We start from the raw sequence: 110302 nt of genomic DNA, 5'->3' as shown, positions 1-110302 counted from the left end.
CGGTGGAGCGCATCTCCGGCCCCAGCAGCGTGTCGGTGCCGGGAAACTTGTGGAAGGGCAAAACCGCTTCTTTGACGGCAATGTGGGAGGGGATCACCTCCTGGGTAAAGCCCAGCTCTTCCAGAGTTTTGCCGCTCATCACTTGAGCGGCGTAGTCCGCCAGCGGATGGCCGATAGCCTTGCTGACGAAGGGTACGGTGCGAGAGGCGCGCGGGTTGGCCTCCAGGATATAGACCTGGCCTTTTTGGACGGCGTATTGCACGTTGATCAGGCCCACCACCTTCAGAGCTTGGGCCAACTTCACCGTCCACTCGCGGATCACCCGCAGCACCTCGGGGCTGAGGGTGCGGCTGGGCAATACACAGGCCGAATCGCCCGAGTGGATCCCGGCCTGCTCGATGTGCTCCAGAATGCCGCCGATGGTAACAGCGCCGGTGCGGTCGGCAATGGCATCCACATCCACCTCCACCGCCTCTTCCAGGAACTGATCCACCAGCACCGGACGATCCGGATCCACCGCCACCGCCAGTTGCATGTAGCGCTGCAGGTCTTGGTCGGAATAGACGATCTCCATGGCTCGTCCCCCCAAGACGTAGCTGGGCCGCACCACCACCGGATAGCCGATGCGGCGGGCAATTTCCAAGCTTTCTTCCACGCTGCGGGCAATGCCGTTGGCCGGTTGGCGAATATCCAACTCCCGCAAGATGCGCTCGAAGCGCCCCCGATCCTCAGCAATGTCGATGGAGTCGGGGGAAGTTCCCCAGATGGGAGCCTGGGCTGCCGCCAGCCCCTGCGCCAGCTTGAGCGGGGTTTGGCCGCCAAATTGCACGATCAGGCCGACCGGCTGCTCAGCATCCACCAAGTTCATCACCTCTTCATGGGTGAGCGGCTCAAAATAGAGGCGATCAGCGGTGTCGTAGTCGGTGGAAACGGTTTCCGGGTTGGAGTTGACCATGATCGCTTCGTAACCCAGGCGGCTGAGGGCAAAGGCAGCATGACAACAGCAGTAGTCGAATTCGATCCCCTGGCCGATGCGGTTGGGGCCACCTCCCAAGATCATCACCTTCTCTTTGCGGGCCGGGAAAATCTCCGACTCGCTCTCGTAGGTAGAGTACTGGTAGGGGGTAGCAGCCTCAAATTCGGCGGCGCAGGTATCTACAGTTTTGTAGGTGGGGATCACCCCCAGGCTTTTGCGGCAGGCCCGCACCTGATGTTCCGTGGATCCGGTTAGGTGGGCAATTTGTCGGTCGCTGAAGCCCATTTGCTTGAGGTGTCTCAAGTCGTCAGCGCTCAGGGATCCCAGCTCCCGCCCCTTGAGGGCCTGCTCCACCTCCACCAACTCCTGTAGCTTGTCGATAAACCAGGGATCGATGTGGGTGAGTTGGGCAATCTCCTGGGCAGAAAAGCCCATGAGCAGAGCGGTGCGGATGGTGAGCAGGCGGAAGGGGTTGGGGGTGCGCAGGTTGGCCCGCACTTCCTCCGGCTTGGGGAAAACCTCCGGCCTATCGCTGCCAAAACCGGGACGGTCGATTTCCAAAGAGCGCAGGGCCTTCTGGATGGATTCTTGAAAAGTGCGGCCAATGGCCATCGCCTCCCCCACCGATTTCATCTGGGTGGTGAGAACCGGCTCTGCGCCGGGGAATTTTTCAAAAGCAAAGCGAGGGATCTTGGTGACCACATAGTCGATGGTGGGCTCGAAGCTGGCCGGAGTTTTGCGGGTGATGTCGTTGGGGATCTCCGGCAGCGTGTAGCCCACTGCCAATTTGGCGGCAATTTTGGCGATGGGAAAGCCGGTGGCCTTGCTGGCCAAAGCAGAAGAGCGGGAGACCCGCGGGTTCATCTCGATCACCCGCACCTCGCCGTTGGCAGGGTTGACGGCAAATTGCACGTTGGATCCCCCGGTCTCTACGCCAATTTCGCGCATGATGGCGATGGCGTAGTCCCGCAGCCGCTGGTATTCTTTGTCGGTGAGGGTTTGGGCCGGGGCCACGGTGATGGAGTCGCCGGTGTGCACCCCCATCGGGTCCATGTTTTCTATGGAGCAGATGATCACCACGTTATCCGCCAGATCCCGCATCACCTCCAGCTCAAACTCCTTCCAGCCGATGACCGATTCTTCCACCAAGATTTGGGAAACGGGGCTGGCCTCCAAGCCGGCAGCGCAGATCTCTTCAAACTCCTCCTGGTTGTAAGCCACCCCACCACCGGTGCCCCCCAGGGTATAGGCCGGGCGGATGATGAGGGGATAGCCGATCTCCTGGGCAATCTGCTTGGCTTCTTCCAGGGTGTGGGCCAGGCCAGAGCGGGGCACGGCCAAGCCAATCCGCTGCATGGCTTGCTTGAAGAGATCCCGGTCTTCGGCTTTTTCAATGGCCTCCCGCTTGGCCCCAATCAACTCCACCCCGTACTGCTCCAGGATCCCTTGCTGGGCCAGTTGCACCGCCACGTTGAGGGCCGTCTGGCCGCCCATGGTGGGCAGCAAAGCATCAGGGCGCTCCCGCTCGATAATTTTGGCCACAAAGTCCACCGTCACCGGCTCGATGTAGGTGCGCTCCGCCATACTGGGATCCGTCATGATGGTGGCGGGGTTAGAGTTGACCAAAACGACCTCATAGCCCTCTTCCCGCAGGGCTTTGCAGGCTTGGGTGCCCGAGTAGTCGAATTCGCAGGCTTGGCCAATGACGATCGGCCCCGCTCCAATGAGCAAGATTTTGTGGATATCGGTGCGGCGCGGCATAGGGATCCCACCAGGTGGCAGAGTCAGCCTTCTATTGTAGAGGTCACCTGCAGGTCAAGTTGCTCATCGGGATCCCTCTTTTTTGAGTGTTGCGCTTTCAAAGGCTATGCACAGCAGGCAGAGCTTGGATCCCTGGCAGGCAGGAGTTCTCTGGGGCAACCCGCAAAAGGGCAGCTTCTTCATCAGTATCAATAGACGGGAAAACTTGAACTTTAGATGATATCAATGCTATCGTCGCAGCAAAGCCGCCCAGGGATCTGCCGATCGAGGAAACGCTCTATGGCCACGTTAATTGTTCGCAATGTTGACGAAGCCATTGTCAAAGCTCTCAAACAAAGGGCTAGTCGTCACGGCGTTAGTGCAGAGGCCGAACACCGCAAAATCCTAGAGCAAGTCTTACTCCAGCCTGCGAAACAGTCCTTTGCCGAAGTGCTCAGATCGATACCTAACGTTGGCAACGATTCAGACTTTGAGCGGGTGCAAGATAACACTGCCCATGACGTATTTGCTTGACACTAACGCTATCAGTGAGCTGCGCAAGCACAGTCAAACCAACTCCGGGGTTCAAGAATTTCTTCAAACTGCCATTGAGCAAGAGACCCGCCTCTACATTTAGTGTGACCACGCTAGGGTGATCACGCTGGGCGAACTCCGCCGAGGCGTTGAACTCATGCGCCATCGCGGCGATCATCTGCAAGCCAACCTTCTGGAGAGGTGGCTGCAAACGGTTGTCGATGACTATGCCGATCACATTCTTGATTTCACAATTACCGAAGCCCAGGTATGGGGAAGCCTGTGCGTACCTCACTCTCAAAATGCGATTGACAAACAACTGGCTGCTACAGCCTTGGTTTACGGACTTACCCTGGTTACTCGCAATGTCCGTGATTTTGCCGGGACAGGGGTACCTCTCATTAACCCATTTAGACCCTCATAACAAGCCGCGGTAGCGAATAAAGATCAAAACTGCCGCCCAGGATCCCAGCGCCACTTTGATCGCCACCAGAATATTGAGAATCGGGATCCAGCCGCCGCTAAACAGAGCTCCCAACTCCCCTCTGGGCAATTCCCAGCCGGCCAGAGCCACCACGGCCACCCCGATAAACGTCACCACCGACAGCTTCTCCCACATCGCAGCCCGCCACCGTTTGTAGATGGCCTCCATCCAGGTGGAAGAGGCGGTGATCGCCACCAAGCCAATGGCCGTCCCCCCCGCCACCCCGGCAGCAAAGCCTCCGCCCGGCGTCAGGTGCCCTCGAATGGCAAGCTCCACCGCGATCAAAGCCGAAATGGTGGCTCCCACTCGCGCCAACACAATCGAGGGAATATCGGTAAATTGAGCTACATTGGCTGTCGGCTGCTCATCCGCCAGCAGGTATTGGGCGCCCAAAATCGCCGTGGAAAACACCACCACTTCAAAGACCGTATCGTAGAGGCGGTTGCGCAGAATGAGACCCGTCACCGCGTTGGGCACACCGCTTTCGCTGGCCAGAATCTCCACTGCCTCGACTAAAGCTACGCCCGCTGCGCGATTGGGGGACACGGATCCCACCTCGCCCACGATGAGCTGTAGGGCTGCCAGCAACACCGCTATCCCGTACACCCACTTCATGTCGCCATCACCTCAGTGGCCAGAGCTTGCTGCGCCAAAATGGCCTGCAGGCGGGGCACGCGTGTAACCAGGCGATACTCTGCTGCTTCTCCACCGGGCTCAAGGGCAATGGTGTGTACCTCCCGGCTGCGAAGAGCAGCCACCAACGCCTCTGAACTCCCATAGGCGGTCAACTCCAAGCGCATGTGGTACCGCTGTAGCCCTTGGCGCATCTGCTGTAACAACTGCCGTGCTGCTGAGGTACTGGCCTCCAGCACAGGGCTGCCTTCGAGAACGCCCAGGCGCATGCTCAGCGAAGAGCGCACCGCAATGGCGTAGAGGGTAATAGAAAGCATGGTGCCCACCAGTGCCTCGGTCAGGGCCACATCCGCCGCCCCAAACAGCGCATAGATCAGGGCGGCAATCGTCCCCAGGATCCCTCGCATTACCAAGGCGTGGTAGGGATTGGTCTGAGTCACCACCAAGCTTGCCGTCAGGGGCAGGAGTAACGCCATCACCAGCAACAGGGTCTCTTCCATCCTGCCCTCCTATAGGGACTTGCGCTGCGAGCAAAACGCCAGCACATAGCCCAGAATGGTATTCCAAATAGCCAGGGAGATCAGTGCCAACACCAACAGGGGCCATTCCCGTGGGATCCGCAACAGCAGCCCCAGCATGATGCTCATAGAGCCCAGGGTGTCCGACACCGAAAGGCCGTGCAGCTTAAATAAAATCGAGCGATCCCCAAGGAGCGGCGCCGTTCCCCACAGCCAAAACAGCACACCAATCCCAAACAACAGATAGCTCAGACCTTCCACCCAGACTTCCATACCTACCCCCAGGGCCTTTCTAAAGCATTTCCAGCCGTTTCAGTACATGAGCCAAGAGCATTAAGGCCGCATTGCCCACCGACAAAATCAAAACCCCCACAATCCCGATCATCCAATCATCCCGCACCACCGACACCACCAAAATCAGGATGGCCGTCTTTGTGGCCAAGCTGGCAAAGGCGAGCATCGTCTGCCAAATATCTTCCTTCAGCCAAGCGGCATACAGGGGCAAGCACAGCGTTAGGGTCAGGAGAAACAGCAGTAGGTTCACACGTCCTCCCGCGGCTTGAGCACATGGACTTCATAAGTGCCTTGGGCATTGCAATTGAGCACGATGGTTTTGGGCGTGAAGGTAATTAAAAAGATATCCAGAAACACCAGCCCTGCTGAACGGTTGGGCAGGGTTTGTTTGTATACAACTTCCTCAACAGTGTGGGGCTTGAGGATCATCTCGAAGGCTTCCCAGTAGGCTCTTGGGATGGCGAGAAGAATTTCCTGGAGCACTCGCCCCCAATCCCGCCATTGCACCGGTGCGGAAGCCTGGCGCGGCAGCAGCAACGTTGCCGCCACCCCGATGGCCACATTGTCCCAGCTCAGATTGCCCGTCAGCAGAAACCAAATCAAGAGGCGCAGGCCGATCTCCAATAGACCCAACTCAGGGTAGCGTCCCATAGTTCCCCACAGCTAACAGAGCCCAAACCAGCACCAACACTATGCTCAAGCCGCCCACCACTGCTTCCAGCCCTTCGTTCACCGACCCTCCCTTCAAAGGGATCCGCTCCCAAAACCAGCCTAGGGGGATCCCAACGCCTAGGCTCAGCAGGGCTTTGAGAAGATTGTCAGCGCCATAGGCCGCCGGTAGCCAGCCCCAGAGCAAGCCCCCACCCCAAAGCACCAGTGCCACTTTATCTTGCCAAGGAGTTGCAGAGGTGGTTGCCCCCTTCATTCGAGAAACAGGTGCCCGCAGCACTCGCACGCCTAAACAAGTGGTGCCGACGGTAACCCCCACCAGCAGCCACTCGTGCCAGGGATCCAGAGCAGATAAGCTGAGGGCCTTGGCTGCATACCCCAAGCTGCCGGGCACTCCCGCCAGGGAAGCCGACCCCAAGAGCAACATGGGCCACCGCCAGCGATGGCTCACGCTCGTTCCAACAAACAACAGGGGCTTCGCCAACCCATGGGCAAGGCCATACAAACCCGCCCACTGAGGGGCAGCAATCACAAATCCCATCTGCGATACCGAGCTCCAGGCGAGAAGGTGCTGGGGCGTGCTCGCCATCAGGGCCAGTAGGATCCCGAAAACGGCTGAACCAGCGCTCAAGTAGGGCAACCCCTGGGCCAAGACCGGCGAAGCCTCGCTGCAGCGCACCAAAGCCATGGCTCCTGCTTTGGTCGTAAAACCGCTGAGCACCGCCGCAACAACGGGATCCGCGGTAACGTAGGTGAGGGGCAGCCACAGGCCGGCAACGAAGATCGCCCCCTTGGCCAAAAGACCCACAGCAATCAGCGCCAAGGCCGTGGGGTCGGCCATAGTTAAACTGCTCATCGCCAGGGATCCCGTGCGCACATAGACCAGGATTGCGCCCATCAGGTAGAAGAGCATGGCCACATTGCTCATGAAAAGGTAGCGCAGCCCCACCCAGAGCTGGCGATCGCGGTGCGGAGCATTTTCTTCCACTGTGGGTTGGCCCTCAGCCCGCCGCCCATAGGTCAGCAGCAAAAACACGCCGATGCTGAGCACCTCCAGGGAAACGTAGACGCTGATCAGGTCGGCACTGATGACGACAGCATTGGCGCTACCGTGGACGATCAGCAACTGCATGGCCAGAAAGCGGCTGCCCGCAAAGCGTCTATCCAAATACAGGGCCACTCCTAGCGTGACCAGGCCGTGGGCCAAGAGCATCGCTGCTCCATTGGCATCGATCCGCAGCGTCACCCCGAAGTGATCCAAAAGCTGCAGCTCCAAGGGCGCAGCGGTTGTGCCGGGCAAGCCCCCCTGCTGCACCGCATAGGCCACCGTCAGCGCGGCCATCCCCACCAAGCTGGGACGGGTCAGGGCCGGCATCAAGTAGGTTGTGAAGGCCAGCAGAAAGGGCAATGCCACCCACACCAGCGTCAGCTCAGTCATCGGTAGAAGTGCTCTGCGCCCCTGACGCGACTGCCTGTTCGATGCTCTCGACTTCGAGGGTGGGATGATTGCGGGACAGCTTCATCACCCCCACCAACATCAAGGCTTGTACCGATAGGCCAATGACGATGGCCGTGAGGATGATCCCCTGAGGCACCGGGTCGGCATAGTCCAGCTCGCGCCAGGGTTTGTAGATGGGGGTGAACACACCGCTCCGGGCTGCCCAGATCACGAAGAAGGCGATGACCCCGGTGCTCATAACATCCATAGATAGGATCTTCATAATGAGGTTGCGCTTGACCACGACTCCCCAGAAGCCAAGGAAGATCGTGAGGAGGACGGCGGCATTTAACATAGACACCTCGCTTGCTGCGCTCGAGCTATCTGGTCGCTCAGTCGTTCTAAGGCTACGCCCGCTACGTGACCAGTATCCAGCTTCCGCAGTCACAGCAGCCAGATAGCCTGTGGCCGGCTGCAACGCTGCCGGGATCCCCATCTCCCCAGCAAGACCGGGATCCCGAAGTAGAAAGAGTTGCAGCTCCCAATGGGCAACTTGCTGCGACTTCTTGCCAGCTCTGGGGCTTGGTGGGATCCTGGTCATACACCTCTCATGCCAAGGTCGGAATTGATGGCCGCTGTCCGCAATTGATGGCCGCTGTCCGCAGTTTAAGTTGTTTTTAATGGCCTTGGCGGAACCGACTTCTGGATGCTGAAGATAAGGTGTTGGAGAAGGGGGTTGTAAAAGCCGTGATGCTGCCGGTGGCGGAAGCAGAAGCCCTGATTTTGCAGGCGGTTCAGCCGCTGGGCCCAGAGTGGGTGGAGCTGGGATCCGCCCAAGGCCGCGTTCTCAGCCAAACTGTGTATAGCCCCCAGGATTTTCCGGCCCATCCCACCTCCAGTATGGATGGCTATGCCGTGCGCCATGAAGATGTGCAAGCGGGGATCCCTTGTGAGCTGCAGGTGATTGAGACTCTCCCCGCCGGAAAGGCACCCACCCGAGAGCTCCAGCCTGGACAAGCGGTGCGTCTCTACACCGGCTCCCTCTTGCCCAGCGGTGCGGACACCGTGGTGATGCAGGAATACACGCAGCAACCTTCGCCAGGAACCGTTCGCCTCTTGCAGCGTCCGCAGCGGGGCCAATTTGTCCGGCCTCAGGGAGACTTTGCCCGCCAGGGGGATCCCCTCCTGCCGGCAGGGCAGGCTTTGGGCGGAGCGGAGCTAGCCGTTTTGGCCGCCATCCGACAGGCGATGGTGCCGGTGTTTCGTCAGCCTCGGGTGGCCCTGTTCTCGACAGGGGATGAGTTGGTGCCCATCCAGCAGGTGCCGGAGCCGGGGCAGGTTGTGGATTCCAACCAGTACGGCTTAGCGGCTCTGGTCAAGGCAGCGGGTGGGATCCCGATCCAGTTGGGCATCGTGCCGGATCGGCCCCAGGTGTTGCGGCAGGTCGTCCAGCAGGCCCTGGCCTCTGCCGATGGGGTGATCTCTTCTGGAGGGGTATCGGTGGGGGATTTTGACCTGGTGGAAAAGGTGCTGGAGGAGTTGGGAGGCGAGATTTTCATCCGCAGCGTGGCCATCAAGCCGGGCAAACCCCTGACGGTGGCTCGTTTTCCCAATCCCCACGGCCCCCCCAAGCTCTACTTTGGCCTGCCGGGCAACCCTGCCTCTGCCCTGGTGACCTTCTGGCGCTTTTTGCACCCGGCCCTGCGAAAAATGGGCGGATCCCTGCCCCCCTACTGGCAGATCCTCTCCGCCTTCAGCGCTGTGGATCTGCATGCCGACGGTCGGCGGGAACACTACCTCTGGGGACGGCTGCAGGTCAGGCCTGAGGGGATCCAATTTCAGCCCGCCGCCAACCTCAATTCCGGCAATCTCATCAGTCTGGCCGGCTGTAATGCCTTGGCTGTGCTGCCAGTAGGGACAACCCAGATCCCTGCTGGTTCGCCCGTTCAGGTGCTGCAACTGCCCTGAAGATCCCTGGCCCTCCTCTCGCTGCTGCTGGAATAGCCGCCATAGTCAATCCAAATAACAATGAGACGCTAGCCAGTACAACAGTTCCGTCTGCAACAGCGGACCGCAGGCCTTATCACTTCATCCACAGAAGTTCCTCTATCAGCATGCATCCTTGCCCTCTTGAGAGCACTAAAGTCACCCTCAATCTCATTCAAGTCTGGCGAGGGCCTCAGCAAAAAACCACCTCCTGCCCTGCCGCTTTCATCAAATCCTTTATCCTTCCCTTCCGTTCGCCGAGCAGGCCCTAGGCCTTTGAATCGGCCCATTGCCCAGAGTCAATACAGATGTCCTCTCCAAACTCGGCATTTAGTGTCCCTCAAATTCTTCCGCATTCGAGCTACTTGAAAAAGCGTCGGGGCTATCAAACCCCCTCTCTCCTTCCTCCTACCGGCTACTCAGCTCTCTCTCTTCCCATAAACTTTCTCCCCTCTCTTTGGCCAAGCATAAAACAGGTGCGTATCTCCCCAAACCCTGTCTCGTCATTCTCTCATCATTCGCGTCAGCGGTGCAGAGCCCATTGTAAGCTAAACTCTCACTTCCATACTTCTGAACCAACTCCCTCAAGACCCTAGAGTCGTTGATTCTCTCTTGGATTCTCTCTTGCCAATCCCGCTCTCGGTGCCTTAACTCTTTTTTTTCGCGTTGTTTTCATCTTCCTAAGAGCATAGTAAATAGCGCTGGGATGGACGCCAAACCTCTGGGCTCTATCCTTCAGTCGAGCTTCTGGGTACTGTTCTACGTCTTGCTGCAGAGCGACCAAGTCTATCTTTCGCTTCCGAGTCTTGACTTTTGTCGGCCTCAGGTCTTCTCGGTTCAGCCAGCGATAAACCGTTGCACGACTGACTTTGTACATCTGTGCAGCTGCAGTGGGGCTGCCCCCTTCCTGGACATACCCTACGACTCTCTCTCTCAGGTCTAAGCTGTAGGTCATGAAGCTTCCTCCTGAGGTCTACCCCCACGTCATCTTGCCTTTAACACCGTCTCATTGTCAACTGAATTGACTACAACTACACAGACCTGCTTTGTGGTCATTTCAAATGGCACCTGTCTTGCCTTTTGTCTGCCGTCGTCGAGAGAGGGGGCAGCGGCACAGAGGACTAGGTCGTGTTGATCTTATGTTAGGATAGAGAGAATAGTTTATAGAGGAAAGAGGATGAAGTTGGTTTTTTTAGATGAAAACAAATGGCAGAAGATATTGGCTTTTTTACAGACAGAAGAGAGAGTTAACATTGGGAAAGAAGCAAACTGCAAACAGTTTATTGAAGCAGTTCTTTGGATAGCCCGTTCCGGTGCTCCTTGGCGCTACCTCCCAGAAGGATATGGCAAATGGTACACCATCTATCAAAGATTCCACCGGTGGAGTCGTTTTGGAGTGTGGGAACGGATGTTCAAGTATTTTATTGACGACCCTGATTTAGAGCATCTCATTATTGATTCAACCATGGTTCGAGCGCACTCCTGTGCTGCCGGAAAAAAGGGGAGCAAGCTTTGGGGAGAAGCCGAGGGGGATACAGCACCAAGATTCATGTGAGTGTAGATGGGTTGGGAAATCCGCTGGAATTGAGAATAACTGGCGGAGAAAAGAGCGATATTACTCAAGGGGAAGAATTGATAGAGGGCTGGCAGAGAAAGGATACCAAAGTAATTGGGGATAAAGGATATGATGCGGATAAGTTGATTGAGAAGATAGGGGAAGCTCAAGCGGTTATTCCGCCTAAAAGGAATAGAAAGACGCAGCGGCATTATGACAAGCATCTGTATAAAGAGAGGCATTTAATCGAATGCTTTTTTCATAAGTTAAAGCAGTACCGGCATCTATTTTCTCGTTTTGACAAATTGGCCAGGAACTTCTTGAGTTTTCTCTATCTCGTCAGTGCTCTCTTTTGGCTCAAATGAAAGATCAACACAACCTAGGAAGGAGGGGGGAGACCGTCTCGAACAGACCTAGAGTAGGCCTGCTGCACCGCCTGGTAGCGCCGTTTGAACGCCTGCTGCTGCACCTTGTGATCCACAATGGGATCCGGATAGCCACAACTTCGCCGTTCCCGCAAAGCCCAGGCTCCCTTGGGGTCATCTCCCACCCACAGCAGAGCCGGCGTATCCAGCCGTGCCAGCTCCGGCAGATAGCGACGGATGTACTCTCCTTCCGGGTCATAGCGGGCTGCTTGCGTGGCCGGGTTGAAAATGCGCAGGGGCTTGGGATCCGTGCCCACACTGGCGCTCCACTGCCAACCGCCGTTATTGGCCGCCAGATCCCCATCCACCAGCTTTTGCATAAAGTAGCGTTCCCCCCAGCGCCAATCGATAAGCAGATCCTTGGTCAGGAAGCTGGCCACAATCATGCGGCAGCGGTTGTGCATCCAGCCAGTTTCGTTCAGTTGGCGCATGGCCGCATCCACGATGGGGTAGCCCGTCTGACCGGTGCACCAGGCCTGAAACCAGTCCTGCCGATTGTCCCACTCCAGGGCGTCGAAGGCTCGTCGATAGGCTCCGGTTTCCACGTGGGGCCAGTGGGCCAAGACATGCTTGTAAAACTCTCGCCAGCACAGCTCCTGCCGCCAAGTTTGCAAGCTGCTTTCGGCCTCTTGGCTGCGCACCTCGGCTTCCACCTCCCGCGTGGCTTGCCACACCTGGCGAATGCCGATCGTTCCCCAGCACAAGTGGGGGCTCAGTAGAGAAGTGCCCGGCTCAGCCGGGAAGTTGCGGGCTCGCTCGTAGTCCAAAATGCGCAAACCCTGACAAAAGTCTTCCAAAAGGGCCTGAGCTGCTGCTTCCCCCGCTGCTGGGATCCGCTGGTCGCAGACAAAGCCCAAATCTGCCAAAGTGGGCAGAGGCTGCGCCTTCAGACCGGACACCGGTTGTAGCCCTTTGGGAATCGGGTAGGGATCCGGCTTGGGCAAGCTCGCCCACCTGCGCCAGAAGGGAGTGAAGACCGAATAGGGCTCCCCCGCCTGGGTCAACACTTCCCCCGGCCCGTGCAGCAGCATGTCTTGGTAGGAGAAGGACTGGATCCCGGCTGCGGCCAAACTGGCCTGCACTCGACTCTCTTGCTGTAGGGCGAACGGCTCCCCATCGGCATTCCAAAACACGGCCCTGGCTCCCAGGTCTATGGCCAAGCACCGCAACTCCACCGAGGGATCCCCCAGCCGCCAGATCAGTGGGATCCCCATCTGGGCGTAGCGCTCTTGGAGCTCTTGCAAAGCCTGAAGCAAAAAGGCCACCCTAGCTGGGGCCATGTCCGACCGTCTCAGCATCTGCGGGTCGAAAATGAAGACAGGCACCACCTGGGAGCTGCGCTGGGCTGCCTCATGCAGGGCTGTGTTGTCCCCTAACCGCAGATCGCGACGATGCCAAAGCAAAACGGGGGAAGTCATAGGCTGCCAAGCAATGGGATCCCATCTTGGCTGGTTGCCACCGTCCCTTTCAACTCACTCCCCCCAAGGCTGGGAGCCGGGGCGGCCAGAAGCTACATTCTAAAGAACCTTGAAGAACCCTATCAAAGCTCTAGACTGTCGAACACCCGACTGGGACAATAGCGGCAGCGCTCCTCTGGCTTTTGCTGGCCATCGCTGTATCCCATCGCGTAAGCTGTATCCCCCAACATCACCACCAGCTGAGTCAGCTTCAGGGAAAGCAACGGGTCAAGCGGCTCCGTCACATTCAGCATGAACTGCTCAATGGAGCGCCGCAGCGCCTCTGGCGTCTTGATCATCACGTCTCCATCCATCCATCGATGGCTTTAGGTATTCATACTCAAGGCAAGATGGACATGGACTCAGGATAAAGGTGGAAGGAAGAGATGCTCGTAGCATTGGCTACTGTTCTTGGGATCGAGCCGGCAAGGGCTGAGCTCCACACCAGCCAGAGCAGGCTTGCGGATGATGTTAGCCTAGGTATCCAAAAATGGCGACAGCGCGACGGGTGGCACGGGTAGCAGAGCTGATCAAACGAGAGGTCAGCCAAATCCTGCTCTCGGAGATCAAAGATGACCGGGTTGGGGCAGGGATGGTCAGCATTGTGGATGTCGAGGTTTCCAATGACCTGCAAAACGCCCGCATCTTCGTCAGCATTTATGGGGATGAGACAGCTCAACACCAAGCTATGGAAGGGCTAGCAGCGGCCACACCCTTTGTGCGGCGGGAAATCGGCCAGCGCCTCAGCCTGCGACGGGTGCCAACGGTGGTGTTTTTGCAGGATCGCTCTTTGGAGCGGGGATCCCGCGTTTTGGCTCTGCTTAACCAACTGAGACCGACCTTTGAGGCCAAGGCCCAGACTGGGGTTGAGGAACCGCTAGAGAACACCGCCGAGGGCGAAGAAAACCCATCGGGCGGTGAATAATTGCACCGATGGCTAAGCAGACCAGATAGAGAGGCCTTTGCTTTGCAGCAATGCGGACAACATCCAAGAAAAGTTTTTGACGTTCGCGTAAGCGGGCCGGAGGCCCTGAAGTTCTTGGATTTGTTAGGCTTAAGGGAGCCATACAGCCCTTCTTCTGGTCATCCATCTGTACAGGACTCAATGTCTGCGGCACACTTGCGCAAACCAGAGCGCTCTGCTCCAAAGGGCAGCGGCGTTGTTGTGGTCAACCTGCGAAAGGGCTGTAAGGTTGCTGTCCATGCCTTTCCTGCCTTTTCATGGATGTTCAAAGCCCACTGCAACCGGATCCCTCTCTAGGGGGTGCTACTCCACTCCAAGCTCTGCAGGCCCTAAACCAGAGTGTTGCCGAAGCTTTGGTTTCCTGCTTGAAAGGGCAACCCCAACAGGCCACTCAGCACCTTTTGCTGGCTCTGCCGCAGCTCATGGCGGCTCTGGGGGCCTTGAGGCAAAAATCTTCCCTTCGCGTGAGCGGGCCGGAGGTCTTGGCCGAGCCTGCAGGCTGCCCTTCAGAAGCCCAGCCCAAGCGCATCCTTCACATCGAAGGCAACCGCGTGGAAGTGTGGGTGGATAACCAAATTCGCAGCAGTTGGAGCATTTGGTCGGTGGGAGATCTCAAGGAAGTCTGTCGGCTGGCAGAAGAGTTCGACTGTGGCCTCAGCTATTCTCTAGGAGGAAACTCAGAGTCTCAGTCGGAGATGCTGCTGTTGCCCTCCAATTCTGATGATTTGTCCGACCGGCTCTCCAACCCCGTTCACGTAAGCGGGCCGGAGGCCCCAGGCTCTGCCGCCTAGGTTGTGTTGATCTTTCATTTGAGCCAAAAGAGAGCACTGACGAGATAGAGAAAACTCAAGAAGTTCCTGGCCAATTTGTCAAAACGAGAAAATAGATGCCGGTACTGCTTTAACTTATGAAAAAAGCATTCGATTAAATGCCTCTCTTTATACAGATGCTTGTCATAATGCCGCTGCGTCTTTCTATTCCTTTTAGGCGGAATAACCGCTTGAGCTTCCCCTATCTTCTCAATCAACTTATCCGCATCATATCCTTTATCCCCAATTACTTTGGTATCCTTTCTCTGCCAGCCCTCTATCAATTCTTCCCCTTGAGTAATATCGCTCTTTTCTCCGCCAGTTATTCTCAATTCCAGCGGATTTCCCAACCCATCTACACTCACATGAATCTTGGTGCTGTATCCGCCTCGGCTTCTCCCCAAAGCTTGCTCCCCTTTTTTCCGGCAGCACAGGAGTGCGCTCGAACCATGGTTGAATCAATAATGAGATGCTCTAAATCAGGGTCGTCAATAAAATACTTGAACATCCGTTCCCACACTCCAAAACGACTCCACCGGTGGAATCTTTGATAGATGGTGTACCATTTGCCATATCCTTCTGGGAGGTAGCGCCAAGGAGCACCGGAACGGGCTATCCAAAGAACTGCTTCAATAAACTGCTTGCAGTTTGCTTCTTTCCCAATGTTAACTCTCTCTTCTGTCTGTAAAAAAGCCAATATCTTCTGCCATTTGTTTTCATCTAAAAAAACCAACTTCATCCTCTTTCCTCTATAAATTATTCCCTCTATCCTAACATAAGATCAACACGACCTAGCACCCCCAGCTTCGGTTGCTGCTTTTGCTGTTCAAATCCCCATGGCAGAACCCCAACGGCTACAGAAGCTCTTGGCTCAGCAGGGATTGGCCTCGCGTCGCCAGGTGGAAGCCTGGATCCTGGCCGGGCGCGTTCGGGTCAATGGGAAGGTGGTCACTGAGCTGGGCTCCAAAGCCGACCCAGAGCGGGATTGCATCGAGGTGAATGGGCAAGTGATCCCTTTGGCCAAGGATCCGGCGCGCTATGTTTTGCTCCTGCACAAGCCAGTGGGGGTTTTGTCAACCTGTGCAGATCCTTGGGGACGCAAGACGGTGCTGGATCTGCTCCCCCCATCTTGGAAACGGCAAACCCGCCTCTACCCGGTGGGCCGGCTGGATGCGGACAGCAGTGGCGCTTTGCTGCTCACCAATGATGGCGACTTGACCTTGAAGCTGACCCATCCGCGCTATCATCTGCCCAAAACCTACCGGGTACAGGTACAAGGGCATCCGAGTCAGGCCACTCTGCAACATTGGCGAGACGGAGTAGACTTAGAGGGGTACACCACTCTGCCGGCGGAGGTGGAGTTTTGTCCTGCCCCGGATTTCCGGCAAAGGGAGCATCCCAATTGCTCCTGGCTGAGGGTGGTGTTGTTTGAGGGACGCAACCGGCAAATTCGGCGGGTGGCGGAGCGTCTTGGGCATCCGGTGCTCAGCTTACATCGGGAGGCCATTGGCCCACTGGGCTTGGGCAACCTGAAAGCAGGCCAGTTCCGCCAGTTGGATCCCCATGAGCTCCAAGCTTTGCTGGCCCCTCTCACCGGGCACAGCAGCTCATCCTCGCTCGGGAAGCGCCCTCTAAGGCCTCCGGCCCGCTCACGCGATTAGCTCGTCAGAGCCTCTAACTGAGTGCAAACTCTCACAGTAGCCTCCTTTCTTCCGCAGGTGGCCAAATGATGCAAGAGCCAGCACACTCTTTAGAAGCCCTGGGATCCCTGTTGCGGCAAACACGGGAGGCACGGGGACTGACGTTGACAGAAGTAGCTAACGATACCTTCATTCGCTGCCAATATCTGCAGGCGCTGGAGGAAGCTGACTTGAGCCGGTTACCGGAGCCGGTGTATGTGCAAGGGTTTCTCAAGCGCTATGCCGACTATTTGGGGTTGGATGGCGAAACCCTCTCTCGGCGTGCTTCTCCGCTTTTATCGGCCAAAACGCCCCACGCGCCAGCTCCTCTTGCCGTTGTCGGCCAGCAACCTACCTTTGCCCTGCGTCCTCTCCACCTTTGGGCCGCTTATGTGGTGCTGATTGTGCTGACGGTGGGGGGATTGTCGGCTCTTTTGGAAGGCACAGGCAATCCCTTTGGGCGTTGGCTGGTGAGCCTGTCAACGGTCAGTCGGGAGGGATCCGGCCAGCAACCGCCTGCTGCCAACTCCCCGGATCCCACTCTGTCGGCAGTTCAGCCCACGGCCCGCCAACTGTTTCCCACCCTCGACCAATGGACGCGCATTCAGGGCGTCTTCCCCGAGGTCTTGGATGCTCACTCAGGGGGGGCGGGGCGCAAGCCGGTGCGTCTGGATATTCGCGTTGTGGAGCGCCCTTCCTGGTTGCGGGTCATCGCCGATGGGCAAACGGTTTTTGAGGCCACCTTACAGCCAGGGGCCGAGTTGAATTGGGAAGCGGAGCAGTCAATCGTGTTGCGTACCGGCAATGCGGGCGGTGTGTTGGTGACCTTTAACGACCGGGAGCTTGGAGTGATGGGCCGATTTGGGGAAGTGAAAGAGCTGATGTTCGAGCCGGGGTTGGATATTCAGTCGCTGCAGTAGGAACCCAGCCAAATGATCATCCCGTTGCGCTTGGCGTTATCGGCGGCAGAGTAGGAGCAATCTCCCACCCTTGGGAGCCAAGCTGCTGCAGCAGGTGCCGGACTTTGTCGATGTCTTTATCGCCTGGCCGACGTTCCACACCACTGGAGAGGTCGATGCCGCTTGGCTGCAGGTGGCTGAGCGCCTGCAGAACATTGTCCGGGTTCAGACCACCGGCCAGTAGCCAAGGCAAGGGCAGAGCCCGCTCACGCGAAAGGCGAGCAAGTTCTGGCCAATTCAGGGTTCGCCCCGTTCCCCCCGCCTGTTGGGGGTGATAAGCATCCAAAAGCAGCATCTCCACACAGTCTCGGTAGAGATTGGCCACTTCCAGATCTTGCGGCTGGCGGACGCGCAGGGCCTTGATGCGGCGGATCCCGGGAAGCCATTCCCCCAATTGCTGACAATCCTGCGGGGATTCTTGGCCATGCAACTGGACAGCCGTGAGGCCCACCGTTTCCACCCAGGCGGCGATGGCGCGGGGATCCTGATCCAGGAAGACCCCCACCTTTTCCACAGGGCCGGGCAGGGATCCCACCCAACGAGCCATTTCCGAGAGGGGCAAATAGCGGGGGGTATTGGGCACCGCGATGAACCCAAGGGCACTCACCCCCAGCGCGGCGATGGCCTCCGCCTGATCCTGACGGGTGATGCCGCAGATTTTGACAAACAACCGGCCCATTGGGAGCACCACCAAAACAATTGGCTGCTGGTTCTTGGATGGTTCTGAGAGCGCTGATACATCTACTTTTGTTCAGGGCGCATTTGCAGAGGATCCGGCTGTTCCGGGTGAAGCTTGTTGATCCGGCGCACCATTTGCCATAGCCGTCCGAAGTTGCGCTGGTTGAAGTGCATCACCAGCCGTGGCAGATGGGCAATATCTTCCTCGGCTTCCTCCGGCAAGGCCCCAGTTTGCTCGATCCGGCCCGAATCGAGAATATCGGCAAACTCTTCGTTTAAGATGTCTAGGGCTTCCAGTGAGAGTCTGGTGTTCAAGCGCAAAACCAGGAGCTCTCGCACGTAGCGATTGCTGTGAAAGACGCGATAAAAATCGACAATCTGCTGACAGGCATCTCCCACATCGTCGGTTAGGGTGTAGAGGAAGAGATCTTCTGGGCTGATCAAGCCGCGACCAAGCAGGTGCTCCCGCACGTATTCGTCCCATTCTTTCCAGTAGCAGCCACCTGTTCTGTCCACCAGCACCAAGGGCATGAGCTTGGTTTTGCCGGTTTGCATCAGGGTTAGGCATTCAAAGGCTTCATCCTGAGTGCCGAAACCGCCGGGAAAAAGCACCAGCGCGTCGGTTTCTTTAACAAAAAAGAGCTTGCGCGAAAAGAAATACTTGAAGTTGATGACCCGATCGCTGGCAGCAATAACGGGATTGGCCATTTGCTCAAAGGGAAGCTGGATATTGAGCCCAAAAGAGTTTTCCAGCCCTGCCCCTCGGTTGCCGGCTTCCATAATGCCCCCGCCGCCCCCCGTCATGACCATGAATCCCCGTTGACTGATGCAGTAGGCGAACAACTGGGCCTGGCGATATTCGGGACTTTCTGGCCCCAGTCGTGCCGACCCGAAAACGGTGATCTTGCGTTGGTGGGCATAGTTTTGGAAGGCGGCAAACCCCTGCTCCAGATCCTCAAGAGTAGCCGCCAAGATCTTGGCATCTAAACGGCTCAGCTCCAGGGATCCCATGCGCTGCAGCGACTGCAAAATACGCAGCCAGGCCGTCCGGTTGGGATGATACTCCAACTGCTTTAGGCGGGTCTCAGCGTTGGAAAAAACTTCTTGCAGAAGGGAAGAAACGGAATCGGTCAAGCTGGGATCCTAAAGTTCTCTGGAATTACTTTAATCAGTTCTCGGCACAAAATGGCAGCTGGGTTCTAATCCAGAACCCAAAAGTTACATTCTGAAACACCCAAGGCATAGCCCTCAGGCTTCGGCAGGTGTGTCGAAGTGCTTTTCCAAAATCGTGGTTAGAGTTGCCTTGGGTACGGCGCCGACCACCACATCCACTTTCTGGCCGCCCTTGAACAACATCAGGGTGGGAATGCTGCGAATACCGTACTGGCTGGCAGTTTGAGGGTTCTCGTCGGTGTTGATTTTTACAACCTTAACTTTGCCAACATACTGCTCAGCTATCTCCTGAACCACAGGAGCCACCATCCGACAGGGGCCACACCAAGGTGCCCAAAAATCAACCAGAACTGGAATATCGCTGCGCAGCACCTCTGCCTCAAAGGTAGCATCAGCGATATCTATTGCTGCAGACATGCTTGGAGAACTCCTGAAACAACACCTGTCATGGTCTCTGATCTTAGCACAGCCCCCAGGCTGCTGGTGACCTCAGCCTGTTCCATTGCTACTACACGGAGCGTTCGCCAAAGGAACTGTCCCTTGGGATCCCGGCCTGAGACCTTCGCTCAGCCAACCGCAGCGCTAGGCAGTTTGGGGACGGCACCGAAAGCATCTGAGCCGTGCTGAAGCAGGCTTCTACGGCATCCATCAAAAGATTTGTCTTGGCAAGGTTCCCGGGATAGTTGAGTGCGTCATGACCAGGCTGCTCCTATCCTATATGGTCACTTTGATTCAAACTAGGACACTGCACCCACACCTAAAACCTTGGTCGCGTCAGCGTTGCGGAGCAATAATGCAAAGGGCTAGAAAGCTTTTCTCAGTAGCCTAGGCGTCTCACCCTAACCTGAAACGACTGTAGTCATTTTAACGAGGAATGAAACTGTTCCATTGGAAGAGGGGTTGAGGATAGTTGTGGAAGCGACGCGGAGTAGTTGGGAAGTGTCTCAGCCTAACTTGAAATGACCATGATCAAGGCATAAACCTTTGTCTAGGTGGTCATGTAATGGAACTCCCTTTGAATAAAAGCCAATCTATACCAACCGATCTGGCCAGCTTGGCCTTGGCGAGCCGGGATCCCTCAGACGGCCTTCAGACAAACACCATCGGCTTATGACGGATTTTCTCGAAAGCAGCCGCATCAAAACGGTAGAGGGTTGCCGGTCTGCCTGTTCCTTGGGAACTTTTCTGGCCGGTATCTTGCAAGATACCCAGTTTCAGTAGGCGGGCGCGAAAATTGGAGTAGTCGGAGAACCCCTCGCCCAAAACGGTGCCGTAGAGCTGATAGACCTCCCCTAGCGTGAAGGTGGCGGGCAAAATGTCAAAGGCAATCGGGCTGTACTCCAACTTGGCGCAGAGGCGACGGCGGGCATAGCGGCAAATCTCTTCGTGGTCAAAGGCCAAGGGGGGAATCTGGTCGGCGGGATACCAGGCAATGCCCTCCACTCCGTCTGCCAGCAATTCAGCATCCTGGAACCGCACCAGGGCAAAGTAGCTGACCGACAGGTAGCGCACTCCATAGCCATCCTCGGCCTCGCGGGGATCCCGTTCCGGCCCCCCAAAGGTGTAGAGCTGCTCCAGATAGAGGTTCCTAACACGAATCTTCTCGGCCAAGATGCGGTAGGCCGCTGCTTCTAGGGATTCTGAGCGCCGCACCAGTGTTCCTGGCAGGGCCCAGCAACCGCGGAAGGGATCCTCCCGCCGCCGCACCAGCAGCACCAGGAGGCGATTCTGCTCAGTGTCGATGGAGAAAATGACCGCATCCACGCCCACCCGGAACTCCGCCAAGGCGATCCGGTTCTCCAATGGGCCTGCCACGATGCGGGATCCCTGCATAGCTTGGCACTGAATCCTGATACATTCACGCTGAACTCTCCTGAACATGGTTCAGGAAAGAAGCGATCGCATCCTGCCTATCTCTGTTCGCGTCAGCGGGACGGAGTCCAAACAGGAAGGCGGTATCCCGCAAAGCCCTGAGGAATACCCCCCGAGCGCTTTCCCCCTTCACTTCCCGGCAACCGTTGCGGTGGACTCAAGGATCAGGGGGAAACTTGGTCTACTATATCCCTCTCAATGACTTTTGCCAAACCGCCTAAAGCTCAGTAAATTCAGCAAAGTTCAGGGTTTTGGGGGTTAGAGGCATGCTCCACCAACAGCCTACCCAGTTTGTCCCTCCAGAGGGAGCTACCAGCCTGGACCACCGTCTTGCCAGTCTAAGCCCTATCTGGGGCGAAGGCTTTCGTGTCGCGGGGAAGATGGGTTGCTAAAGGTGTGCAAAAGAACCCCGACTCAGGCAACACTTTTACTTTTTGCGCGATTTGGCTCTTTTTCAGCCACGGAGGACCCCTCAGCGAGGGGGAACAGCCGACCTTGCCCAACAGCAATGTGAACCCGCGCGCCCACAGGCAGGGCTTCCCGGGCTAGGGCGTGCAATTCTTTGCCGGCTGCTGTGATCAGGGAATAGCGGTACTCTCGCCCCAAAAACTGTCGATCCCGAATGACAATGCCGCCCTGAGGATCAGGATGCAAATGCAACTCCTCCTGTCGAACCATCAACTCTGCGCAGCGCAAGCTGGGGTCGGGCTGATCCCTCAAAGCCTGGAATGGGATGTGCAGCAGCTCTTCAGCCTGCCAACCAAACTCCCGCCGCTCACAGCGCAGAAAGTTGGCCTGGGTAATAAACTCTGCCACGAAGCGAGTAGCCGGCTCCCGGTAAACCTCCTCCGGGGATCCCCATTGCTCAATACGGCCTTCCCGCATCACCGCCACCCAGTCGGAAAGGCAGAGAGCCTCCTCTTGGTCGTGGGTGACAAAAATGGCCGAGGTCTGGGTTTGCTTGAGGATTTTGCGGATTTCTTCCCGCAGATAGTAGCGCACCTGCACATCCAAATTGCTCAGCGGCTCATCCAACAGAATTAAGCTGGGCTTGGGGGCCAAAGCCCGCGCCAAAGCCACTCGCTGCTGTTGCCCACCCGAAAGCTCGTGGGGATAACGATGGGTGTAGTCTTCCAGGCCCACCAACCGCAACACCTCGTAAGCGCGTTCCCGCGCCTGTTGGGCAGCGCCTTGCAACTCAGCTCGCAACTCAGTTGAGGAGGAGCGATTGCCACCCCCTGCCGCCGACGCAAACGGGGTAGTGGGTCGGAGGCCAAACATCACATTGGCCAACACGTTCAAGTGGGGAAACAGGGCAAAATCCTGAAACACCAGCCCCACTCCCCGTCGCTCCGGTGGGATCCACTGCCCCTCCCCAGCCACAACCTGCCCCCCCAGCAGGATCCGCCCGCTATCCGGCTGCTCAAATCCGGCAATGGTGCGCAATAAGGTGGTTTTCCCACAACCTGATGGGCCCACAATGCTGAGGATGTCTCCTTGGGGCAGGCGAAACTCGACTTCCCGCAAAACCAACTGCCGCTGGCCGGGAAACCCCTTGCTGATGCCCTCAAGCTGAAGGATGTAGGAGGGATCCTCCCGCGCGGCAGTGGGGCTTGGAGAAAACAAAGACTCAGCCATGACGGTTGTTGTTGCAAAAGATTTTCACTATTTTTACCACACTACCATGTCCCCGGATCCCGTCCAACCGGATCGAGATCCAACAGCCAGCAGCCAGATCTTGAGCAGGACAGAATAAGGTTTCTACGCCTCGCCCTGATTCCAAGCGAAGCAGCGGAAAATCAGTGTTAAACTTAGTTAACGAAGTTTCTCAGGCCTGGGCGGCGCTTGCTTGTGTGGCGCACTCCAGAGGCTTGTTGTAAATGAGTTTTGAGACAAAGTTTCCCGAACGTGCTCTGATTACAGGGGCCAGTCGAGGGATCGGCAGAGCTGTAGCCCTAGCCCTAGCCCGACAAGGGATAGCAGTAGCTCTGGTGGCCCGTTCCCAACCTGATCTGCTGGCGGTGCAAGCCCAAATCCAAGCCCAGGGCGGCAAGGCAGCGGTTTTTCCCATGGACTTGGCCGACTTAGCAGCTCTGCCCCAGCAGTTGCAGGCTCTCCTGGATCGATTTGGCGTCTGCGATGTCTTGGTCAATAATGCGGGCATGGCCCACGTTGGCCCTTTGGCCACCTTACCTTTGTCGGATTGGCAGCGAGTGATCGACTTGAACTTGACGGCAGCTTTTCTGTGTGCCCAAGCCGTACTTCCCGGAATGCGCCGGCAGCGCTGCGGCACGATTGTCAACGTCATCTCGATTGCGGGCAAGCGAGCTTTTCCCAACTGGGGAGCTTACTGTGCCAGCAAGTTCGGCCTAATGGGCTTTTCTCAAGCTTTGGCCGAAGAGGAACGACAGCATGGCATTCGGGTCACCAGCCTGTGCCCTGGTGCCGTGGACACGTCCCTCTGGGATACGGGCACGGTAGGGGTCAACTTCGACCGTTCCAAAATGCTCTCGCCGGAATGGGTAGCCGATTTGATTACCTATATTGTTCGGTTGCCCACAGGCGCGGTGGTGGAAGATCTCACCTTCATGCCTGCGGTGGGAGCCTTTTAGGCTTGCCCCTGACTGAGGATGGTCTTGGCTATCGCAGCTTTTGACTGGATGCCCCTTGAGCTGAGTTGCACTGAGTTCTCTTAGCCTTTCGTTCAACAAGGAATATCCTGCTATGACCCTTGCGAAACCCGGATCTGGCTCGCAATCTCGAATGGATGACAAAGCCCATTTCAAGTCTCGGGTGATTCGAGATCGAGCCACTTTTGCGGAAGAAGAATTGGGTAGCTCGGATGTCTCAGATCCGGCTATGGTGGCGGCGGTGGAGACGCTGCTGCGGGGGATCGGGGAGGATCCCCAACGGGAGGGGCTGCGAAAAACCCCGGAACGAGTGGTTGCGGCTTTGAAGTTTTTGACCAGTGGGTATCGGCAGTCTTTGGAGGAGCTACTGAACAGTGCCATCTTTGATGAGGGCCATGACGAGATGGTGCTGTTGCGGGATGTGTCTCTGTTTAGCCTGTGCGAGCACCATCTGCTGCCCTTTATCGGCAAAGCCCATGTGGCCTACATCCCCAAGCAAAAGGTGGTGGGCCTAAGCAAAATTGCCCGTATCGTCGAGATGTACTCCCGCCGCCTGCAGGTTCAGGAACGCCTGACACGGCAAATTGCTGAGGCCTTGATGGAGGTGCTGGATCCCTACGGGGTGGGGGTGGTTATCGAGGCTACCCACATGTGCATGGTGATGCGGGGGGTACAAAAGGCCGGCTCCTGGACGGTCACCAGCTCGATGGTGGGGGTGTTTCAGGAGGATCCCCGTACCCGCGAAGAGTTTCTGAGTCTCATTCGCCATCCGTCCAATTTTTAGGGAGCTTCCCGGAGCTTTGTCGGTGAGTGGGTTAAGCCTCTGCTCAGGCGGGGAATGCTAGCCTAAGATCGACGCAAACCCTGCCAGAAGCGAGGCTTGTCATGAGCGAGGTCAGCCCCGAAAACCAGTTTCCCACCGATTTGGACTCCAATTGGCAGCCCCCGGCTCCGCCGGTCATGCAGCGTCCGCCTCGTCCGGCTGCTCAAACGCCCCCGGTGGAGCCCCCAACGCAACTGGATCCGGTGCTGGGTTCAGCTTCCCAAGGGATGGGATCCCGGCCTGTCAACGCCAAAAGCCCCCCCAACCCCATTCTGGGTCGGCCCCTTCCTCCTGGTGTGGCTGTCGCTCCCCCTCAGGTGCCTGTGCCTGTGCCCGATCCTGTCGCTCCCCCTCGAATGCCCCCGCCCACTCCGGCTCCGGCTGCTGCTGCTCGGCCTCCAGTGTCGCCACCTGTCCCCACTCCTGCTGCCCCGCCTTTTGCGCCACCAGCTCGCCCAACGGCTGCCGGTCGGATCCCAGTGGCTCCAGCTGCTCCTGCGGGCCTGACCCTGCGCCAACTGGTGCAGGAAGCCTATGACAAAGGCTACTCAGATATTCATTTGGGGGTAGGAGAAGTGCCCCGCTTTCGGGATCGGGGGCAAATGCTTTTGACCAACTACCCGGTCACCACCACCGAGATGTTCTATGGCTGGCTGCGGGAAAGCCTGCCGGAGAGCCAAATTCGCCAGTTTGAGGAATGTTTGGAACTGGATACTGCCATCCAGTACGAGGGTTTGGTGCGGTGTCGGGTCAACTGCTTTGTTTCCCTTCTTGGCCCGGCTATGGTGATGCGTCTGATCCCGTTGAAAATTTTGACGCTGGAGCAGTTGCGGGCGCCGGAAGTCTTGAAGCGCATTGCCGAAGAGCACAAAGGCTTGGTTTTGGTGACCGGCCCCACCGGATCCGGTAAGTCCACAACCTTGGCAGCGATGGTGGACTACATCAATTCCAACTTTCCCAAACACATCATTTCCATTGAGGATCCCATCGAGTTCGTCCACCAGAGCAAGAAATCGATGGTGCGGCAGCGGGAGGTCGGGATCCACACCCTGGAATTTGCCAATGCCCTGAAAGCCTCTCTGCGGGAAGATCCGGACATCATCCTGATTGGGGAGATGCGGGATCGAGAGACAGTGGATATTGCCCTGAAGGCCGGCCAGACGGGCCACTTGGTCTTTGGAACCCTGCACACCAACAGCGCCGTCCGCACCATCGAGCGTCTGCTGGGGATTTACAAGCCGGAAGAACAGGAGCCGATGCGTCTGCAGCTGGCAGAAACCCTGGTGGCGATCATCGCTCAAACCCTGGTGCGCACCACCGATGGCAAGCGAGCTGCGGCCCACGAGATCATGCGCAACACCGATGCCATTCGGGACTACATCAAGCGGGGGGCGGTGGACGAAATTGAGGAGCTGATCGCCGACGGCTCCTATGAGGGCATGTGTACCATGAATCAATCCCTGTTTAGGCTTTACCAAGAGGGGCGGATTACCGAAGAGGTGTGTCTGGAGGCTGCCCCACGCCGCAATGAGATGGCCCAATGGCTGCGAGGCCGGATCTAGGGCCAGTCTCGAGATGGAGTCACGCCAAAGTGCTTGAGGGAAGGTTTGCCCTATCCTAAACTGGGAGCAGCCGGCGGCGCTGGCTTGCCGAGCTACCTGCTCATCTCTTGGGCCGACCTTGGGCTGGGGGGATGGGTTGCGAATTGATGAACCGAATTGAAAGCAAGTTAGAAAACAGGAGAATCCCTACCGTGAGCGTGATCAACCAGATCATCGAGACCGCGGATGACCAGCTGCGTTACCTCTCAGTTAGCGAACTGGAAGCCATCAGGAATTACATGACCACCGGCGAGAGGCGCTTGCAAATCGCTCAGGTGTTAGCAGAAAACAAAAAGCGCATCATTGACCAGGCCCAGAAGCAGCTATTCGCCAAGCGGCCCGAGTACGTGCAACCCGGTGGCAATGCCTACGGTGACAAGCGCTACAACCAATGTTTGCGAGATTACGACTGGTATCTGCGTCTGGTGACCTATGGCATTATTGCCGGCAGCAAAGAGCCGATTGAGTCTATCGGCCTGATAGGGGTGCGGGAAATGTACAATGCCCTCAACGTACCCATCGCCGGCATGATCGATGCGATTGTCTTTTTGAAGGAAGCTGCCCTCAGCTTGTTGGAGCCGGCGGCAGCCGCTGAAGCCGCCCCTTACTTTGACTACATCATCAATGCCATGAGCTAGGGATCTACAGGGATCCCAAGGCAGCCCGGGCATGTACGGCCACCTGTTCTTGGGAATCCTGGGCCAGCCGGGTCAGTCCGGCGCGAGCGGCTTCTGTTCCCAACTTGGCCAGGGCAATGCAGACGCGGTAGCGCAGTTGCCAGTCGTCGGAATCAATGAGGGGATCCAGGTAGGGGATGGCCCGCGGATCCCCCAGATCGCCCAAGGCAGCGGCAGCGGCTGTGGTGATCAGCTCGCTCTTGTCCTGCAAAGCTTCCACCAGAGTGTCGAAGGCGGCAGGGTTCCCCAGCTCTCCCAGGGCAGCGATGATGCTAAACCGTACCAGCCACTCCGTTTCTCGCCGATAAGCTTCCAGGAGATCGGCCAGGGCCTGTGGCTGCTTGAGATCCCCCAGGGCAGCGGCGGCAGCAGCCCGCACATCGAACTCCGGATCCTCTCGCAAAGAGCGCTGCAAAATGGGCAACAGTAGGTTCGGATCGACGCCAGACAGGGTGCCCATCTGGCTGATGGCAGCATAACGGACGCGGGCATTCTCGTCGGTGATTGCTCGCTGCAACAGCGTCAAGGCTTCTGACCCTGGCAGCTCTCTGGCCTTGTTGACGGCGCGCAGCCGATTTCCCAAGTCTTGTGAGTTCAACAGCTCCAGCAAAGCGGGCAGTGCCGGAGGATCCCCAGAGGTTGTTGTCATATCCCATTTTCTCCATAACCCTCCTCGGCCATAGCGAGGGAGGAAAAGCCGATGTTATTATCTTGAAGCAGTGCATCCAGTCCCTTGATCTTATGGCCTTATTGCAACAAGAGAAGCAGCAGATCATTGAGAGCTATCGACTGCACGACACCGACACCGGTTCTGCCGAGGTTCAGGTGGCTCTGCTCACCAGTCGCATCAACCAGCTCTCTCAGCACCTTCAGAGAAACCCGAAGGATTTCAACTCCCGCCGCGGCCTGCTGATGATGATCGGTCGTCGCAAGCGTTTGCTCAACTACATCGCCAAGCATTCTCCTGACCGCTTCCGGGAGCTGGCCGAACGGCTGAACATCCGGGTGAAAAAGTAGGCAGCCCATCCAAAACGCTATCGGAGATCTGTCTTCGTGGGCAAATCCAGCCGCCAGTCCAAAACCTTTCGCCGTCGCTCCCCCTCCGCCTCTGTTGAGGTGGAGCAGAAGCCGGCCAAGAAGGAGCCTGTTGCCGTGATTCCCCCTGAGGTCAGCCGGCGGATGGTGCGGCGGATCCTGGTGTTTTCTGGGATCCCTTCGGGGCTAGGTCTGAGCAGCTTTTTTGTGAATTACTATCTCTTGACCAACCATGTGGTCGCTCTGCCCCCTTACTTCACCTTGGCGGAGTCGCTAACTTTGTTTGGCCTTGGTTTTTTGGGCATCAGCTACGGTGTGTTCTCGGCTTCCTGGGATCCCGAGCCGGGATCCCTGCTGGGAATTGGAGAATTCCGGCGCAATTTGGGCAACATCATCCAACAGTGGAGGGAATCTGCTGCTCGATCTTCTGAATCTTCTGACTCTAGGGAAGCCTAACTGCTCTCCCGTCGCCTTTTCCAGGCCGGTTGCTGCCTACAATCAAGAGGGATCCAAGTCCATTCTGGCGGCAGCGGCTACCCCCAGTTCTCCAGCATGAAAATAGCCTACTTCGACTGTGCGGCGGGCATTGCCGGCGATATGTGTCTAGGAGCCCTGCTGGATTGCGGGGTGCCTTTGGAGTACCTCAACCGTCAGCTCCAGGCGTTGGGCATCGAGGGGGAATATGGCTTGCAGGTGAGCCGGGTGCAGCGGTGTGGGCAGCCTGCTCTGCAAGCTGTGGTGGAGGTGCTGGGATCCCAGAGTGGTGGATCCCTTGCTCGGCATTGGGCAGAGATTCAGGCTTTGATCGCGGGATCCCAGCTTTCCCCAGCCATTAAGGCCCGCAGCTTGGCGGTGTTTGAAAAGTTGGCGCAGGCGGAAGCAAAAGTCCATCAGATGCCTGTGGAAGAAGTGCACTTTCACGAAGTGGGGGCAGTGGATGCTTTGGTGGATATTGTCGGCACTTGCATTGGCCTGGATTGGCTGCAGGTGGAGCGGGTGTTGTCATCCCCCCATCCTGTTGGGGGCGGCTGGGTGAGCACAGAGCATGGCAAATTGGCCGTGCCGGTGCCGGCGGTGATCGAGCTGTGGGAAATGGGCCGCGTGCCGGTGTTCAGCAACGGGGTGGAAGCGGAGCTGGTAACCCCCACAGGAGCAGCCTTGGCCGTGGCGTTGGCGGAAGAGTTTGGCCCCTGTCCGCCGATGCGGGTGGAAAAAGTGGGGCGTGGGGCCGGTGCCCAAGAGCTGCCCATTCCCAACGTGTTTCGTCTCTGGATTGGGGAAGCCAATGGGGGAGAGCTAACGGAAACGGTATCGGTGTTGCAAACCCAAATCGACGATCTCAACCCCCAAGTGATTGCCTACACCTGCGAGCAGTTGTTGGCCCTGGGGGCCTGGGACGTGTTTACCCAGCCGATCACCATGAAACAGGGGCGGCCGGGGATCCTGCTTACCGTCATCTGTCCGCCGGATCGGGTGCCGGAGTGTCAAGATCTCATCTTCCGGGAGACCACCACCCTGGGCATTCGCCACTTCCAACAGCAGCGTACCCTGCTGGAGCGGGTCGTCGAGCGGGTGGAAACCCCTTACGGCTTGGTGGACATCAAGGTAGCTCGCCACCATGGCCGCATCGTCAACGCTCAGCCGGAGTTTCGCGATTGTGTGGCCCGCGCCCAGGAGTTTCACGTGCCGGTTCAGACGGTGTGGCTGGCGGCCCAATCGGCTTGGCAAAACCGGTTGCAAGGTTGAAGAGACACCGAACCTGTTCCACCCCCAATGGAATTTGCTCCTATTGAACACAGATTGGCAGCCGTGGCCTGCTAGCCTGAGAGATGTCGATCTTGCTCTCTCCGCCGACCGCAAAAATGGAATCCCAAGCCTCTCAATTTAACTTTGACCGCAAACTGTGGGATCGGTTTATCACGGTGGCCCAGCCCTACTTTTACCCCAGAGTACGCTATGGGGGCTGGATCTTTTTGGGCTTGCTGGCAGCGGCCATGGTGTTTGTGGTTGCCCTGATGTTCTTTGTGGAGATTGGGGTGACTTTGGTCGGTCAAGCCCTGTTCCCGGAGTTTTTCACCAATGTGGCAGCCGGATTGGTGGCGCAAACGAAGAGAAACTTGTCCTCGCCAGTGCTGTGGGTGGCCTCGGTCAGCTTGGCTCTGAGCAGCCTTTGTTTTGGGGCAGTGTGGCGGCAGCTTCGCCAGCGCTGGTTGCAGTGGGCGCTGCTCACCTTTTTGCTGTTTCTGTCGCTGACGGTAAACCGGCTGAACGTGATGATCAGCTTTATCTTTCGGTTTATCGACACAGCTCTGCAGCAAAAAGAAGAGCCCACTTTCTGGCAATTTTTGATTATTTATGGAGTGCTGATTATCTCAGCCATTCCGATTTTGGTGATCTACCGCTACACTCGCCTCAAGCTAGGGCTGTTTTGGCGAGAATGGCTGACCGATCATTTTCTGGATCGCTACTTCAATCAGCGGGCTTACTACGAGCTGGATTCCAACGCCGCCAACACCGAAATCGACAACCCCGACCAGCGTATATCAGAGGATGTCCGCTCCTTTACCGGCACCACCCTCTCCTTCCTGTTGGACATTCTCGACTCGATTCTCACCCTCTACGCCTTCACCGGCATTCTCTATGGCATTTCTCGTCCGTTGGCGTTGGGTCTGGTGGTCTATGCCACCATTGGTACCGCCATTGCCATTTTGGCTGGTCGCAAGCTGATCAAAATTAACTTCGATCAACTGCGCTATGAAGCCGATTTCCGCTACAGCTTGGTGCATGTGCGCGACAACGCCGAGTCCATCGCCTTTTACCAGGGAGAGGATCAAGAACTCAGGCAAATTTTGCATCGCTTTGGTGCGGCCTTGCGCAATTTTAATTTGCTGATCATCTGGCAGGCCATCATCGATATTTTCCAATACGCCTACAACTATTTCACCCGCATTGTGCCCTATGTCATCGTCGCCCCCCTTTACTTCAGCGGCGTGCGAGATTTCGGCACCATTACCCAAGCCACCATTGCCTTCAGCCAGGTGTTGAGCGCCCTCTCCATTGTGGCCAACCAGATTCAAAGCATTTCCAGTTTTGCCGCCGGGATCAACCGCTTAGGCTCCTTTCACGAGTCTCTGGAAGATCCGGCGCTGCGCCACACCAGCGCTCGGGAAAGCAACATTCAAACTCGCATTGCCCAGCAATTGGCGCTGCACCACGTCACTTTGCTCACCCCCAATTCAGAACGAACCCTGGTTCGGGATCTCTCCTTCGCCTTGGAAGCCGACCAACGGCTTTTGATTGTCGGTGTTAGCGGCAGCGGCAAAAGTTCCCTGTTACGGGCCATTGCCGGCCTATGGACCAACGGCCAGGGATCCATCGCCCGCCCAGATACTCAGGAGATGCTCTTTTTGCCCCAGAAGCCCTACATGCTGCTGGGATCCCTGCGGGATCAACTGCTCTATCCCAAACGCCGCCGAGACCTCACCGATGAAGATCTCATCCGAGTCTTGGCCCAGGTGAACCTGGGAGACTTGCCGGAGCGGGTGGGCGGCTTTGATGTGGAGAAAGACTGGGCCAGCACTCTCTCCCTAGGGGAACAGCAGCGTCTTGCCTTTGCCCGCATTTTGATCACCCAGCCCCGCTACGCCATTTTGGACGAGGCCACCAGCGCCCTGGATGTGGCCAACGAAAAACTGCTCTACCTGCAACTGCAACACCTGAACACCACCTACATCAGCGTTGGGCATCGCCCCACCCTCCTGGCCTACCACGACTTGGTCTTGGAGCTGCAGGGGAATTGTGCCTGGCAACTGTGGTCGGTGCAGGAGTACGGTGCCCGCCTAGCCCTGGCCAGCTAGCAGCGCCGACATCTCCAGCTGACTCAAATGACAAGCTTTGCGGGTTTGGGACAAAACCCGGATAAGAGGCTGACTTTTCCAACTGGACGCTCTTCAAAGGAGGTGATAGCCTGTTATTCACAAGTATTCCGACCGGTTTACTGGAGATTATCAATGCCCCCCATGATCCCATCCGAGGCCAAGCGTTCCAAGGTGGAGCAGATCAAGGCAGACAGCCACTTTCTACGGGATCCCCTTCAGCAGGAGCTGGCCCAAGACACCACCCATTTCAGCGAGGCGGCGGTGCAGGTGCTCAAGTTCCATGGCGCCTACCAGCAGGATGACCGGGATCGGCGGCAGCAACGGAAGCAGGAAGGATTGGAGCGGGCCTATTCCATCATGTTGCGCACCCGCATCCCAGGGGGACACGTGCCCCCCCAGCTTTACTTGACCCTGGATCGGCTGGCCGATGAGTACGGCAATGGCACCCTGCGAGCCACAACGCGGCAAACCTTTCAGTTGCATGGGATCCTCAAGAAAAACCTCAAGGCCACCATAGCCAGCATTCTCAAACAGATGGGATCCACCCTGGCCGCCTGCGGCGATGTCAACCGCAACGTGATGGCACCGGTTGCCCCCTACAAAAATCGCCCTGCCTATCGCTATGCCCAAGAGTATGCCCGCAAGCTGGCGGATCTGTTGGCTCCGAAGACCTCTGCCTACTACGAGATCTGGGTGGATGGGGAGCCGGTTCCCATCCCACCGGTGGATGAGGAAGTGGTGGAAGCCGAGAAGTTTGTCGGCAACGGGGTGAGGTTAGAGGGCCCAGAACCCCTGTATGGCCCCGTCTATTTGCCCCGCAAGTTTAAAACCGCCATCGCCGTAGCCGGGGAAAACACGGTAGATGTGTACTCCCAGGACTTGGGCTTGATTGTGCTCACGGATCGCAAGGGCAACTTGAAGGGCTTCAACATTGTGGTGGGTGGGGGCATGGGGCGTACCCACGGCAAGGAAGAAACCCAGCCCCTTTTGGCCCAAAAGCTCTGCTTTGCCCCGCCGGAATCGGTGTATCGGGTTTGCCAAGCGGTTTTGGCGGTACAGCGGGACTACGGCAACCGGCACGACCGCAAGCAGGCGCGGTTGAAATACTTGGTGAGAGACTGGGGGATCCGCAAGTTTCGCCGTGTGGTCGAGCAGTACCTGGGGGAGAAGTTGTTGCCCTTCCGGCGCATGCCCAAGTTTGTCCCCAACAGCGACGACTACCTAGGCTGGCACGAGCAGGGGGATGGCCGTTGGTTTTTGGGCATCTCCATTGAAAATGGCCGCATCCAGGACACCCCAGAGCGGCAGCTCAAAACGGCGCTGCGCCGGATTGTGGAAGCCTTTTCTCTGCACGTGCGGCTGACCCCCACTCAGGATTTACTTTTCATCGACATTGCGGAGCAGCAGCGGGATGCCATCAACCAGATCCTCAAATCCCACGGGGTGCTTTCCAAGGAAGAGATCCCCCAACTGGTGCGGCTGTCGATGGCCTGCCCTGCCCTGCCCACCTGTGGGTTGGCGATTACCGAGTCGGAGCGGGCTTTGCCGGGGCTGGTTCGCCAGTTGGATCGGCTGTTGCAGGAGCTGGATCTGCAGGATTCGCCCTTTTTGGTGCGCATGACCGGCTGCCCCAACGGCTGTGCCCGACCCTACTTGGCGGAACTGGGATTGGTGGGATCCGCCCCCAATGGCTACTACCAGATTTGGCTGGGAGCCAGCCCGCAGGGGGATCGCCTGGCGCAAGTGTTTCAGGATCGGGTACACATCAGCCAGATCGTGCCGCTGATGAGAGTTCTCCTGCAGGTCTACAAGCAGGAGCGCCGTCCTGGCGAGAGCTTCGGCGACTACTGCCACCGGATGGGGATCCCCTATTTGCAGGCCCAAGTTCAGCAAAGGGATGGCGTTTTTGCCTGAAGGGATCCCTCAAAAACGAGACCAAGCCTGTAGCCATTCCCGGAGCGCTTCCAGCCATCCAAGCGGTTCAGGCTTGGTTGCTTCTGGAGCTTGCTCCTCGCCAGTCGGCAAGCTGACGGGGTTGGGATGCACCCTATAGACTCGGATGGGTTTGGCGTTGGGAAAAGGTTTCACCGAAAGAGGCTCCACCTGCAGGAGTTGCCCTTCCACGGCTCGATACACGGCTGCCGAGATGAGCAACCGGGAGCTCTGTTCCTCAGACTGTTCCCCCCCTTGCGAAACATCCTCAACCGACTCCAGCCAGGTGGCAAACTGAACCGACTTCCCGAAGGCGGACAACCGCTGCGGATCTTGGGGATCGAGGGGCAGCAAAAGGACTGGGCCGTAGTGGATCCCGAGGGTGAGCTTAACCTGCGGGTAGGAGAGTTGCCGCAAACACCTGTTCAACTCCGCCACCGACTGTCCAAGCGCCAATCCCGCCTGCAGTGCCTGCTGTACGGCCAGCTCGGGTTGTTTGAGACCAAACAAAGCCAGACTTCTCAGCCCGCTCTGGTTGGCCAGTACTCCCCCATATTGCTGCACCAAGGCCCCCATTTGGGCGAAGTAGCGACCCAAGGTGTAGACAACATCGTAGGGAAAGTTCTCCTCGTCGAAGTTGGCCGTCCCCCGCAGGGAAGCGCTGAGAATGGCGGCGGTGACTTGGCTGCCGACCGAATGGGCCTGCAATTGATGTTGAGCTACTTCCACATCTGCTTTATCGATCACCAGCCGCTGCAGGGTGACATCTCCGGTGATGCGGGTTTGACAGGCCAGGCGAATATGCACGGGAAGATCCAGCCGTTGGGCCAACCTCTTCTCGGCAGGGGTCATGCTGCGGCAGTTTTGGCTGCCTTCCAAAATCAGAATGCGACAGGTGGAACAGGCGGCATTGCCCCCACAGGCATGGACATGGCGCACCCCCGCCTTGAGCAGATTTTCCAGAACCGTGAGCAGGGGATTGGCTTCCAAGGTGAGGTTGTCGGGGTAACAGGTGATCCGCATGGTTAAGAGGGAGTGAGGGGTGGCAAAAAGATTCAGCACTACCTAAATTCAGTACGGCATTGCCCTCCCCTTGGATGCTGTTTTCAAAAGTTTTGGGTATTGGGTAACCTCACCCCGCAGCCTGCCCCGGCGCCGATGATAGAGTACAGAGGAGTCTTCTGCGCGAGCCCTTTATGCCTCAGTCCAAACCCCAAGAATCCCCAGCCCGCAAGCTCCTCAACATTTTGCTGCTGGTGGTGGGCACGGTAACTTTCTTGGGCTTCTCCTTTGGCCCGCTATTCCAGGCCCTCGGGCCTTCCGAATCTCCAGAGGCCAGCCTGGTAACCGAGCAACTGCGGGCCCAGGCAGACGGCTATCGCGTCGTGCTGGAGCGGGAGCCGGATAACCCCATTGCCCTGCGGGGGTTGATCGACACCCAACTGCAATTGAACGAGCCGCAAGGGGCCATTGAGCCGCTGAAGAAGCTGGTGGAACTGGAGCCCGAAAATCGGCAACTGAGAGCCTTTTTGGCCGAAATCCAGCAGGATACGGGGGATTTTGAAGGGGCATTAGAACAGCTCCAGATCCTTTACGAGGGGGATCCCAAAGATCGCCAGGTGCTGCAGCAGTTGGTGGATGTGCAGCTAACCCTGGGCCGCACCTCTGAGGCCATTGCCCTGCTGGAGAAGCATCTTGAAGAAGCGCCGGAAGATAATGATGTGCGTTTGCGCTTGGCCTTTGTCTACGCCCGCAACAACCAGACTGAGAAAGCTGTAGTCCTCTACGACAAGTTGATTGCGGCGGATCCCAGTGATTTCACCCCCGTGTTGGGCAAAGCCATAGCCCTCAGCTCCGCCACCGATGAAAACCTACGGGCAAAAGCGCCTGAGCTGTTTGAGCAAGCAGCCCGGCTGGCCCCGCCCCAAGTTCGGGAGCAAATCCAGCAGCAAGCAGAGATTTATGCTCAGGTGAACCGGCCCCAGACGGTCGAGAGGCAAAACGATAACCCCACTCCCTGAGCGGGTTTTCAACCGTTAGGCTAATCCAGGTGTTGAGAAGCTGATCCCTGACGGTTCTCAGTTGACCCGATAGGGAGAGCTACGGAAAAGACTCAAGCGCCTTTTCTACAGAGGGGTAGATTTCGTAAATGGCATCCAAGCCGGTGATGGAGAAGAGCAGCTTGACCTGCTCCTGCAGGCTGCAGAACTTGAGTTGATAGCCTAAAGTGCGGCAATGGCGATGCGCCCAAACCAGAACCGACAACCCCATGCTGTCGATCAGGCTAACCTGACTAAGATCCAACAAGAAATGTCCCGGTTTCTCGGTGAGAATTTGGCTTAGCTCTTTCCGTACCTCGCGGGCAATCGCGGCGTTGAGCCTTTCACTGTGCAATTTCACAACTGTAACAGGGGATCCCTTGTGGCTGAGCCGGATGAAGACATCCATGAAGAGCCCGGCAGGTTTGAGGGGGGATGGGCACAGGCACGATGCAACCAGACTGATTTTGAATTGCTAAATCACCATGAGTATGAGTTTGTCCTCCCTGGGCTTCTCTTGCAAGCATTCTTGGACACTTTTCCCTTACAGGTTAGAACTGGCATGAACGGGATCCCTGCTTGGGCCGGAGATGCTGCCGCCCTGAGCCTATTGGTTATGCAAGTGCCGATGCTGGCGGTGCTGCTGGCGCGGCTGCTGCCCTCTTTGCGGCGCCCTTCCCCTCTGCCTCCCGGTCAGCCTGGGATCCCTTTGCAGCCGGGCTTGGTCAGCGTGTTGTTGCCCACCCTCAACGAAGCCGAGCGCATCGATCCCTGCCTAGAAGGATTGCACCAACAGAGCTCCGTACTGCGGGAGGTGCTGGTGGTGGACAGCCGCTCTCAAGATGGCACCCCCGAAAAAGTGCTGCAGATGGCCAAGCGGGATCCGCGCTTCCGTCTGGTAACCGACGATCCCTTGCCCAACGGATGGGTGGGGCGCCCCTGGGCCTTGCACTATGGATTTCTCCAGTCGGATCCGGCCTCTGAGTGGATCCTGGGCATTGATGCCGATACCCGTCCCCAGCCAGGATTGGTGGAGCGCCTGCTGGAAACTGCCCAGGCCCAAGGTCTGGATCTGATCACCCTGGCACCGCAGTTTATCCTGCAGCACTGGGGGGAAGGCTGGCTGCAGCCGGCTCTTTTGGTGACCCTGATCTACCGCTACGGGGCCGCCGGAGACACCGCCACCCTGCCGGAACGGACGATGGCCAATGGGCAATGTATGCTAGTGCGCCGGTCGGTGCTGGAAGCGATGAATGGCTACACAGTGGCGCGGGCTTCATTTTGTGACGATGTGACCCTGGTGCGGCAGATTGCGGCAGCCGGCTTTAAAGTAGCTTTTTACGACGGTCGGCACCTGCTCAAGGTGCGCATGTACACTTCTTTTGGCGAAACTTGGCGAGAGTGGGGCCGATCCCTCGATTTGAAAGATGCCACCCCTGTGGCCCAGTTGTGGGGGGATATAGCTCTCCTCGTCCTCACCCAAGGGATCCCTGGGCCGGTGGTTGTAGGGCTGTTGGGCAAAGCCGGGATGGGGTTTCCCTTTTCCCTGACGGAGCAGGTGCTGCTGGGGCTTAACCTAGGCTTACTGATTCTGCGCTTAGGTGTACTGCTGGGCATTCGCGGCTCCTATCAGGATCCCCCTTGGACGTTCTGGATGTCGCCTCTGGCGGATCCCTTGGCCGTTCTGCGGATAATCCTATCTGCCCTCAGCCGGCCCCGCTCTTGGCGCGGGCGCACCTACTAGGAGAGCCCTCAATCGGCTATTGCCTCGGGATCCACGCCCAACTCCCGCAATTTCGCGGCTAGGCGCTGCTGTTCCAGACGGGCCTGTTCGAGGGCTGCTTCTGCCGCTTCGGCCCGCTGCCGCTCCTGCTCTACCTGTTCGATTCCCCATAGGAGCAAATTCCCATCGGCAGTCCACCACCGCAACCAGTTGGCTTTGGTCTCGGCTTTTTGTCCCCGCCACACCCCCAAAAACAAGCCAATCTCCGGGATCCAGTAGCGACGGTTTTCATCCGCCGATACAGGGGTATAGCGGCCATTCTCCAGGCGGTAGACATCCAGCTCACCGGTTTTGGGATGAAAGATTACATAGACAGGCACCTGCAAAATGCGCTCGTAGAAATACCATTTTCCATAGGGATAGTGGGGATTGATGGAGTACTCGCCGCCCTCGGTTTCGGAGATGAATTCCATCACAATCGCCGGGGGATCCCCTTCTAGGTGGGGGGTATAGCTGCGGCGGATCTCTCCTTCGGGAATCGGCTGTACTGCGGGCACATAAACCCAGTCGGGGGCTTTCACCACCACCTTGTCCCCGACAGTGCTGCAAAGGCCAAAGTTGGAGGCGATCAAAGCCTGGGCAGGGATCATCTGAGCGAGTTCCAATGCCTCACGCAGAGCAGCAGCCAAAAGGGGCTGTAAGGTGCTTTCCACAGGCTCATCCGGCAAGGGAAAGTCTTCCGGCAGTTTTTCCCATCGAATGGGAGGTAGGGGCGGGGTGAGCCGAACAGGAGAGAGGGTCATGGCTGAGGATACTCATGGTGATAAGGTACATGAATGCCTTTTGAATAACTCAAAGCACTTGCTGATATCAACCCCAGGCAATTCCACAAGGCTGTTGCAGGCTGGGACGGATTCAGTCATCTCGACTGCCAATCCATACGGTTGAGATATGCTTGGGGGCAATGAGCAAGTTTTTCGGCGTCTTCCTTGGATTCAGCAAGAGAGCGTATGCCAGAGCCTGAACCCTCTTCTGCCCACATTCTGGTGATCGAAGATGAAGCTAAGCTGGCTCGTTTTGTGGAAACGGAGCTGACCTGTGAGGGATATCGAGTCAGCGTAGCCAGCGATGGCATGGCCGGGTTGAGGGCAGCCTGCGACCAAAACCCCGACTTGGTGCTGTTGGACTGGATGTTGCCCGGCATCTCAGGTTTGGAAATTTGTCGGCGACTGCGCTCAACGGGCAACCGCGTGCCGGTGGTGTTGATGACCGCCAGAGATGAGGTGTCGGATCGAGCAGCGGGGTTGGATGCCGGGGCGGATGATTACGTGGTCAAACCCTTCAGCATTCAGGAGCTGCTGTCTCGGATACGGATCTATTTGCGGCAGCCAAGGCGATCCCGCGACGGCCAGTTGGTGTTCATGGATCTGATTCTGGATCCCGTAACGCGGGAGGTAACCCGGGGAGAGCGACAGGTGGAGCTGACGGCCAAAGAATACGACCTGTTGCGCTACTTGATGGAACACCCCCGTCAGGTGCTCACCCGCCAACAGATCTTAGAGCATGTGTGGGGCTGCGACTTCACGGGCGACTCCAATATCATCGAGGTCTATATTCGCTACTTGCGCCTCAAGATCGAAGGCCCAGGGGAGAAGCGCCTTATCCAGACGGTGCGCGGGGTAGGCTACGTGTTGCGCGATTGACATGCCCCCCGCCCCAAAGAGCAAGGATTCTGGTTCCTGGTTCTGCGACAGCACTTAGCTGTATCAGGTTTCCCCTCCACGACGGCGGTGCCTATCTCCCCAGTCGTTCCCCCAAGCGCTCCGCGCCGCTAGCGTGAAAGACTTGGCCAAGTGGTGATTTCTCACCAAGTTCTGCACCTGCAAGTCCTCATAAACCACAATGTCGTGAGACATTCCCACACACTGGGCTAGCTCAATAACCCGGTCTCTACGCTGGCGCCAGACTTTGATTTGGTTGAAGTGTACCTCGCCAAGCCGCTTCCTCTACTTGTGGTAGTTGCTGTATTGAGGTTTTACCCCCTTCCTATTCACGCCAGCGGGCCGTGGGCCTAACTTTCTGCTCAGTCTTCTTTGCTGTTGCTTCAATCTCCTTTCGGCACGACGCAAAAACTGGAGACACGGCACAGCTTGCCCACTGCTGTCGCCCACATCCAGCCCCACCACCTGGCCGGTGTACTCTGTCATCCAAGGCTTGGTACTGCGCTGGAGTGGCGTTGAGGAGTTTGGCTTCTCTGACCAGCGTGGGTGTATCTTATCGCAGGTCTAACAGGGCAAAAGCCGTCCTGGAAGGGCGGGGCTTCAGGCCTAGCTTCTTGGTAAAGTTTGGAACTGCCCGCATTCGGGATTGCCTTAAACTTCTCTTAAATCCTGTTTCACAGGTAACTGCTAGCATGAGGCCAACTTCACTCCCACCCCCGGAAAGGAAGGCCTTTATGAACTGGCTGATGCTGCTTGGTCTGCTTTGTCTTCCTGCCTCTCTGTTTTCGTTTGTTGAGTATTTGCGCTCCCAAAGGTTGGTTCAACAGCTCTCTGCAACTCGGTTGCTCAAGATAGCCGAGCTTCGCCATCTCGGTCAGACCAACCCCCAGGCAAAAGGAGCAAACTTGGCTCAAGTTTACGGCAGGGTTGTGTGCGATCGGCCTTTGGTATCGGAACTTTCGCGACAGCCTTGCGTCTACTACAAGTCTGAGATCTCTTGGGAGTATGACGAGATCGAATGCTATCGAAGGTATTTGAATAGCCGAGGCGATGTAGCGTATAGCGAACGGATCAGCGAAGGCGAATATCAGAACGCTCTACGCTTGGGATCCCGAGCAAAATCCTATCCGGGGGAGATGGTCGGGAAAAAGCCCGGCTTGGGCTACTCTGACTCCGGTTCTTTTCAGAAAAGGGTTGATCCCGACTACTCTAATTCTTTTCCACAAAAGCCCAACCCTGGCTACCCCCAGCAGCTTGGCTCTCCAGGCTATCCTCAAAAATCGCCGTTTTCCGAAGTAAGCTCTCCCCAAAAACACTACGCCAACGTGTATTACGATCCGAGCACAGGTCGGGAATATCTCCTTGAAAGAGAGACGAGAACGAGAGACGAAACCCTTCACTCGGTGGTTCGCCAGATCCCTTTTTTCATCGAAGACGAAACTGGAAGGGTGAGGGTGGATCCCACAGGTGCGGAGATAGAGGCTATGTCGGTTGTGGATGAGCATATTTTTCCAGGAAAAGGGCCCAGCCGGTTCAACTTCAATCTCAAGCGCTACCTTTCCGGAGTGAGAACAGAAAATCGCTCCACCCGAGCTTTTATCTATAAGGAATGGGTGATTCCGGTGGATGCGATGGCGTTTACCATGGGGCAGGTGCGTTTTGAGGCAGGGGATCCCGTGATCCGAAAACCCCTTTCTGGGGAAAGGTTTATGATTGCCCCCAAATCCCCTGAAGCCCTCTTGGAAGAGCAGCGCTCCAATGCCAGCAGCTACCTGGTGGGATCCGTCGTCCTGCTGGGTATCGGCATTTTCACCGTGCTCCACCTGCTGCAATCCCTGCAGCCTTATCGCTAGTTCCTGCCCAGGCAGAGGGAAGCCTACTGCCACTCACAACGACAAACCCAGCTTGAGCCCAAGCAGGGCATGGGCAAACAGTACACATAGAATGAGGCTGCCCACATAGGCATGGGTGGTGCGCAAAGCAGCGCGGTTGCCCCCAAAGCCGCTGAGGGACAAAGCTCCATTCACCGCCAACAACAGCAACACCAGGGATCCCGTCCAAAAATGGGGGCTGCTCAACAGGGGCTTCCCTTGCATCACCAGAGAAAGAAGGCCGCCAGTGTAGCCCAAGGCAATGAAGGTGGCCATCCAGGGGGCCAATTTGCGGTGGTCAAGCAGAGGCTTCTGGGCCGCTTCCGGCAGGGATCCCTCTGGCGCTGTGGAGGCGGCTGCCAGACGCAAGGCCCGTCCTCGCCACCCAGTCAGGCCGACAAAGCTGCCCATCACCACCACCACGATCCCCATCATCAAGGGGTGACCCCATTGCACAATGGGTTGGGGCAAGTTAAGGCCGGCAAAAAACTGGGCTACGGGCTGCAAGGTGGCGGCTAACCCATCCGAAGCTGCCGACAGATCCGGCAAGGCCAAGCTCAACAGGTTCATGGCGCTCCCTCTACCTCCGCAATAAATCTACAGCTGCTTAACAAATCTACAACACCCCAATTCTAGAATGGGAGGACATCAGTGATCTCCCTCAATTCGTTGAAGGGAGGACGTCAGCTGACCCATGCCAGCGGGAAGCTTCTGGTGGGCACCTGGCAGCGGTAGAATGTCTGACGGTAAAGCTGTGGCTGTGAGCGGCTCTCTCGCCACTGAGTGCTGAGCAAAACGGAGTTGTTGAGATGGCCAAGTTGTTGTTGGGGGATCAAGCCTTTGAGGTCGAGCTGCTGACGGATGTGCCCACCAATTGGCCGGGAATTAAAGTCATGTCTAAGGGGGCCAAGCTGGACATTCCAGCGGGAACTGTGGTGAAGGTGGAGGCCGAGGATGACCACATAGCCGGCTCCTATAAGGTGGTCTATCGTTTGGCGCCTGCCTATCCCCGCAGCTGGCGGCTACTCCTGGAGCGGGAGAGCGTCGCCACGGCGCCTCAGGTGGCATCGGCTCCAGAACCAGAGGTTGCTCAGGCCAGCAGCTCAGAAGGAGGGCTGCCCAATAGCGATAAAATCTTCGCCATCAAGGTATCCGGCCTCGTGGGAGGAGGTGTGCGCAGAAGTGTTGTCGAGTACAAAGTGCCCTTCAGCCGCCTTTCCCAAGAAGTGAAACGGATCACCCAAATGGGAGGCAAGATCGTCAGCATTGCCGAGTCCAATCTGCTAAGCACCCTTGAGTAGCGGGCGGCTTCCTGGGAGGTTCTGGGTTCTTTCAGGCCACCTGTCCAGGCCGTTCTGGTTCAAACAATTTCAACGAGGGATCCCTGTAGAAAGCATGCGGCGATTTCTCCCCTATCCCCAACCTGAGGATGGGGTGGTAGGCTGGCGTTGGTTTTGCCGTTGCCTGGAAGGCTGCCTTTTCCTGCTGTCCTGGGGGTGGGCTTTGGGTAGGAAAAGGCGTTCCGGCGAGGGCTGAGCTTTTGCAATTGGGAGTGGGGAGTGAGGCCATGACATCTCGACGACAGCCGACGCGCTTGGGAGGGTCGATGCCCCAAGGCCATGCAGGCTTTGGGTCAGCAAGGGGATCCCAGCCATACTCCTCACCCACTTCACGACAGAGCTTTCCCCATCCCCCTCGACGTTCGCCGGCAAAGTCTCGCCTTAGGTCGTTCCACTTTTTCAGCTTGCTGGTGATCCTGCTGGGGTTTGGGACTGGAGCCCTGGTAGCCTGGGCAACTGCTCATCCCGATTGGGTCAGCCGCCTGCCGGGGCTCTCGCCACCTCTAGCGGAGATCCCTGCCCCCCGCGCCCACGCTAAAGCGGCTCAACAGCGCTTGCCCATCTCCTTAGAGACCCAACTGGAACGGGATCCCTTTGCTTTGGATCCCTTGGCCAGCCTTTCTTATGTGCCCGCCATCATGTATCACGATGTGGTGGCTGGCCGCAAGCAGGTCTGGTTCGACACTACGGCGGCGGAGCTGCGGCAACACTTTGAGGCCATTAAGCAGGCGGGGTTGACCCCCATCCACATCGACCAACTGTACAAACACCTGCGGGACGGGGATCCCTTGCCCGAAAAAGCCATTTTGCTCACTTTTGACGACGCCTACCTGGGCCTGTACGAGAACGCCTACCCCCTTTTGAAGGAGTACAACTACCCCGCCACCTACTTTGTGCAAACCGGCTTTGTCGGCGTGCCCACCAGCAAGGATCACTTCACCTGGGATCAGATGCGGGAGATGGATGCCAGCGGGCTGATCGACTTTGCCGCCCATACCGTCAACCATCCTCCTGACCTGCGGGTGCTAGACGATGCCCGTCTGCGGCGAGAGGTGTTTGACTGCAAGGCCAAGTTGGAGCAGGAGCTGGGCCACCCCATCCACTACTTTGCCTATCCCGAAGGCAACCGGGACGAGCGGGTGAAGCAATACCTGGCCGATGCCGGTTACCGGATGTCTTTTACGATGGATCCCGGTTTTACAGGACAATCGCCCAACTTGCTGGAGGTGCGACGCTTTAACCAGTTTCGCATCACCGAGGCCATCATTGGCGCCCGCACCTTTAGCCTCAACCGCAGCCCCGACTACCGGCTGGATGTGACCCAACCGTTGGCCTTGACCGACGAAGTGATCAACCAGGTGCGTGTTCTCACCCTTCGCGGCGGGCGGGCGGCTACGGTGCATGCGGAGCGGCGCTACGAGGTCAGCACCCTGGCCCAGCGCTACCAGGCCGATGCCGGCATCAATGGCAGCTTTTTCTCCATCCCTTGGATCAACTCTGCCAGCAATGTCATGGTGGGGCCGGCGATGGCTGCCAACCACAAGACCTTCATCCCCGGTCGTCCCGAAGATGACCAGGCAATCCGCGGCCGGCCGCTGGTGCTGCTGGGCAGGGATCGCCTCCGCTTTGTGCCCTTTGATCCCGACACCATGACCCACTTGGAGAACATCCGCCAGTTGATGCCGGATGTCACGGATCTGTTTGTGGCCGGTCTGTGGCTGGTTAAGGATGGCCATGCCCTCTCTCCGGCGGAGATCAACTCGTTCCGCCTTGCCAGCGCTGCTGAGTTTCGCCCCAGAGCTTTCTTTGGGGTAGATGACCAGGAGCGGGTGGTGATCGGAGTTACCAAAACCCACGTCAACGCCGCCATCCTGGCCAGTCTGCTGCCCAAAACCGGGATCCGGGAAGCCGTGCTGCTGGACTCTGGCTTTAGCACCTCCCTGGTCTACCAAGGGGAGATCCTCGCCACCGGCCATGCCGGTCCCAACCAGCCCAGCCGTCCTGTGCCCCATGCCATCTTGCTCTACGACCTGACTCGCCTTTGGCGGGAGGATCCCCATCCCGAGGCCAAGGCTGGCTCTGAGGGAGATCAGCTGGAAGGGCTAGTGCAACTTTTGCCAGCTAGCGACCAAGATGCAGCCAAAGCCCAGCTAGAGAGCGTCTTGGCCAGCCAACGCACTTTGAGGCGGGGGGATCGGGGGGCGGCGGTGGTGGCGGTGCAACTGGGGTTGAGCCACCTGGCCACTCAGCAGGGACGGCTGGATCTACTCCCTTCGGGCCCTGATGGGGTGTATGGTCAAGAGCTGGCCCAGGCAATGGCGGAATTGGTGCTGGCTGCACCTGAGCGCAGTGAGATGGGATCCCCCCTTCCAGCCACCCCTACCCCCCTGGTGGCCGGAACGGCGACAGCCCGCCAAGGGGTGGACATCATCGATGCTCAACTGCTGCGGCGTCTGCTGGAGCGCGTTAACTTGGCCTCTCCCTCGGTACTGGTGGATACGCGCTTGGAACGGCCTGCCCTGTCCCTGGAGCGCAAGCCAACCCGGAAACTGCTGCCCAGGGTTGCCTTCGGGCAGGACTAAGTCTTGTCTTCGCCTTCCAACCTAGGCCTTGGCGGGAAGCCTAGAAGACCCCCCTCCAACAGAGGCTATCTCTGAGAAAGACGGGCCTGCCGGCAACGAATACACCCATAACCTGGAAGGGTTTCTCCCGCAGCACCACTAGATCGGCTCTTAGGCCTGGGCGAAGGGCTCCCCGATCCTGCAGACCAACCGCCTGGGCAGGGTTGTGAGTGACCAAAGCTATGGCTTGGGGCAGATCCAGCAGCTGCTTCTCCGCCAAGGCAAAGGCAGCCCTCAAGGCTGAAGCGGGGGAGTAGTCAGTGGCCAAGGCGCCTAGGGCTCCTACTTGTAGAGCCTCCGAAGCGGAGAGATTGCCGACATGGGAGGATCCCCTCAGGGCATTGGGAGCCCCCATGACCACCAGCAGGCCCAGTTTCCGCGCTTCCAAAGCTGCTGCTAGGGTAACCGGAAACTCGCTAATTTTCAGGCCCATCTTGGCCATTAACTGAACCTTGGCGGGGCAGTCGTCGTCGTGGGAAGCCAAAGGTACCCCCAAAGCTTGCGCTTGCTGAGCCAATTGGGCAAAGCTCTGCAAGGTCTCCTCCCCCGCCTTGGCCGCCAAACTAGCGGCAACCTCCTCGGAAGGCCGGGCCAGATGGCGAGCCATGTAGCGGATGTAGTCCTCCGGCGTCCGGAATTGGCCTTGGCCGGGGGTGTGGTCCATGAAGGAAAGGAGATCCACCCAGCCTTGGCTGAGAGCTTGGCGAACAGCTGCTGCTCCCAAGGGGCGCGAGAGTTCATAGCGAGCGTGGATCCTCAAGTCCAGAGCCAGCTGGGAACGCAGCGCCACCAACTGCTCTGCCATAGCCAAGGCCGTTTCTGGGCTGCGCCAGCCAGGCAGGCCTTCCCAAAAGGACAGAGTTACAAAGGCAGTGGTAATCCCCGCCGCCAAAGCTCGGTTTTCCCAAATCCCCAAGGCCATGTCCACCGCCAGCTGTACCCCTGGGCGCGGCTCCAGCTCGGGCTCCAGGCTATCGGTATGGAGGTCGACTACGCCGGGCACCAGGGTAAGTCCTCGCAAAGGGATCCCTTCCCCCACTTGCCCCTGCCGAATCTCGGCAATCCGCTCCTCCTCCAGCCGCAGGGATCCCACCGGGAGGACACCATCGGGGAGAACTAGCTTAGGCCCTGCTAGCCACATTTGCCCTCACCTCCAGGGAATAGGTTTTGTCAACCAAACCCGACACATCGTCTAAGGAGTGAAAAACGCCAATGATAGCTGTTCCCTGCTGCTTCAAGGCTCGTAGGCGTTCTCGCAAGGCCAACTTGGCTGCAGTATCCAAGCTGGCGGTGGGCTCGTCCAGAAGCAGCAGCGGATAGGGGTGGATGAGAGAGCGAGCCAAGTTGACTTTCTGTTTCTCGCCCCCCGAGAAGCTGGTTGGAAAAGTCTCCAGCAACTCTGGCTTCAGACCCAGCTCCAGGAGCAGCTCTGCTGCTCGATGTCGCGCTTGGTTTTCCGCTACTCCCTGCCACAGCAAGGGCTCCGCAACCAGCTCCAAGGCCGTGGTGCGGGGCCTGGGATCCAGAAACTGGCTGACGTAGCCGATGCGCTCGCGGCGGATTGCTAACACCTCGCGATCCCCTAAGCGGGCCAGATCCACCGTTCCCAGAGGGGTCTGCAGGAGGGCTTGTCCTGCCGTAGGCCAATAGCTGCGGTAGAGGGTTCGCAGTAGAGAAGACTTGCCAGAGCCGTTGGGGCCCTCCAGCAGCAAAAACTCTCCGGCTTGCAGGGAAAAGCTCACCTGCTGGAAGGCCAGAACCTCTCGCCCCAGTCGGTGAAGAAAGAACCGCTTTTCTAAGTTAACGACCTGCAACACCTTGCCCTTCCTAAAGTCTTGCGGCAACCAGATCCTGGGTAAAGGGGTGGCGAGGATCCTCCAGCACTTGGTCGGCCAATCCCTCCTCCACTACCTCCCCCTGGTACAACACCACAATTCGATCCGCCACAGCCCTCACGACCGAGAGATCGTGGCTTACTAGGATGAGGCTCATCCCCAACTGCCGCTTGAGGCGGCGCAGAGTATCCAGAAAGGTGGCCTGCACCAGCAAATCCAAACCGGTGGTGGGCTCGTCCAAAAGAACAGCCAGAGGCTTTTGGACTAAAGCTTTGGCAATCTGTACCCGCTGGCGCTCTCCTCCCGAAAGAGAAGCTGGGGGATCCCCGGCTCGCTCTAAAGGAAAATCGGCTCGCTCCAAAGCCTCCTGCGCCTCCGCTTCCAGCACTCCAAACCGCCGTTCTCCTCTAAGGACAAGGGGCTCCGCAACATTAGTCAGGGCCGCAAAGCCCATGCGCAGGGCCTGGGCGGCATCCTGATAGACCATGGCCAGGTAGTGCCGCGCTGCAGGCTGCTCGTAGCGAGAGAGCAACAGCAGGTTACGTCCCTCCCAACCCGGCACGTTTAGCCGATACTCCCCCTGGGCTGTCTCCTGAAGGTAAAGGATCTTCAGAAGAGTAGTCTTGCCACTGCCGGAAGCTCCCACCACCCCCAGCACCTCTTGGGGATAGAGCTTGAGGCTGACGTTCTTAAGCGCCCAGCGATCCCCGTAGGCTTTGCAAACCTTGACCAGCTCCAGAAGGGGGGTCTCCTCAGCCATGCTCTTTCTCCACAAATAGAGGACCGCTCGTTTTCCCGGCCAGCAGCTTTTCCATATAGCCCTGGTCGGAGATTTCATAGGCCAAGCTGCCATCTTCTTGGGGAATGGCGTTGAGGAAGACGTGGCGGCAACCGCTGCGACGGCAGGATCCCAAAATGGGCTCCGGCTGGAAGGGCCGATCCACAAAGGCCAAGGGCTCCACCCGGGTGTAGGGAGGGACGGCATAGAGCCGCTTCTCCCGCCCGGCCCCAAAGAGGGTGATATGGGCTGCCAGATGCAGCTTGGGCAGATCCCAGCGGGGCAGAGGGCTGGGATCCATCCCATAGCGCCCATGGACCAGAACTGGGTAGGCCGCTCCCTTGCGGCTCTGGCCGTGGCGTAGGTGCTCCTCAAAAAGATCCACCCACAGCAGGCTATAGTCGCCCAGAGCATGTAGCTCCCGCGCCCTGGCGTCAGAGGGCTCCACATAGCGCAGAGGCTCAGGGATGGGAACTTGCAGGATTAGGATTTGACCTTCTTGGAGCCGCTCCTCGGGGATGCGGTGGCGGCTTTGGATGAGGGTGGCCTCCAGCGTGTCGGTGGTTGTTCGAGCGCCGCTGACCTGGGCAATGAAGCGGCGCAAGTTGGCGGCATTGACAGAGTCATCGGCCCCCTGGTCAATGACCTTCACCACGTCCTGCGGCCCCACCAGGCTGAGCGTAAGCTGCAATCCCCCTGTGCCCCAGCCGCGAGCCAGCGGCATTTCCCGGCTAGCAAAGGGAACTTGATGGCCCGGTATGGCCAGGGCCTTGAGAACCTTGCGCCGAATTTCTCGCTTGGCCTCCAGATCCAGGTAGGCATAGCTATGCTTGGGTTTCAAGGGAGGCCTCCTTTTGGAAGTGGCTCATCCAGTTGCTGAGAAAGGTTACGTAGTGGGGTAGCTTGTAGTGGAGGGCAAAGCCGGAGGCCTCCACGGGATCCGTATGCACCAGGACAAACTCCTCGCTGCGAGCCGGATGGCTGGGGCGATCCATTTCCAAATCCAGCATGGCGCCAGCGATGGCCCGCCCCTCGTTCCAACCCAGGCTAGCGGCAAAGCCCAAGCGGTATCCTTTTTCTCCGTGTCCCACCACCTCAGTAAAGACCAGGCGGATCCGCCCCAGGCGAAAGCTTCCCCCCCGCACAGGATGAAAGGCGCGTACCTCGAGATAGCCCACGCCCAACTCGGCAACCGTTGGGTGGGTGTGGACGTTGTAGGCGCGCATGGCGCTGTAGGCCAGAGCCAGAAGTCCCCCCGTATCTCCCCTGGCCAAAGCTTGCAGGCGGTGGGCCCGCGGCGCTGGAAACAGCAGTGGCTGCCGCGTCAAGTCGGGAATCTCTTCCCCTGGAGCAGGGCTACTGGCTTGCTGCTCTGCCGTGGGATCTTCTTCCAGCAGACCTTGCTCCCTCAGCCAGCTGCGCACAGAAGGATAGTGCTGGGCAGCAGCCACGGCCGCCGGCTCTAGCGGGGGGCTTTCAGAAAAGCCCAAAAGACGCAGGCTGTAGTCTAGGGTGGGCCCCAAGACCTGGCCGCCGGGAATGCTCTTGAAAGCCGAGGAAAGCCGACGCACCAGCAGGAGATCTTCCTTTTTCTGCAGCTGGGCTTTCCCTAGGCGAGGGAGAGTAGTCCGGTGTGCTCTCAGAAGCAGCAGGGCCTCGTAGAGGTCCCCCCCTGTCTGCACAAGGGCAGTGGCCGCCAGCTCCGGAGCCCACAGCCCCGCCTCTGCCATCACATGATCCAGGAGATAGGGCAGCCCAGCCAGCTGCTTTGTCCGGCCTCGCCTGCTTTTGGCTTCTGCCGCTGACAACAGCTCGCGAAAAAGGGCCTCGGCATTGAGAATGGCCTCTTGGCTGCCCCGCGCTACGACATAGCCCATCCACCCACCTCCACGCTTCGGGGTAAGCCTACCACTTGGGGGCCGTCAGTTAACAGGATGTCCACTCCCAGCGGGTAGGCCAGGATCTGGGAGCGCAGCTGCCAAAACAGAGAGGGCAAGCCTACAGCCAACTGGATCTCCCCAGCTATGCCGGGCCCTCTGAGCAACACAGGGGATCCCCGGCCCAAGGGGGCCCCCAGGATAAGGGTCGCTCCCGCTTCAGGCTCAAGGTGGGTGCCTCTTTTGAGAGCCAAAAGGCTGTCTGGGCCAGCGGGCAAACTCTCCAGCTGCTCGGCAAAGACAAAGTCAGCAGCCTCCAAAGCCACAGGCCGGGGATCCTGCCCACGCAAATCCGACAGCAGCCAGCTTGGCGCCCAAACCCCTACATTGCCATCCACCAGCGTCAGCCCAATGAGGCGAAAGGCTTGGCGAAGGGAGCGAGCGGGAAAGCTCTCCAGACGGCCAGGGTAGCTCAACGCCCTAACCAACGCCCGGAAGACCTGCTGGCTTTGCTTTTCTGCCAGTCCCGGTGTGGGGCCGTAGGCTTTGGACATCCCCAGGCTCACAGAGTCTCCACCTCCAGGCGAGTTGCAGCTACCTTGCGCCAGAGGCGCTCGTCTTCTTCTTGAAGATCCTTCTGAGCCGCTAGCGCCAAAGCCTGGATCTTCTCCACAGCAATTCCCGCCTGCAGAGCGGCGTCTAGGTAGGCCAGGGCGCGCGCCAGACGCGGCTTTTCCCCCAGCACCATCCCGTATCCTTCTACTCCCTTTTTTGGAAAGCGCAGCCAGACCTCGTAGACCAGCACTTCTCCCACGTAGAAGGGCGTCCCCGTGCGGGAGTCCTCAAAGGGGAGCGCCAGCAGCCCTGCCCCTTCCCTGAGCTTTTGGCTGGATCCCAGAGCAGGCCTGACCTCCCGCGCCAAAGCCAGCACCTCCTTCTCGGGGGCCTCCTGCAACAGCTCTAGCATCTCTAGGGGCTGCATCCCAGCCTCCTAAATCAGGGTCTGGCGGATCCGCGCCGAAACTTTGTCAATTGTAAATACAGCTAGCAGAATCAGCAGAACGACCGTGGCCGCATCTTGAAAGCGAAAGGCTCGTATGGTCTGCATCAAATCAAACCCAATGCCCCCTGCCCCCACCAAGCCCAAGACCGTTGCCGAGCGCACGTTAACCTCAAAAAGGTAGAGAGTACTGGAGTAAAAGGCAGGAGCCACTTGTGGCCAGAAGCCATAGGCGATAACCAGGAGAGGGTGGGAACCTGTAGCCTCTACCGCCTCCACCTGCTTCATATCTACTGTCTCGATGGCCTCCGAGAGGAGCTTGCCTGCCACACCCGCCGTGTGCAGGGTCAAAGCTAGGATCCCTGGCAAGGGTCCTAGGCCAATTGCGGCCACAAAAACCAATGCCAAGACCAGTTCATTGAGCCCCCTGAGGACATCCATGAGCCCGCGCACAAGCAGGTAAACCGCAGGGGAACGCATGACATTTCTGGATCCCAGGAAGGCCAAGGGAACCGTGAGAAAAGTGGCCAGGAAGGTGCCCCAGAGGGCCATCATCAGGGTTTGCAACAGGGAGTAAAGGAAGTTGGGCAAGAAGTAAAAGCTGGGAGGAAAGAAGCGAGCCAAGAAGGCCGCACTCCTCCCCAAGCCAGCTAACAACTTTCCTGGCGAGATCCCGGCAGGCTCCGCCGTCAGCAAGAGAGCGAGAAAAACCCCCCCATACAGCACAACCGTGATCAGCTCCCTGCGCTTAAGCTCTGCTGGCAGGGGGGGAAGTCTCCTAGAGTTGGCACTCAGGTTTCTTAAGAGCATCGTTGACCTTGCGGAAGGGATCGTAATCTGCGTCGCTAGCCGGCTCAAAGCCCTTCAGTCCACGAGCCTCCAGCCATTTCTGACCCTCCGGCGTGTTTTCGTACTCCAGATAGGCCGTGCGCAAGGCCTCCTTGAGATCCTCTGGCAGATCTTTACGGTAGGCCCAGGGAGAGGAAGGAATGGGATCCGATCTCCAGATGACCTCAAGGTCCTCTATGCCTTTGATCTGCCCCTTGTTGGTGGCAATGCTGATCCCGGTATCCCAGGTTACACCAACGGGAATGGTTCCCTGAGCTATCCCCAAGATGACCGACTCGTGGGTGCCAGCAAAAGCCACCCGCTTGAAATACTCCTTGGGCTTGATTTTGGCCTCAAGACAGAAGTAGGCCATGGGCACCTTGAAGCCAGAGGTGCTCTCTGGGTCGACGAAAGCAAAATCTTTGCCCTTGGCGTCTTCTAGAGTTTTGATGCCACTGCCTTTCTTGGAAAGTATCAAGGAGTGATAAACGGTACCCGAGCGCAGCGAGTCCTCTTTCACGAACGCTTCAATGGGAGCGTTGGCCTTTTCAATGGCATCTACGTAGGAGCCAGGGCCGTAGAAAGCTACGTGAGTTTGGCCTTGTGCCTGGGAGACCATCACCGCCGTGTAGTCACCGGCCACAAACAGGCGGACGGGGATCCCCAGTTTTTGTTTGAGATAATCCAAAAAGGGAGCATAGCGAGCTTCGTAATCGGCAGCACTCTCCACCGGTACTTCAGCAATCACCAGCTCCTTGGGCCAGTTTTGCTTCTGAGCCAGCCCTGGAACCCAGCTGGAAATTCCCATGAGGAAGGCAGCAAGGAACAGAATTTTTCTTCTCCGCATAAGGTTTTCTCCTTTGCAGTTAACTTGCGGTTGAAGGTGGATCTTGTTAGACCATCAAGGTTGAGGAAAACCATTCGCTTGCCTCGTGGGTTTCCTTCTCCCCAAAGTAGAGCTCCTTTTCCTTTTCAGAGGTAAAATCGGAAAGCGGCCCATTGAAGAAAACCTGGCCCTCCTTGAAAGCAACGACTCGATCGGCGTAATGGCGCACCATTTCTAGGTGGTGCAGGGTAACCAGCAACGGAATCCCCTGGCGGCGCACCGCTCCCAGCAGCAGCTCCATAATTACCTTTGCATTTTTAGGATCCAAAGCCGAAATGGGCTCGTCGGCCAGAATCAGGGCTGGCTCCTGGATCAAGGCGCGAGCAATACCCACTCGCTGCTGCTGCCCCCCTGAGAGAGCGTCGGCCCTTTGCCAGGCATGCTCTAGCAACCCTACCTCTTCCAGCAGCTTTTCCGCCTTGGCCAAATCCTGAACAGAAAAGTGCTTGAAAAGACCCCGAATGGGACTCATGTGAGGCAGACGCCCAACAAGAACGTTTTCCAGAACCGTCAGGCGCCCGATGAGTTGAAAGGTCTGGTAGACCATGGCCGTGCGCCTGCGCAGCTGTTGCAGGGCATCCCTTTGGCCTTCATGGAGAGGAAGAGAATCAACCCAAACTTTTCCGCCGCTGAGCTTGACCATCCCTTTCAAAAGCCTAAGAAAGGTCGACTTTCCTGCTCCCGAAGGTCCGATCAAGGCCACAACCTGCGCTCCATCGCCAAATAGGTCAAGGTAAACCTCCCTTAGGGCAACCTTGTTTTTGAAGGCAACCCAAAGGTTCTCGACTTGGATGCGCATAAGCTACCTCACGGCGGGAAAACCGGTAACAAACTTAGCAGATTGGCCTGATACTGAAGTTAAAACCAAGTTAAGCTTTGCTGGCCTGGGCAGCAGGACTTCTCAATGGCTTCTCGAAACTGGCTTTGGCCTGGAGGGCGCTCTTGGAGGTACCCCTGGGAGAGCTTGCTCTGCTATCCTGCTAATAATCTCGATTGGTTTTCTGCCAAACCCTTATGGCTGCTGCTGTGATCTCGGGCCTCTCTTGGCAGTCCCCCAGAGCCCTTTCACCGGAGGAGATGGCTTGGTTAGGCAGCCTCACCTACAACGAACAGGGTTTGATCCCGGCCATCGTGCAGGACTACCTGGATGGGACGGTGCTGATGATGGCCTGGATGAACCGGGAGTCCCTGCAAAAAACTTTGGAAACAGGCCGCACCTGGTTCTGGAGCCGCTCGCGGCAGGCGCTGTGGCCCAAAGGGGAAACTTCTGGCCACGTCCAGTGGGTCAAGCAAATCCGCTACGACTGCGACGGCGACGCGCTGGTCATCCTGGTGGAGCAGGTGGGGGATGCGGCATGCCACACGGGGGCGCGGAGCTGCTTCTTCCGCCCTTTGCAAGGGGATCCCATTCCGGCAGCCGATACCCTGTCGCAGGTGTTTGCCGTCGTCAAAGCCCGCCAGGCGGATCCCCGTCCCGATTCCTACACCAGCAGCTTGCTAGCCAAGGGGGAAAATGCCATTTTGAAGAAACTTGGCGAGGAGACGGCTGAGGTGGTGATGGCGGCTAAGGATCAAGACCGCGTGGCTTTGGCCCGTGAGATGGCCGACCTCTGGTACCACTGCCTCGTGGCCCTTGCTCACTATCAGGTAGATGTTAGGGATGTCTATCGCCAGCTCCAAGCCCGCCGTTCCGCCAAGTGAAAGGGCCATGTCCCCCGAAGGCGGTGCTCCCGCAGATCCCTCTCCGTCCTCTTGGGATCCCTCCCTGGACAAAGCCCACCTGGATTTACGAGCCGCGCGCTGTGGCCAAGTGGATCTGGAAACCGATCGGGAGACCTTGGCCCGTTACCTGAGAGGCCATGCCCAGTGGATCCAGCGGTGCTTTAGGCCGTTGCAGGTGGAAGCTTTGTCTGCCGAGACTTACAGGTTGCAGTTTTTCCGCATGGGCGGGCTGGGGTTTGAGCTGGAGCCCAGTTTTGGGGTCAAGATCTGGCCGGATAAAGATTACCGGTTTTGTCTGACCTCGATTGAGTTGCCCGGCGATGAAGGAATGCCTTACCGGGTCAGCTGCCAAGCCGATTTCCGGCTGGAGGAGCTACAGGGATCCCTGAAAGACCTGCCCACAACTCGTGTTCACTGGTCTCTTCATCTGGAGATTGGGCTGGCTTTGCCCAGGTTTTTGCAGGTTTTGCCCCGCAAGTTGGTTTATCGGGTGGCCCGTCAAGTGGTGCAGCAGGTAACCCGGGGTATGAGTGACCGCCTCACCCACAATGTGTGCAGCGATTTCTATCGCTCTATTGGGTGTCCCGATCACCCCTATCGCTTAATTGCAGTGGAAGACAAAGCGTGATATCTTAGGTGCCAAGTAAGTTGCCGGTCAGCTTTCGAGTAGTGCTCCGGCAACCGGCGATGGAGTTCGCCGCAACCGCCTCACTTGGAATTTTTCTATAGAGGAAGAGGGTTCTAACCTCAAAAGCTGAGGCTGATGACTCCTACACTTCTGGGCAAGTCCAGGGGGTAGGGGTCTTTGGCTTTGTTTGAGGCCCCACCCTGCGGACGCGATGGTGCTCCCACTCCTGACGCGGATGGCTTTTTCTCCCTGGGCTGCCCTTCAACACCCTGACGACAAGGAGATGAGGATCTGGTGATGCTGGGCAGTTGGCTGTGGATCTTGGTGATGGGCTTTTTTGTCGGCCAAATCGTGGGTCGGTTGGGGATGCCCCCCCTGCTGGGGATGATCCTCGTGGGGATCTTGCTGGGAGATGTCCTATCCCCGGAGGTGCTGGCAGCGGCGGGGGATCTGCGGGTGGTGGCGGTGATGATCATTTTGATGAAGGCGGGCCTGGGGCTGGATCGGGAGAAGCTGGCCCAGCAGGGATCCGTGGCGTTGCGGCTGGGGTTTTTGCCGGCAGCCTGCGAGGCGGTGGCGGTGGCCCTGTTGAGCACCTGGATCCTGGGGTTGGACTGGCCTACCGGTTTGCTGCTGGGCTGTGTGATCGGGGCAGAGTCGCCGGCTGTGATCGTGCCGGGGATGTTGCGCCTCAAGAGTTTGGGCTGGGGAGTAACCAAAGGGATCCCGGATGCCATTTTGACCGGCAGCGCCCTTTCCGACGTACTGCTGTTGTTGGGGTTTAGCCTGCTGCTCAGCTTTTTGGGCCAAGGATCCGCCGCGAGCGTTCGCTTGGGAAGCCTGGAGCTGTCGCCGCTGCAGTGGCTGCCGTTCCAGGTGGTGATGGAGATCCTGCTGGGCGTGGCTGTAGGCTACCTGGGGGCGCGGGTTCTGGTGTCGCTGCTAACCCAACAAAACTGGACTCGCAACAGCGTGCAGGAAGTGCTGCTGGCTGCCTGCATGGCCTTGGGCTTGGTGCTGGCGCCGCAGGTGTGGCCCTATTTTTCCGGCTATCTGGCGGTGATGGCCATGGGGTTTTTTCTGATTGAGCTGGATGCCCCTTTGGCGCGGCGGCTGCGGGGTGGGTTCGATGCCCTCTGGACGGTGGCGGAGATCGTGTTGTTTGTGCTACTGGGAGCGTCGCTGGATCTGGGGGTGCTAGGATCCGTGTTTTGGCCGGGCTTGCTGCTCTTAACCCTGAGCCTGCTGCTAGGGCGGGGCCTGGGTTGGTGGCTTTCCACTCTGGGAAGCAATTGGAACGGGCGGGAGCGGCTGTTTTTGCTACCGGGCAACATGGCCAAGGCGACGGTGCAGGCGGCTATTGGTGGGATCCCTTTGGCCCAAGGGATCCCCGGTGGGGAGATCATTTTGGCCTTGGCGGCTTTGTCAATTCTGGTTACCGCTCCCCTGGGCGCTTGGCTGACCCAGGTTTGCGCCCCCCGGCTTTTGGAAAAAGGAGAGGTGGATCCCACCAAGGTAGGCAGCCAGGGCAAGGTGAGCTTTTTGGCAGCGGTGGACACCTCCCCTTTGGCCGAAGCCGTGCTGCGCAAGGTGGCCGATTTGGCGCGGCGGGTGGATGGGGAAGTGATTGTGTTGCATGTTACCGATAAGCCGCAGGGGAAAGGGGTAGAACTGTTGCGGCAACTCACCCAGCGTCTTTTGGCGGATATTCGCCACCAGTTTTGCTTGGCCTCGGGGCCCTTGGCAGAGACCATCGTAACCCTAGCTCAGGAGCGGCAGGTAACCGACATCGTCATGGGCAAGCGGGGGCACCGCGGCTGGGAGCAGGTTTTGGTGGGATCCACTTCCCAAGCGGTGTTGGAAACCAGCCCGATTCCGGTAATTTTGGTAGAGGAAGAGGACTTCAAGAGAAGCAGGATCCCTATCTCTGAGGGCAGAAAAAGCTAAGGATCCCACCTTTTCCGTAGGAAGTTCTGGGAACACAGTTCAAGGAGAATAGATGCGCTTGCAATCGGTGTGGGCTTACCTAAACCATGGCTTGGTCTCTCCCAGTTTGAGAGTTCCGTTTGCGGTTGCGTTGGGGGCTATTGGCGGATCCCTGAGTCGCTACTATCTATCCCTCTGGTTTGCGGAGCGATTTGGCCCTAGCTTTCCCTACGGAACCCTGATCATCAACTTATCGGGTTGTGTGGTCATGGGTTGGTTCATGACCGTGGCTATGGAACGCCCTGAGATCTCACCGGAAATTCGCCTGCTGTTCGGGGTGGGATTCCTGGGTTCCTACACCACCTTTTCTACCTATGAACTGGATACCTTTAGCCTCTGGCAGCAACATCGCTTTGCTACTGGGCTTGTCTATTGGCTCGGTTCTTGCCTATTTGGAGCCTTGGCTATGGAGCTTGGGATCCTGTTGGCACGATTGTGGCGATAACGTTTAACGTAACCCCTATCAATCAGCAATCTATCCATCCAAAAGCCAGGTGCAGCAACTGGTCATTTTAGGCAATAACTTTTTTCTTAAAAGCACCGGGATCCCCACTAGTCAACCCCCTGGAATTTCTTATCTTAAGGAGCACTCTTCACCAAAGCAATATACAGTTTTTCCAGCGTTACTCACTACAGCCAATGCCAGCCAATCTCTTGCCTGACAAGGATCCCACTTCACTGTAGACCTTATGTGAAGCGGAAAAATCTGTAACCATGACAATCGCAACAGCCCAAAAACAAAAGGGATACAAGTATGCTAGATGATGAACCAGAAGTTTATAAATTGGATATTTACATCGGCGAGTCAGACCGTTGGCAAGGGAAGCCTCTCTACCTGGCTCTGCTGGAGCTAGGTCGTCAGCGTGGGCTAGCTGGTGGTACTGTGGTGCGAGCTATTGCTGGCTTTGGTCGAAACAGTCATATTCGCAGCAGTAACCTTCTAGAGCTTTCCACAGATCTGCCCATTTTGGTAACTTTCATCGACACGCCGGAAAAAATCAAAGCCTTTCTACCGGAAGTAAAAACTCTGATGCATGACGGTCTAGTTACTTGCCATAGGGTACAAGTATTCCATCATGTTCCTCATCAACAACAATAGTCCAGATCTGAAAATAGATTCCCCATTGCCAAGGAGCTGGTTATGCCCGATTCCCCTTCTGCCCTGCGCTTTATTGTTTTGCTGGGGATCGTCAGCCTCTGCGCCGATGCCACCTACGAAGGGGCACGCAGCATTTCTGGAGCTTTTTTGGGATCCCTAGGGGCCAGCGGCACGGTGGTGGGCCTGGTGGCCGGCGGGGGGGAGCTATTGGCCTATGGCTTGCGGTTGGGGGTGGGCTATTGGAGCGACCAGCTGGGCAGGGATCCCTTGCACCGCAGTCGGGGGCACTGGCAGCTCACCACCTTGGGCTATGTCATCAACACGGCGGTGATCCCGGCTTTGGCCTGGGTGGGCAGTTGGCCTTGGGCCGCCGTGCTGCTCTTGGCCGAGCGGACCGGCAAAGGGATCCGCACCCCGCCGCGGGACGTGTTGCTTTCTCATGCAGCCCTGCAGGTGGGACGGGGCTTGGGGTTTGGCCTGCATGAGACCCTAGATCAAATTGGGGCAGTGGCAGGGCCGCTGCTGGTGGCAGCCATGCTAGGAGCGGGATATGGCTTCCGGGGCGCGTTTTTGGCCTTGGGGATCCCGGCGGCAATAGGACTGGGGGTTTTGGGGCTGGCGCAATGGCTCTATCCCAGCCCACGAGACTTCGAGCCGGAGCCGGAGATGACCTCGGCAAAAGGCTTGCCCAGAGTTTTCTGGCTGTATCTTTTGGCAGCAGCCTGTGTGGCTATGGGGTTTGCGGATTTTCCCCTCATTGCCCTGCATCTGCAACAACAGTCAGGGAGCGATGGGGCAGGGATCCCTTTGCTCTATGCCCTGGCCATGGGGGTGGATGCCCTGGCCGCCCTGGGATGTGGCTGGCTGTTTGACCGCGTGGGGCTGTGGAGCTTGCTGGGAGCGGTGGCGGTATCGGCTGGATTTGCGCCGCTGGCCTTTTCCGGTACCTATGCTCTGACGGTGCTGGGCATGGTGCTCTGGGGCATTGGCTTGGGGGCCCAAGAATCCATCATGAAGGCGGCGGTGGCCGGTATGGTAGCTCCCGAGACGAGGGGCTTTGCCTTTGGCCTGTTTACCAGTGTCTATGGATTGGCTTGGTTTGTGGGCAGCGCCCTGATGGGGGTGCTTTACGATTTCTCCCTGACTGGCTTAGTGCTCTTTTCGGTAGTCACTCAAGGGCTGGGGGCGGCTATCCTGCTGGCTCTAGTGTCCAGGAGGCAGGCCGAGGTGGGCTGATGAAAAGCCCCTGCACCAGATTACGGTGCAGCTCTTCGGGGGTTTCGTTTGTGCTAGTGGTGAGGAGCACCATCCCCTCAGGTTTTGGGCCACCTCCAGGAGCTTTTGTCAGAACCCGATTTTCAGAACTGATCCTTCATACCGCGCAGGCGAGCGAAGACCCGCACCGGATCCTGGAGCCCGGTGGCTGCCTGCAAAGCCGGCTGATCCCAACGCAAGAAGGGATTGGTGCGGCGTTCCTCGCCAATGGTGCTGGGGACAGTCGGGGATCCCGTCTGGCGCAGGGCAGCCACCTGCTGATAACGCGCCTGCAGGTCGGGGTTGTCTCCATCCACTGTCAGGGCAAACCTGAGATTGTTCAAGGTGTATTCGTGGGCACACCACACCCGTGTGGCTTCCGGCAACTGCCGCAGTTGATCCAGGGATCCCACCATCTGCTCCGGCGTGCCTTCAAACAGCCGCCCGCATCCCCCGGCAAACAGGGTATCGCCACAGAAGAGATCCCCACTCTCGGAAAAGTAGTAGGCAATATGGCCGCGGGTATGGCCGGGCACAAACAGCACCTTTGCTAGCCGACCCGCAAACTCCACTGTTTCCCCTGCCTTGAGCTCCACCGTCTGGCCAGGGATCCGCCCCCGATCCACCTGGCTGCCATAGACTCTGGCACGGGGATAGCGCTCCAAAAGCTGTCGGTTGCCCCCCACGTGGTCGTGGTGGTGGTGGGTGTTGAAAATGGCCACCAACTCCGCCCCCAGCTCGGCCAGCTTTTCCAACACGGGCTCAGCCACTGCCGGATCCACCACGGCTGCTGTTGCAGTGTCGGGATTGTGGAGCAGGTAGATGTAGTTATCGCGCAGGGCAGGCAACTGGAGAACGCGCATGGCTCGGCTAACTCTCAAAAATGGCCTGTTCTACGTCTTGCCGGCTGAGGGAATAGGGAAAAGATAAAGTTTTCGTGTTGCCGTCTGGGTAGGTGTATCGCACCCAAATGCTGGTTTCTTCCAGGCGCAAAATGGCTTTCCAGCCAGGCCGTTCGCAAAACCACTGCTCCACATCCTGCGGATCGCGGGTGCAGCCCTGATCCTCCAGCCAGCGTTCGATGGTGTGGAGCGGGTGATTGTACAGGGGCGTGGTTGCAGGAGGCAAAGGCATGGCGAGATTCAAGAAAAGCAATCAAACCCTAGAGTCAACGGGCTATGTTCATTCAAGCACTCCTGATCCAGAATCCGAAAACTCGATCCCAATGTCCTACCGAAGAGGGCAGGAAATGCTCGCAGAATCAGCTTGCCCCACTCTCTCGCAGCCAAGCGAGGACACCTGCCAACACCAAACACACAACCAGGGTGGATCCCATCAGCAGCAGGGCACACAGCTCGCCAGCCGAAAGTGGGCGGGTTTCCATACGCAGCTCTAGAGAATCGGCACCAAGGGATCCCGTCATGCTCAGAGATCCCGTGTTGGCAGTCACCGCCCGTAAGCTGGCATCGTAGATGGCCCGTTTCGTCGGGTTGCTGAGGACAAGGTAGGCCTCCTGCAACTCTTGAAAGCAGCGAATGGCCACTTCCGGGGCCAGGGGAGAAGTATCGGGATGGTAGCGTTTGCTCAACTGCCGATAAGCCCGCCGGATGGCCTCAGGAGATGCCCCTGGAGACAGACCCAGCCGTTGGTAGTAGGTGAGGGAAGTCAAGGAGCGCATGCAACCTATGGAGGAGCAAGACTACAGGGGCAGCAAAACCGCTTTCAGGGGAGCACAGCTCTAGTCCAGTGTAATCACTCGCGCAGACACCGGGATCCCTGCAGCAAGCCTCTATTCTTCCTCATCCTCTTCAGACTTAGCTTTGGGATAGTAGAAACCGGTGTTGCGACCGCTGAGAATGGCGCGCCCAATGGTCATGGCTCGCTGGGCCTGGAGCTTAGCTTTGCCCAGCCAGACGGCGTAGCGCCTGCGACTGCGGGCTTTAGAAGTTTTCTTCTTAGGAACAGGCATGGCTTCGCACAAAAACACAGCCTTACTAGGCTAGCATTGAGGCTGCGCTGCCGATCCCAGCTTTATTCAGGCAAGTAGCCTATCAGTGGTTGACCAAAAGGCGCGGCAAGCCCCGTCCTTCAGGGCAGGGAAGGATAGCGCCGACCGTAGCCGACGCCCTTTAAAAACGCAGTTATGAGAATAACGCCGATCGCGGCAGCGGGCCGGAGGCCTTTCTGGTCGGTGCCATCAACATCCTTGCTCGCGGGATACAGCTGTTGCGAGACGAAGGGCAGGACACGGCCGACGCTGCGGTCGGGATGCGGGTGGGTGAACCACCCGTGTCAGCCCGGATGGCCTGTGGATCGAACTGCACGGGCGGTCGGAAGCAGGAACCCGCCGAGACGACTGCGCAAGGAGCCATCCATGCGCAGCGTGGTAGGAATCTCCAGCCTTCAGGCCGGGGAGGATGTCAAACGAACGACACTTGCTTTCTGAGCCACTAACCTTGTAGAAAGACAAGGGCGAAAGGGCGGCTTTGATGCGGCGGCGCATTCTACAGCTTTGCATCCTCGGCTGGACGATGCTCCTCGTCCTGGCAGTGGGGGGCAGGGGATCCCTGCCGGTTCCCCACTTTTTTGGCATTGAAGCCCTGCAAGCCCAGGCTCAAACTCAAGCCGGAGAACTGCCGCAGCCGATGCGGCTCAAACTTCCCCCCGGCCTGGATCGCTACGCCTACGACAAGGCGGTGGGAGACTACTTTGAGGAAATCGAGCCGCTTTTGCCAGGTGGAGCCTATGCCCAGTGGGCCTTCTATCCCGTCCCTATCTACATCCAAGGGGATCACCCCCAGTGGAAGGCCTCCGTGGAGCAAGCGGTGAAGGAGTGGTCGGCCTACATCCCGCTCAAGGTGGTGGCCAAAGAGGAGGAGGCTTTCTACGGGATGAGCATTTACCGCGTTCCTCCTATTGGCGGCGGGGTGGCTGGGGCGGCCCGCCCGGAGTTTTTCTTCGCCTCCGATGGCTCTTTGCAGCAGCGGGTGCGCATCGTCATTGCAGAAGGACAGGGGTTGGCCGAAATAACGGCGGTGGCCCGACACGAGATCGGGCATGGGCTGGGGCTGTGGGGCCATAGCCCGAACCTGCGGGATCTGATGTATGGCGGACACCATGCGGCGGCTACCGGCAATCGGCGGGTGTTGCGGGTGCCCAACATTACCAAGCGGGATCTCAACACCCTCAAGCGCGTCTACGAGCAGCCCACCCTCAGCGGGCAGGTCTTTCCAGAGAGCTATCGCCGCCTGTTTGGCCAGCTTCTGCAGGAAAAGCCGCTGCCCGAGAGAGCTCTTGGATTGCCGCTAGCTAGAGCTGCAGGAGTTGCGACACCCCCTTGAGCGCCATAGCTAGGAGAAAAAAGAGCAACTGGGTGGCAACAATGCTGGGGCCGGAGGGCAGGTTGAAGGTTGCCGAGGCGATCATCCCCAGCACCGCGCTCAGTCCCCCAATACCTATGGCCAGCAGCACATAGGTTGTAAAGCGGGATCCCAACATCCGTGCTGTCGAGGCCGGGATGACCACAAAAGCGCTCACCAGCAACACCCCCACCGAGCGAATCGCCAGGGCCACCACCACAGCCAGCAACACCACAAAAGCCAGCTTCTGCCAGCCCACCTGAACCCCCCGCGCCCGCGCCAGCGGCTCATCCAGGGTCAGCAACATTTGGGAGGGCAAAGTCAATCCCACATAGGCCGAGCTGATCAGCAAGAGGATCCCGCTCGTCCACAGGGCTGCCGGGCTGATCCCCAAAATCTCCCCAAACAACAACTGGTTGAGGTTGCCCCGATAGCCGGGCAGCAAGCTGAGGGCGATAACGGCCAGCGCCAAAGAGGAAGAGTAGATGATGTTCAGCACCGCATCCGCCGACAGTTGAGTGCGCTCCAAGACAAAGGTGACGCCCAAAGCAAATCCCACCCCAAACACCATCAACACCACGGTGGGATTCAGCCCCAGCAGCACTCCCAAAACAATCCCCAGCAGAGCCGAATGCCCCAGGGCATCGCTAAAAAACGACAGTTGCCGCAGAATAACAAAACTGCCCAGCAGCCCACCTGTCATGCCGGTGAGGATCCCACCCAGCATGGCCCGCTGCATAAAGGGCAACTGCAACAGCTCCACTACCCGCACCCAGCCCTCCAACATCGCCTTCCCCTCAGTGACGGTGGATGTAGCGGACAAAATGGTGCTCCGCACCGCTGTCGCGAACAGGCCCATAAACCCGGCTCAGCACTTCTGGTGCCAAAGCCACCTGGGGGGATCCCTGGCAGATGAGGGATTGGTTGAGGCACAGCACGCGGTCGCAATAGCAAGACACCATTTCCAGATCATGGGAGATCTGCAAAATGGTCCAGCCCAGAGATTGGCGCAGCTCTTCCAGGAGCCGGTAAAACTCCCCCTCGCTGAGCGTATCTAAGCCTGCCGGTGCCTCGTCGAGGATAAGCAGCCGCCGCGGCCAAGCCAAGCAATAGGCCAACAGCACCCGTTTCAGCTCCCCGCCGCTGAGCTGGCCCAGAGCCTTGGAGGACAGGTGGGATGCGCCGGCTCGTTCCAGCGCCTCTTGCACCGCCTGCTGCCGAGCAGAGCGCTGCTGCCAGGGCCAGCGGGGTTGCAACGCCCCCCAACCCAAAGCCACAAACTCCTCCACCACCATGGGGATCCCAGGATTGAACTGAAAACGTTGGGGCACGTAAGCCACCTGCTGCCGCACCGAGGGGGGCAAATAGCCGGACAGGCGCACCGGCTCTCCCAGAATCCAAACCGAGCCGCACTGCCGCGGCAGGATCCCCAAAATCGCCTGTACCAAGGTACTTTTGCCGGCTCCATTGGGGCCAACAACCGCCGTATGGGATCCCGCCCTCAGCTCAAACGACACATTTTGCACCGCCAACTGGGATCCCCGATAGACCGTCAGCCCCTCGACGCGCAGGACAACCTCGCCGGAGCAGGAGATCATCGCCCCCTCGCCAGCAGGTGTTCGAGAGCAGCTTGGCCCAGCAGCGGCAATTGCAGGGGCAGGAAGGCCGTCTCCTTCTCAAAGGCGGAGACCAGGTTCTCCACGTTTTGCCGCAGGATGGTCAGGTAATATTCCGGCTCGATCCCCTCAGGGCCAGCGGTTTCGATGGGATCGAAAACGCGAACTTGGATCCCTAGGTCTCTGGCCAAAACCTCAAAGGGGTTGTTACTCCCCAGCTGCGGTTCCACCAGGATCGTCTTCAGGCCCGACTCCCGCACCGTCTCCATCACCCGTCGCACATCTTCTGGAGAAGGATTGGCCTCTGGGATCTCCACCAAGAACTCGGCTTTGAGGTTGTAGCGCTCGGCAAAATAGGGGGCAAAGTCGTGGAAGACCACAAAGCTTCTTCCGGCAAAGGGAGCTAGCCGAGCGGCAATCTCCTCATCCAAAGCCTTGAGCTTCTCGATAAAAGCAGCCGCATTGGCCTGGTAGATCTCTGCCCCCGCCGGATCTACAGAGATGAGGCCATCACGAATATTTTCCACCTGCTGAATGGCCCGCCTGGGATCCAGCCAAATGTGAGGGTTAAACTCGCCGTGGCTGTGCCCATGAGAGTGTCCATGACCGTGCCCGTGAGAATGGCCGTGACTGTGTCCATGAGAGTGTCCATGGCCGTGACCGTGGGAGTGCCCATGCTCTGGCTCCTCAGCCCGCAAAGTTGGGATCCCTTCGCTGCTGTCAACGATTTGCAATTGGGGGTTCCCAGCGCTGGCGATCAACCCTTCCAAAAACGTTTCCATACCCAACCCGTTGATCACCAGCACATCCGCCTGAGCCAGCAAACGAACCTCCTCAGGTCGAGCCTGAAAGTCGTGGGGCCCCATCTGAGGGGGAAGGAGTGGCGTGACTTCTGCCCGATCCCCGGCCACAGCACGGGTAAATTGCGTTATCGGCAAAATCGTGGTCACCACCTTTGGGGGGCTGGATCCCTGCTGGGCCCGGGACTCTTCTTGGCGCATCTGCAGGCTTCCCAGGATCCCGACCGAAAGAGCGGCCACCAGAGATACCAGCAATCGCATGGATCGAACAGAGCGAAGAGAGTTAAGCCTATCGGTCATGTGCAGAAATACCTCACAAAACAACAGAGACAGCAGAACTTGCAGAACCCGACCTTCGAAAAGCCAAAGCCCTCTGCTGGAGCAAAGAAAACATGCTCACCAGACCGTTGCTCCTGGAAGGGCTAAGGCTGAAATTGAGGCCCATCTCCCGCACAAACTCTGGGGAAACCCCCAAAATCTCTTCCGGCGCTAGGCCACTTAGCCCCTCCACCACAATGGCCACCAAACCCTTGACCAACTGAGCATCGGCATCCCCTTGGATGTAGACCTTGCCCTCCCTAAACTCGGTGGCCAGCCACACCCGCGAAGCGCAACCTCTGACTAGGTTCTCCTCCTTCCTCTCCGCTTCGGGAAAGGGTGGCAGGCGCTTGGCATAGGCTAGGAGAAGCTCATACTTCTGCCGCGAGGTCTTGGCCTTCTGGAAGCGATTGACAATTTGCTGCAGAGCTGCGGGCATCCCTCAGCCTGTCTAGAGTGAGAATGATAATCAAACTCATCATAACACCCCCACTCAGCGAGGGCGCAGGGGCACCTGCAAACTTTTGGGACTGTCGTTACCGAAGCGAGCGATAGCCGCCACTTACTCCCCGTGGTGAGAGGACCAGTTGCCAAAGTTGGCTGGCCCGGGCCTTGAAGCTACCGGCACTCATCAGGAGATAGAGCCGCCACATGCGGCGAAAGCGCTCATCGTAGCGGTCGGCTAATTTTGGCCATGCCTGCTCGAAATTGGCGTGCCAGGCTTTTAAGGTGGCCACGTAATTGATCCCAAAATTGTGCCAGTCTTCCAGCACAAATAAGCCCTCAAAGGCTGCAGTAATCAGATGAGGCGAGGGCAGCATCGAGTTGGGGAAAATGTAGCGCTCAATCCAGGGATCCCGCCCCTGGTAGGCCACGTTGCTGCCGATGGTGTGCAGAAGAAACAAGCCATTGTCGTTCAACAAGCGGCGGGCTACCTGCATAAACGTTCGGTAGTTTCGGTAGCCAACATGTTCAAACATGCCGACAGAAAGGATGCGATCAAACTTTCCCTGGGTCTGGCGATAGTCTTCTAACCGAATCTCGACCGGCAGGCCGCGGCAGCGTTCGCTGGCCAGTTTGGCTTGCTCTTTGGAAACAGTAATCCCCACAACCTGCACCCCGTAGCGTTCGGCCAGGTACTGGGCTGTGCCGCCCCAGCCACAGCCGATGTCGAGCACCCGCATGCCGGGTTGGAGTTCCAGCTTGCGGGCAATGAGGTCAAGCTTAGCTTCTTGGGCTTCATCCAGAGTTTGCGCGCCCCCATCCCAATAGGCACAGCTGTAGATCATGCGGCGATCCAGCATGTCCTCATAGAGATCGTTGCCAATGTCGTAGTGGCGCTGGCCAATGACGAATGCCCCCTTGCCCCGCTGGCGGTTGATAAGGCAACTGTCCAACCCAAGCAAGGGCTGAGTTAGCCAACCCACCTGCTGCGGTGCCTGGGCAGTTAGGAGACGACAAACTAACTCATCAATGGCCTCGCAATCCCACCAGCCCTCCATGTAGGCCTCGCCAAAGCCCAGGGATCCATAGAGCAGGCAGCGCAGATATAGCCGCTCGTCGTGAACTTGAATATCCCAAGGTTGCGAGCCATTGAGGGTTATACCGGCAGCATCCAGAACTCGAAGCGCATACTGACGCGCCAGCCAGCGCAAGCTGTTGAGTCCTTTCCCCATCCCTAGGGATCCCTCACTGCAGGGAAACTGACTCAACAAATACACCCCAAGGTGGCAAGGGATCCAACAAGTTGTTTCCAATTTCTAGGGATCCCCCCGAAGGGAGAACTTTACGATGACCTGTATGAGATTGTCTTGGAGTTGCGGTTTCCAATTTCTAGGGATCCCCCCGAAGGGGGAACTCGAGTTTCGCCGGCAAAGTGCCAGGGAGCTTTTGGTGTTTCCAATTTCTAGGGATCCCCCCGAAGGGGGAACGGAAAAAGACCAGTTCACCTGCGAATGCCAGGACTGGTTGTTTCCAATTTCTAGGGATCCCCCCGAAGGGGGAACCGTTGTATGCAATCAACGAGAATAACGAAATTATCTGGATTGTTTCCAATTTCTAGGGATCCCCCCGAAGGGGGAACTTGGAGTAGTAGATCCAGGGACCAAGAAGCTTAGTTTCCAATTTCTAGGGATCCCCCCGAAGGGGGAACTGCCCGGATACTCGCAAAAGTGAGCTGGCTAGATGCTGTTTCCAATTTCTAGGGATCCCCCCGAAGGGGGAACTGTTCGGGCACGTCTGGTTAGCAATAGCCTGAGGGAAGTTTCCAATTTCTAGGGATCCCCCCGAAGGGGGAACGAAGTAGCAGAAAACTGCTACCAGGCCGTGTTCGGCAGTTTCCAATTTCTAGGGATCCCCCCGAAGGGGGAACGAGGTTGGTTATGCTTACGCATCGTGCAAAACGCCGTGCGCGTGTTTCCAATTTCTAGGGATCCCCCCGAAGGGGGAACCCGATAAACTTCATAACGTTCATAACAGACTCCTCCCTTGTTTCCAATTTCTAGGGATCCCCCCGAAGGGGGAACTGCAGGCCATGCGGTTTATCCGCGAGTGTTTAGTGTCAAAGTTTCCAATTTCTAGGGATCCCCCCGAAGGGGGAACATCGTATATGTAAAGAGTTTCAACGTCCTGAGATTCAACGTAGTTTCCAATTTCTAGGGATCCCCCCGAAGGGGGAACGGCAGGATACTCCTCTGGGACCAATCAAGAATGCAACGTTTCCAATTTCTAGGGATCCCCCCGAAGGGGGGACAACAAGCAACCTCACCTACAAGGTGAGAGAAAAAGACCAGTTCACCTGTTTCCAATTTCTAGGGATCCCCCCGAAGGGGGAACGCTCTCCACACGAGCGGCAGCTCGCAGACCGTTCAAGAGGGGTTTCCAATTTCTAGGGATCCCCCCGAAGGGGGAACGGACGAAATCGAGATGTTCGCCGGCTTCGACGGTTCCTTGTTTCCAATTTCTAGGGATCCCCCCGAAGGGGGAACCTGGAAAGTCTCTGATTCTTCAACATTTCAGAGACAGTTTCCAATTTCTAGGGATCCCCCCGAAGGGGGAACCGTAAGCGCTTTAACGCGCAAGTCCGAAAGGACATTCGGAGAAAGGTTTCCAATTTCTAGGGATCCCCCCGAAGGGGGAACCAGATGGGCTAGAAGGGGCCGAGATCGAGTACCAAGAGTTTCCAATTTCTAGGGATCCCCCCGAAGGGGGAACTACACTCCTCTCGTTTTGTTTCTAGACTTCGTCTTCTGGTTTCCGACTTCTAGGGATCCCCCCGAAGGGGGAACAAAGCAACCAAAGAAGCTAGTCCAGAGGTAGTTCTGTTTCCAATTTCTAGGGATCCCCCCGAAGGGGGAACCTAACTACTGCCATCCCTCCCCTCTTCCGATAGTTTGGTAGTTTCCAATTTCTAGGGATCCCCCCGAAGGGGGAACGATGTTCATCCTGAATTGGTTCACTTGCTAATTGCCAAGTTTCCAATTTCTAGGGATCCCCCCGAAGGGGGAACTTAACCTCACTGCGGATCCATGCAAGGTTCACCACCATCTGTTTCCAATTTCTAGGGATCCCCCCGAAGGGGGAACAATGGCAAAGTCGAGGGCTTTAGCAGAGGCATTTATATTGGGCGTTTCCAATTTCTAGGGATCCCCCCGAAGGGGGAACAACTTATCCACACGCACGCATGAAAGGGGGAAACAATGAGTTTCCAATTTCTAGGGATCCCCCCGAAGGGGGAACCAGCCAAGCGAGCTAGTGGTGCAGAGAAGCAGATCTTGTTTCCAATTTCTAGGGATCCCCCCGAAGGGGGAACGAAGAAATGGAGAAACTGGTAACTTTGCTGGATAGCGTTTCCAATTTCTAGGGATCCCCCCGAAGGGGGAACTTGGGGTAAACAATCTAGACCAGTAGGTACTATTGGTAAAGTTTCCAATTTCTAGGGATCCCCCCGAAGGGGGAACAGTTAGACGGGGTAGTCATGATTACCCGAGAGCCCAAAAGTTTCCAATTTCTAGGGATCCCCCCGAAGGGGGAACGGCCCTGATGGCGTTCGCCTACATTTTCCCCGGCAAGTTTCCAATTTCTAGGGATCCCCCCGAAGGGGGAACTCTGCAGCCAGCGGGTGAACTCGATAGCTCTGGCCAGGGGTTTCCAATTTCTAGGGATCCCCCCGAAGGGGGAACTTACCATGATACCTGCTATTCTCACACGCTGCAATAAAAGCGTTTCCAATTTCTAGGGATCCCCCCGAAGGGGGAACCTGATGAGTTGTACTTCTATGCCACGCCACGTAAGCGTTTCCAATTTCTAGGGATCCCCCCGAAGGGGGAACTCTACCCCTATTAAAGCCAAGCAGGACAAGGGATGCAAGACCCGTTTGCGAGGGATCCGGAAAAAAGGGGGCAAAGAGAGTTTTGGCGAGGGGGTTTTGTAGCCGGAAAGCCTTGTGGCGCAAGGCATCGAGGGATCCGACGAAAGAATGAGCTTTTCCGGGATTTTCAGGGACGCTCGCAGAGGCGTTGATACCGTTTTGGTGTTCTTTTGGAAACATTGGGATCCGAGTGAGGGATCTAGCCACGCAGGCGACCGGAGCGCAGGATGCTGATGACGAGCCACAGCCCCAACAGGCTGGCCGCCCCGAACAGGAGTTCGCTCAGCCAAAAGACCTGAAACCGCTGCGTCTGAGCCGAGATGATGGCAGCTCCGACGATCAGAGAGCCGACCACAATGCTGTAGGAAAGGCGGTTGGCCGACTGATCCAGGCTGCTGCGGATCCCGTCCAGCTCTTGGATGGTCAAGTTCCAGCGCTGGGTTTCCGAGGTGATGCGGCTGAGCAGCAGCTCCATCTGGCGCGGCGATTGCAGAGAGAGATTTTTCAAATCCAAAGCCGTGCGCAGCAGCGAAGGCAGAGGGGCCTCCCCCAGCAATTGCGCCCGAAACACATCCGCCATCAGGGGGCGAAGCTGCTCCGGCAGGTTGTAGTCGGGGGTGAGCTGGCGGGCGATCCCTTCCAAATTGGCCAGCGCCTTGGCACAGAGGCCCAAATTGCCGGGAATGCGGATCTGGTTGCGCCGGGCCGCCTGCAGGATCTCAGAAAAGAGCTGGCTGAAGTTGAGCTCCGCAATGCTCAGGGCGTAGTACTGGCGCAGCAGACGCTCGTAGTCGCTTTGGAGCTGGGCCAAGCTGACAGTCTGATCCCGCGAGCGGGCCGCGGATCTTTCCGGCAGGGCCAACTCCAGGGTCAATTCGGCACAGCGCTGGGCATCGAGGCTGACAATGGCCAGCATCAGCTCCAGCAGAATCTGCTGCGTACGCGGATCCAGCCGCCCAATCATGCCGCAATCCAGCAGGGCTACGCGACCGGATCCCAAGTAAAAGAGGTTGCCGGGGTGGGGATCGGCGTGGAAATAGCCATCAATGCAGATCTGCTGGAAAAAAGCGCGGGTCAAGAGGCGGGCGATGTTTTCCGGGTCCGCGTCGCTGCGATCCGCCTCCAACAGGGGCCGGCCCTCGATCCACTCCAGCGTCAACACCTTTGGCGTAGTGAGAGGCCAATGGATGCGCGGCACCACCAGTTGGGCCGGATCAAACCAACGCCCCCTTTGCAACTGTTGGCGGAGCTGCTCGGTGTGGCGGGCCTCTTGGGTAAAGTCCAGCTCTGCTTGAATGGCCCGGCAGAACTCATCCGCCAAGGCCACCACATCTGCCAACCTGCCGAACTCCGTTTGCGCCACCAGCTCGGCAATGCCCCGGATTAGCCGCGTATCCCGCTCCACCACCGCCTCCAGCCCGGGCCGCTGGATCTTGAGGGCCACCCACTCGCCGCTGACCAGACAAGCCCGATGGACTTGGGCAATGGATCCCGCCGCAACCGACTCTGTGTCCAGGCTGCTGAACACCTGCTCCAACGGCTGCCGCAACTGCTGCCGCAGCAGGATCTCCACCGCATTCCAGGGAACAGGAGGTACGTCGGCCTGCAGAGTGCTGAGGGCCTCGATGTACTCTCGCGGCAACAGGTCCGGACGGGTGCTCAGCAGCTGGCCTAGCTTGACATAGACCGGCCCCAGATCCACCAAAATGTTGCGCAGCACCATTGGGGGGGGCAGTTGGGGTTCCCCAGCCTTGCCAAAAGAGAGCAAGCGGCGCATGTAGTCCCAACCGTGGCGCAAAACCACCTCCAGGATCTCGGCCTGACGCGCCCCACTCTGGGCCAGACGGGCAAACATCGCAGTCTCTCTCCCTGGAAGTCCAATGGCAGAGAAGCCCGATCCCTAGAAAAAGGGGATAGGGGCCACCCTACGGGTTCCATCCCAGCCGGTTTGCAGCCCCTCCCGCAACACCCGCAGCACCTCATCGGTATCGGCATTGGGCTGGGCAAAGGAGAAAACATGCTTGAAGCGCAGTTTGCCCTCCCGATCCACAACGAACTGGGCCGGCAGGGGTGCTCCCAAAGCTTGGCCAACCCCATAGAGGCGGAAGGTTTTGCACTCGGGATCCACCAGCAGCGGGTAGGGCAGTTGCAGATCGGCTTGGATCTGCTGGCTTTGAACCGGATCGGTGCTGGTGACCATCAGCAGCTCGGCCCCCAGAGCTTGGATCTCGCCGTAGCGGGCTTTCAGCTCTTGGATGTGGGGGTAGCAAAAAGGGCAAAAAAGCTTTTCGGTGAAGATACGAGTAAAAGCCAGAACCACCGGCTTTTGGCCGCGGTAGTCCGATAGCCGCACGGGATCCCCTTGCACGCGCGGCAGCTCAAAATCGGGGGCAATCTGGCCGATTTCCAGAGAAGTGTTGGCTGGTTGGGGGATGAAGTTGTCGGCAAAGCGACGGTTAAACAGTCCGCTGTTGCTGGTCATTGCAGTTTTTTACGTTTCTTTACTACTTGCCACCAGCCTAACCCAAAGCCTCGGCCACTGCCTTCAGCCGTCGGAGCTGGGCCCGCATATCCTGCTGGGTCGGCCCTGCTGCCAACAGGTAAAACCCTGCCGCCACCCAGGGACTGGGGATGCGGAAGTTGAAGCAATTGACTAGAAGGGTACCCCCCGGCTGGGGATGGCATTCCCAGCGGTCGGTTCCTTCAAAAAATCCCTTAAACTGCCACTGCACCAAGCCTTCTGCCCGCTCTGTAATCACGCAATCCAAGCTGGGGGATACAAACGGCAAGCGAAGGAAAAAGCGGTAGCGGCTGCCCAATTCCGCCAGAGGGGATCCCACCGCCTCACAGCCCAACAGCGGGTTGAGCCAGCGCTTCATCAACTCCAGGTCGGTGAGGCAGCGATCCACCTGGGCCACGCTGGCCGCAATCGGAATTGACTGGGTATAGATGGGCATCCTCAGGGGGAAGTTGGGGGAGCGAGCTTGGCCGCAGAGAGGTCTTCTGCCGTGGCAGAGGGGGATACGGTGCTCAGCAAAATCAAGATATCGCGATATTCCACCTGATCCGGCCCGCGACGGGGGGATCCCACTTGCACCACCGCCTGTTGGAGAGGCTTTTTGGGGTGGGGGGGAGACTCGAACACCAAGGTGCGGATCCCGTTGGCCTGCTCGATGTCGGAGAGGATGTCCCAGCCCCGGCCCCACAGGGTGCGGCGATAGTAGGCGGCAATCGCCTCCAGAGGCTGAGAGGTCTGCAAGATCAGGGAAGCAAGGCCCCCCTCTCGATCCCGAATCTGTCCCGAAGAGATGATGGAAGCGTTGGGCAACTGCAAGTGAGGGGGAAACTGAGGGGGAAGGGCGCGGGCATCTCCTAGGGAAGCCTCAAAGTGCGTGCCATCTTTGCCGATGTGACGCCGCACGGGATCCTGATCCACTTCTTGAGCAACCGGATCAGGCATCTTGCGACAGGCCACGAGGGATCCCGCCAACAGCCCCAGGGTTAGCCGAGTAAGAATAGGCAAAGAACTTGGCCCCACTGACGTGAACCGCTCAAGACGGGGATTTTTTCTCATCCGTTGGCCAGGGATCCCTGACTGGTTATAGCGGATCCCGCCTTTGGATACAACCAATCTCCCTTTCTGGGCCAAGTTCCAGAGCAGCCATCATTCGTCGAGCCAGGGCTGACAACTGCACACCAGGTGGCGATCCCCGTAGGCATTGTCGATGCGGCTGACGCTGGGCCAGAACTTGTGGGATCTGACCCAGGGGAGCGGGTAGGCGGCCAGCGAGCGAGGATAGGGGCGATCCCAGTGGTCGGCAGCCACCACCTCGGCGGTGTGGGGGGCCAGCTTGAGGGGATTGCGCACCGGATCCATCTCGCCTCGCTCAATGGCGGCAATCTCCTGGCGGATGGCAATCATCGCCTCGCAGAAGCGATCCAGCTCCTCCAGAGATTCGCTCTCGGTGGGCTCCACCATCATTGTCCCCGGCACCGGCCAGGAGATGGTGGGGGCGTGGAAGCCATAGTCCATCAGGCGCTTGGCCACATCTTCCACCTCGATGCCGGCGCTTTTTTTCAGGGGGCGCAAATCCAAAATACACTCGTGGGCTACCCATCCCCCCGGCCCTTTGTAGAGCACCGGGTAGTAGGGATCCAGCCGCTTGGCGATGTAGTTGGCGTTGAGGATGGCCACTTGGCTGGCCAGGGTAAGGCCGGCGGATCCCATAAGGCGAATGTAGGCCCAGGAGATGGGCAAAATGCTGGCACTGCCCCACGGGGCAGCGCTGACGGGGCCGTTACAGCCGGGCAAAACAGGATGGCCAGGCAAATAGGGCACAAGGTGAGGGGCCACGGCAATGGGCCCTACCCCCGGCCCACCTCCCCCATGGGGAATGCAGAAGGTCTTGTGCAGGTTGAGGTGGCAGACATCGGCCCCCAGCTCGGCAGGACGGCAGAGGCCCACCTGAGCGTTGAGGTTGGCCCCATCCATGTACACCTGTCCCCCCGCCTCGTGGATTATCTGGCAAATCTCGCGGATCCCTTCCTCAAACACACCGTGGGTAGAAGGGTAGGTGATCATCAAGGCTGCCAGCCGCTCCCGGTGCTGCTCCACCTTGGCCCGCAGATCCTCAATGTCGATATTGCCGGCTTCATCACAAGCTACGCTCACCACCTGCATCCCCGCCATCACGGCGCTGGCCGGGTTGGTTCCGTGGGCCGAGGTGGGGATCAAGCACACCTGCCGCCGGCTTTCCCCTCTGGCTTGGTGGTAGCGGCGGATGGCCAATAGGCCGGCATATTCCCCCTGAGATCCGGCGTTGGGCTGCAGAGAAACTCCGGCAAAGCCGGTGATCTCCGCCAGCATCTTTTCCAACTGGGCAAAGAGGGCTTGGTAGCCGCGGGCCTGCTCCAGGGGCACAAAAGGATGGAGCTGGGCAAACTCCGGCCAGGTGACCGGCATCATCTCCACCGTGGCGTTCAGCTTCATGGTGCAAGAGCCCAAGGGGATCATGGAATGGGTGAGAGCCAGATCCCGGCTTTGCAGGCGGTGGATATAGCGCAGCAGCTCAGTTTCCGAGTGGTAACGGTTAAAGACCGGATGGGTGAGGTAGGGGGTGGTGCGCAGGAGCTGGGGCGGCAGGCTCTGGCCCAAGTCCAGCTCTGGGCTGTCGGGATCCCAAGCTGGCGGTAAGGACTCGGTTCCGCTGCGGGGAAGGGTTCCGGCGAAGATCTCCCACAGATCCCGCAGATCCTGAGCGGTGGTAGCCTCATCCAAGCTGATCCCCAGCGTCTGGTCATCGATCTGGCGGAGGTTGATCTGTCGCTGGGCAGCGCCGGCCTGGATCGCCTGCACCTGCTCTGGAGAAGCTACCTTGACCCAGAAGGTATCGAAGAAATGCTCGGGCCCCACCTCATAACCCAACTGGCAGATCCCAGTGGCCAAGTGATGGGCCTGGCGGTGGATGCGCTCGGCTATGTGTCGCAAGCCGCGGGGGCCGTGGTAGACGGCATACATAGAAGCCATCACCGCCAAAAGCACCTGGGCAGTGCAGATGTTGCTGGTGGCCTTGTCCCGCCGGATGTGCTGCTCGCGGGTCTGCAACGCCAAGCGCAGGGCTGGCTTGCCTTGAGCATCCTGAGAAATCCCCACCAGCCGTCCTGGCAGCAGCCGCTTGTGGGCCTCGCGGGTGGCGAAGTAAGCCGCATGGGGGCCACCATAGCCCAAGGGCACGCCGAAGCGCTGGGTGGATCCCACCACGATGTCCGCTCCCCACTCTCCTGGGGGTTGCAATAGGGTTAAGCTGAGCAGGTCGGCAGCCACCGCCACCACCATCCCCTTCTGGTGAGCCTGCTCCACCAACTGCCGGTAGTCCCGGATTTCCCCATAGGTGCTGGGATACTGCAGGAGTAATCCAAAACCCTTTTCCAGGGAGAGTTCTGTTGGATCGGCTATGCGCACCTGGATCCCCAAGGGCTCTGCCCGCGTCTGCACCACTGCAATCGTCTGGGGATGACAGCCCCGATCCACCCAGAAAACTGGGGATCCCCTGCCTGCCAAGGTGTAGGCAAGAGCCATGGCTTCTGCGGCTGCGGTGGCCTCGTCCAGCAGGGAAGCATTGGCGATCTCCATCCCCGTCAGGTCGATCACCATCGTTTGGAAATTGAGCAGGGCCTCCAGTCGTCCCTGGGCGATCTCGGCTTGGTAGGGGGTGTAGGGGGTGTACCAGGCAGGGTTTTCCAGGATGTTGCGCTGAATCACCGGTGGCGTCAGGGTGTTGGAATAGCCCATGCCCAAAAAGGAGCGCCACACCTGGTTCTGGGCCGCCATTGCCTGCAGTTCCGCCAACACCTGCTGCTCAGGGCAAGGGGATCCCAATTGCAAAGGCTGGCTGCTGCGAATGGCCGGCGGCACCGCCTTCTCCACCAGCTCCTGCAGCGAACTCAGCTCCAACACTTGCAACATCTGCCCAATTTGCCGGGCATCCAGCCCAATGTGCCGTCTGAGAAAGAGTTCGGTCTGCCCCAGCAACTCCAGCTCCGGAGAAGGCGTGGGTTGTGGGATCCCTGTGGATGGATCCCGGCTCGGGGGGTCAAGTCGAGTCGAGTGGAGAAGGGCCAAGTCGGACATGGTGCAATCAGCCGCGAAAGGAATGGCAAGAAAGACTGTCTCCTGATCATAGTTGTTAAAAATTGTTTCTGTCGGGATCCAAATCCTGTCTTGGCCCTCGATTCGGGGTGGAGGGGATGAGACACTAGATGGTCGGAGAATGTTAGCAACCTATACAGATGAGCCTTTTGGATTCTGCTTGGAGAAGTGATGCTATGCGTTGGCTGCTGTCCATCTTGGTTCGTGTGGTGTTAGTGCTCTGTCTGTGCTTCGCTCCTTTGGGGATCCCTGTTGTGGCCAGGGCCGCAGAGCTTCCCCCGGTAAAGCACTTGGACACTCCGATTGACGTGAACAACACCATCTTGCGCAACTACCGCCAACTGCCCGGCTTCTATCCCACCCTGGCTCGCATCCTGGTGAAAAATGCCCCCTACAAGAGCCTGGAAGACATGTTGCAGATCTCAGGCCTGACAGAGCAGCAAAAGGCCTTGATCAAAGCCAACGCCGAGAACTTCGTGTTTGGCGAGTATCAGGAAGGGGCTAACCAACTGGAAAACCGCATCAACCAAGGGTACTACGGCTGATCTCGGCAGAGGGGCCATCGGGAGAATCGGCTTTTGTAGGAAAGGGATCCTGTGGCCTACGATAACGTCTGCAAGTACTTGGTGGAATGGTTCCCCGAGTCCTTTGCCCGGTGGCTACTGGGATCCCCTGTTTCCTTGGCTCAGCTACAGCCGACGGAGCTGTCCACCGAGCCCATCCGAGCGGACTCTCTTATCCTGCTGCGGGCCCAAAACCTGATTTTGCATCTGGAGTTTCAAACCGATCCGGATCCCGACATTCCCTTGCGCATGGCCGACTACTGCCTGCGCCTGTTCCGTCGCTATCCCGACCAGGAGGTGCGGCAGATTGTCATCTACCTAAGAAAAACCCAGTCAGAACGGGTGTACCAGACTTCTTTTCAACGGGGATCCCTGTCCCATCGCTTTGAGGTCTTGCGCCTGTGGGAACAAGATCCGGAGGTGCTGTCTCAATATCCAGGACTCCTGCCTTTAGCCGTGTTGGCAGATCCGGAAAACCCGGAGCCGCGACTCCGCCAAGTGGCCAGAGCAATAGCAGAGATAGAGGATCCAAAGCTACGGCAAGAGGTGAAAGCGGCCACTGCTGTTTTGGCAGGATTAACATGGACGCCAGAGGAAATTAGCAGGGTACTGGGAGGTCTGGCTGTGCGGGAATCGACCATCTATCAGATGTGGCGAGCAGAAGCCCTCAAAGAAGGGCGAGAGGAGGGCCTGAAACAAGGTCTAGAGCAAGGTCTGCAACAGGGTCTGCAGCAAGGTCTGCAGCAAGAAGCAGCTCGACTGACTCTGAGTCAACTGCGGCGCAAGCTGGGATCTTTGCCGGAAGACCTGTCTGAAACCATCCGCCTCTTACCTACCGAGCAACTGGAGGCTTTGGCGGAAGCGCTGTTGGACTTCCAAACCCTGGCCGATTTGATCCAATGGCTCAGGGAGTCATCATCCAACTAGGGTTTGCCGTCGCGGCCTTTTCCAACCTCACAGGACTCTGTGGGTGAGTTAGGATCCCTGTTACTCAGATGGACTCGATGAAACGGCCACAGGTTTTGATCTGTGGCTACTACGGCTACGGCAATGCCGGCGATGAGGCGTTGTTGGTGGCTCTCTTACGAGAGCTAGAGCAGTTGCCCAGCCCCGTACAGCCGGTGGTGCTCTCCCGTCGCCCTGCCGAAACGGCTGCCACCTATGGGGTGCTGGCCTATCCGCGCTTCAACAGTTTGGCTTTACGGCGCTGTCTCCAGGAGGCCCAGGCTTTCATCTGGGGTGGAGGTGGCCTGCTGCAGGATCGCACCAGTTGGCGCAGCCCTCTCTACTACCTGGGGGTGATGGGCCTAGCCCAGCGATGGGGGCTAAGAACCGTTGCCTGGGCCCAGGGGATCGGGCCGCTGCAGCGGGGGTGGATTCGCGCACTAGCCCGTCGCTCGTTGGCAGGTTGCACGGCCATCAGTGTGCGGGATGGGGTTGCCTCCCAATGGCTGCAAGAGTGGGGGATCCCTCACCAGGTGGCTCCGGATCCCGTCTGGAGTTTGCCGTCCAAAACCTTGCCGGAATGGGAAACGTGGCCTCAGCCCCGCATTGCTGTGGTCTTGCGTCCGCATCCGCAACTGACTGGAGCCTGTCTAGAAGCTTTGAGCCAGGGTTTACAGCGTCTCCAGGCTTCCACGGGGGCATACCTTCTCTTCGTGCCCTTTCAGCTGGCTCCTCCCGGATCCCCTGACCTTGGGCCAGACTACCACTTGGCTCAGCAGCTTCAGCAGCGCCTACCCCACCGTAGCCAAGTGCTGGAAATTCGGGATCCCTGTCTATTGAAAGGAGTCTTTCGGGGTGTCAGGCTGGCGATCACCATGCGCTACCACGGATTGGTGATGGCGGCGGCAGAGGGCTGCGCCTGTTTTGGTCTCAGCTACGATCCCAAGGTGAAAACGCTGCTCCAGGAATTGGGCATGCCTGGCTGGGATCTGCAGGAGATGCCCACCGATCCTGAAGCCTTACACCAAGCTTGGCTGGCCTGCTACTCAGAGAGCCTAGCTCTCAGCCCTGCCCAAGCTGACCTGTGGGCGAGGCAATCGGCTCAGCACGCTCAGTTGTTGAGACAGCACCTGAAGTGGGGTTGATGGGGTTGCCTGGAGAAGTTGCTGCCAGGGCGAATTCCGGTAGCGGTTCTTCTGGAGAGCTGCTTTACCCCAAAAGTAGGGAGGCACGGTGTCCCCGAACCAAAGCGCTGCGTGCATCCGCTTGAGGAGGCTCCCAATTCATTGAGGGGAGCATGACTCTAGTCAATAATAAGCTCAACTATACTGAAAATAATGTATAATATGTTCAGTACGGATTACTACCAGTTGATCTTTCTGTTTACTTTCGAGTCTGCCAACATGGTAGCCAAAGCAAAGCAGAAAATTGGTAGTAAGACGACACGGAAACTGCGCTTTGGGTATTCTACTCAAAGCTTTGCGGGATACCGCCATTCTGTTTGGAAACAAACAGAATGCTATCGCTGCATAGTTGAACAGTGATGTTCAGCAGTGTTCAGCGTAAATGTATCAGGACGTCACCTGAGAGGGTTTTGGGGGAGAAACTCCCGATCCAGGGGCAGGGGGGCGACAGGTTGGGTGAGGGTAAATTGGCCGCTTTCTATCCATTGCTTGAGGATTTCGGCAATTTGCATGGAGCGGCGCAGGCTGACCAGGGGAGCGGTGCGAACCTTGCGGCCATTGAGGGTGATCTGGCCGGATTTGAGCTGGGCATAGCTCACCAAGCCAAAGGTGGGCCGCACCCGGCGGGGAATGGAAAAGTCGATCACCGGTGCCACCAGTTCTTCATCCCGGATGGCGATGGCCTCCAAATCCGCAGGAGCGAGGATGGGAATGGGGATCCCGACCCCCAACATCAAGCTGGGACCGTAGTTGCGGAAGTAGCAGCCCCTCACCCATTCCGCCTGCATTTGCTTGGCATCTCCAATCAGGGCTAGAGTGGCCGCCGGGCCGATGGGAGTTTGGTTGGGCAATCGCTTTTGCAGCGGAAAGTGTTGGGTGCCCTCCCAGGCGACGTAGCCGATGCCGCCTCCCAAAAAGATGCGGCTGCCGATCCCCACCCGGCGCAACAGGGGATCGTTCAACAAGGGGGATAGCTCTCCCGGGTTGGAATAGACGGCATTGCCCAGATGCGGTTCCAACAGACCCAAGTAGGTGTACAAAGGCCGATCCCCGCCGTTCACCCCGACGATGAAGTTTTGGTAGGCATTGCGGGGGTTGAACAGGTAAAACTGGTTGAGCTGATCCCGAGTCAGGGTGGTCTCGTAGTCGGCGCGGGGGTAACAATCGGTCACTTGGCCGATGGCCCGCAAATGGACGCGCTTGCCCGCCACCAGGTCGGCAATGACATGGCCGCCCCCATAGGCTTGATCCGCTTGCTCGCTGGGTTGGGCTGCCCCCAGGTAAAGATCCACCGCGCCAAATCCGGCATAGGCCGGTACCCCGTTCAGCCAAGCTTGGCGAATCTTGATGGGCGGATCCGTATGGCCCAGGTTCACAATGGCTCCTGAAGACTCCATTGGCTCAAAGGTGCCGGTGGTGATCACATCCACCTGCTCAAAGGCTTCCTGGATCCCCAAGGTGGCCAGCTTGGCTTTGGCTTCCAGGGCCGTCCACACCCGCACCTGGCCTTTGGCAATGCGTTGGTTAATCTGGTCTAGGGTTCTCTCCATGGGATGTAAAGATCGCAATGGTTGGTCGCGTTGGCGGTGTGGAGCACTAGGCAGTCTTGATCGCTTGATCGTCGAGGGATCCGCTCCCATCTTGAATTCTCTCGTGAGGCAGCTCTTGGGACTGGCTCAATGAATAGCTTAAATGGACGGGGATCTGGGCCGGTGGGGCTTAAGGGGATCCGGCAGTATGGGCCGCTTTTGCCGGCGTTGGGGTTGGTGGGCCTGCTCTACGGCGGGGGGCTGCTGCTGGCTCTGGCCCAGAGTGTGGGCCTCTACGGCCTGGGCGAGAGGGGGTTTACCCTGCAGGGGTATGGGGAGCTGCTGCGGGATGCGGAAGTCGGGGGATCCCTGTTGCTCAGCCTCAGAATCGCTCTGTTGGCGACGGGGTTGGCGCTGCTTTTGGGGCTGGGGCTGGCGCTGCTGTTGCGGGGGGTGGGGGGGTGGGCCATCTGGCTTGGCCAGTTGACGCTGCCGATTCCTCATTTGGTGGGGGTGGCGGGGATGCTGCTGCTGCTGGGGCCCAGCGGTTGGCTGGCGCGGCTGGCCTTCCAACTGGGCTGGATTGCCTCGGATCAGGATTTTCCCTTGTGGGTGAACGACCGCGGCTATGTGGGGGTGTTGCTCTATTGGCTTTGGAAGGAGATCCCGTTTGCCGCTCTGGTGGCGCTGACGCTGCTGCGCGGGATGGGATCCGAGCTGGAGCAACAGGCTCGGCTGCTGGGGGCTTCTGCCGCCCAAACGTTTTGGTATGTGACCCTGCCCTTGCTCAGGCCGGGGCTGCTGGCCACCGGGATTCTCATCTTCGGCTTTGTCTTCAGCGCCTTTGAGGTTCCCTTGCTCTTAGGGCCCACCTACCCGCGCACCTTGCCCGTTCTGATCTATCAGCGCTTCACCCACATCAACCTGGAGCAGCGGCAGCAGGCGGTGGCGCTGGGGATCATCCTGCTGGCTGTCTCGGCAGCGGTGGTCAGCCTAATCGGAGGGCTGTTTGCAGCCAGAGTATCCTTTCTGCAGCTGCCGTTTGGCTCAGCGGGACGGAGTCCTTGGAGAAAGCCGTGAAAGGACGCAGATGGATTGGGGGATCCCTGCTCCGCCTTGGGGTGGCCGGAGTGGCCCTCCTTTGGGCTTTGCCCTTTGGGGTGCTGGCCCTTTGGGCCTTCACGCGGGCCTGGTATTTTCCCGATGCCCTGCCCCGGGCATGGAGCATAGCCGGTTGGCAGCAACTGCTGAGCTGGGGATCCCAGTTCCGGGCAGCCTTCGGCCAGAGCTTGCAAATTGCCCTGTTCACCACCCTGCTGGCCCTGGGGGTGGGGATCCCGGCAGGGCGAGTTTTGGGCACCCGTCCCGTGCCTGCCTGGCTGCGCCTGCTGCTGCTGTTGCCCGTCATCACCTCTCCTCTGGCTGTGCTGATGGGGATCCAAGGGGTGCTGATTCGCCTGCGGCTAGACGGTGCCCTGCTGGGGGTGGTGCTGGTGCATCTGATCCCCACCATTCCCTACATGGCTCTGGTGATGGGCAGTGTGTTCGCCCGTTTCGACCGCGGCTACGAGGCGCAGGCCCGCTGTTTGGGGGCGGATCCCTGGCAGGTGTGGTGGCAGGTGACGTTGCCCCTCATTGCCCCTGGGGCAGCCATTGGGGCGGTATTTGCCTTTTTGATCTCTTGGAACGAATTTTTGCTCACCTTCTTTGTCGGCGGTGGGCGGGTTCTCACGCTGCCAATGCTGCTCTACAGCCTTTTGCAAGGGGGAAACAATACCCTGGTGGCTGCAGTGGCCTTCCTGTCGCTGCTGCCGGGGTGGTTGGCCTTGCTGGGGGCCAGCGTCTGTTTGGGGCAGGCCATCGGGCTACCCCCCACAGAGGTTCAAGAGGGGGAGAGCTAATATCCCTTCAGGGCCAGGTTGGGCCGTTGCAGAGCAGCTCCCACCCGTTGAACCTGAGTTTTGAAGCTGCCATCTCGCTCCAACCATATCTGCCTCAGGGCAGGGGGAATTACCTCCAGGCCAAACTGGGGGCTCTTGGGACGAAATTGCACACAGGTTGAGGGACAAGCCAGGTAATCAACCCCCTCCCGCCGGCGGTGCAGGTCTTGGTGAATATGGCCGAATACAACGAGGCGGATGTGGTCGAACTCGTCCAGAACCCCAAACAACCGCTCCGGCTGCTGCAGGGCACTTTGATCCAGCCAGGCAGAATCCACCGAAAAAGGGGGATGGTGCAGGGCCAACAAAACATGGTGTTGGGCAGCTTTGCTCCGCTGCAATTCCTGTCTCAGCCACAGCAGCGTGCGCTCCGTCAGGTAACCGCTATCTTTGCCGGGCACGAGGGAGTTCAACAAAATAAAGCTCCAATTTTCCCGGCTGAAGCTCTTGTCCCCAAATAGCCGCTCGGCRTGRAGCTCTTGGTTCATGGTGTGCAGGCGATCGTGGTTGCCTGCCAACCAGTAAGTATCGATGGGGAGAGCCTGCAAATGGGCTCTCAAACGGGCGTAAGATGCCGCACTGCCATCTTGAGAGAGATCTCCGGTAAGCAGCAGCAGATCCGGCAAGGGATCCAGAGCGGCAATGGCCTTTTGCACCTGCAGGAAAGAGGCTTCCGTGTCCACCCCCAGCAGCCGGTGATGGGGCTTGGCAAACAGATGCAGGTCGCTGATCTGAACCACGTATACGGTCATAGAGCAGGCCCAAGAGGGTGGGATCCCATCTCCGCAGGTTTAAAACACTACCGTTTTACGTTTTAACACCAGATGGCCCGGCTGGAACCAGTAGGTAGGGTCATTTCGATTCAAGCTAGGACACTGCACCCACACCCGAAACGTTGGTCGCGTCTTCGCGTCAGCGTTGCGGAGCAATAATTCCCAGAACCACAAGGCTTTTCTCAGTAGCCCAGGCGTCTCGCCCCCAACCTAAAATGACCATAACTCAGCCCTAAAGGGCTCAACCTTAACCTACCCAAGTCCGTCAACCCGGTTCAACCCCTTGAGAAAGCCTTAGGAAACATTCAGAGAGCGGCCCACGTTCCTAAAAGCAGCCTGCACCTGAGGCCAGCGGGATTCCTGGGTAGAGGCCGTCAGCGTATAGAGGCGATGGTGCCGAACGGTCACCGTCACCACCTCGTGGCGAAGCTGGGATCCCATATCGGTTTGGTATTCCAGCAGGTAATAGGGGTGCTCCTGCCGCTCAAAGGCTTCGGCAGCCAACAGCTTGGCCGAGCGACCGGATCCCTCAGGAGCAATGATCTTCTCCGCCACCAACTGCCCCACCTCAGCCGGGCTGCCCAAATCGGCAATCGTCTCCCCCTTGTCAAACGGGGCGATCATCAGGCTGACGTTCTCGGTCTCGTACACCAGGTCGCGCAGGAGTACCACCGGCCCTTTCCCCGGCCCAAGATTGACCGCCACCATGCCGTTGGGGTAAGCAAAAGCAAAGGCTCCGCTGGGATCCCTGTAGGCCCGCAGGTTAGAGCCCGCGGAACAGGCACCGACCACCAAGCTGAGGCAGACACAGAGCAGCAACAGCGCTCTAGACAGCCACGGGCTGGTTGCGTAAGTGGGCCACAGGCCTGATCGGGCAGAATGCGCGCCTCGTGCTGCTGACATTGCTGGGATCCTCTCCTCAGGTGGGTTGCCTATTCTTCCTTTATCATCCTAGTACGAGCGCACTCCCTCTAGCCCGTTGACCGTCAATTCCCAACGGAAAACTCCCCCTGCAACTTAGCAGCGGGGTTGCCGACGTGGGTTGAAAAGCGAGGGATCCCCAAGCTTGGAAGCAACTGCCGCTATTGGGGGAGCCGCTTCTCGAAATCCAAATCCGGCATCGGCAAGTTGGCCTGGGCACCTCCTTGGCCGGTGAGCATTGCCAAGCGGCGGGAGATTTCGTCGTCCATGGCCATTTCATCCAGTTGGGCAGCAATCTGCTCGCTGCGATCTTCCGAGAGTTCGCTCATGGCTCGGGATTTGAGCTGGCGAGCCTGGATAGCATTCTTTGCCGCCTCAAATTGGGACTTGGCCGAGTCGATGTTGTAGGAGTTGTTGACGCGGGTCATCTGCTCCAGAGCTTGGTTCACCTCGTTGATGTCTTTGAGGTTGCTCAGCTCGCTCTTGTAAGCGGCCAGTCGTTCTTTCTCGCGGGCCAGCTTTTGCTTGGCGGCGTTGACGTAGCGCTCGGCAGTTTCCACGTTCTCCTTAAGGGGGCCGAGAATGGCCTCAATTTGCAGCGCTTGGGACATAGCCAGGCGGGCAGCCTCTTGATCGCCCCGTTGGGCGGCCAGGCGAGCTTTGTTCTCCAGGGCCTGGTACTCCCGCACCTTTTGCATGTACTTCTGCTCAGCCCGCTGATAGGCGGCTACTTGGGTGGCAACGGCTTCCGTGAGACGCTGAACCGTCTCCTGCATCGTGCGTAGGGATTCTTCCGCCACCATCACCGCTCCTGTGCCGCCTTTCTCCACCGGGATCCCCCACAGCCAGTTCCAAGTTCCGACGATGACGCTGCCGGCCCGTTGCCCAAAAATGCCGTAGATAATCTTGCGTGCGCCCATGGCCTGACCCTCCTGCTTGTGCGTGCCTCTACTGTATTTAACTTTCTCCCTGACTGGAAAGATCTCAGGGATCCGGCAAGTGGACAAATTCAAATCCCCGCTTCTTCAAAGTTGGGATCAACTGCCGCGTTACCTCAACCACTTGGGCTCCTCCTTGTACCCCATCGTGCAGCACGATTAAGGAGCCAGGCCGCACCTGGGCCAGCACCCGCTCCACTACCACCGATACCGGTGGGATCAGCCAATCCTCAGGCACCACGCTCCACATCACCGGACAAAAGCCCCAACGGCGCAAATCCGCAAGCGTCTGCGGCCAAAACAAGCCATTGGGCGGGCGCACAGCCCGATAATCGTCAGGGATCCCGCCACAGGCAGCCACCAGGGCAGCTTGGCTGCGCTTCAGGCTCTGATAAAGCTCTCCAGGGGCAAGCTCGGTAAAAGGGCGATGCTGCCAGCCGTGAAGGCCAATGCGGTGGCCTTGTTGGCGGATCTGACGGGCCAGGTGGGGCCAGCGCTGCACCCGTTCTCCCAACACAAAAAACGTGGCCGGCACCTGAAAATCCATCAAAACCTGCAACAAAGCAGGGGTGTACTCAGGGTGAGGGCCATCGTCAAAGGTCAGAGCCACCCGCTGGGTATGGGGATCTGCCGGCAACTCCCACAGGCCGTCGGGAAAGAGGGTCTTGAGGCCCCAATGCAGGGGTGGGTAGAGAGATGGGGGCAGGATTTGCCGAGAAGAGAAGAGCATTGTGGTGGGCTGTATTTTGTCCAGAACCAGAGGGCAATGCTTTGGGTGATCAACTGGGTAACAAATTTAGGTATTGCCGATTGAGCCAACCAATTGAAAAAATGGGCATGAGCATTGTAGCTAACAAAACAGACAGGGGTGGCGGGCCTATCGATGGCTTTTTGGATCTTGCCGTAGCCGGGTCACAGAAGTTGGAATTGGAATCCCGTCCTGTTGACCGCCGGGCGCTCTTGCTGAGTTCTTGAGGCCGATGATGGATGTGGGATCCCTTCTGCCCATAGCCCAGATCCGATAGGCTAGATTCACCCTCAAGGTATCAGCTGATGGCTTGGCAAACTCCAACACTGCTGCTGGTGGATGGTCACTCTTTGGCTTACCGCTCCTTCTACGCCTTTGCCTACAGCCGCGAGGGGGGGTTGCGCACTTCCACTGGGATCCCCACCAGCGTCAGCTTTGGCTTTTTGAAATCGCTGTTAGAAGTCTTGGACAAATACACCCCTACCCATGTAGCCGTTGCCTTTGATACACGGCAGCCCACTTTTCGCCACGAGGCCGACGAAACCTACAAATCAGGCCGCCCGGAAACGCCACCGGAGTTTATCGAAGATGTGGAGAACCTGAAGCAGGTGTTGACGGCACTACGCATCCCGATTTTGGTGGTGCCTGGTTTTGAAGCCGATGACATTTTGGGCACCCTCAGTAGGCTAGCCCCCCAAGATTACCGGGTGCAGATCTTAAGTGGCGATCAAGATCTGTTCCAGTTGATCGATACCGATGGAAGAGTTCGGGTTTTGCACCTCAACAGCAAAGATCGCATCAGCGAGTTTGGCCCCGAACAAGTGAAAGAAAAATTGGGCATCTGGCCTTGGCAGGTGGTGGATTATAAGGCCCTCTGTGGCGACCCTTCCGACAACATTCCCGGGGTGAAAGGGATCGGCCCCAAGCGAGCTGTGGAGCTGCTGGAGCGCTACGGCAGTTTGGATGAAATTTTCGACCACCTGGACGAGATCCAAGGAAAAGTCCAGCAATACCTCAAAGAAGGGATCCCGGCGGCCCATCACTCGCAATTTATGGCTCGGATCAAATGCGACGTTCCTCTTTCTCCCGACTGGGAGAGCATGAAATTAACCGGGTTTGATCAAGCAGAATTGCTGCCGCTGCTGGAAAAATTGGAGTTTCACAGCTTCATCGCCCAAGTGCGCAAAATACAAACGGCTTTGGGGGGGATCCCAACCGAGGCAGAGGTGGTTGGCGCTTTTAATCCCACCGGGGATCCCGCAAACGCTCCTGACGAAGCCCTGTGGTTTGATTTTGCCCTCGATCCCGTCCCTTCTCTGCCGGCGGTGCGCATCATCGATACGCCGGAGCAACTGGAGCTTTTGCGGCAAGAGCTGCTGGCCTGCCCAGGGATTGTAGCTTGGGATACTGAAACCACCAGTCTAGATCCACGGGATGCCCAATTGGTGGGGATCGGCTGTTGTTGGTCAGAGGGAGATATCGCCTACTTGCCCATCGGCCACCGCCAGGGATCCAACCTGGATTGGGAGCTGGTGAAACAAAGCCTGCAACCCCTTTGGGAAGATCCCAACCGACCCAAAAGCCTACAAAACTGTAAGTACGACCTGAGCATTTTCCGCGCCCACGGGATCCGCCTGCAAGGGATCCAGTTTGATCCCATGTTGGCCAGCTACGTTTTGGATCCAGAAGCCAGCCACAACTTGGCCGATTTGGCAGCCACCCATTTGAATTTGCCGACCACCAGCTACAAAAAGTTGCTGGGCAAGGAACAGTCCATTGCCGATATCCCGATTTCCAAAGTTGCAGAATACTGTGGAACCGACGCCTATTGTGCCTATCGTCTGGTGCCAATCCTCACCGAAAAGCTGCAGAAAACCGATCCACGCCTGTGGGATCTTTTTATTCAAGTCGAGCTGCCCTTGGCCCAAGTTTTGGAAGAGATGGAGTGGATCGGCATTCGCGTTGATACCGAGTTTCTGAGGCAATTTTCCCAAGAGCTGGAACAAGAGCTGCAAAGTTTGGAGCAGAAAGCTTATGCCCAGGCTGGAGAAACCTTTAACCTCAATTCTCCCAAGCAACTGGGATCCCTGCTCTTTGAAAAGCTGAAATTGGACATTCGCAAAACCCGCAAAACGGCTACTGGCTATTCCACTGATGCCTCAGTTTTAGAAAAGCTAGAGGGGGATCATCCTCTCATCGAAACCATCGTGCAATACCGCACCTTGGCCAAGCTGAAATCGACCTATGTGGATGCTCTGCCTGCCCTGGTAAGAAGCGATACCGGCAGAGTCCACACCGACTTTAACCAAACCGTTACTGCCACCGGCAGGCTCAGCTCCTCAAACCCCAACTTGCAAAATATTCCCATTCGCACCGAGTTCAGTCGCCGGATTCGACAAGCTTTTATTCCCCAAGAGGGATGGCTATTGACGGCAGCAGATTACTCTCAAATTGAGCTGCGCATTTTGGCCCACCTCAGCCAAGAACCTGCCTTGCTGGAAGGCTTTCGCTCAGGGGAAGATGTGCATACCCTGACCGCCCGCCTGCTCCTGGAAAAACAAGAAATAACCAGCGAAGAACGTCGCCTGGCCAAGACGATTAACTATGGGGTGATCTACGGCATGGGGGCACAGCGCTTTGCCCGCACTGCGGGGGTTTCTTTGTCGGAAGCCAAGCAATTTTTACAGCGATTTAACGAGCGCTACGCCGGCATTTTTGCCTATCTGCGCTCCACTGAAGCCTTTGTGGAAAAGCATGGCTATGTAGAAACGATCTTGGGTCGCCGTCGCTATTTTCCCAATTTGTCTCGTCTGACAGGCCATCGCAAACAAGCGGAATTACGGGCAGCTGTGAATGCTCCCATTCAGGGATCCGCCTCGGACATTATCAAAGTAGCAATGGTGCGCCTGCGGCAAAAGCTGCAGAACTTTCGTTCCCGCTTGCTCCTGCAAGTGCATGATGAGCTGGTGTTTGAGGTGGATCCCTCGGAATGGCAGGCCCTAAAACCGCTGATCCAAAGGGAAATGGAAGGAGCAGTGCCCCTCTCCATACCGCTGGTGGTGGATATCCAAATTGGCCACAATTGGAAGGAAGCCAACTAGACCATGGGAGGCAGAAAACCCCAGGTTTGCAAGGAAAGGGATCCCGGCTCCGTGAAAATGTTAAGCTATGTAAAAGCGTTTGTTGTTTTCTTATGACTGTTGAGATTTACACCTGGCGTTTTTGTCCCTTCTGCATCCGGGCTAAGCAACTGCTGGATCGCAAAGGCGTGAAGTATATCGAGTACGCCATCGATGGAGACGAGGCAGCACGGGCGGAAATGGCCAAGCGGGCCAACGGCCGCCGTTCGGTGCCGCAAATTTTCATCAACGACCAGCATATCGGCGGCTGCGACGATCTTTACGCGCTAGAGGCTCGCGGCCAGTTGGATCTGCTCCTACAGCAGGCCAGCTAAGCCTCAACTGTATCTCTCATCACTTTGTAGCCTGTTTAACTTGAGCGCGAGCCTGCTTCACCATGGCAATTAAGGTTTGATGGGCGTCCTCGGAGTCCCGCAGGGGGTGGTCGAAGCGGATCCGCAGCGTTTGTACGGCCCCGTCGACCTGCACCCGCAAGTCCATCCCTTCCGGGTCAATGGCCTGCATGCGGGCTTGGGTAACTCCTTCCACCTGGCCAAAGACCCTGGCGTAGAGGGCTATTGCATCGGCATGATCTTCGTTCATGTGCTTGCAGATGCGCTCGCTAACTTGGGGGGTGAGAGGATCGCCCATGGCAGTTGTTTTTGGCTTACAGCCCTCAGTTTAAAGCTCCCGCCAGTCCACAGTAAACTACCCAACCCTACCCCTGGCCAGTACAATAATGCGGCTAACCCAGCGTTAAAAGCGGCGCTCCCGGATAGGCAGCCGTTTAGGTTTCAGAATAAAAAGGCAGGGATCCCTTCCCCTCCATCCCAGAGAACACCAGGGATCCAGGGGATCAAGCTTGTCCTTGGGCCTGTAGCTCCAACAGCTCATCTGCCATATCCAAAAAAGCCTCCCGATCCAGATAGGAGACATCTCCCACCCACTCCCCCAGCTTGACCACATAGACCTCGCTCAAGGTGGGCCGGCGCTGCAAATCGCGGGAATAGGCTTTCACCAACCCGAGCACCGATTGCTTTTTGACAATTCGCCTGTAGCGGGGATCGTCCTTGGCCCGCACACGATAGACGACTCCGGTCTCATCGCCAATTTCCATCTCAAACTGGCGCTCCCGCACCTCTTCAATGTAGAAGTTGCCATCTTCATCCAGCTTTTCTCGCTCTTCCACCACCACCTCGTAGCGGCGAGTGCGCAACACCTGCCCAAAAAACAATCCCCCATAGGGAATCTCGCGAAAGGCTAGCTGACGGCGGGAGATGGTATAGAGCGGCCCCCACAGGAAGGGATAGAGCAACGAGAGAATCCCGACCAGAAAGGAGATCGCCCCCAGAAAGGATCCCTCGCCAAAAGCGCGAGAGAGAACCAGCAGCGCCACGCCCACCAAAATGGCCGTGATGATGCGGCCCGTGCTCTTGAGGGCATCGCTCCAGTAAGCCGCATACTGAAGGCGCGTTGGCACCACCGGAATCACCGATTCGCATTCTTCTGGGGTTAGCTCCAACAACATGCTCCAAGGATCCTCACAATGCCACACTCCATCTGCAACGGGCCAGACCCTATCTTAAAATGAGGCAGGGGCGCTTCGCCGCCGGGCTTGTCTGCTGCCAGTTCTTGCACACTTCCCACTTCCATGCTGACAGGATCCCATTTCTCCTCGACCGGCCAGACCATCAGACAGCAGGTGGCCCAGTTGGACGAGGGATCCCGTCGCGACAAGGCTTGGCTGGGGGATGCGGTGTTGAGCTTGTTTGCCCGGCAGTGGCTGCTTGGGCCACCTCAAGACTGGCAAGTGCCTTCCCCGCCCAGTTGTGACTTGAATCGCGCAGAACTCTTCACTTGGCTGACCTCCAATCAATTTTTGTCGGCCTTCAGGGATCCCACGCAGGTTGAGGCGGAAATCGGCCTGGTTTACGAAAAAGAAGGTCTACAAGCAGCGTTTGAATATATCCAGGCGCACCTGCTGCCTCTATTTGTAAGACAGGTGAACAACCGCGCCAAAGCCCTGCGTGGCAAACGCCACTAGCCAGTTTCTGAGCGAAGCAAGAGCGCGGCAGGATGGCTGGGCAGGTCGCCTCTTGAGGGGGAAGCAGAGTTAATGGGAAGAAGGGGGATCCACCCAGCGCCCATCGGCTTTGATCAGATCGATCAGCGCCTGCACGCCTTCCGATTCCGGCACCCTTTTCACTTCCTCTTTGCCGCGGTAGAGAGAGATCACCCCCGGCGTCTTGCCCACGTAGCCGTAGTCGGCGTCGGCCATCTCTCCCGGCCCATTGACAATGCAGCCCATGACGGCAATGTCCAGCCCCACCAGGTGCTGGGTTGCGGCGCGCACCTTCTGCAGCACCTCCTCCAAATTGAAGAGGGTGCGGCCACAGGAAGGGCAAGCCACATACTCCACCATGGTTTTGCGCAGGTTCAGAGCTTGCAAAATGCCGTAGGCCACCGGGATCTCCTTCTCTGGCGCTTCCGTGAGAGAAACCCGAATCGTGTCGCCGATCCCTTCAGCCAAGAGGGTTCCGATCCCCACCGCCGACTTGATGCGCCCATATTCTCCATCGCCCGCCTCGGTGACACCTAAGTGGAAGGGGTAATTCAGGCCCAGGGCATCGAAGCGACGGGCTGCCAGCCGGTAGGCCGCCAACATGACCTGCGGGCGGGAGGCCTTGAAGGAAAGCACCACATTGTGAAAGTCTTGCTCGGCGCAGATTTGGGCAAATTCCAGGGCCGACTCCACCATGCCCTCAGGCGTATCCCCGTAGGTGAAGAGCATCCGCTCTGCCAGGGATCCATGATTTACCCCGATGCGCAGGGCTTTGTTCTGGGCTTTGAGGGTCTGGACAAGGGGGGTGAAGGTTTCCCGGATTTTGTTACGAATGGCCTCAAATTCCGCCTGGGTATATTCTGTGCGACCGGGCTGAGGTTTTTCAAAGACGAACAACCCTGGATTGATGCGCACCTTGTCCACGTATTTGGCCACCTCCAGGGCGATCTTGATGCCGTTGTGATGGACATCGGCTACCAAAGGCACCGGCTTGTAGGTTTGGATCAGCTTCTCCCGAATTGCCTCCATCGCCTTGGCATGGGCCATGCTGGGAACGGTAACCCGCACAATCTCTGAGCCCGCCTCGTGCAGACGGCGGATCCCGGCCACTGCCGCGTCGACGTCGAGGGTGTCCTCGTTAATCATGGACTGTACCACCACCGGGTGCTGGCTGCCGATCAACACATCGGCTACGGCCACCGTACGGGTGGGGCGACGGGGATAGACCGGTTCTGGGTAGGGCTGCTGGGTGGGGGCGTTGGGCCGATCCAGGGTTTGCATAGCTTGGTCAAGCCAAAAGAGCTGCTCTAGCTTGATTGTAGGTCGGAAACTAACCTGGGATTCGACTCAGCTCAGGGTAGAGGCTGAGGGGTTCAACCCCGAGGATTTCGACGGGATCCCCAACCCTCAGGTGCTTGCCCGTCTCCGTTCTCGGGATCCACGTATTGATTCCAAGGCGATAGAAATGGTCAAAGCGGCTGGCTTCGGCCCAGGGTGGCAAGGTTTTCTGCCGTTGCGCTACGAAGTGCTTTTGAAAACCGGGATAGGCCTCTCCGCTCAGGGGATCCCGGCTGGGCACCACACAGCGGGCGCAGGGGTTGAGGCCCAGCAGCTCCACTTCCCCAATGCGAAAGCGCACCCCTTGATCTGCGCGGGCAAAGAGACGATCCTCCCAAAAGGCAGAGCAATCCGACAGCTCGATATTCATGCGAAAGCGCTGCCGAACCGCTTCCAGGGTCAAGTTGGGGAACCAACCGGCCACCGTCTCCAGAGTGGCTGTGCTGATCAGGGTGGGGCCGTCGGCATAGGGATCGTCTGGAAACCCCCTGAGAGGCTCCTCCAGCAGTTGCACCGGAAAACCGAACCAATCGCTGAGCCAAGTCTGCAAAGCATCCCGCTGCTGCTGCAGGTCAAACTGAGCCGCCTTGCCATCCCCCCACAACTGCACCTGGCCCAACTGGGGATCAAACCGGGCCCGCAGGCGGTGGACTGCAGCATGGCGTTTGCCGTTCACCCGCTTCCCCTCCGCATCCACCAGGGCGTAGCGCCGATCCCCCTCCAAAGTCCCCCCTGCCGTCAGCCTCACCTCAGACAGAGGGATCCCATCCAGGGACTTGATGGGATAGACCGTTAACCTGGCAACCTGGGGCATGGCCTGTCTGCCGGGCTCCGCCTGAATTGCTTAACTGTCGGCTTCGGTGGGATGGTCGGTCATGGGGTAGCTGCGGATAAAGTCTCTGGGGGTTACATTTTCTACAAACTTGCGAAAGGCCTCCCGCTCTGCTTCGTCGGCATCTTGGTTCATGGGGATCGAGGCTTCCGCAATGACCTCTTCCACCGTCCAGATGGGAACATGGGCCCGCAGAGCGAGGGCAATGGCGTCGCTGGGGCGGCAGTCGATCTCTTGTTTTTTGTCACCATTCACGGTGACGAGCACCGCGTAGAAGGTGTTATCCAGCAACGCGTGAATGATGACTCGCTCCAGCTTGATCCCCCACGTCTTCCAGGAGTTGAGGATGAGATCATGGGTCATGGGGCGCAGTGGCTTTTGGTCGTCCAGGGCCTGCAAAATGGCGTTGGCCTCTGCTTTTCCCACCCAAATGGGCAGGGCACGACGCTCACTGCCATCGCGCAGGATGACAATGGGGTTTTGGTTGACGGCATCGACCGCAATCCCAGCCACATGCATCTCGATCATGAGCAATTGCCTCCAGCCGGTGATCTTGATCGTATCTACGGGCGTCAAAGTTTGGCAACACACCATGAGCTCAGTTGGTAGTCCAGTTGAAGTGGCTTTGATCGGGGGCACTAGCGAGAGCCGCAGCTTGGCCGACGCCCTCAGCCGCCAAGGGATCCCTTGGGTGGCAACCGTCACCACCGAAGGGGCCAGAAGACTGTATCAGGATTTGCCCGGTCAGGTGGTGGTCACCCGATTTTCGCCGCCATCTCTGGAACAATTCCTGCAAGAGTGCCGGATCCGCGTAGTGGTGGATGCCTCTCATCCTTTTGCCCAGCAAATCTCGCAACTGGCCATCCAGGTGACGGCTCAACTGAGGATCCCCTACCTGCGCTACGAACGCCCTCCTCTGGAGCTGGATCCCTGGGTCCAGGTGGTGCCGGACTGGCAGGGGGTGCTCACAGAGGCGGTGCTGGCGGGGCGGCGGGTGCTGCTGACGGTGGGAGTGAAGGCCCTGCCCCTGTTTGTACCTTGGCAAGATCGCTGCCAACTGTGGGCACGGGTGCTGCCGGAATCGGTTCCCCAAGCGGTGCAAGCCGGGATCCCTGCCGAGCGGGTGATCGGGATGCGCTTGCCCCTCAGCTTTGAGCAAGAACTGCAGCTTTGGCAGCGGTTCAGCCCTCAGGTGGTGATCAGCAAAGCTTCTGGGGAAGCAGGTGGGCTGGGGATCAAACAGGCAGTGGCCAAAACCCTGGGGATCCCTCTGTGGGTGATCCGGCGACCCCCGTTGGACTATCCCTGGTGCAGCCAGGATTTGACAGAGGTGGTGCAGGAATGCAGGCGATGCTTGGGCAGAGCCAAACCTTGAGGTTGCCCGGCTCCGGCCAGACAAGTCAAAACGGCTCTTCGGGGGGCAGGTTGGAGTCGCGGTCTTGACGGGATCCCAGCAGTTCTAGGCGATCTACAGCGATGATGGGCCTCTGGCGCTCTTCTCCGGTGGATTTGTCTGTCCAGCGATTGAACTTGAGGCTGCCCGTTACCCCGATGAGGCTGCCTTTGCGCACATACTCTCCCGCCACCTCGGCAGTGCGGCCCCACAACTCTAGGCTGAACCAATCGGGCTTGTCTTCCCCTTTGCGGAATCGGTTGACCGCCAAGCTAAAAGTACAGACCACCTTGCCTGACTCAAAGTAGCGCACCTCCGGATCCATGCCGGCTCGCCCCACCAAGGTCACCAGGTTCAAGCTCATGGGCAGCTTCTCCAGACCGCCAGTAAATCTAGCCTTTGTTGTAGCGCTCGCAAGGGATCCCTGTCATCTTTTGGCTTGCGACCGTCAGCTTGGGCTCAGAGCCGATTCTTTAGGATATTTACAGATTTAGCTGCGGGGATCCCGATTGATCTCTGGGAAAAGCCTCTGCTGTGATGGACTTGATGCTCGGGATCCGGCTCCGCACTCTGTCGCAAAAGTTTACAATGGCAGAAGCAGTTGAGCAAATGCCAGCCCACCAGACACTCCCACCGGCCAATTGCAGGGCTAGCAGAGCAGGTTCGTTGCTGTGAGAGGACGCATTCAGAAGCATTTCCCATGGAATTCATCTACACGTACGCCTGGTTGATCCCCGTCTATCCTTTGGTGGCAGCCTTTCTCCTCGGCTTAGGTATCCTGATGTTCAACGCCTGGACAAGGGCCAACCGCTCTTTGGCTGCCTTTTTGAGCGTGTTCGCGACCGGGACGGCGATGGTTCATGCCTTTGCCCTTTTGGTCAGCCAGGTGCAGGGGCACGAAGCCGTCCTCAGAACCATCACCTGGGCCCAGGCGGGATCCTTCTCGGTGGATATGGGCTTTGTCGTGGATCACCTGAGCGCCATGATGCTGGTGGTGGTGACCACGGTGGCCTTTCTGGTGCAGATCTACTCCGATGGCTACATGGCCCACGATCCCGGCTATGTGCGTTTCTACGCCTACCTGAGCTTATTTAGCTCCTCGATGCTGGGCTTGGTGGTCAGCCCCAACCTGGTGCAGATCTACATCTTCTGGGAGCTGGTGGGGATGTGCTCCTACCTGCTCATTGGCTTTTGGCACGACCGGCAGGCAGCGGCAGAAGCAGCGCAAAAGGCGTTTGTGGTCAACCGGGTGGGAGATTTCGGCCTGCTGTTGGGCATCTTAGGTTTTTACTGGATTTCCGGTACCTTCGCGTTTGACGAGATCGGGCGCAACTTGCAGGAGATGTTGGCTGCCGGAGCGGTGAGCAGCAGCTTGATTGCCCTGTTTGCGGTGTTGGTGTTCTTGGGGCCGGTGGCCAAGTCGGCCCAGTTCCCGCTGCATGTGTGGTTGCCGGATGCTATGGAAGGTCCCACGCCTATCTCGGCTCTCATCCACGCAGCCACGATGGTGGCGGCTGGGGTATTCCTCTTGGCCCGCATGTTCCCGGTGCTGGAAGGGATCCCGGCGGCCATGGACATCATCGCCTGGACAGGGGCGGGCACAGCCTTCTTGGGGGCCACCATTGCCATCACCCAAAACGACATCAAAAAAGGCTTGGCCTACTCCACCATTTCCCAGCTGGGCTACATGGTCATGGCCATGGGGTGCGGCGCCTATGGGGCGGGCCTGTTTCACCTGATGACCCACGCCTACTTTAAGGCGATGCTCTTTTTGTGCTCTGGCTCAGTTATCCACGGCATGGAAGCGGTGGTCGGCCATGACCCGGTTTTGGCCCAAGATATGCGCCTGATGGGGGGGTTGCGCAAATACATGCCGGTTACGGCCATCACGTTTTTGATCGGCACGTTGGCCATTTGTGGGATCCCGCCCTTCGCCGGCTTTTGGTCTAAAGACGAGATCTTGGGCGCTGTTTTCGAACGGAACCCAGCTCTGTGGGGGGTGGGCTTCCTCACCGCCGGCATCACTGCCTTCTACATGTTTCGCATCTATTTCCTCACCTTTGAAGGGGAGTTTCGCGGCACCAACCTGAGACTGCGGCAGGAGGTGGCCATCAGCCAGGGCCGTCCTGTGCCAGCTTTTGCCTACGTTTTTGCGGGGAAACAACCGGCCTTTGGCCCTGGAGCCATGAACATTCAAGAAAAACCCCAGCCCAGCAGCCATCCTGAAGCCCACGAAAACCTGCACGACGGAGATGCCCATGCCTCAGAGCCCCATGAGTCCCCTTGGTCGATGACCTTCCCGCTGTTGGCTCTGGCCGTCCCTTCTGTGCTGATTGGCCTGGTGGGTACCCCTTTTGCCAACTTCTTTGAAGCTTTCATCCACCCACCGACTGAGTCTGTGGCAGAGGCAGGCTCGATTTTGCCGCTGGTGGCAGCAGAGTGGCAGGAGGTGCTGGCGGGCCATTTCGATTGGGCAGAGTTTCTAATCATGGCGGGTAGCTCCGTGGGCATTGGGCTGATCGGCATCACCTTGGCCAGCTTGATCTACTGGCAAAAGCGCATCGACCCGGGCACCTTCCCCCAAAGCCTGCAACCGCTCTACTACTTCTCCCTCAACAAGTGGTACATTGACGACCTCTATGAGCGAGTCTTTGTGCAGGGCACCCGCTTCGTGGCACGGGAGGCGCTGGAGGTGGACAGCCGCATCGTGGATGGTGTGGTCAACCTGACGGGCTTGGTGACCATGGTGAGCGGCGAGGCGATGAAATACCTGGAGAGCGGCAAGGCCCAGTTTTACGCTTTGATTATCTTTGCAGCGGTGGTGGTGATGGTGGTGGCATCAGGGGTAGGGTTCTAGCTCGAAGGCGAGGATGGATCCGGCCCGCTTGGCCAAGGGATCCCTCAGCCTAGAACTGCTGCTATGCTACGGAGCAAGTTGAGCGGATCCCTTGTTGCAATGGCCCCGCGTCGTCTTACGTCGATTTCGGATCCCTTGTTGGCGGAAAGGCAAGGTCAGAGGGAGCGTGTCTTGGCCCTGAAAAATCAGATCGAAGCGATCCTCTACTTAAAAGGGCAGCCCCTGGAGCTATCCGCCCTGGCCCAGTTGGCCCATTGCAGTCGCGACGAAGCCTACGATGCGCTGCTGGAATTAATGGAAGACTATGCCCATCGAGATTCTGCCTTGGAGGTCTTACAGGTGGAGGAGGGGTTTGCCCTGCAGTTGCGGGAGCCGTTTTTGGAGCTGGCCAACCAGCTTTTACCCCCTGAAATTGGGGTGGGTGCTACCCGTACCCTGGCTACAATCATTCTGCGTGGCCCGCTCTCGCAGGCGGAGTTGGTGGAGTTGCGCGGCCAAGGTGCTTATCAGCACGTGGCAGAGCTGGTAGAAAAAGGCTTCGTTACCCGCTATCGCAAAGAAGGCAGCCGTTCCCCCTGGTTGCGGGTGACCGATAAGTTTCATCGCTACTTCATGGTAGATGAGCTGGCCAAAAAAGCAACAGAGGCGGCTTCTTTCCCCGAAGAATAAACTTTGAAGAATAAACTTTCCCCAACTGCAAAATGAGGGATCCCTAACTCCTCTCTCCCAAAGGGAAAGTGTCTCAATCTGGCTTGAAATAAAAAAGGATCCCCTGGTCGGGGATCCAAATCGAGGGGAGCGCAGCTTCGGCAGAGAAGGGATCAGCCGAAAGTAGGTTCGATTGCTGAGACTTCTACTTGTTGGGCTGAGGGGCGACCCGCAAATAGGGCTTAATTTCCTTGTAGCCTTTTGGGAACTTCTCTTTCAGCACTTCCGGATCTTTCAGCGAAGGCGGAATGATGACATCGTCACCGTCTTTCCAGTCGGCAGGGGTGACGACATTGTACTTATCCGTCAGCTGTAGGGCATCGATCACCCGTAGGAGCTCGTCGAAGTTGCGGCCCGTGCTGGCTGGGTAGGTGAGAATGAGGCGGATCTTCTTATTGGGATCAATAACGAACACCGAGCGCACCGTCAGGGGCAGCCCTTCTTGATTGAGGTTGGTTTGATCCAACATGCCGTAGAGCTGAGAGACCTTGCGGTCTGCATCTGCCAAAATGGGATAGGTCAAAGTGGCGTTCTGGGTTTCCTCGATGTCTTTTACCCAGCCGACGTGGGAGTCCACATCGTCCACACTGAGGGCGATCACCTTCACACCCCGCTTTTCAAATTCGGGCATCAGCTTGGCAACGGTGCCCAGCTCTGTGGTGCAGACCGGCGTGTAGTCGGCGGGGTGAGAGAACAACACCACCCAGCTATCCCCGGCCCAAGAGTAGAAATCGATTTCGCCGTGGGTAGACTTTTGCGTGAAATTGGGAGCAGTATCGCCAAGTCGGAGAGACATACGCTCTTGATCCTCCGTAAAAGGGTTCAATCCGGTGAGACAGGGATCCGGATCCTTCGACCCGATCCCTCTTGATCTTGCCACATAAACCCCGATTTTCCGAGCGGATTACAGGTGATTTTAAGATTGTCCTCACCTAAGCCGCTACTGAGGGAAGACGACATGGGGATCCACCAGCTCGGCTACGAATTGGTGCAGGATGGGGACATAGCGCTCTCCGGCCACCTGCAGCAAGTTGTTGTGATCGGCTCCCTCGATGGGCACCAAGCGTTTGGGATCCCGTGCTGCTTGATAAAGGGCTTCAGCATGCCAGAAGGGGATTAGACGATCCTGGGTACCGTGCAAAATCAGCAGCGGGCAATTGATCTTGGCCATGCGGCTGAGGTTATCGAAGCGATCGAAGGGCAGCAGCGGGATGCGGGTTAAGACGCGAAAGGCTGTGACGAAGGTGGATTCCAGGATCACGCCCCCCACCGGCTTTTGGGCTGCCAAATAAACCGATGGCCCACCCCCCACCGAGCGCCCATAAACCAAAATCTGCTCCGGCAGGATCCCTTGGGCAACTAGGTAAGTGTAAGCGGCCTCGATATCTTTGTAAGCGCCGGCCTCGGAAGGGATCCCTTCGCTGGTGCCGTAACCGCGGTAGTCGTAGGCCAAGACGGCAAACCCAGCCTGCTGCAGGTGCACCAAGCGGGGCAGGATATCCCCCAAGTCTTCAGCGTTGCCATGGCTATAGAGGAGGGTATAAGCAGCAGCCGGATTGGGCAGATATACCGCTGAAATCTGCAGCCCATCAGAGGTCGTGAGCTTGAGAATGGCGTCCCCATCTCGATAGCTGGCGGGACGAGGCAAAAAGATCATTCGCTCCGATTGAAACCAGCCCAGCCAGAGCAGGTAGCCGTACACCACCAGCCCGACGAGCAGCAAAGATCGCCCCACGCGCAGCCACGAGAAGGATCCCAAAACTGGAAATTGCAAGAGGTCTCGGATTGGCATTGACGAGAAGGCATCGACAAATACGGTCATTTCAATTCAAACCAGGACAATGCGCTCACACCCAAAACGTTGGTCGCGTCCTCGTGTCAGCATTGCGGAGCAATAATACATGCGACCAAAGGCTTTTCTCAATAGCCTAGGTATCTCACCCTAACCTGAAGCGACCATAAGTTACGGTCACCTCAATTTGGGGGACTTCCCTGAGGTTCTGCGCTGCTTACCGACCACCCTCAACTTCTTTCCCACACGGGGAGAGGGCCTTCAGGGCTCCGCTTGAGAGAAAAAGCATTTCCAGGCACAAACCCCAATCCAGTTGACAAGGGTGTGGGCGACAATGGTGACCAACAGGTTTCCCGACAGCCACAAGCCAATCCCCATGAGGATACCAACCCCACCGGCCCAGACGGCATAAGGCCAGCCTTGCCATCCCAGCCAATGCAAGGCGCCAAACAAGAGGCCGCTCAGCAGGATCCCGCCTGTCCACCCTAAGGGGCTGGCCACCAGCAGGGACATCAACACGCCGCGAAACAGCCATTCCTCGCTCCAGCCCGGCAGCAGGCCCACCCAAAGGATGTCTCCCCACTGCAAGGGATCCGCCACCCAGTGTAAGTAGGCAGTGGCTGCCCGACGATAGGCTGGCCAGAGCCGGTAAACCCCGCCGCTGAGCAGAGCCACCCCCAGTCCCAGCCCTGCCCCCCACGCCAAGGCTAGGGGATCCCAGCGAAACGGCACGGGAAAGGAGGATCCCAGCCAGATCCAGAGACCCACAATGAGAGCCGAAAACAGGGTGGTGATGCCCATTCCATTCAAGATCTGTTCGCGTGTGCAGGGCTGAATCTGGGAAGTCATGGAGGGGATCCCTAGGCTTCGAACTCCGGAGGGTTAACAGCAGCTGCTGTTTTTATCATCGTTTATCTCAGCGGTCCTAGGTTCACGGCAGGTTGACAGCAGCTACAGAGCGTCCCTCAAAACTGCCTCAGCTTGTAAGCCAGCATGGATATGAGCCTTGAGTGTGACCAAAGGGACTCAATCGCCCCCTTGCTCTGTCTTCTGAGCCTCTGTGTAGCGCTTGATAACCTCTCCGGAAACTTGCCCCGCTGTACCCGCGTAGTAGCTTGGGTTCTACAAATAACCACCCCAGAGCCTCTTTTTGAGTTCAGAATGTCTCCCAAAGAGAGCAGGAGCCGTGGAACTTTTAATACCTTGGCAACGACCGCCGGAGCCGCCTTGGGAGAAGCAGAAAGAAAAACGTGATTCAAGGCTTAGAGTAGAGAAGGGCTTCCAAGCTTTTACCCTCAGCCCGGCTATACCCCAAATACCCACACCCGAGATGGGTGCAAAGTGCTCCGCACCACGGACGCGACCGAGCGGCGCATTCACCAAGCCATTCAAAACGCGCAGGCTCGCTTCGACAGCGACAAGTTCGCCGACAAATTTGCCCAGCAACTGCGGGGAGAGTCGGGGAACTGAAGAAAAGCGAGCAGGAATGGCTCAGTCGCCTGGGAGCCTTGGGCAACCCAACCAACGGCGGATCTACTGCTGGCCAATTCAAATCTGCGGTGGGATTGTTTTCTGGAGAGTTGCCGCTACCATTACACTTTGAGCGTTGCCACCGGAAACTCCCCGGCGGGAAAAGAAGAGGGGGCTGCGTCCAAAGTGGGGAATTAAGGTCATGTTCCAGCGTATTGCTCTCGGCTCTGCTGCATTGGGATTGCTTCTGGCCATACCCGTCCTTCCCAGCCACGGGTTTGGAGAGCCCCGGGTCGTTCCCGATACCCCGTTCTACTTCGACAACCACCGCTTCGATCGCTACCCAGATGCGGTTGTGGTGCGGGTGGTCAACGGCGACACCCTAGTGGTGCAAATCGAAGGGGAACAGAAGATGCGCCTGATCCGGTTGGCCGGGATCGAGGGTCTCAGCCCGGAAGAAAACCCCTATTACCAGCAAGCCATTGAACTGATGCGGGAGCGCATCCTCTACCGCACCGTCAAGCTGGAAGGGGATAAGTTGCTGCGCAACGTAGATGCTACGGGCTTGGTGGAGGCCTATGTCTGGTTAGAAGGCCATCAGATGAACGCCATGTTGGTGCGCAATGGCCTGGCCCGCATCATCCCCTACAGCCACAACATCAAGTACGACAGCTACTACGGTGGCCTACAAGAAAAAGCCCAGCAGGAGCGCCTTGGCATTTGGAGCCGTCTCTGAGTTGGCTTTATACTGAACTTCAGTTCTTTAATCTTCAAGGGAGCAGAGAGGAAAGAGCATGACTCTAGTCAATAATAAGCTCAACTATACTGAAAATAATGTATAATATGTTCAGTACGGATTACTACCAGTTGATCTTTCTGTTTACTTTCGAGTCTGCCAACATGGTAGCCAAAGCAAAGCAGAAAATTGGTAGTAAGACGACACGGAAACTGCGCTTTGGGTATTCTACTCAAAGCTTTGCGGGATACCGCCATTCTGTTTGGACTCCGTCCCGCTAACGCGAATGGAAACAAACAGAATGCTATCGCTGCATAGTTGAACAGTGATGTTCAGCAGTGTTCAGCGTAAATGTATCAGCTTCTCCCTTCTCTCCCGTTACTTCCTCTAGGTTATGCCTAGCCTGCCTTGACGGTTGAACCCACTCCAGCCCCCAGGGATCCCAATCGCTGGTTGAGGCGGCTGCCTCTGGTGACCGGCCTTTTGGGCAGCGCCCTCTTGGTCATCAATCGACTGGCCTTTACGCCGGAATTGCTCACCAGCCAGTCCCGCTCAGATGCCTTGGGGATCCTCCTCAGCGCCGTTTTGATCCTGACCGGCCTGCTGTGGCAGCAGATCCAGCCTCTTCCACCCCAAACGGCCCCCCTGCAGGGGATCCCCGGCTGTGATTGGCATCCCGATCTTTCTGAAAGTGAGAAACTGGAGCTGGCTTGGGCCTCCCATACCCTGCTCAGCACCACTGCCGCCCGCACTGTGGTGATCTGGGTGGGTGGGCGAACCCTCCTACAACGGGGGCTCCTGGCCAACCCCGGCCAGATGCCCTCCATTCAGCCCAAGAGCGTTTTGCAGCGGGTTTTGCAAACGGGGCGACCCGTCTATCTGGTGGATCTCAAGCTGTTCCCGGCCCGCGCCGAGTTCAATGATCTGTTGCCCCCCGGATCCCAAGCCGTGCTGTGCCAGCCCATCGGCCAGAAAGGGTGCTTGATTTTGGGGAGCGATACCCCACGCAGCTTCAGCCGGCAGGAGCAAACCTGGATTGCGGCCATTGCCGACAAGCTAGCAGCCACCCTACTCCCCTCTCCCCCTGGGAGAGGGGCTGGGGGGTGAGGGCACACTCCCCCTGGGAGAGGGGCTGGGGGGTGAGGGCTAGGCGGCGCTCTCTAGGCTCACCTGGAACACTTCGCTGAAGGCTTTTTCCACCTTGTAGCCCGAGTCGATGGTTTCCAAGGGATCCTTGCGCAGGCGGTGACGCAAACACAGGCTGATCACCCGACGGATATCGGCGACGGTGACCTCACTGCGCCCCTCTAGAGCTGCCAGGGCCTTGGCAGCCCGGTTGGTGACAATGTCTCCGCGCAGCCCATCCACCTCCAAAGCCGCACATACTCCGGAGATCTTCAAGCGCAAGTCGGGATCCACTGCCACGTTGGGCAAAAGATGTTGGGCTTTTTCGATGCGCTCCCGCAGGCGCTGCTGGGAATCGGCATACTTGGCCAAAAAAGCCTGGGGATCGGCGTCGAACTGGCTGCGCTCCTCCACGATCCGCACCCGCAGGGCAGCATCTCGCACCGTTTCGATCTGGACAAACATGCCAAAGCGATCCAGCAGTTGAGGCCGCAATTCCCCCTCTTCCGGGTTGCCGGATCCCACCAGCACAAACCGAGCCGGATGACGAATGGAAATGCCCTCCCGTTCCACGGTGTTCCAGCCTGAGGCCGCCGCGTCCAGCAACACATCCACTAAGTGGTCATCCAGCAAATTGACTTCATCCACGTAAAGGATGCCTCGATTGGCCTTGGCTAGTAGCCCTGGCTCAAAAGCCTTCACCCCCTGAGCCAAGGCCCGCTCAATGTCGAGAGTGCCACACACCCGGTCTTCTGTTGCCCCCAAGGGCAGATCCACCATCGGCACCTGGATCCAAGTGCTTTCCAGCGTTTCTCCCGCCTGCAGGCGCTCCCACACTTGATCGCTCATCAAGTCCCGCTGCCGCGGGTGGCTGTTGAAGGGATCCCCTTTCACCACCTCGATCTGGGGCAGCAGGTCGGCCAAAGCGCGGATGGTGGTGGATTTGCCCGTGCCGCGATCCCCCATGATCAGCACCCCGCCAATGCGCGGGTCGATCACGTTGAGGAGCAAGGCCAATTTCATCTCCTCTTGGCCGACGATGGCCGTAAACGGGAAAACCGGGCGACGTTCCAAATGCATAGGGGCAATAACCAACAATTCATCCCCATTATCCCAGAGGCCACTCCCTTCTGGGGGTCAGATAGGCTGGAAAGGGACTGGAACTGGAACCTAAAGACCAGTTTTCGGTCAAATGGAAAAGCAAGCTCAGTTGTCAGCGTGGACGACGCCCTGGGCTTTCACAGAGAGGAGCAGATAGGATCGAAGCCCGCGGGGTTCATCAGAGTGTTGAACCGGCGTGGGGCCGAAAGCTCACAAAAACCCTAGGCAACCTGAGCAACAGTTGGCGGGTGGGGAGACATCAGCGGTGTCAGGCAAAGCAAGTCGGAGATGGTGGACGGCATTTCCAATCCAAAGCGTGGTCCAAAAAGGGCTGGTGGGTTTGATCTGGGTTTGCACTTGGATCCCTGTGCTCACTGTCTCTCTGGCCGTGGCTCAAACCCCCACCACCTCTGTGGTGTTGAGCGATGAGCAGGTAACAATGTACGCCCGTATCGTCTTGGAGATGGAGCCCCACCGGCAAGAGGCCCAAAAGCGCTCCCAAGCCACAAACGACCCAGCCAGCAAAGATCAAATCCGGCGAGAATTCATCCGCACCGCGACCGAGATCATCACTCGCCACGGTATGACTGTGCCCGACTACAACCGCATTACACTCTTGATCCGCTCCGAAGAGGGCAAAGCTTTGCAACAGCGCATTGAGGCCGAAATTCTCCGCCTGCAAAGCGAGGATCCCCAACCGCCAGCCCGATAAAAGTGACTGGGGCCAGAGGATAAAGATAGGCTGGAAGCGGAAGTTGCTGTTCATCCAGTCGAGCGGGGGAAAAAGATGAACGAGCCCATGTCGCCGTCAGTGCGGGCGGCTGTCGAGCGGATGAAGTCTCGCTTGCGCCTGACTCGTCGCTTCGGGTTTTGGTTCCAGGCGATCTTGGGGGCGACGGCGCTGCTGCTGTGGTTCGGCTTTTTAATTGGCCAGAATACCGTCTATCGAGATGACTCGCTGGGGGCTATCATCGCCTTCTGGTTCACCTTGTTTACGTTGCTCACCCTGGCAGCCGGTCTATTTTTCAACTGGCGCTACTTGCTCCACGCGGAGCGCCGCTCAGCTTCTGCCGATGCCTTAAGCCAATTGGATCTGCCCAAGCAGTTGCAGTTGGTCACCTATATCAGCCTCATTGGGGCCTTCCTCGCTCTGATTGGTATGGAAGCCCAAGTGGGCGAGCTGTTGGCGCGCATGTTTTCCCGCACCCAGGCCAACCAGGTGACAGGAGTGCTGCTGCTGGCCGCCAACATCAACGTGACGTTTGCCCACTTCGTCTGCTTGGCAGGGGTTCTCTGGATTACCGGTGTCCTCGACCGCGAACCCTAGCGCCGGATCCCTGGCCCACCTTTGGGAGTCATGTGGACAGTGGCGAGACGGCTTGTTGTTTTTATAGTCGTTTACAGTCGTTCCAGTTCAGGGCAAGACACCTGAGCTACTGTTCGCGCTAGCGGGACGGAGTCTTTGAAAGGCCTTCTGGCACGGTGCATTTAACGTTTTAGGCGTGGGTGCAGTGTCCTAGTTTGAATCGAAATGACCATAAATGGGCAAAGCAAAGAGCCCCCAACTTGGGAGATAAGCTGGGGGAAGCCCTTTAGGTTTGCTTGAGTTTTCTCCAGACCACCCAGGCCTTTGAGACCTTTGCGACCTCAGTAAAAGCAATGGCTTTACTTAAAGCCCACTGCCGCTTGCCAGACAAAAGCCAGCAGGAAAAACAGAACAGGGATGATCGGCAAAATGTCGATCAGCGGGTCAAACAATTCATAGCCTTCCGGCAAACTGGCCAGGAACACCATCGCTGACATAGCAACAAACCTCAGGGGAAAATGCGGCTGAAGAAACTGCTTCTTTCAGAATTAAAATAGAGCTTAACATCATCCAGCAGGGATCCGGACTAAGTTCAAGAAATGTAAAGGAAGTGGCGACCTAGAGAACGCCAATGTTAGAGAGGCCCAAAACGACCCCCACTCCCAACAAATGGCCAAAGCTGGCAACCCCGATGACTTCTGGCCAGGTCATTCCCAGTACCGGCCCAGTCTCTGAGGCCACTCCAGAGGAGGATTTGAAGCTCAAGTAAGCCAGCCCTGTGCAGAGCAGAATGATCACGGCGTTCAGGGGGGACCAGGGGCTGGTTTGAGCGGTCAGAGCCAACAGCGCAACAACAGGCATCATGGTTTCCATCCTCAGCTCAGGTTAACCGACCCTTAGATTACCCCTCCTGCTGGGATCCCCTCGCAATCTGCACATGAATTGCAACAAAACCTCACACTACGGCTTTTCTCTGGCTTCAGGGGCAGTTTGCCGTTGCCGGGATCCTTCAGGAATCCTTGGCCAGGAGAGGAAGGTGCCCCCATGGCTGGGGTTGTGAGGAAAATAAGGCTTGGGCTGAGAAGCTGGGCAGGTCTCTGCCGTATACTAACGAAAGTTAACAAACTTATCTCTTCGATCTCTTTTCGGTGTGATGACTGGGACGCGCTGCCTCGACCCATCCTCTCTGTCTGCACTGTGCGCACCTAAGGATGGCTGCCGATGACTGTTGCTGCTACTGCTGAACCAGCCCAAAAACCTTTCGCATTGCCTCGTGAGCTGTTGGGGCCACCCTCGGAATTTTGGAATCCCACCTTGCTGATGTTTTTGGCTGCGGTGGTGCTTTCGGCCTCTTGCTTTGGCGGGTACGCCTTTTGGCACTGGCCCAAATGGATGGTGTTCTGGCTCAATTTTGTGGCCCTCTATGTTCTGGGCACGGTGATTCACGATGCTTCCCATGGCTCGGCCCACCGCAACCGCTTTCTGAACGAGGCACTCGGACACGGCTCTGCCCTGTTGCAGGGTTTTGTCTATCCCGTCTTTAAGCGGGTACACATGCAGCACCACGCCCACGTCAACCATCCTGAAGACGATCCCGATCACTATGTCTCAACGGGAGGGCCGCTGTGGCTGATCGCGCCGCGGTTTTTCTACCATGAGGTGTTTTTCTTTAAGCGGCAGCTCTGGCGGAAAGGTCGCTGGGATCTGCTGGAGTGGGGCTTGAGTCGGCTGGTGGTTATCCTGACCTTTGGTCTGGCCAGCTACTTCGGCTACACCGACTACATCATGAACTATTGGCTACCCCCTGCCTTTATCATGGGGTTCTTGCTGGGCTTGTTTTTTGACTACCTGCCCCATCGCCCTTTTCAATCCCAAGAGCGGTGGTACAATGCCCGCGTCTATCCCGGATGGCTGACCAACATTCTGCTGTTGGGGCAAAACTATCACCTGATCCACCATCTCTGGCCTTCTGTTCCCTGGTACAAATACCAAGCAGCCTACTGGGCAGCCAAACCTGAGCTGGACGCGCGCAACTGCCAGCAAACGCTGGGGATCTGGGAGAAGGGAGAGTTTTGGGGCTTTTTGTACGATGCTCTGATCGGTCTGCACTGGCACAAGCCCACTTCAGCTCACCCCGCTGCGCCAGCCAATCCAGAATCGGAGGGATCCCCTGCGGATCCACAGCTTGGCTAGCATGGTTTGGCCAACGCTGCAAGTCCCGCAGGTGCTGCTGTTTGTGGAGGCGGCCAGCCTGTTGCAGGACTCTAGCCAGGTTTTGTTGCAGGCCGGTCGGGCAACGGCGGATTTGCCGGAGTTGATCGCAGAAGCACAGGCGCGGGCCGAAGCCCAGGTGCAGCTCCTTGGGATCCCCGCAGACTTGCGGGCACAGGTGCGAGGGATCCTCAGGTTGACCTCGCCCCAAGAGGTGCTGGCCTACTTGCAGGACTTGCTGGACAGGGGATCTGGCCCGGATTTGGAAGCCTTTTTGGAGCAGGCGGGATCTGCCTCTACGGTGCTGCGCTTCCCCCCCCTGTTGGTGGGGGCTGTGGCTCTGGAGGTGGTGCTGGAGCGGTTGGACTTTTCCCCAGAAGAGCGGGCTGTGGTGCAAGCCCAACGGGATCAATGGGAACAGGCCCTGGCGGAATTGGCCATCCACCACAGGGTTTCCCCAGAGCCGCTGCAGGCTGCTGCCGAGACGGTGCTGCGGGCGGCTTCAGCAGAGGAGCTGCTGCAACTGGGTCAGGATCTTTTTCAAGATCTCCAAGATCTCGCTGTTGCTGATTCTGAGCCAGAAGCCGAGCCCCAGGTGGAATTGGCGGGGCCTCTGCTGTTCATGATGGTGGCCGATCACCTGTTGGCCCAAACAGAGTATCCGCTGACCCCGGAGCAGCGGCTGGACTTGCAAACCAATCGCGCCGAGGCAGAAACCCGCTACTTGGCCATGCAAAAGTTGGGCCGCATTGAAAACTTGGCGGAGCAGCAGGCTTATATTCGATCCTGGATTGACCAAGCTTCCGTACCGGATTTGCTGCAGGCTTTGGATCGCCTTTTTGCGGCGTCTGAACCCAACTCATGAGGCTCAGGGATCGCCGAAGATTTTGGATCCCCTATCCTGGAAGCAAAGGGATCCCACTTGAGGTGCGAAAGTGGACTGGGGCAGCCTGTTCTGGATTTTCCTGATCTTCAGCTCTTTGCAACCTCTGCTGAACCGTCGTGCCCAAGAGTTCCGGCGCTTGATGGCCATTCGGGAGTTGGAGCAAAAGCGGGGCAGCCGGGTGATTCTGCTCATTCACCGCCAGGAGTCGATTAGTTTTTTGGGGATCCCGGTTTCCCGCTACATCAGCATCGAGGACTCCGAGCAGGTATTGCGGGCGATTCGCCTCACTCCACCCAATACCCCGATTGATTTGATTTTGCATACCCCCGGTGGCCTGGTGCTGGCTACGGAGCAAATTGCCCGCGCCTTGATCCGCCATCCGGCCAAAGTGACAGTGTTTGTGCCCCACTACGCCATGTCGGGGGGGACGATGCTGGCCCTGGCCGCCGACGAAATCGTCATGGATGCCAATGCAGTCCTGGGGCCGGTGGATCCACAGTTGGGGGGGTATGCTGCCGCCAGTATTCTGCAGGTGGTGGCGGATAAACCCATTGCCGAAATCGACGACCAAACCCTGATCCTGGCGGATCTGGCCCGCAAAGCAATGCAACAGGTGCAGAACTTCGTGCGGGATCTCCTGAAGGACGATGTGCCCAAGCGCAAAATTGCCCCCGAACGCATCGAGCCCCTCATCCAGTACCTAACCAGCGGACAAGTTACCCACGACTACCCCATCACCGCCGAAGAAGCCCAAAGGTTGGGCCTGCCCATTTCTACCGAGTTGCCACCCCAAATCTATGCCCTGATGGACTTGTACCCACAGGCCGCCATAGGCCGTCCTTCTGTACAGTACATCCCCATCCCCTATGATCCTCGCCCCGCTCTGCCCAGAGGGGGATCCCGCTCTGGCCTAGGGTGAACTCTTGGCGTAAGCTTCCATAGCTTCCAGGCGCAGCCCCCCTGCCCGGCGAAACAGCTCTTGTCCGGTGTGCAGATGGCGGTCGTCGAAGTTCAGGGGGAAATACTGCAGCTCCTCTAGAGCGTCCTCTAGGTGGTTGAGGGCGTAGTAGAGGCGAGAAGCCACTCCCCCCAGGCTGCTGGGATTGGGGAGGCGGCCAAAGATCTGCTGGGCTTGGGCCAGTTTCTGCGCACACTCTTCCAGATAGTCAGCAAAAGACTGCAACAGGTTGGGATCAAAGGGATCCGCCGCCAAAGCATGCAACTGAGGCTCTAGGGAAGACAGCAGGGGCCCCAAAACTCGGTTTAGGGGGGTGTAGACCTGTTGGATCCAGGCTGCGCGGGCGATGGCTTCGTGGCTGACGGTTTCATGGGGAGATCCCCTCGGCTGAGGGCAGGGTGAGGTGCGGCTGGAATGCAATTGCCGGTCGTAGTCGCGGCGAGATTGCGGATCCTTGAGCACCGCGTAGGCAGCGTTGATCTGGCGGATGCGCTCAGAGGTGGCCCGATCTTTTTTGGCCAGCAGGCTATCGGGATGGTGATACTTGACCAAACGACGGTAGGCGGACTTGATCTCCTCCGCCGTCGCCGCCACGGAAACGCCCAAAACTTCGTAATGGGATCCGCTCTCCATAACCCCTAGGCTTGCCGGAAAGAAACTTCCATATTCTACCTGCAGCCTAGAATAAAGGTGAGTTTTCCGGTGCTGCCCCATGTCTTCCGCCTCGCCCCAGGGATCCCCCCATCCTTTCAGTGCCCTCTTGGGGGCCGCCATCGCCGTCAGTTTGGGCTACGGGTTCTTTCAACTGCTGCTCTCGATGTTGGCCAAGTTGCCGCCAATTGAGGTGGAGATTGGATCGTTGGCCCGCGGAATCAGCATTCTGGTGCGCTACCTGCTGGTCGGTTCCGTTTCCTTGATCGCGTTTATGTTTGCCCTGGTGGGGCTGGGGCTGGCGGCCTACTTTTTGCAATTGCTGGGCGAGCGGCTGACCTCCTCTCGGCGCTGAAGCTGGGGGCTGTAGGCACAACTTCTGGCCGACTCGTTGGGCGTTTATCATGATGAGCCAGCTTCTTCTCAGCGCAGCACCACCTTGGGGGAGAGCAACAAAGTCAGGGATCCCTGGCGGTAG

General features: G+C 58.0%; 115 protein-coding genes, 3 pseudogenes, 1 CRISPR repeat array and 1 riboswitch (2 of these 120 only partly in view). Of the genes and pseudogenes, 52 read left to right on the top strand and 66 right to left on the bottom strand.

The window, feature by feature from the left end; genetic code table 11:
* Window positions 1-2737, bottom strand: partial view of a carbamoyl-phosphate synthase large subunit gene (gene carB, locus CYB_RS01030; RefSeq protein ID WP_011431882.1) — the 5' portion only. The gene continues 512 nt to the left of window position 1, outside the view; 2737 of the gene's 3249 nt are visible here — the first part of the coding sequence; its start codon is at window positions 2735-2737; its stop codon lies off the left edge, out of view.
* Window positions 2738-3016: 279 nt separating this feature from the next.
* On the opposite strand from carB, the gene CYB_RS14235 reads away from it, so the two are divergent.
* On the top strand, window positions 3017-3250 hold the full coding sequence (locus tag CYB_RS14235) for a FitA-like ribbon-helix-helix domain-containing protein (protein ID WP_071818136.1): 234 nt from the start codon (window positions 3017-3019) through the stop codon (window positions 3248-3250).
* 157 nt (window positions 3251-3407) lie between these two features.
* The gene (locus tag CYB_RS15300) at window positions 3408-3674 is read left to right on the top strand and encodes a hypothetical protein (RefSeq protein ID WP_238376844.1); all 267 of its coding nucleotides are present in this window, start codon (window positions 3408-3410) and stop codon (window positions 3672-3674) included.
* Here CYB_RS15300 and CYB_RS01020 read toward each other — a convergent pair.
* Genes CYB_RS01020 through CYB_RS00990 form a run of 7 tightly spaced genes read right to left on the bottom strand, consistent with a single transcriptional unit; the run spans window position 3669 to window position 7641 of the window.
* Window positions 3669-4349 (bottom strand): Na(+)/H(+) antiporter subunit B, encoded by a 681-nt coding sequence (locus tag CYB_RS01020; protein ID WP_011431881.1) that lies wholly within the window; start codon window positions 4347-4349, stop codon window positions 3669-3671. The two genes, CYB_RS15300 and CYB_RS01020, sit on opposite strands and share 6 nt — an antisense overlap.
* Entirely contained in the window at window positions 4346-4867 is a 522-nt protein-coding gene (locus tag CYB_RS01015) for a DUF4040 domain-containing protein (protein ID WP_011431880.1), read from the bottom strand. The genes CYB_RS01020 and CYB_RS01015 overlap by 4 nt, the downstream gene beginning before the upstream one ends.
* 9 nt (window positions 4868-4876) lie before the next feature.
* Complete coding sequence (locus CYB_RS01010; RefSeq protein ID WP_011431879.1) at window positions 4877-5158, bottom strand: monovalent cation/H(+) antiporter subunit G; 282 nt, start codon at window positions 5156-5158, stop codon at window positions 4877-4879.
* A 19-nt stretch (window positions 5159-5177) separates the two neighbouring features.
* Window positions 5178-5429 carry a hypothetical protein gene (locus CYB_RS01005; protein WP_011431878.1) on the bottom strand — a complete coding sequence of 84 codons (252 nt, stop codon included), beginning with the start codon at window positions 5427-5429 and terminating at the stop codon, window positions 5178-5180.
* The gene (locus CYB_RS01000) at window positions 5426-5830 is read right to left on the bottom strand and encodes a Na+/H+ antiporter subunit E (protein WP_041436089.1); all 405 of its coding nucleotides are present in this window, start codon (window positions 5828-5830) and stop codon (window positions 5426-5428) included. The genes CYB_RS01005 and CYB_RS01000 overlap by 4 nt, the downstream gene beginning before the upstream one ends.
* The gene (locus tag CYB_RS00995) at window positions 5814-7286 is read right to left on the bottom strand and encodes a cation:proton antiporter (protein ID WP_011431876.1); all 1473 of its coding nucleotides are present in this window, start codon (window positions 7284-7286) and stop codon (window positions 5814-5816) included. The genes CYB_RS01000 and CYB_RS00995 overlap by 17 nt, the downstream gene beginning before the upstream one ends.
* Entirely contained in the window at window positions 7279-7641 is a 363-nt protein-coding gene (locus CYB_RS00990) for a cation:proton antiporter subunit C (protein WP_011431875.1), read from the bottom strand. The genes CYB_RS00995 and CYB_RS00990 overlap by 8 nt, the downstream gene beginning before the upstream one ends.
* 365 nt (window positions 7642-8006) lie before the next feature.
* Between CYB_RS00990 and glp the strand changes: the two genes are divergently transcribed.
* Window positions 8007-9254, top strand: coding sequence for a molybdopterin molybdotransferase MoeA (gene glp / locus CYB_RS00985; protein WP_238376843.1), 1248 nt, complete (start codon window positions 8007-8009; stop codon window positions 9252-9254).
* A 68-nt stretch (window positions 9255-9322) separates the two neighbouring features.
* On the opposite strand, the pseudogene CYB_RS00980 reads toward glp, so the two are convergent.
* Window positions 9323-10227, bottom strand: a pseudogene (locus tag CYB_RS00980) (IS630 transposase-related protein).
* A 222-nt stretch (window positions 10228-10449) separates the two neighbouring features.
* Here CYB_RS00980 and CYB_RS14465 point away from each other — a divergent pair.
* Window positions 10450-11192, top strand: a protein-coding gene (locus tag CYB_RS14465; protein WP_076611515.1) for an IS5-like element ISSoc13 family transposase whose coding sequence is annotated in 2 segments (ribosomal slippage) — window positions 10450-10768 and window positions 10768-11192 — 744 coding nt in all. Because the reading frame shifts where the segments join, the coding sequence is not laid out codon by codon here.
* A 14-nt stretch (window positions 11193-11206) separates the two neighbouring features.
* Here CYB_RS14465 and CYB_RS00965 read toward each other — a convergent pair.
* Window positions 11207-12670 (bottom strand): cryptochrome/photolyase family protein, encoded by a 1464-nt coding sequence (locus CYB_RS00965; RefSeq protein ID WP_011431873.1) that lies wholly within the window; start codon window positions 12668-12670, stop codon window positions 11207-11209.
* A gap of 122 nt (window positions 12671-12792) precedes the next feature.
* Window positions 12793-13008: a hypothetical protein gene (locus CYB_RS00960; RefSeq protein WP_238376842.1), complete on the bottom strand. Its 216-nt coding sequence runs from the start codon at window positions 13006-13008 to the stop codon at window positions 12793-12795.
* A gap of 191 nt (window positions 13009-13199) precedes the next feature.
* Here CYB_RS00960 and rbfA point away from each other — a divergent pair, with 191 nt between their 5' ends.
* On the top strand, window positions 13200-13634 hold the full coding sequence (gene rbfA, locus CYB_RS00955) for a 30S ribosome-binding factor RbfA (RefSeq protein WP_011431871.1): 435 nt from the start codon (window positions 13200-13202) through the stop codon (window positions 13632-13634).
* Window positions 13635-13930: 296 nt separating this feature from the next.
* Window positions 13931-14464 carry a hypothetical protein gene (locus tag CYB_RS00950; RefSeq protein ID WP_011431870.1) on the top strand — a complete coding sequence of 178 codons (534 nt, stop codon included), beginning with the start codon at window positions 13931-13933 and terminating at the stop codon, window positions 14462-14464.
* Between the two features lie 14 nt (window positions 14465-14478).
* Here the strand turns inward: CYB_RS00950 and CYB_RS14460 are convergent.
* Window positions 14479-15221 (bottom strand): IS5-like element ISSoc13 family transposase gene (locus CYB_RS14460; RefSeq protein WP_076611515.1). Its coding sequence is split into 2 segments (ribosomal slippage): window positions 14479-14903 and window positions 14903-15221, totalling 744 coding nucleotides; the frame shifts between segments, so codons are not numbered across the junction.
* 97 nt (window positions 15222-15318) lie between these two features.
* Between CYB_RS14460 and CYB_RS00935 the strand changes: the two genes are divergently transcribed.
* The 3 genes and pseudogenes from CYB_RS00935 (at window position 15319) to CYB_RS15595 (ending at window position 17081) form a co-directional block, all read left to right on the top strand.
* On the top strand, window positions 15319-16143 hold the full coding sequence (locus CYB_RS00935) for a pseudouridine synthase (RefSeq protein WP_011431867.1): 825 nt from the start codon (window positions 15319-15321) through the stop codon (window positions 16141-16143).
* Window positions 16144-16208: 65 nt separating this feature from the next.
* A pseudogene (locus tag CYB_RS15600) lies at window positions 16209-16421 on the top strand (helix-turn-helix domain-containing protein); the annotation flags it as partial.
* Between the two features lie 132 nt (window positions 16422-16553).
* Entirely contained in the window at window positions 16554-17081 is a 528-nt protein-coding gene (locus CYB_RS15595; protein WP_369791766.1) for a DUF4115 domain-containing protein, read from the top strand.
* Between the two features lie 16 nt (window positions 17082-17097).
* On the opposite strand, the gene CYB_RS00925 is transcribed toward CYB_RS15595, so the two are convergent.
* The 5 genes from CYB_RS00925 to CYB_RS00905 form a co-directional block, all read right to left on the bottom strand.
* On the bottom strand, window positions 17098-17799 hold the full coding sequence (locus CYB_RS00925) for a phosphoribosylanthranilate isomerase (RefSeq protein WP_011431865.1): 702 nt from the start codon (window positions 17797-17799) through the stop codon (window positions 17098-17100).
* A 62-nt stretch (window positions 17800-17861) separates the two neighbouring features.
* Complete coding sequence (locus tag CYB_RS00920) at window positions 17862-18932, bottom strand: LOG family protein (RefSeq protein WP_011431864.1); 1071 nt, start codon at window positions 18930-18932, stop codon at window positions 17862-17864.
* Between the two features lie 114 nt (window positions 18933-19046).
* On the bottom strand, window positions 19047-19430 hold the full coding sequence (gene trxA, locus CYB_RS00915) for a thioredoxin (RefSeq protein WP_255344546.1): 384 nt from the start codon (window positions 19428-19430) through the stop codon (window positions 19047-19049).
* A 630-nt stretch (window positions 19431-20060) separates the two neighbouring features.
* Entirely contained in the window at window positions 20061-20804 is a 744-nt protein-coding gene (locus CYB_RS00910) for an NUDIX hydrolase (protein ID WP_041436086.1), read from the bottom strand.
* Window positions 20805-21257: 453 nt separating this feature from the next.
* Window positions 21258-22481 carry an ABC transporter ATP-binding protein gene (locus CYB_RS00905; RefSeq protein WP_011431861.1) on the bottom strand — a complete coding sequence of 408 codons (1224 nt, stop codon included), beginning with the start codon at window positions 22479-22481 and terminating at the stop codon, window positions 21258-21260.
* Between the two features lie 242 nt (window positions 22482-22723).
* On the opposite strand from CYB_RS00905, the gene CYB_RS00900 reads away from it, so the two are divergent.
* From CYB_RS00900 to apcD, 4 genes are all read left to right on the top strand, one after another.
* The gene (locus CYB_RS00900; RefSeq protein WP_011431860.1) at window positions 22724-23455 is read left to right on the top strand and encodes an SDR family oxidoreductase; all 732 of its coding nucleotides are present in this window, start codon (window positions 22724-22726) and stop codon (window positions 23453-23455) included.
* A 112-nt stretch (window positions 23456-23567) separates the two neighbouring features.
* Window positions 23568-24257, top strand: a complete 690-nt coding sequence (gene folE, locus CYB_RS00895; protein ID WP_011431859.1) for a GTP cyclohydrolase I FolE — start codon at window positions 23568-23570, stop codon at window positions 24255-24257.
* A gap of 266 nt (window positions 24258-24523) precedes the next feature.
* Window positions 24524-25858 (top strand): type IV pilus twitching motility protein PilT, encoded by a 1335-nt coding sequence (locus tag CYB_RS00890; RefSeq protein ID WP_369791765.1) that lies wholly within the window; start codon window positions 24524-24526, stop codon window positions 25856-25858.
* 191 nt (window positions 25859-26049) lie between these two features.
* Window positions 26050-26535, top strand: coding sequence for an allophycocyanin subunit alpha-B (apcD, locus tag CYB_RS00885; RefSeq protein ID WP_011431857.1), 486 nt, complete (start codon window positions 26050-26052; stop codon window positions 26533-26535).
* Window positions 26536-26539: 4 nt separating this feature from the next.
* Here apcD and CYB_RS00880 read toward each other — a convergent pair whose 3' ends face one another.
* Window positions 26540-27223, bottom strand: coding sequence for a HEAT repeat domain-containing protein (locus CYB_RS00880; protein WP_011431856.1), 684 nt, complete (start codon window positions 27221-27223; stop codon window positions 26540-26542).
* Between the two features lie 92 nt (window positions 27224-27315).
* On the opposite strand from CYB_RS00880, the gene rpsO reads away from it, so the two are divergent.
* The 5 genes from rpsO to CYB_RS00855 all read left to right on the top strand — a co-directional run bounded on the left by rpsO (window position 27316) and on the right by CYB_RS00855 (window position 33401).
* Window positions 27316-27591 (top strand): 30S ribosomal protein S15, encoded by a 276-nt coding sequence (gene rpsO / locus CYB_RS00875; RefSeq protein ID WP_011431855.1) that lies wholly within the window; start codon window positions 27316-27318, stop codon window positions 27589-27591.
* Between the two features lie 36 nt (window positions 27592-27627).
* Entirely contained in the window at window positions 27628-28065 is a 438-nt protein-coding gene (locus tag CYB_RS00870; RefSeq protein WP_011431854.1) for a PAM68 family protein, read from the top strand.
* A gap of 96 nt (window positions 28066-28161) precedes the next feature.
* Window positions 28162-29355, top strand: coding sequence for a nickel pincer cofactor biosynthesis protein LarC (larC, locus tag CYB_RS00865; protein ID WP_011431853.1), 1194 nt, complete (start codon window positions 28162-28164; stop codon window positions 29353-29355).
* A gap of 83 nt (window positions 29356-29438) precedes the next feature.
* Window positions 29439-31466, top strand: a complete 2028-nt coding sequence (locus tag CYB_RS00860) for an ABC transporter ATP-binding protein/permease (RefSeq protein ID WP_011431852.1) — start codon at window positions 29439-29441, stop codon at window positions 31464-31466.
* Window positions 31467-31619: 153 nt separating this feature from the next.
* Window positions 31620-33401 (top strand): NADPH-dependent assimilatory sulfite reductase hemoprotein subunit, encoded by a 1782-nt coding sequence (locus CYB_RS00855; protein WP_011431851.1) that lies wholly within the window; start codon window positions 31620-31622, stop codon window positions 33399-33401.
* A gap of 9 nt (window positions 33402-33410) precedes the next feature.
* Here CYB_RS00855 and CYB_RS14005 read toward each other — a convergent pair whose 3' ends face one another.
* Window positions 33411-34481 carry an adenylate/guanylate cyclase domain-containing protein gene (locus CYB_RS14005; RefSeq protein WP_049749547.1) on the bottom strand — a complete coding sequence of 357 codons (1071 nt, stop codon included), beginning with the start codon at window positions 34479-34481 and terminating at the stop codon, window positions 33411-33413.
* 134 nt (window positions 34482-34615) lie between these two features.
* Between CYB_RS14005 and CYB_RS00845 the strand changes: the two genes are divergently transcribed.
* Entirely contained in the window at window positions 34616-35440 is an 825-nt protein-coding gene (locus tag CYB_RS00845; protein WP_011431849.1) for a tetratricopeptide repeat protein, read from the top strand.
* Window positions 35441-35519: 79 nt separating this feature from the next.
* On the opposite strand, the gene CYB_RS00840 is transcribed toward CYB_RS00845, so the two are convergent.
* The gene (locus CYB_RS00840) at window positions 35520-35867 is read right to left on the bottom strand and encodes an STAS domain-containing protein (protein ID WP_011431848.1); all 348 of its coding nucleotides are present in this window, start codon (window positions 35865-35867) and stop codon (window positions 35520-35522) included.
* Window positions 35868-36020: 153 nt separating this feature from the next.
* On the opposite strand from CYB_RS00840, the gene CYB_RS00835 reads away from it, so the two are divergent.
* Window positions 36021-37202: a glycosyltransferase gene (locus CYB_RS00835; protein ID WP_011431847.1), complete on the top strand. Its 1182-nt coding sequence runs from the start codon at window positions 36021-36023 to the stop codon at window positions 37200-37202.
* An 8-nt stretch (window positions 37203-37210) separates the two neighbouring features.
* Here CYB_RS00835 and CYB_RS00830 read toward each other — a convergent pair whose 3' ends face one another.
* Entirely contained in the window at window positions 37211-37984 is a 774-nt protein-coding gene (locus CYB_RS00830) for a Uma2 family endonuclease (RefSeq protein ID WP_011431846.1), read from the bottom strand.
* A 207-nt stretch (window positions 37985-38191) separates the two neighbouring features.
* Here CYB_RS00830 and CYB_RS00825 point away from each other — a divergent pair, with 207 nt between their 5' ends.
* The gene (locus CYB_RS00825; RefSeq protein ID WP_011431845.1) at window positions 38192-38884 is read left to right on the top strand and encodes a response regulator transcription factor; all 693 of its coding nucleotides are present in this window, start codon (window positions 38192-38194) and stop codon (window positions 38882-38884) included.
* A 63-nt stretch (window positions 38885-38947) separates the two neighbouring features.
* On the opposite strand, the gene CYB_RS15090 is transcribed toward CYB_RS00825, so the two are convergent.
* Window positions 38948-39097, bottom strand: a complete 150-nt coding sequence (locus CYB_RS15090; protein ID WP_187147255.1) for a hypothetical protein — start codon at window positions 39095-39097, stop codon at window positions 38948-38950.
* A 497-nt stretch (window positions 39098-39594) separates the two neighbouring features.
* Here CYB_RS15090 and CYB_RS15590 point away from each other — a divergent pair, with 497 nt between their 5' ends.
* Entirely contained in the window at window positions 39595-40755 is a 1161-nt protein-coding gene (locus CYB_RS15590; RefSeq protein WP_083757627.1) for an E3 ubiquitin ligase family protein, read from the top strand.
* 33 nt (window positions 40756-40788) lie between these two features.
* On the opposite strand, the gene CYB_RS00815 is transcribed toward CYB_RS15590, so the two are convergent.
* A complete protein-coding gene (locus CYB_RS00815; protein WP_011431843.1) occupies window positions 40789-41343 on the bottom strand; it encodes a DUF4079 domain-containing protein in 555 nt (184 codons plus the stop codon).
* Between the two features lie 239 nt (window positions 41344-41582).
* Here CYB_RS00815 and CYB_RS00810 point away from each other — a divergent pair, with 239 nt between their 5' ends.
* Window positions 41583-42074, top strand: a complete 492-nt coding sequence (locus CYB_RS00810) for a phycobilisome linker polypeptide (RefSeq protein ID WP_071818135.1) — start codon at window positions 41583-41585, stop codon at window positions 42072-42074.
* A gap of 266 nt (window positions 42075-42340) precedes the next feature.
* On the top strand, window positions 42341-44695 hold the full coding sequence (locus CYB_RS00805; protein WP_238376839.1) for a polysaccharide deacetylase family protein: 2355 nt from the start codon (window positions 42341-42343) through the stop codon (window positions 44693-44695).
* A 40-nt stretch (window positions 44696-44735) separates the two neighbouring features.
* Here CYB_RS00805 and CYB_RS00800 read toward each other — a convergent pair whose 3' ends face one another.
* The 10 genes from CYB_RS00800 to CYB_RS00755 are packed head-to-tail and all read right to left on the bottom strand — an operon-like array spanning window position 44736 to window position 52737.
* Entirely contained in the window at window positions 44736-45875 is a 1140-nt protein-coding gene (locus tag CYB_RS00800; RefSeq protein ID WP_011431840.1) for an alpha-D-ribose 1-methylphosphonate 5-triphosphate diphosphatase, read from the bottom strand.
* Window positions 45856-46551 (bottom strand): ATP-binding cassette domain-containing protein, encoded by a 696-nt coding sequence (locus CYB_RS00795; protein WP_011431839.1) that lies wholly within the window; start codon window positions 46549-46551, stop codon window positions 45856-45858. The genes CYB_RS00800 and CYB_RS00795 overlap by 20 nt, the downstream gene beginning before the upstream one ends.
* 10 nt (window positions 46552-46561) lie before the next feature.
* Entirely contained in the window at window positions 46562-47329 is a 768-nt protein-coding gene (locus CYB_RS00790; RefSeq protein WP_011431838.1) for an ATP-binding cassette domain-containing protein, read from the bottom strand.
* Window positions 47322-48188, bottom strand: a complete 867-nt coding sequence (locus CYB_RS00785; protein ID WP_011431837.1) for an alpha-D-ribose 1-methylphosphonate 5-phosphate C-P-lyase PhnJ — start codon at window positions 48186-48188, stop codon at window positions 47322-47324. The genes CYB_RS00790 and CYB_RS00785 overlap by 8 nt, the downstream gene beginning before the upstream one ends.
* Window positions 48172-49224, bottom strand: a complete 1053-nt coding sequence (locus CYB_RS00780) for a carbon-phosphorus lyase complex subunit PhnI (RefSeq protein ID WP_011431836.1) — start codon at window positions 49222-49224, stop codon at window positions 48172-48174. Before CYB_RS00780 ends, CYB_RS00785 begins: the two co-directional genes overlap by 17 nt.
* A complete protein-coding gene (gene phnH, locus CYB_RS14000; RefSeq protein WP_049749546.1) occupies window positions 49209-49790 on the bottom strand; it encodes a phosphonate C-P lyase system protein PhnH in 582 nt (193 codons plus the stop codon). The genes CYB_RS00780 and phnH overlap by 16 nt, the downstream gene beginning before the upstream one ends.
* On the bottom strand, window positions 49787-50206 hold the full coding sequence (phnG, locus tag CYB_RS00770; RefSeq protein WP_011431834.1) for a phosphonate C-P lyase system protein PhnG: 420 nt from the start codon (window positions 50204-50206) through the stop codon (window positions 49787-49789). The genes phnH and phnG overlap by 4 nt, the downstream gene beginning before the upstream one ends.
* 9 nt (window positions 50207-50215) lie before the next feature.
* Window positions 50216-51034, bottom strand: a complete 819-nt coding sequence (gene phnE, locus CYB_RS00765; RefSeq protein WP_011431833.1) for a phosphonate ABC transporter, permease protein PhnE — start codon at window positions 51032-51034, stop codon at window positions 50216-50218.
* Window positions 51003-51899 (bottom strand): phosphonate ABC transporter substrate-binding protein, encoded by an 897-nt coding sequence (gene phnD, locus CYB_RS00760; protein ID WP_011431832.1) that lies wholly within the window; start codon window positions 51897-51899, stop codon window positions 51003-51005. Before phnD ends, phnE begins: the two co-directional genes overlap by 32 nt.
* Before the next feature lie 46 nt (window positions 51900-51945).
* Window positions 51946-52737 (bottom strand): phosphonate ABC transporter ATP-binding protein, encoded by a 792-nt coding sequence (locus CYB_RS00755; RefSeq protein WP_011431831.1) that lies wholly within the window; start codon window positions 52735-52737, stop codon window positions 51946-51948.
* 278 nt (window positions 52738-53015) lie between these two features.
* On the opposite strand from CYB_RS00755, the gene hisIE reads away from it, so the two are divergent.
* The 6 genes from hisIE to CYB_RS00725 all read left to right on the top strand — a co-directional run bounded on the left by hisIE (window position 53016) and on the right by CYB_RS00725 (window position 58609).
* Entirely contained in the window at window positions 53016-53639 is a 624-nt protein-coding gene (gene hisIE, locus CYB_RS00750; RefSeq protein ID WP_011431829.1) for a bifunctional phosphoribosyl-AMP cyclohydrolase/phosphoribosyl-ATP diphosphatase HisIE, read from the top strand.
* 7 nt (window positions 53640-53646) lie between these two features.
* Window positions 53647-54288, top strand: coding sequence for a DUF1997 domain-containing protein (locus CYB_RS00745; RefSeq protein WP_011431828.1), 642 nt, complete (start codon window positions 53647-53649; stop codon window positions 54286-54288).
* Window positions 54289-54334: 46 nt separating this feature from the next.
* Window positions 54335-54440: riboswitch (Fluoride riboswitch) on the top strand.
* Window positions 54441-54585: 145 nt separating this feature from the next.
* Window positions 54586-56235, top strand: a complete 1650-nt coding sequence (locus tag CYB_RS00740) for a cation:proton antiporter (RefSeq protein ID WP_049749545.1) — start codon at window positions 54586-54588, stop codon at window positions 56233-56235.
* Window positions 56236-56287: 52 nt separating this feature from the next.
* Complete coding sequence (crcB, locus tag CYB_RS00735; RefSeq protein WP_011431826.1) at window positions 56288-56719, top strand: fluoride efflux transporter CrcB; 432 nt, start codon at window positions 56288-56290, stop codon at window positions 56717-56719.
* A gap of 309 nt (window positions 56720-57028) precedes the next feature.
* Entirely contained in the window at window positions 57029-57373 is a 345-nt protein-coding gene (locus CYB_RS00730; protein ID WP_011431825.1) for a DUF190 domain-containing protein, read from the top strand.
* 42 nt (window positions 57374-57415) lie between these two features.
* A complete protein-coding gene (locus tag CYB_RS00725; protein ID WP_011431824.1) occupies window positions 57416-58609 on the top strand; it encodes an MFS transporter in 1194 nt (397 codons plus the stop codon).
* Between the two features lie 122 nt (window positions 58610-58731).
* Here the strand turns inward: CYB_RS00725 and gloB are convergent, their stop codons facing one another.
* The 4 genes from gloB to CYB_RS00705 all read right to left on the bottom strand — a co-directional run bounded on the left by gloB (window position 58732) and on the right by CYB_RS00705 (window position 60596).
* A complete protein-coding gene (gloB, locus tag CYB_RS00720; protein ID WP_011431823.1) occupies window positions 58732-59490 on the bottom strand; it encodes a hydroxyacylglutathione hydrolase in 759 nt (252 codons plus the stop codon).
* 7 nt (window positions 59491-59497) lie between these two features.
* A complete protein-coding gene (locus CYB_RS00715) occupies window positions 59498-59761 on the bottom strand; it encodes a DUF3143 domain-containing protein (protein ID WP_011431822.1) in 264 nt (87 codons plus the stop codon).
* Window positions 59762-59888: 127 nt separating this feature from the next.
* Window positions 59889-60305 carry a J domain-containing protein gene (locus CYB_RS00710; RefSeq protein WP_011431821.1) on the bottom strand — a complete coding sequence of 139 codons (417 nt, stop codon included), beginning with the start codon at window positions 60303-60305 and terminating at the stop codon, window positions 59889-59891.
* Window positions 60306-60416: 111 nt separating this feature from the next.
* Window positions 60417-60596, bottom strand: a complete 180-nt coding sequence (locus CYB_RS00705) for a 50S ribosomal protein L32 (protein WP_011431820.1) — start codon at window positions 60594-60596, stop codon at window positions 60417-60419.
* Window positions 60597-61116: 520 nt separating this feature from the next.
* On the opposite strand from CYB_RS00705, the gene CYB_RS00700 reads away from it, so the two are divergent.
* Window positions 61117-61968: a hypothetical protein gene (locus CYB_RS00700; protein WP_011431819.1), complete on the top strand. Its 852-nt coding sequence runs from the start codon at window positions 61117-61119 to the stop codon at window positions 61966-61968.
* Here CYB_RS00700 and CYB_RS00695 read toward each other — a convergent pair.
* The 10 genes from CYB_RS00695 to gcvP form a co-directional block, all read right to left on the bottom strand.
* The gene (locus CYB_RS00695; RefSeq protein WP_011431818.1) at window positions 61937-62773 is read right to left on the bottom strand and encodes a metal ABC transporter permease; all 837 of its coding nucleotides are present in this window, start codon (window positions 62771-62773) and stop codon (window positions 61937-61939) included. The two genes, CYB_RS00700 and CYB_RS00695, sit on opposite strands and share 32 nt — an antisense overlap.
* Before the next feature lie 10 nt (window positions 62774-62783).
* A complete protein-coding gene (locus CYB_RS00690) occupies window positions 62784-63584 on the bottom strand; it encodes a metal ABC transporter ATP-binding protein (protein WP_011431817.1) in 801 nt (266 codons plus the stop codon).
* Window positions 63581-64663, bottom strand: a complete 1083-nt coding sequence (locus tag CYB_RS00685; RefSeq protein ID WP_238376838.1) for a metal ABC transporter solute-binding protein, Zn/Mn family — start codon at window positions 64661-64663, stop codon at window positions 63581-63583. Before CYB_RS00685 ends, CYB_RS00690 begins: the two co-directional genes overlap by 4 nt.
* A gap of 52 nt (window positions 64664-64715) precedes the next feature.
* Entirely contained in the window at window positions 64716-65159 is a 444-nt protein-coding gene (locus tag CYB_RS00680; RefSeq protein ID WP_011431815.1) for a SufE family protein, read from the bottom strand.
* 97 nt (window positions 65160-65256) lie between these two features.
* Complete coding sequence (gene cfa, locus CYB_RS00675) at window positions 65257-66432, bottom strand: cyclopropane fatty acyl phospholipid synthase (RefSeq protein ID WP_238376837.1); 1176 nt, start codon at window positions 66430-66432, stop codon at window positions 65257-65259.
* Between the two features lie 37 nt (window positions 66433-66469).
* Window positions 66470-69050: a CRISPR direct-repeat array (repeat unit 36 nt; unit sequence GTTTCCAATTTCTAGGGATCCCCCCGAAGGGGGAAC).
* Window positions 69051-69288: 238 nt separating this feature from the next.
* On the bottom strand, window positions 69289-70944 hold the full coding sequence (locus CYB_RS00670) for an ABC1 kinase family protein (RefSeq protein ID WP_011431813.1): 1656 nt from the start codon (window positions 70942-70944) through the stop codon (window positions 69289-69291).
* Window positions 70945-70989: 45 nt separating this feature from the next.
* Window positions 70990-71571: a peroxiredoxin family protein gene (locus CYB_RS00665; RefSeq protein WP_011431812.1), complete on the bottom strand. Its 582-nt coding sequence runs from the start codon at window positions 71569-71571 to the stop codon at window positions 70990-70992.
* A gap of 37 nt (window positions 71572-71608) precedes the next feature.
* Window positions 71609-72046: an SRPBCC family protein gene (locus CYB_RS00660; protein ID WP_011431811.1), complete on the bottom strand. Its 438-nt coding sequence runs from the start codon at window positions 72044-72046 to the stop codon at window positions 71609-71611.
* Window positions 72047-72048: 2 nt separating this feature from the next.
* Complete coding sequence (locus CYB_RS00655; protein WP_187147251.1) at window positions 72049-72612, bottom strand: hypothetical protein; 564 nt, start codon at window positions 72610-72612, stop codon at window positions 72049-72051.
* Between the two features lie 141 nt (window positions 72613-72753).
* Window positions 72754-75720, bottom strand: coding sequence for an aminomethyl-transferring glycine dehydrogenase (gene gcvP, locus CYB_RS00650; protein WP_011431809.1), 2967 nt, complete (start codon window positions 75718-75720; stop codon window positions 72754-72756).
* A 194-nt stretch (window positions 75721-75914) separates the two neighbouring features.
* Here gcvP and psbU point away from each other — a divergent pair, with 194 nt between their 5' ends.
* From psbU to CYB_RS15585, 4 genes and pseudogenes are all read left to right on the top strand, one after another.
* On the top strand, window positions 75915-76283 hold the full coding sequence (psbU, locus tag CYB_RS00645; RefSeq protein ID WP_041436072.1) for a photosystem II complex extrinsic protein PsbU: 369 nt from the start codon (window positions 75915-75917) through the stop codon (window positions 76281-76283).
* Between the two features lie 51 nt (window positions 76284-76334).
* Window positions 76335-77228: a DUF4351 domain-containing protein gene (locus CYB_RS00640; protein WP_011431807.1), complete on the top strand. Its 894-nt coding sequence runs from the start codon at window positions 76335-76337 to the stop codon at window positions 77226-77228.
* Between the two features lie 77 nt (window positions 77229-77305).
* Window positions 77306-78391: a polysaccharide pyruvyl transferase CsaB gene (gene csaB / locus CYB_RS00635; RefSeq protein WP_011431806.1), complete on the top strand. Its 1086-nt coding sequence runs from the start codon at window positions 77306-77308 to the stop codon at window positions 78389-78391.
* Between the two features lie 204 nt (window positions 78392-78595).
* A pseudogene (locus CYB_RS15585) lies at window positions 78596-78779 on the top strand (hypothetical protein); the annotation flags it as partial.
* 46 nt (window positions 78780-78825) lie between these two features.
* Here CYB_RS15585 and CYB_RS00630 read toward each other — a convergent pair.
* Window positions 78826-79980 carry a homocysteine biosynthesis protein gene (locus CYB_RS00630; RefSeq protein WP_011431805.1) on the bottom strand — a complete coding sequence of 385 codons (1155 nt, stop codon included), beginning with the start codon at window positions 79978-79980 and terminating at the stop codon, window positions 78826-78828.
* A gap of 129 nt (window positions 79981-80109) precedes the next feature.
* On the opposite strand from CYB_RS00630, the gene CYB_RS00625 reads away from it, so the two are divergent.
* Together CYB_RS00625 and CYB_RS00620 are read left to right on the top strand one after the other, a co-directional pair.
* Window positions 80110-81039 carry an ABC transporter permease gene (locus CYB_RS00625; RefSeq protein ID WP_011431804.1) on the top strand — a complete coding sequence of 310 codons (930 nt, stop codon included), beginning with the start codon at window positions 80110-80112 and terminating at the stop codon, window positions 81037-81039.
* Window positions 81036-81860: an ABC transporter permease gene (locus CYB_RS00620; RefSeq protein WP_011431803.1), complete on the top strand. Its 825-nt coding sequence runs from the start codon at window positions 81036-81038 to the stop codon at window positions 81858-81860. Before CYB_RS00625 ends, CYB_RS00620 begins: the two co-directional genes overlap by 4 nt.
* Here CYB_RS00620 and cpdA read toward each other — a convergent pair.
* From cpdA to CYB_RS00600, 4 genes are all read right to left on the bottom strand, one after another.
* On the bottom strand, window positions 81857-82651 hold the full coding sequence (gene cpdA / locus CYB_RS00615) for a 3',5'-cyclic-AMP phosphodiesterase (protein WP_011431802.1): 795 nt from the start codon (window positions 82649-82651) through the stop codon (window positions 81857-81859). The two genes, CYB_RS00620 and cpdA, sit on opposite strands and share 4 nt — an antisense overlap.
* A gap of 315 nt (window positions 82652-82966) precedes the next feature.
* The gene (psbP, locus tag CYB_RS00610) at window positions 82967-83491 is read right to left on the bottom strand and encodes a photosystem II reaction center PsbP (RefSeq protein WP_011431801.1); all 525 of its coding nucleotides are present in this window, start codon (window positions 83489-83491) and stop codon (window positions 82967-82969) included.
* 263 nt (window positions 83492-83754) lie between these two features.
* On the bottom strand, window positions 83755-84513 hold the full coding sequence (locus CYB_RS00605; RefSeq protein ID WP_011431800.1) for a PspA/IM30 family protein: 759 nt from the start codon (window positions 84511-84513) through the stop codon (window positions 83755-83757).
* Window positions 84514-84577: 64 nt separating this feature from the next.
* On the bottom strand, window positions 84578-85261 hold the full coding sequence (locus CYB_RS00600; protein WP_011431799.1) for a polysaccharide deacetylase family protein: 684 nt from the start codon (window positions 85259-85261) through the stop codon (window positions 84578-84580).
* A 323-nt stretch (window positions 85262-85584) separates the two neighbouring features.
* On the opposite strand from CYB_RS00600, the gene polA reads away from it, so the two are divergent.
* Window positions 85585-88380: a DNA polymerase I gene (polA, locus tag CYB_RS00595; RefSeq protein ID WP_011431798.1), complete on the top strand. Its 2796-nt coding sequence runs from the start codon at window positions 85585-85587 to the stop codon at window positions 88378-88380.
* 92 nt (window positions 88381-88472) lie between these two features.
* The gene (gene grxC / locus CYB_RS00590; RefSeq protein ID WP_011431797.1) at window positions 88473-88733 is read left to right on the top strand and encodes a glutaredoxin 3; all 261 of its coding nucleotides are present in this window, start codon (window positions 88473-88475) and stop codon (window positions 88731-88733) included.
* A gap of 19 nt (window positions 88734-88752) precedes the next feature.
* Here grxC and CYB_RS00585 read toward each other — a convergent pair whose 3' ends face one another.
* Window positions 88753-89049 (bottom strand): DUF2470 domain-containing protein, encoded by a 297-nt coding sequence (locus CYB_RS00585; RefSeq protein WP_011431796.1) that lies wholly within the window; start codon window positions 89047-89049, stop codon window positions 88753-88755.
* A 205-nt stretch (window positions 89050-89254) separates the two neighbouring features.
* The gene (locus CYB_RS00580) at window positions 89255-89926 is read right to left on the bottom strand and encodes a hypothetical protein (RefSeq protein ID WP_011431795.1); all 672 of its coding nucleotides are present in this window, start codon (window positions 89924-89926) and stop codon (window positions 89255-89257) included.
* 87 nt (window positions 89927-90013) lie between these two features.
* On the opposite strand from CYB_RS00580, the gene CYB_RS00575 reads away from it, so the two are divergent.
* Window positions 90014-90442, top strand: coding sequence for a hypothetical protein (locus CYB_RS00575; protein ID WP_011431794.1), 429 nt, complete (start codon window positions 90014-90016; stop codon window positions 90440-90442).
* A 69-nt stretch (window positions 90443-90511) separates the two neighbouring features.
* On the opposite strand, the gene ispG is transcribed toward CYB_RS00575, so the two are convergent.
* Genes ispG through CYB_RS00560 form a run of 3 tightly spaced genes read right to left on the bottom strand, consistent with a single transcriptional unit; the run spans window position 90512 to window position 93158 of the window.
* Complete coding sequence (gene ispG, locus CYB_RS00570; RefSeq protein WP_011431793.1) at window positions 90512-91741, bottom strand: (E)-4-hydroxy-3-methylbut-2-enyl-diphosphate synthase; 1230 nt, start codon at window positions 91739-91741, stop codon at window positions 90512-90514.
* A 49-nt stretch (window positions 91742-91790) separates the two neighbouring features.
* Window positions 91791-92612, bottom strand: coding sequence for an MOSC domain-containing protein (locus CYB_RS00565; protein ID WP_011431792.1), 822 nt, complete (start codon window positions 92610-92612; stop codon window positions 91791-91793).
* Between the two features lie 30 nt (window positions 92613-92642).
* Entirely contained in the window at window positions 92643-93158 is a 516-nt protein-coding gene (locus CYB_RS00560; RefSeq protein WP_011431791.1) for a bifunctional nuclease family protein, read from the bottom strand.
* Between CYB_RS00560 and CYB_RS00555 the strand changes: the two genes are divergently transcribed.
* The gene (locus tag CYB_RS00555) at window positions 93157-94005 is read left to right on the top strand and encodes a cobalt-precorrin-6A reductase (protein ID WP_202943704.1); all 849 of its coding nucleotides are present in this window, start codon (window positions 93157-93159) and stop codon (window positions 94003-94005) included. The two genes, CYB_RS00560 and CYB_RS00555, sit on opposite strands and share 2 nt — an antisense overlap.
* Window positions 94006-94030: 25 nt before the next feature.
* Here CYB_RS00555 and CYB_RS00550 read toward each other — a convergent pair whose 3' ends face one another.
* On the bottom strand, window positions 94031-94387 hold the full coding sequence (locus tag CYB_RS00550) for a single-stranded DNA-binding protein (protein WP_011431789.1): 357 nt from the start codon (window positions 94385-94387) through the stop codon (window positions 94031-94033).
* A gap of 336 nt (window positions 94388-94723) precedes the next feature.
* Between CYB_RS00550 and CYB_RS00540 the strand changes: the two genes are divergently transcribed.
* Together CYB_RS00540 and scpB are read left to right on the top strand one after the other, a co-directional pair.
* Entirely contained in the window at window positions 94724-96880 is a 2157-nt protein-coding gene (locus CYB_RS00540) for an NAD(P)H-quinone oxidoreductase subunit 5 (protein ID WP_011431787.1), read from the top strand.
* 99 nt (window positions 96881-96979) lie between these two features.
* Entirely contained in the window at window positions 96980-97549 is a 570-nt protein-coding gene (scpB, locus tag CYB_RS00535; protein ID WP_011431786.1) for an SMC-Scp complex subunit ScpB, read from the top strand.
* A 184-nt stretch (window positions 97550-97733) separates the two neighbouring features.
* Here the strand turns inward: scpB and CYB_RS00530 are convergent, their stop codons facing one another.
* The 3 genes from CYB_RS00530 to CYB_RS00520 all read right to left on the bottom strand — a co-directional run bounded on the left by CYB_RS00530 (window position 97734) and on the right by CYB_RS00520 (window position 100229).
* Window positions 97734-98384 (bottom strand): peroxiredoxin, encoded by a 651-nt coding sequence (locus tag CYB_RS00530; RefSeq protein ID WP_011431785.1) that lies wholly within the window; start codon window positions 98382-98384, stop codon window positions 97734-97736.
* Between the two features lie 144 nt (window positions 98385-98528).
* Window positions 98529-99410, bottom strand: coding sequence for an alpha/beta hydrolase (locus CYB_RS00525; RefSeq protein WP_011431784.1), 882 nt, complete (start codon window positions 99408-99410; stop codon window positions 98529-98531).
* Between the two features lie 231 nt (window positions 99411-99641).
* Window positions 99642-100229, bottom strand: a complete 588-nt coding sequence (locus CYB_RS00520; RefSeq protein WP_011431783.1) for a CPBP family intramembrane glutamic endopeptidase — start codon at window positions 100227-100229, stop codon at window positions 99642-99644.
* A gap of 492 nt (window positions 100230-100721) precedes the next feature.
* On the opposite strand from CYB_RS00520, the gene CYB_RS15490 reads away from it, so the two are divergent.
* From CYB_RS15490 to CYB_RS00510, 3 genes are all read left to right on the top strand, one after another.
* A complete protein-coding gene (locus CYB_RS15490; RefSeq protein ID WP_011431782.1) occupies window positions 100722-100850 on the top strand; it encodes a hypothetical protein in 129 nt (42 codons plus the stop codon).
* Between the two features lie 202 nt (window positions 100851-101052).
* Window positions 101053-101586, top strand: a complete 534-nt coding sequence (locus CYB_RS00515) for a thermonuclease family protein (RefSeq protein ID WP_011431781.1) — start codon at window positions 101053-101055, stop codon at window positions 101584-101586.
* A 408-nt stretch (window positions 101587-101994) separates the two neighbouring features.
* Window positions 101995-102693, top strand: coding sequence for a cofactor assembly of complex C subunit B (locus CYB_RS00510; protein ID WP_011431780.1), 699 nt, complete (start codon window positions 101995-101997; stop codon window positions 102691-102693).
* Between the two features lie 39 nt (window positions 102694-102732).
* Here CYB_RS00510 and bchI read toward each other — a convergent pair whose 3' ends face one another.
* The gene (bchI, locus tag CYB_RS00505) at window positions 102733-103791 is read right to left on the bottom strand and encodes a magnesium chelatase ATPase subunit I (RefSeq protein WP_011431779.1); all 1059 of its coding nucleotides are present in this window, start codon (window positions 103789-103791) and stop codon (window positions 102733-102735) included.
* Window positions 103792-104179: 388 nt separating this feature from the next.
* Between bchI and CYB_RS00500 the strand changes: the two genes are divergently transcribed.
* A complete protein-coding gene (locus tag CYB_RS00500; protein ID WP_238376835.1) occupies window positions 104180-104524 on the top strand; it encodes a DUF4168 domain-containing protein in 345 nt (114 codons plus the stop codon).
* A 75-nt stretch (window positions 104525-104599) separates the two neighbouring features.
* The gene (locus tag CYB_RS00495) at window positions 104600-105139 is read left to right on the top strand and encodes a DUF3611 family protein (RefSeq protein ID WP_011431777.1); all 540 of its coding nucleotides are present in this window, start codon (window positions 104600-104602) and stop codon (window positions 105137-105139) included.
* 338 nt (window positions 105140-105477) lie between these two features.
* Here the strand turns inward: CYB_RS00495 and CYB_RS00490 are convergent, their stop codons facing one another.
* On the bottom strand, window positions 105478-105615 hold the full coding sequence (locus tag CYB_RS00490) for a photosystem II reaction center protein K (RefSeq protein ID WP_041436063.1): 138 nt from the start codon (window positions 105613-105615) through the stop codon (window positions 105478-105480).
* A gap of 121 nt (window positions 105616-105736) precedes the next feature.
* Complete coding sequence (psaK, locus tag CYB_RS00485) at window positions 105737-105982, bottom strand: photosystem I reaction center subunit PsaK (RefSeq protein ID WP_011431775.1); 246 nt, start codon at window positions 105980-105982, stop codon at window positions 105737-105739.
* Window positions 105983-106339: 357 nt separating this feature from the next.
* Between psaK and CYB_RS00480 the strand changes: the two genes are divergently transcribed.
* From CYB_RS00480 to CYB_RS00470, 3 genes are all read left to right on the top strand, one after another.
* The gene (locus tag CYB_RS00480) at window positions 106340-107311 is read left to right on the top strand and encodes a fatty acid desaturase (RefSeq protein WP_011431774.1); all 972 of its coding nucleotides are present in this window, start codon (window positions 106340-106342) and stop codon (window positions 107309-107311) included.
* A gap of 1 nt (window position 107312) precedes the next feature.
* A complete protein-coding gene (locus CYB_RS00475) occupies window positions 107313-108194 on the top strand; it encodes a hypothetical protein (protein WP_011431773.1) in 882 nt (293 codons plus the stop codon).
* Window positions 108195-108264: 70 nt separating this feature from the next.
* On the top strand, window positions 108265-109134 hold the full coding sequence (locus CYB_RS00470) for an SDH family Clp fold serine proteinase (RefSeq protein WP_011431772.1): 870 nt from the start codon (window positions 108265-108267) through the stop codon (window positions 109132-109134).
* On the opposite strand, the gene CYB_RS00465 is transcribed toward CYB_RS00470, so the two are convergent.
* Window positions 109126-109806, bottom strand: a complete 681-nt coding sequence (locus CYB_RS00465; protein ID WP_011431771.1) for a J domain-containing protein — start codon at window positions 109804-109806, stop codon at window positions 109126-109128. The two genes, CYB_RS00470 and CYB_RS00465, sit on opposite strands and share 9 nt — an antisense overlap.
* A 79-nt stretch (window positions 109807-109885) precedes the next feature.
* Between CYB_RS00465 and CYB_RS00460 the strand changes: the two genes are divergently transcribed.
* Entirely contained in the window at window positions 109886-110179 is a 294-nt protein-coding gene (locus tag CYB_RS00460) for a DUF3082 domain-containing protein (RefSeq protein ID WP_011431770.1), read from the top strand.
* 68 nt (window positions 110180-110247) lie between these two features.
* Here CYB_RS00460 and sixA read toward each other — a convergent pair whose 3' ends face one another.
* A protein-coding gene (gene sixA, locus CYB_RS00455; RefSeq protein ID WP_011431769.1) for a phosphohistidine phosphatase SixA crosses the window boundary here: on the bottom strand, window positions 110248-110302 show its final stretch. The gene runs 533 nt beyond the window's last position; the window shows 55 of its 588 coding nt (coding positions 534-588); its start codon lies beyond the right edge, outside the window; it ends in the stop codon at window positions 110248-110250.

This window comes from Synechococcus sp. JA-2-3B'a(2-13) (genome assembly GCF_000013225.1).
In the GTDB taxonomy this organism is placed as follows: Bacteria; Cyanobacteriota; Cyanobacteriia; order Thermostichales; family Thermostichaceae; genus Thermostichus.
The sequence above is the reverse complement of the archived record's forward strand: the minus strand, read 5'-3'. Positions and strand labels throughout refer to the sequence as shown.

What these genes read in the sequence shown, in the direction of transcription:
- CYB_RS14235 (WP_071818136.1), top strand. Translation starts at nt 3,017, where the DNA reads ATGGCCACGTTAATTGTTCGCAATGTTGACGAAGCCATTGTCAAAGCT.
- CYB_RS15300 (WP_238376844.1), top strand. Translation starts at nt 3,408, where the DNA reads ATGCGCCATCGCGGCGATCATCTGCAAGCCAACCTTCTGGAGAGGTGG.
- CYB_RS01020 (WP_011431881.1), bottom strand. Translation starts at nt 4,349, where the DNA reads ATGAAGTGGGTGTACGGGATAGCGGTGTTGCTGGCAGCCCTACAGCTC.
- CYB_RS01015 (WP_011431880.1), bottom strand. Translation starts at nt 4,867, where the DNA reads ATGGAAGAGACCCTGTTGCTGGTGATGGCGTTACTCCTGCCCCTGACG.
- CYB_RS01010 (WP_011431879.1), bottom strand. Translation starts at nt 5,158, where the DNA reads ATGGAAGTCTGGGTGGAAGGTCTGAGCTATCTGTTGTTTGGGATTGGT.
- CYB_RS01000 (WP_041436089.1), bottom strand. Translation starts at nt 5,830, where the DNA reads ATGGGACGCTACCCTGAGTTGGGTCTATTGGAGATCGGCCTGCGCCTC.
- CYB_RS00995 (WP_011431876.1), bottom strand. Translation starts at nt 7,286, where the DNA reads ATGACTGAGCTGACGCTGGTGTGGGTGGCATTGCCCTTTCTGCTGGCC.
- CYB_RS00990 (WP_011431875.1), bottom strand. Translation starts at nt 7,641, where the DNA reads ATGTTAAATGCCGCCGTCCTCCTCACGATCTTCCTTGGCTTCTGGGGA.
- CYB_RS00965 (WP_011431873.1), bottom strand. Translation starts at nt 12,670, where the DNA reads ATGACTTCCCCCGTTTTGCTTTGGCATCGTCGCGATCTGCGGTTAGGG.
- CYB_RS00960 (WP_238376842.1), bottom strand. Translation starts at nt 13,008, where the DNA reads ATGATCAAGACGCCAGAGGCGCTGCGGCGCTCCATTGAGCAGTTCATG.
- rbfA (WP_011431871.1), top strand. Translation starts at nt 13,200, where the DNA reads ATGGCGACAGCGCGACGGGTGGCACGGGTAGCAGAGCTGATCAAACGA.
- CYB_RS00950 (WP_011431870.1), top strand. Translation starts at nt 13,931, where the DNA reads ATGGATGTTCAAAGCCCACTGCAACCGGATCCCTCTCTAGGGGGTGCT.
- CYB_RS00935 (WP_011431867.1), top strand. Translation starts at nt 15,319, where the DNA reads ATGGCAGAACCCCAACGGCTACAGAAGCTCTTGGCTCAGCAGGGATTG.
- CYB_RS00925 (WP_011431865.1), bottom strand. Translation starts at nt 17,799, where the DNA reads ATGGGCCGGTTGTTTGTCAAAATCTGCGGCATCACCCGTCAGGATCAG.
- CYB_RS00910 (WP_041436086.1), bottom strand. Translation starts at nt 20,804, where the DNA reads ATGCAGGGATCCCGCATCGTGGCAGGCCCATTGGAGAACCGGATCGCC.
- CYB_RS00905 (WP_011431861.1), bottom strand. Translation starts at nt 22,481, where the DNA reads ATGGCTGAGTCTTTGTTTTCTCCAAGCCCCACTGCCGCGCGGGAGGAT.
- CYB_RS00900 (WP_011431860.1), top strand. Translation starts at nt 22,724, where the DNA reads ATGAGTTTTGAGACAAAGTTTCCCGAACGTGCTCTGATTACAGGGGCC.
- folE (WP_011431859.1), top strand. Translation starts at nt 23,568, where the DNA reads ATGACCCTTGCGAAACCCGGATCTGGCTCGCAATCTCGAATGGATGAC.
- CYB_RS00890 (WP_369791765.1), top strand. Translation starts at nt 24,524, where the DNA reads ATGGGATCCCGGCCTGTCAACGCCAAAAGCCCCCCCAACCCCATTCTG.
- CYB_RS00880 (WP_011431856.1), bottom strand. Translation starts at nt 27,223, where the DNA reads ATGACAACAACCTCTGGGGATCCTCCGGCACTGCCCGCTTTGCTGGAG.
- rpsO (WP_011431855.1), top strand. Translation starts at nt 27,316, where the DNA reads ATGGCCTTATTGCAACAAGAGAAGCAGCAGATCATTGAGAGCTATCGA.
- larC (WP_011431853.1), top strand. Translation starts at nt 28,162, where the DNA reads ATGAAAATAGCCTACTTCGACTGTGCGGCGGGCATTGCCGGCGATATG.
- CYB_RS00860 (WP_011431852.1), top strand. Translation starts at nt 29,439, where the DNA reads ATGTCGATCTTGCTCTCTCCGCCGACCGCAAAAATGGAATCCCAAGCC.
- CYB_RS00855 (WP_011431851.1), top strand. Translation starts at nt 31,620, where the DNA reads ATGCCCCCCATGATCCCATCCGAGGCCAAGCGTTCCAAGGTGGAGCAG.
- CYB_RS00845 (WP_011431849.1), top strand. Translation starts at nt 34,616, where the DNA reads ATGCCTCAGTCCAAACCCCAAGAATCCCCAGCCCGCAAGCTCCTCAAC.
- CYB_RS00840 (WP_011431848.1), bottom strand. Translation starts at nt 35,867, where the DNA reads ATGGATGTCTTCATCCGGCTCAGCCACAAGGGATCCCCTGTTACAGTT.
- CYB_RS00835 (WP_011431847.1), top strand. Translation starts at nt 36,021, where the DNA reads ATGAACGGGATCCCTGCTTGGGCCGGAGATGCTGCCGCCCTGAGCCTA.
- CYB_RS00830 (WP_011431846.1), bottom strand. Translation starts at nt 37,984, where the DNA reads ATGACCCTCTCTCCTGTTCGGCTCACCCCGCCCCTACCTCCCATTCGA.
- CYB_RS00825 (WP_011431845.1), top strand. Translation starts at nt 38,192, where the DNA reads ATGCCAGAGCCTGAACCCTCTTCTGCCCACATTCTGGTGATCGAAGAT.
- CYB_RS15090 (WP_187147255.1), bottom strand. Translation starts at nt 39,097, where the DNA reads ATGTCTCACGACATTGTGGTTTATGAGGACTTGCAGGTGCAGAACTTG.
- CYB_RS15590 (WP_083757627.1), top strand. Translation starts at nt 39,595, where the DNA reads ATGAGGCCAACTTCACTCCCACCCCCGGAAAGGAAGGCCTTTATGAAC.
- CYB_RS00815 (WP_011431843.1), bottom strand. Translation starts at nt 41,343, where the DNA reads ATGAACCTGTTGAGCTTGGCCTTGCCGGATCTGTCGGCAGCTTCGGAT.
- CYB_RS00810 (WP_071818135.1), top strand. Translation starts at nt 41,583, where the DNA reads ATGGCCAAGTTGTTGTTGGGGGATCAAGCCTTTGAGGTCGAGCTGCTG.
- CYB_RS00805 (WP_238376839.1), top strand. Translation starts at nt 42,341, where the DNA reads ATGACATCTCGACGACAGCCGACGCGCTTGGGAGGGTCGATGCCCCAA.
- CYB_RS00800 (WP_011431840.1), bottom strand. Translation starts at nt 45,875, where the DNA reads ATGTGGCTAGCAGGGCCTAAGCTAGTTCTCCCCGATGGTGTCCTCCCG.
- CYB_RS00790 (WP_011431838.1), bottom strand. Translation starts at nt 47,329, where the DNA reads ATGGCTGAGGAGACCCCCCTTCTGGAGCTGGTCAAGGTTTGCAAAGCC.
- CYB_RS00780 (WP_011431836.1), bottom strand. Translation starts at nt 49,224, where the DNA reads ATGGGCTATGTCGTAGCGCGGGGCAGCCAAGAGGCCATTCTCAATGCC.
- phnG (WP_011431834.1), bottom strand. Translation starts at nt 50,206, where the DNA reads ATGCAGCCCCTAGAGATGCTAGAGCTGTTGCAGGAGGCCCCCGAGAAG.
- phnE (WP_011431833.1), bottom strand. Translation starts at nt 51,034, where the DNA reads ATGCTCTTAAGAAACCTGAGTGCCAACTCTAGGAGACTTCCCCCCCTG.
- phnD (WP_011431832.1), bottom strand. Translation starts at nt 51,899, where the DNA reads ATGCGGAGAAGAAAAATTCTGTTCCTTGCTGCCTTCCTCATGGGAATT.
- CYB_RS00755 (WP_011431831.1), bottom strand. Translation starts at nt 52,737, where the DNA reads ATGCGCATCCAAGTCGAGAACCTTTGGGTTGCCTTCAAAAACAAGGTT.
- hisIE (WP_011431829.1), top strand. Translation starts at nt 53,016, where the DNA reads ATGGCTTGGTTAGGCAGCCTCACCTACAACGAACAGGGTTTGATCCCG.
- CYB_RS00745 (WP_011431828.1), top strand. Translation starts at nt 53,647, where the DNA reads ATGTCCCCCGAAGGCGGTGCTCCCGCAGATCCCTCTCCGTCCTCTTGG.
- CYB_RS00740 (WP_049749545.1), top strand. Translation starts at nt 54,586, where the DNA reads ATGCTGGGCAGTTGGCTGTGGATCTTGGTGATGGGCTTTTTTGTCGGC.
- crcB (WP_011431826.1), top strand. Translation starts at nt 56,288, where the DNA reads ATGCGCTTGCAATCGGTGTGGGCTTACCTAAACCATGGCTTGGTCTCT.
- CYB_RS00730 (WP_011431825.1), top strand. Translation starts at nt 57,029, where the DNA reads ATGCTAGATGATGAACCAGAAGTTTATAAATTGGATATTTACATCGGC.
- CYB_RS00725 (WP_011431824.1), top strand. Translation starts at nt 57,416, where the DNA reads ATGCCCGATTCCCCTTCTGCCCTGCGCTTTATTGTTTTGCTGGGGATC.
- gloB (WP_011431823.1), bottom strand. Translation starts at nt 59,490, where the DNA reads ATGCGCGTTCTCCAGTTGCCTGCCCTGCGCGATAACTACATCTACCTG.
- CYB_RS00715 (WP_011431822.1), bottom strand. Translation starts at nt 59,761, where the DNA reads ATGCCTTTGCCTCCTGCAACCACGCCCCTGTACAATCACCCGCTCCAC.
- CYB_RS00710 (WP_011431821.1), bottom strand. Translation starts at nt 60,305, where the DNA reads ATGCGCTCCTTGACTTCCCTCACCTACTACCAACGGCTGGGTCTGTCT.
- CYB_RS00705 (WP_011431820.1), bottom strand. Translation starts at nt 60,596, where the DNA reads ATGCCTGTTCCTAAGAAGAAAACTTCTAAAGCCCGCAGTCGCAGGCGC.
- CYB_RS00700 (WP_011431819.1), top strand. Translation starts at nt 61,117, where the DNA reads ATGCGGCGGCGCATTCTACAGCTTTGCATCCTCGGCTGGACGATGCTC.
- CYB_RS00695 (WP_011431818.1), bottom strand. Translation starts at nt 62,773, where the DNA reads ATGTTGGAGGGCTGGGTGCGGGTAGTGGAGCTGTTGCAGTTGCCCTTT.
- CYB_RS00690 (WP_011431817.1), bottom strand. Translation starts at nt 63,584, where the DNA reads ATGATCTCCTGCTCCGGCGAGGTTGTCCTGCGCGTCGAGGGGCTGACG.
- CYB_RS00685 (WP_238376838.1), bottom strand. Translation starts at nt 64,663, where the DNA reads ATGCGATTGCTGGTATCTCTGGTGGCCGCTCTTTCGGTCGGGATCCTG.
- CYB_RS00680 (WP_011431815.1), bottom strand. Translation starts at nt 65,159, where the DNA reads ATGCCCGCAGCTCTGCAGCAAATTGTCAATCGCTTCCAGAAGGCCAAG.
- CYB_RS00670 (WP_011431813.1), bottom strand. Translation starts at nt 70,944, where the DNA reads ATGTTTGCCCGTCTGGCCCAGAGTGGGGCGCGTCAGGCCGAGATCCTG.
- CYB_RS00665 (WP_011431812.1), bottom strand. Translation starts at nt 71,571, where the DNA reads ATGACCAGCAACAGCGGACTGTTTAACCGTCGCTTTGCCGACAACTTC.
- CYB_RS00660 (WP_011431811.1), bottom strand. Translation starts at nt 72,046, where the DNA reads ATGCCCATCTATACCCAGTCAATTCCGATTGCGGCCAGCGTGGCCCAG.
- gcvP (WP_011431809.1), bottom strand. Translation starts at nt 75,720, where the DNA reads ATGTCCGACTTGGCCCTTCTCCACTCGACTCGACTTGACCCCCCGAGC.
- psbU (WP_041436072.1), top strand. Translation starts at nt 75,915, where the DNA reads ATGCGTTGGCTGCTGTCCATCTTGGTTCGTGTGGTGTTAGTGCTCTGT.
- csaB (WP_011431806.1), top strand. Translation starts at nt 77,306, where the DNA reads ATGAAACGGCCACAGGTTTTGATCTGTGGCTACTACGGCTACGGCAAT.
- CYB_RS00630 (WP_011431805.1), bottom strand. Translation starts at nt 79,980, where the DNA reads ATGGAGAGAACCCTAGACCAGATTAACCAACGCATTGCCAAAGGCCAG.
- CYB_RS00625 (WP_011431804.1), top strand. Translation starts at nt 80,110, where the DNA reads ATGAATAGCTTAAATGGACGGGGATCTGGGCCGGTGGGGCTTAAGGGG.
- CYB_RS00605 (WP_011431800.1), bottom strand. Translation starts at nt 84,513, where the DNA reads ATGGGCGCACGCAAGATTATCTACGGCATTTTTGGGCAACGGGCCGGC.
- CYB_RS00600 (WP_011431799.1), bottom strand. Translation starts at nt 85,261, where the DNA reads ATGCTCTTCTCTTCTCGGCAAATCCTGCCCCCATCTCTCTACCCACCC.
- polA (WP_011431798.1), top strand. Translation starts at nt 85,585, where the DNA reads ATGGCTTGGCAAACTCCAACACTGCTGCTGGTGGATGGTCACTCTTTG.
- grxC (WP_011431797.1), top strand. Translation starts at nt 88,473, where the DNA reads ATGACTGTTGAGATTTACACCTGGCGTTTTTGTCCCTTCTGCATCCGG.
- CYB_RS00585 (WP_011431796.1), bottom strand. Translation starts at nt 89,049, where the DNA reads ATGGGCGATCCTCTCACCCCCCAAGTTAGCGAGCGCATCTGCAAGCAC.
- CYB_RS00580 (WP_011431795.1), bottom strand. Translation starts at nt 89,926, where the DNA reads ATGTTGTTGGAGCTAACCCCAGAAGAATGCGAATCGGTGATTCCGGTG.
- ispG (WP_011431793.1), bottom strand. Translation starts at nt 91,741, where the DNA reads ATGCAAACCCTGGATCGGCCCAACGCCCCCACCCAGCAGCCCTACCCA.
- CYB_RS00565 (WP_011431792.1), bottom strand. Translation starts at nt 92,612, where the DNA reads ATGCCCCAGGTTGCCAGGTTAACGGTCTATCCCATCAAGTCCCTGGAT.
- CYB_RS00555 (WP_202943704.1), top strand. Translation starts at nt 93,157, where the DNA reads ATGAGCAATTGCCTCCAGCCGGTGATCTTGATCGTATCTACGGGCGTC.
- CYB_RS00560 (WP_011431791.1), bottom strand. Translation starts at nt 93,158, where the DNA reads ATGATCGAGATGCATGTGGCTGGGATTGCGGTCGATGCCGTCAACCAA.
- CYB_RS00550 (WP_011431789.1), bottom strand. Translation starts at nt 94,387, where the DNA reads ATGAGCTTGAACCTGGTGACCTTGGTGGGGCGAGCCGGCATGGATCCG.
- CYB_RS00540 (WP_011431787.1), top strand. Translation starts at nt 94,724, where the DNA reads ATGGAATTCATCTACACGTACGCCTGGTTGATCCCCGTCTATCCTTTG.
- scpB (WP_011431786.1), top strand. Translation starts at nt 96,980, where the DNA reads ATGGCCCCGCGTCGTCTTACGTCGATTTCGGATCCCTTGTTGGCGGAA.
- CYB_RS00530 (WP_011431785.1), bottom strand. Translation starts at nt 98,384, where the DNA reads ATGTCTCTCCGACTTGGCGATACTGCTCCCAATTTCACGCAAAAGTCT.
- CYB_RS00525 (WP_011431784.1), bottom strand. Translation starts at nt 99,410, where the DNA reads ATGACCGTATTTGTCGATGCCTTCTCGTCAATGCCAATCCGAGACCTC.
- CYB_RS00520 (WP_011431783.1), bottom strand. Translation starts at nt 100,229, where the DNA reads ATGACTTCCCAGATTCAGCCCTGCACACGCGAACAGATCTTGAATGGA.
- CYB_RS00515 (WP_011431781.1), top strand. Translation starts at nt 101,053, where the DNA reads ATGTTCCAGCGTATTGCTCTCGGCTCTGCTGCATTGGGATTGCTTCTG.
- bchI (WP_011431779.1), bottom strand. Translation starts at nt 103,791, where the DNA reads ATGCATTTGGAACGTCGCCCGGTTTTCCCGTTTACGGCCATCGTCGGC.
- CYB_RS00495 (WP_011431777.1), top strand. Translation starts at nt 104,600, where the DNA reads ATGAACGAGCCCATGTCGCCGTCAGTGCGGGCGGCTGTCGAGCGGATG.
- CYB_RS00490 (WP_041436063.1), bottom strand. Translation starts at nt 105,615, where the DNA reads ATGTCAGCGATGGTGTTCCTGGCCAGTTTGCCGGAAGGCTATGAATTG.
- psaK (WP_011431775.1), bottom strand. Translation starts at nt 105,982, where the DNA reads ATGATGCCTGTTGTTGCGCTGTTGGCTCTGACCGCTCAAACCAGCCCC.
- CYB_RS00480 (WP_011431774.1), top strand. Translation starts at nt 106,340, where the DNA reads ATGACTGTTGCTGCTACTGCTGAACCAGCCCAAAAACCTTTCGCATTG.
- CYB_RS00475 (WP_011431773.1), top strand. Translation starts at nt 107,313, where the DNA reads ATGGTTTGGCCAACGCTGCAAGTCCCGCAGGTGCTGCTGTTTGTGGAG.
- CYB_RS00465 (WP_011431771.1), bottom strand. Translation starts at nt 109,806, where the DNA reads ATGGAGAGCGGATCCCATTACGAAGTTTTGGGCGTTTCCGTGGCGGCG.
- CYB_RS00460 (WP_011431770.1), top strand. Translation starts at nt 109,886, where the DNA reads ATGTCTTCCGCCTCGCCCCAGGGATCCCCCCATCCTTTCAGTGCCCTC.